This window comes from Pigmentiphaga aceris (assembly GCF_008119665.1).
Taxonomy (GTDB): Bacteria; Pseudomonadota; Gammaproteobacteria; order Burkholderiales; family Burkholderiaceae_B; genus Pigmentiphaga; species Pigmentiphaga aceris.
Map to the genome: position 1 here is coordinate 115,344 of NZ_CP043046.1, position 114,332 is coordinate 229,675.

Here is a 114,332-nt window from a genome sequence, read left to right on the forward strand (position 1 = left end):
TGCCTATCTATGTAGGCCAGTCCAAGGACGGGATTCGCAAGCGGGTAGCCAGGCACCTCACCTCTGCCCGTTCAGACATCATTGCCAACAGGCAAATTGATGTGTGGGAAATTGCTTATGTCTGGGCTTATCCAGTGGAATCAGCAGATGCCATCAATGAGCTTGAGGCCCGCCTCTTTCATGCTTTTCATCCCCAGTCGAAGTTGATGAACGGCACCGTCCCGCCTAATTTGGGCTATGGCGTTGCACCGCAGCCTGGGCAAATTGTGCAGGTTATGCCGAATGAGGAAATTCTAGATCGCAAGGACGCAAATCAACGTCTGCCCCGCCAAGCAAATCATTATGCACAGATCGTCGGGCATTTCCTCGCTGTGAAAAATTCCCCGCAAATTGCCCGTGCCATGGACGCGCACTTTGAGCGACTTCAGAAATATCATCGGACATTGCTGGGGTTTGCGGGGGATCAGCAAGACGAAGATGGAAGCAGCAGTTGACGCCGAGCGCTACTGCTGAAGAACGCTGGCGTTCAACGCTGTCCTTGCCTGAACGAAATATCTGGATCAGGAAAGAAGCGGTTCAAAAATATGTGCGGCGAGGTGGCGCACCACTGGAACCGCTACGCCATCGCCGGCGACATGGTAGGCATCGTTATAATTGACGGGGAGTCGATAGGCATCGCCTATCCCCATCAATCGGGCTGCTTCGCGTGGTGATAACAGACGTGAGCGGATATTCTGACCCTCGACGACAAGAATCACTTGCCGACTCGACCCTCCTGCCGGAGTGCGCAAACATCCGGCAATGTCGTCGAAGCGGACCTCAGCGCGCTGCACCTTGACGCCGTGCTCATCCAGCCGTGTGCGTTTATAAAGACCGCCAACTTTGCGTTCCCCTGATTTCTGTACGGCGTGAACCTTTGCCAAGTTGGTCGGGCTCATCATGTTCAGAAGTTGATTCGTTTTTTCAGCGCTATCCCACCTGACATGCTCAGGATGCTCTTCAATCAAATCGGTAAATGTCGTTGTTCGTTCCTGTGGAACGGGTACGTTCCACCACACCCAGCACTTGCGAGCATCCTGTGAAAGTCCGGCATAGGCTGTCACCATGCGCTTAGGGTGCCATGGATCGACGGGAAACTGGGATATCAATGCAGGCGGAATGGGTACGCTTTCATGCACGCCAACGACAAAAACACGTGGACGTGATTGCGGCAAAAAATGCCGTGCGTCGATCACCATTGCGCCGAAGCGGTAGCCTGCTTCGGCAAATACAGCGCCAATCGCAGCGAAGTCGTTGCCCTTGTTCGAGGTCAATACACCGTACACGTTCTCCAGGACAATGACGCGGGGGGGCCGCCCTTCCGCCATGAGATTGCGCATAAGCTGCCAAAAAGGCCAGAATGTGCCAGAGCGTGTTTGTTGTTGGTCTTGTTCGCAACCAATACCTTTGTAAAAGCCCGCCAGCGAGAGGTCTTGGCATGGAAAAGAGGCCCAAACCAAATCAGCCTGATCTGGCAATTGCTCAGTAGTGACTTTATTAATGTCCTCTACGAGCAAATCCAAGCCGCCTTCCCAGTTGTCGCGATAGACTCGTCCTTTCATCGGGTTGAAATCGTTGGCAAACAGGCAATCCCAGCCTGGTCCCAATCCTGCACGAGCCATACCCCCGCCCGCGAAAAACTCGTAGAACCGACGGCCTTGGCGCACATTTCTAGCCGATTGGGGTTGAGCAGGCTGCGTATCGCGCTGAATTCTCTCGTTGATTGCCTGAGCAATCCACGCACTCATGGTCACTTTGCCTCCGCCTGCGTGGCACAAGGTATCAATCACCTCATGTTGCGTGGGCGTCAGGCGAAGACTGGTGCGATGTTCAGCGCGATAACTCATCATGTATCCAAAAAATGGCGCCAAATTTCGGCTTCTGAAGGATACCGCGCTTAGCTATCATGTCAAACCTCAGGGTGCTTGGGTGTTGACGTGGTGATCAACGTTCAGCGCTGCTGCACGTCCATTTCAACGAAAAAAAACCGCTCCGGAGAGCGGTTCGATTGGTTCAGCGGGCCGGACCCCCGCTGCTTGCATCAATCGTCCAGCAAAGACAAATCCCGCACCGCGCCCTTGTCGGCCGACATCACCAGCATCGCGTACGCCTTCAGTGCCGCCGACACCTTGCGGGGACGCGGCTTGGCGGGCTTCCAACCCTTGGCGTTCTGCTCTTCGCGACGCGCGGCCAGTTCCTCATCCGACACCAGCACGTTGATGCTGCGGTTCGGGATGTCGATACGGATGCGGTCGCCATCGCGCACCAAGCCGATTGCGCCACCGGCGGCGGCTTCCGGCGAGCAGTGGCCGATCGACAGGCCGGAGGTGCCACCCGAGAAGCGGCCGTCGGTCAGCAGGGCGCAGGCTTTGCCCAGACCCTTGGACTTGATGTAGCTGGTGGGATACAGCATTTCCTGCATGCCCGGGCCGCCCTTGGGGCCTTCGTAGCGGACGATCACCACGTCGCCTGCCTGGACCTTGCCGGCCAGGATGTTTTCCACGGCCTCGTCTTGCGATTCGGTGACGTGGGCGGTGCCTTCGAACACGTGAATGCTTTCATCCACACCGGCGCTTTTCACCACGCAGCCGTCGACCGCGATGTTGCCGGTCAGCACGGCCAGGCCGCCTTCTTTCGAGAACGCATGTTCGTAGGAACGGATGCAACCTTCGGCGCGGTCGGTGTCCAGGCTGGGCCAGCGGGCGTTCTGGCTGAAAGCCACTTGGGTGGGCACGCCACCGGGGCCTGCCATGTAGAAGGTCTTCACGGCTTCGTCTTGCGTGCGGGTGATGTCCCATTGCGCCAGCGCATCGCCCAGCGTGGGGGCGTGCACGGTGGGCACGTCGGTGTGCAGCTTGCCGGCTTTTTCCAGCTCGCCCAGGATGGCCATGATGCCGCCTGCGCGATGCACGTCTTCGATGTGATATTTGTTGGTGTTCGGTGCCACCTTGCACAGCTGCGGCACGACGCGCGACAGGCGGTCGATGTCGGCCATGCTGAAGTCGATTTCCGCTTCACGCGCGATCGCCAGCAGGTGCAGGATGGTGTTGGTGGACCCGCCCATGGCAATGTCCAGTGTCATGGCGTTCTCGAAGGCTTTGAAGCCAACCGAGCGCGGCAGAGTGCGTTCGTTGTCTTGTTCGTAGTATTCACGGGCCAGGCCAACGATGCGATGACCGGCGCGCTTGAACAGCTGTTCGCGGTCGGCGTGCGTGGCCACCACCGTGCCGTTGCCCGGCAGGGACAGGCCCAGCGCTTCGGTCAGGCAGTTCATGGAATTGGCGGTGAACATGCCGGAACACGATCCACAGGTCGGGCAGGCAGAGCGCTCGACTTCGGCCACGTCGGCGTCCGAGTACGAGGTGTCGGCGGCGATCACCATCGCGTCCACCAGGTCGAGCTTCTTGAACTCGACTTTCTGGGTCTTGGGGTTCATCAGCTGGGTCTTGCCCGCTTCCATCGGACCGCCGGACACGAAGATCACGGGGATGTTCAGGCGCATGGCGGCCATCAGCATGCCCGGGGTGATCTTGTCGCAGTTCGAGATGCAGACCATGGCGTCGGCACAGTGCGCGTTCACCATGTATTCGACCGAGTCGGCAATGATGTCGCGGCTGGGCAGCGAGTACAGCATGCCATCGTGGCCCATGGCGATGCCGTCATCGACCGCGATGGTGTTGAATTCCTTGGCTACGCCGCCCGCAGCTTCGATCTCGCGTGCCACCAGTTGGCCCAGATCTTTCAGGTGGACGTGGCCGGGCACGAATTGGGTGAAGGAATTGACCACGGCCACGATGGGCTTGGAAAAATCTTCGTCTTTCATGCCGGTGGCGCGCCACAAAGAGCGGGCACCTGCCATGTTGCGGCCGGCGGTAGAGGTCTTGGAACGGTATACGGGCATCGTGATGGCTAAGGAGAAATCGCGGAAGGGAAGGCGGAGCCGTGGGAATGACGGCCCCTTGCGCGCCCGGGCGAACAGCCTCTTGAGCCGTACTACTCTGGGCAACCGCCGCAATTATCCCCTAATTGCTTCCAAGGTTTTCCACACCCCTTGGTTACGCAGCGACGCCGTGTGCACTGCGACTGCATCGACAAAGCGTTCATCCTGTCCCAGCGAGCCAAATACCGGGGTAAATGCCGTCAGGTGGCGTACCCGATCAGCCTCGTTCTGCATTGCGGCGGCATCGACCACCCGGTTGTGCAGTGGCGCAGCCAGCGGGTCCTGGATGTCGTAGGCAATGCCGGCTTCGTCCACACCACGCAGGTAGTGCAGCCAAGCCGCAACAGCCAAGGCCAGCAGGGTAATGCGCTGCCCGGCTGCCAGCCGCTCGCGGATGGCTTCCAGCAGGCGCTGTGGCAGCTTCTGCGACCCGTCCATCGCAATCTGGCGGGTCTGGTGTTTGAGCGCGGGGTTGGCATAACGCGTGATCAGCCGTGCTTGATATGCAGCCAAGTCGAGCCCGGGCAGGGGCGGCAACGTGGGTGCGATTTCCTCGCGCATCAGCGTTTCGATGTAGTGGCGCAGTGCGGGCTTGGCAATCGCCTGATCGACGGTCGCCAGACCAGCCATCGCACCCAGATAGGCAAGGGCCGAATGGGTGCCGTTGACCATGCGCAGCTTGAGCTTTTCAAACGGCGTGGCGTCCGGCACAAAGCGCGCGCCGCCGCGTTCCCACTGGGGTCTGCCGGCCGCAAATTCGTCTTCGATCACCCATTCCAGGAAGGGTTCGCCCAGCACCGGCCAGGCGTCTTGCCAGCCCAATGCCTGACTGATCTGTGCACGGTCTTCGTCGGTCGTGCGGGGCACGATGCGATCGACCATCGAGCAGGGGAAGCGGCACTCGGCGGCAATCCATTGCTGCAAGTCGGCGTCGAGACGACCGGCGAAGTCCAGCACCAGGCCACGCAGTACGTGTCCGTTGGACGGCAGGTTGTCCAGCGACATGATGGTCAGCGGACCCGCCTTGGCGGCGTGGCGTGCCTGCAGCCCGCGCACGATGAAACCGATGGCACTGCGCGGTGCGTCGGGATTTGCCAGGTCGTGCACGATGTCGGCATGGTCGGCGCGCAAGCTGCCGGTGCCCGGATCATGGCAATAGCCTTTCTCGGTCACGGTCAGGCTGACGATGCGGGTGTCTGGTGCGGCAATCAACGCCAGCACGGCTGCCGGGTCTTCCGGGGCCACCAGCACATTCAGCAGGTTGCCGATCACGGCCAGCTGGCTGCGCGGCGCGCCCGTGTCGTCGGCGTCGCGCAGGGCCAGGGTGTACAGACCGTCCTGCGGTGCCAGGGCATCGCGGGTGTCTGCCTGGCGCAGCGATACGCCCACCATGCCCCAGTGCAAGTCGCCGCTGGCGTGCAAGGCCGCTTCGTTCACGGCGGCCAGATGCGCACGCGCAAAGGCCCCGATGCCCAGGTGAACGATGCCTGTGCGCAAGGCGCGGCGATCGTAAGCCGGCACCTGGGCGGCAAGCTGCGCCGCCCCGTTCAGGGCGGTGGCCGACAGACGCTGCATTCCCAGCTGCATTACCAGCTCCACAGCGTGCCGTCGTGCTGCTGGCGGTTCACCGGCAGATAGGCGCGCTTGTAGGGGTATTTGGCGGCCAGCGCTTCATCGATCTCCACGCCGTGGCCGGGTACGTCGCCGGGGTACATCATGCCCTTGTCGAATGTATAGGCGTGCGGGAACACGGCGTCAGTCTCGTCCGTATGGCGCATGTATTCCTGCACGCCGAAGTTCGGCACCGACAGGTCGAAGTGCAGCGCCGCACCCATGCAGACCGGCGACAGGTCGGTGGCACCGTGGCAACCGGTGCGCACCTGGTACAGCGAAGCCAGGTCGGCAATACGGCGCAGGTGCGTGATGCCGCCTGCGTGGACCACGGTGGCGCGGATGTAATCGATCAGCTGGTTCTCGATCAGTTCCTTGCAGTCCCAGATCGAGTTGAAGATTTCGCCCACAGCCAGCGGCGTGGTGGTGTGCTGGCGGATCAGGCGGAACGATTCCTGGTTCTCGGCCGGTGTGGCGTCTTCCATCCAGAACAGGTTGTACGGTTCAAGCGACTTGCCCAGGCGACCTGCCTCGATGGGGGTCAGGCGGTGGTGGACGTCATGCAGCAGATGATGTTCTTCACCCAGTTTTTCACGGATGCGCTCGAACAGCTTCGGCGTGTGGCGCAGGTATTTTTCAGTAGACCAGTCGTGTTCGCTGGGCAGGTCGGCATCGGCAGGTTCGTAGAACAGGCTACCTTTGCCCACACCATAGACTTTCTCCAGGCCTGGCACGCCGCTTTGCGCGCGGATGGCCTTGTAGCCCATGTCGGCATAACGCAGTACTTCGTCCACCGTGTGTTCGATGTCGCTGCCGTTGGCATGGCCGTAAACCATCACGCCGGTGCGGCTCTTGCCCCCCAGCAACTGGTACAGCGGCAGCCCAGCGGCCTTGGCCTTGATATCCCACAGCGCGGTATCGACGGCTGCAATGGCCGTCATGGTGACCGGCCCGCGACGCCAGTAGGCACCCTTGTACAAGTACTGCCAGATGTCTTCGATCTGATGCGGATCGCGGCCGATCAGGCACGGAATCACGTGTTCGGTCAGGTAGGCAGCCACCGACAGCTCGCGGCCATTCAGGGTGGCGTCGCCGATGCCGGTCAGGCCTTCATCGGTTTCGATTTTCAGGGTGACGAAATTGCGGCCGGGCGAGCAGACGATGATGCGGGCGTTTGTAATTTTCATCGGGATTCCAGATGGCTGTCAGGTCGGTGCCGGGTCGTTGCCAGGCGCTTTGTTGTTGTGGGTGCCGAAAGGAAAAAGCAGGGGATGGGTTCAGCCGTCCCAGCCGAGATGGCTCAGGAAGTCGCGGGTACGCGTGACCTTCGGGTTTTCGAAGATCTGCGTGGGCGGGCCTTCTTCCAGAATGGCACCGTTCTCGAACACCACCACCCAGTTGGCCACGCGTCGGGCAAAGCTCATCTCGTGGGTCACGACGATCATCGTCATGCCTTCCTGCGCGAGCTTTTTCATCACGTTGAGCACTTCGCCCACGGTTTCCGGGTCGAGCGCCGAGGTCGGCTCGTCGAACAGCATTACCTCGGGTTCCATCGCCAGGGCACGGGCAATCGCCACGCGCTGCTGCTGGCCGCCCGACAGGTTGGCCGGGAAGTTGTCGGCCTTGTTCGACAGGCCCACCTTGTCGAGCAGGGCACGGGCGCGATCGCGGGCTGCGGCTTCGGGCATGCCCAGCACGGTGATCGGTCCCATGGCGACGTTGTCCAGGGCCGACTTGTGCGGAAACAGCTCGAAGCCCTGGAACACCATACCCATGCGCTGACGCACCTTGCGTACTTCGGACTCGCGGGTGGGCAGCGGCACGCCGTCCAGCAGCACGCGGCCACCGTTCAGGGTTTCCAGCGCATTGGTACAACGAAGCAGCGTTGATTTGCCCGAGCCGGACGGGCCGATCAGACACATGACTTCGCCTTTGTTGACCTGCAGCGACACATCGCTCAAGGCGACGAAATCGCCATAGGTCTTGCGCACATGTTCATAGACCAGCACTGGCGGGCTGTCCGCGCCCTTGCGCGTGAACGCGGGGGCGGCCACCGCCTGTGACGCATCGATGTTCGAGTTCATTCCTTGACTCCGTATTTGCGGTGAATCCAGTCGACCAGCTTGGCCTGGGGGTAGCCCATCATCCAGTAGATGACTGCCATGGCGGTGAGCATTTCCAGCACGCGGAAGGTGTGTGCGCGGATCTGCATCGAGGTGTAGGCGAGTTCGCTGACGGCAATCACTGAGACCAGCGAGGTGTCCTTGAAGAGCGACACCCAGGTGCTGGCAAACACCGGCAGAATGCGTCGCGCTGCCTGCGGAATCACCACCTTGAACATGGCCTGTCGGCGCGACATGCCCATCGCCAATGCGGCTTCCATCTGGCCCTTGCGGATCGAGTTGATCCCGGCCCGGAAGGTCTCGGCGTTGTAGGCCGAGATGTTCAGCACGAGCGCAACCAGCGCGGTGGTGAAGGCCGACATCTGCACGTGCAATGCCATCGGCATCACGTAGAAGGCCCAGTAGATGATCAGGATCAGCGGCAGGTTGCGGAACAGTTCCACGAAGGCGAGCGACATGCCGCGCAGCACGCGGTAATTCGACAGGCGCATCAAGGCCAGCAAGATGCCGCCGGGCAAGGCCATCAACATGGTCAGCACGGTCAACAGCACCGTCATGCCGGCGCCTTCGAGCAGCGCGTCCCGGGAAGTCCAGATTACGGTCCAGTCCAAGTTCATGAGCGCCCCAGGTGTGCGAGTCGGTGGTACAGACGATCAACGCCGCGGGTAACCGGGAACAGGATCAGGAAGTACGCAATCATTGCCACGGTGAACACTTCGATCGGGCGATAGCTTTGACCCGCCACGATTTCCGAGCGGTGCATGATTTCCGGCACGGCGATCACGGTGGCGATCGCGGTGTCCTTGATGGCAATCGTCAGCACCGAGCCGAAGGCCGGCAGCATGCGGATGGTGGCCTGCGGCAAGATGATCTTGCGCAGGATCTGGGCGCGCGACATGCCGAGCGCCAGGCCGGCGCGGGTCTGTCCGGGTCGCACCGATTCGATACCGGCGCGGATCACTTCAGCCGCGTAGGCGGCGATGTGCAGCGTCAGGCCCACCAGCGCTGCCCAGAAGGGTGGGAAGGTGACACCAGCCAGCAGCGGGAAGGCAAAGTAGATCCAGACCAGCACCACCAGCACCGGGATGGACCGCATGGTGTCGATGTAGAACACCAGGAAGGGTCGCAACCAGCGCGGGCCGTACAGCCGGAACAAGGTGATGACGAGGCCGAGCAGGATGCTGGTCAGGGCGGCGATCGCACTGAGTGCGATGGTGACGCCGAGGCCACTGGCAAAGAAACGCCAGTTGTCCACGATCGGTGAAAAATCGAATTCCATGCGGTGCTCCCGCGAAGGCAAAAAAACAGTCAGCAGCAGGCACAGGCGTGCGTCGTCCCCCCGCAAGGGGACGCCGTACAGCGCCTGTGTGCGTGCTAGAGGGTGACGACGACTTTCATGGACTGCGTTCGGTCGCCGGCGAGCTGGAAGGCTTCGTCCGCACGTTCGATCGGCAGGGTGGCGGTCAGCAGCGGCGAGACATCCAGCGCACCGCGGCTGAGGTAGTCGATGGCCCAGGCGTATTCGTCGATGAAGCGGAAGCTGCCGACCAGCGACAGGCTTTTCACCATGATCTGGTTGAACGGGCAGCCGTCGCTGTTGCCGCCCAGCGTGCCCACTTGCACGATGGTGCCGTAGGCGCGCGTGACACGGATGCAGTTGGCCAAGCCGGCATAGCTGCCGGAGGCTTCGAAGCACACGTCGATGCTGCCCTTGCCGACTGACAATGCAGCAATCGCATCGGGGTCGGTGGCGGCATTGATGGTGTGGCTGGCACCGACCTTTGCGCAGGCCTGCAAGGTCTGATCGACGATATCGACGATGGTCACCTGGCTGGCACCGGCAAGCCGTGCCGCCATGATGATCAGCGCGCCGATCGGCCCGCCGCCTGTCACCAATACCGACTTGCCGAGCAGGTTGCCGGCTTGCTGTACGGCATGCAGCGCCACGGCCAGCGGTTCACCGAATGCGGCGATCTCGAAGGACACGCTGTCGGGGACCGGCAGGCATTGATAGTCCTCGACCACCACCTGTTCGCGCATCGCGCCCTGCATGTGCGGGAAGCGGCTGGCGCTGCCGAAGAAGTGCACGTTCACGCAGTGGTTGGATGCACCCATGCGGCAATACTTGCACTGACCGCAGGTGCGGGCTGGGTTGATCGCGATGCGGTCACCGGGTTTGACGCTGGTGACTGCGTCGCCCACTTCCATGACCTGGCCCGAGGCCTCGTGACCCGGCGTAAGCGGTTCGCGGATGACAAAGTCGCCTACGCGGCCATGCCGGTAGTAGTGCAGGTCAGACCCGCAGATGCCCACGGCCTTGACTGCAACGCGAACCTGGGTAGGGCCAAGTGACGGGACGTGGATATCGCCGATGCGCAGATCGCGGGCACCGTGAATTTCACAATTCAGCATGAGATGGTCGTCGAAAGAGAAGTGAACGAGAGGCCTGCCCGACTGACGCCCGGCAGGCTTGCCACGCTGCTTACTTGAGGTTCTGCGTCATGCGACGCTCTTCCTCGACCAGCTGCGGGTGCATCCGCTTTTCCACTTCACGCAGCCATGCCAGGTATTCAGGCTGGTTCTTGCCTACGCCCATGCCCGAGTCGATCAGGAAGATCTTGCTGTCCTGGCAATCGTTTTCCTTCGGGAACACCGCCAGGCCCTTGACCTTGCGGCTGATGTTCGGCCACAGCATGCGATTCAGCGGCGCGACATCCGAGCGGCCTGCCAGGATTTCCTCGATCGGAGCCACCGAGCCGGAATTGGTCACGGCGCGCAGCTTGGCCTTGGCAAAGTGTTCCTTCACCAGCGGCTCTTCGCCAGCACCCGAGAAGTAGGCCATGGTGATGTCGGGATTGTTGAAGTCCTCGACCGTCTTGGCGTTGGTGAATTTGGGGTTCGATGCCAGGCCGATCATGCAGACGCTGGTGTTCGAGAAGGTGACGAAGTCGATGATCTTGGCGCGCTCGGCGTTCTGGTTCAGCGGCCCGATCATGATGTCCATCTGATTGGCGATCAGTGCCGGGACCTTGGTCTCATGGCTGACCGGCACCGGTTGGATCTTCACGCCCAGCAATTTGGCAAATTCCTTGCCCAACATCCACGACGAGCCTTCCCAGGCTTCGCCGGTGCCCGTGGTGTTCTGCGCAAGCCAGGGCGGGTTGTTGACCACGCCGACGCGCAGCACGCCAGCCTTGCGGATGGCGTCGATGCGGGGGCTGACGCCCTCGGCCGGCGGGGTTTGCGCGTTGGCGGACAGGGCGGTGCCGAGCAGGGCTGCGGCAATCGCCAGGGTGAAGGTTTTTTTCATTTTTATCTCCGGGAAAAAGGCCCGCCATCTGTTTTTGTGATGGTCGGGGATCGCGTCTGTCAGGTATCGATCACATGTCTGTCATCTCAGCGCCATGCCTGGGCGAATTCACCGATCACGCGTTCCAGATGGCCGCGCATGGCCAGTCGCGCGGCTTGCGCGTCGGCGGCGACAAGCGCCTGGAAGATGCGTTGGTGATCGGCCTGAGATGCTTCGCGCAAGGCGCGAGTGTGGAAGTGCTGTTCGATCTTGGCCCAGATCGGGCCGCGTGCCTGATCCCACATCGAGGTCACGCTGTGCAGCAGCACGCTGTTGCCAGTGGCTTCGGCAATGTGCAGGTGGAACATGCGGTCCGCTTCGGCGTTGGCGCTTTTGTCCATCAATTGCTCACCCATGGTGGTGAGCGCGCCGAAGATGCGGTCGAGATCGGCATCTTTGCGGGTGGTCGCCGCCATGGCGGCGATTTCGGATTCGATCAGGCAGCGTGCACGCAGCAGCTCGAAGGGGCCGGCCCCGGTTTCGCGGGGCAGGGGGGCCGCCACCGCCATGCTCACGTCTTGCGGCGGGCAGACGTAGATGCCCGAGCCGACACGGACTTCGACCGCCCGCTGCAATTCCAGGGCGATGATCGCTTCCCGGACCGAGGTGCGGCTGACATCGAAACGGTCGGCCAGTGCGCGCTCGGACGGCAGGCGCTGGCCTGGCGTGAATTCGCCGCTGACGATCAGCTCGAGGATTTCAGCCGCCAGCCGTTGATAGGCGCGCTCGGTCCCGGCGGTGGTCGTGGTGGCGATGAGGGCGGACATGCTTGGCTGCTTGGAAATCGAAATTGGTTGGACCAAATTATGAGCGGTCTACCAATTTTGGGCATCGTGGAATACCACTAGCTCGGTTTTGGCCTAATTGGTCTAACCAGTTGACCAATTGGTTGCCAGTGCGGCGACCCCGGCAGCGCTGATTTCGGTCAGCAAAGGCACGCGCACCTGCACACGCTTAACGCGCCATTAACGTGGCTAAACAGTTTTTAAACGTGCCCGATCACTATTTGCTCCTTTCCTCGCCGCGATTCCGAATGCCTTCTCGCGACCATCCCGACTTTGAGCAAGTGGCACGCCGTGCGGTCAGCCGGGCGCGTTGGCAGTTGCGTCTGGCGATCACTGCCACCGCCATCGTCGCGCTGATCGCAACGGCGCTGGTGCTGTACGCCGTGCCAGGCATGACGACCGCACCCGCGATGGGCAGCCGCATGACCACGCCGAATCTGGCGCGCATAGCGAGCCCTGCCAAGGCTTGCCCGGACGCCTGTTCTGGCATCTGTCCCGACCACCGCAATCGTCATTTCACAAGGATTTGTTCATGACCCCCTCCCGTGCCGGCCGCCACGCAGCAGCACTGCTTGTTGCCGCGACCGCGGCGCTGTCTGTCTCGACGGCAAACGCCGCCGATCCCGCCTTGAAGGCAGACCAATCCGCGCAGTGGGGCATTGGCTTGGGGGTGGGCCTTGAACGCAAGCCCTATCGCGGCGTTGGTACTGATGTCACGGCCTTGCCCCTGCTGATGTACGAAAGCCGTTGGCTGAGTGTGTTCGGCCCTGGTGTGGCGCTGAAGCTGCCGTCTGCCGGCCCGGTGTCATTCCGACTGAAAGCGCAGTATTCGGGCGATGGCTACGAGTCGGACGATTCCGATGCGTTGCGGTCCATGCGCGAACGCAAGGGCGGCTTCTGGTTTGGCGGATCGGCTACCTGGCAGACTGGCTTGGCCAATCTGACGGCAGAATACCTGGCCGCTGCCGGCCGCAGTGACGGACAGCGATTCAAGCTTCAGGTGGATCGCGCCTTTCAACAAGGTTCATTCGAATTCACGCCTCGCCTGGCCGCCAAGTGGGCCGATGACAAGTACGTGAACTACTACTACGGCGTGCGCAACGACGAGGTCTTGTCGAACCGGCCCTTCTACCAGGGCAAGTCCAGCGTCAATGTCGAACTTGGGCTGCGTGTGAACTACGCGCTGGCATCGAACCAGACGGTGTTTGTCGACATGAGCGCGGCAACACTGGGCTCGGGAATCAAGGACAGCCCGATCGTGGATCGGTCGACGGAAGCCGCCGTGCGTTTCGGCTATCTTTACCGCTTCTGATCGACGTTCGTCGATCGCGTTTTGTCTGAGCGAGGCCTGATGCAAGGTATGACACGGTGGCGCAAGGCCGACACGCGGACAGATCCTGCCGCGTCGGCTGGTCTGTCTGGTTTGTCGCGTGGGGGCAAGGTTGGCGTTTTGATGACGGTGGCGTTGCTTGCCGCACTGGTTGCAGGCTGCGCCGCACCCCCGCCAAAGGTCGCGCCGCCAATGATCGCCGAGCGCATCACGCCCCTGGGGCAGTCCAGCTTCGATGCCTACCTGCGCGAGACCACGGACTGGGTAACACGACAGCGCAACTTCCAGACCGCCGACCATGCCAGCGAACTGGCGTGGAATGCCCCGCGCGAATGGCGACCGGCTGCTGCGCCACGCGCGGGTGTGCTGCTGGTGCATGGGCTGGGCGATTCGCCGTGGTCGTTTTCCGATATCGGGGAAGACTTGGCGGCGCGTGGTTATCTGGTGCGCTCTGTGCTGCTGCCCGGTCATGGCACCAAGCCCGCCGATCTGATCGACGTGCGTCTTGCCGACTGGCAGCGCCTGGTGCGCGAACAAGTCGCGCTGATGCGGCAGGACGTGCCGCAGGTGTATCTGGGCGGGTTCTCGACGGGCGCGAATCTGGTGGCGGAATACGCGCTGGATGATGAGCAGGTGCGTGGTCTGCTGCTGTTCTCGCCGGCCTTCAAATCCAATGTCAGTTTTGACTGGTTCAGCCCGCTGCTGGCCCATGTGAAAACCTGGCTGCGTGAACCAAGCGTTGCCAACGTTCAGCAGACACCACAGCGTTATCTGAACGTGCCCACCAACGGCTTCGCCCAGTTCTATCGGGGCAGCGTGACCGTGCGCGACAAGATGGCGAGCAAGGCCTACGACAAACCAACGCTTGTCGTGGTCAGTCAGCACGACTCAGTGGTCGACGTGGGCTACGTGTTGAAGACGTTTCAGCAGCGCTTTACTCACTCGGCCAGCCGCATGATCTGGTACGGGGCCTTGCCCGCTGCCGATGCCACGCCACGTGTGCTGACCCGCAGCGATCGCATACCCGAGGCGAATATCAGCGAGTTCTCGCACATGGGCGTGTTGTTCTCGCCGCGCAATCCGGTCTACGGCAGCGCCGGCACGCAGCGCCTGTGCTGGAACGGTCAGGATAGCGCCGACCTGGACGCGTGTCTGGCGGGTGCGCCGGTCTGGTATTCGGACTGGGGCTATCGCGAGGCTGGCAAGGTGCACGCGCGGCTGACCTTCAATCCCTACTTCGATTGGCAGGCGAGTGTGATGGCGGCTGTGATGGAACAGAGCGACGGGGCGGGCAACGCGTCGCAGTAGGGACTGGTCAAGGACCGGCTGGATGCGGCCTGGACACCAGCTGGGCATTGGCACCCGCTGCCAGTGCTTGGCAACCGGTGCCGGCCTGCCCATGTGGCCCCGTATCGATTGCTCAGCGTTCGGTGTCCGGTGGCATCGGGAACTGCACACGGACCCGGAATCCACGTTCGTCCAGGCCCGTGCCGGTATGGATGACGGCGTTGTGCAGCTGCGCAATGCCTGCCACCAGCGACAGGCCGATACCGCTGCCGCGCCCGCCACTGCCGGGTACCCGGTGGAAACGCTCGAAGATGTGTGCGTGTTCCGACTGGGGCACACCCGGGCCGTCATCGGCAACTTCCAGGAACACATGTTCGCCTGGCGTCGATCCGGTGGATTGGCCATACCCGCAACTGACCCGCACGCGTCCACCCGGGGTGGTATAGCGCAGCGCATTGTCGATCAGGTTGCGCAGCAAGATGCCGATCTCATCGACGTTGCAGGCAATGCGGCAGGGTTCGGGTGCCAGGCTGATCGAGCGGCCGTTCTGCTGTGCGTGAATGTCGAATTCATGTGCGACATACACCAGCAATTCGCTCAGGTCGGAGGTGCCCTGATGCGAGACATTCACCCCCGCATCCAGACGCGCCAGGTCCAGCAACTGGTCTGACAGGCGGGTGCTGCGCTGTGCCACGGCCAGCAGTTTCACCAGGGCCGCATCCTTGGCTTCCACTGTGCTGGCGCGCAAGGCAATCTGCCCGTGCGCCTGCAGTGCAGACAGGGGGGTACGTAGCTCGTGTGCGGCATCGCCAATGAAGCGGCGTTCTCCCTCGATCGCCTGATCCAGCTGTTTGAGCAGGTGATTGAACGAGGCCACCAGCGGCTGCAACTCGGTGGGCAGGGGCACGGCAGGCAGCGGTGTCAGATCGAATTTGTGACGTGCCCGGACGGCGCTGTCCAGGTCCTTGATGGGTTCCAGCGACTTGCGCACTGCGCACGCCATCAGGAAGCCGACAAAGACCAGCAGGGCGGTGGTGATGCCCAGCGCGGTGAACGCTTCGTGGCGCATTTCGCGGTCGATCAGGCTATGCAAGTTTGCGACCTGCACGAATACGCTGTTGGTCGAGTCCGACAGCGAAAACACGCGCCAGCGCTGACCGTCGATGGTCACGCTGGAAAAGCCGTCGACAAAGCTGGGTTGCAGCGGTGTGGCGGGGGCATTCGGAGTGCGGCCGATCAGACGTTTGCCGTTTTCCCATATCTGGAAATTCAGCGAGTTCTGTTTCTCGCTGGCATCCAGCGCATCTTCACGCAGCTTCAGACGCGCCTGGGTGACGTCGCCGGGTATCTGGCCATCGACGCTCGGCGGGTCTTGCATGTCGCCCACCTTGTCGGCCGGAATCACCAGCATGATGCGTGTGGCGATGGCCTGAAGCTTGGTGTCCCAGACGCTGGTCTGGCTCTGCGAGGTGTAGGTCATCAGCCCGCCCAGCGCGCACACCCAGCACAACAGGATGGTGAACGTCATCACCGTCAGCATGCGGCATTGCAGTGACTTGAAACGAGGCCGGGCCGAGCCTTCCGGCGATGGTGCGCACCACTTCACGACTGCGACTCACCAACCATGTAGCCGTGACCATGCACGGTCACGATCACGTCGTCACCCAGCTTGCGACGCAGCTGGTGAATGAATACCGCAATGGTGTTGCTTTCGATGGTGCTCGACCCGCCGTAGACCACATCCTGCAGATGTTCACGCGTGACCGCATGCCCAGGGCGTTCCAGCAAGGCCAGCAAGGTGCGGTATTCATGGGCGCTGAGCGCAACACGTTCGCCATTGCGCGTGACTGAACGCTTGCTGCGATCCAGCACGATGTCGCGGTAACTGAGCACTGGCACCACCCGGCCTTGCGTGCGACGAATGACCGAGCGCAGCCGCGCCCACAGCTCGTCGAACTGGAAGGGTTTGACGATGTAGTCGTCCGCACCTGCATCCAGCCCGCGAATCCGTTCGCTCAATTCTGCGCGCGCGGTCAGGAACAGCACAGGCGTGGCGTCATAGCGATTGCGCATGGTTTTCAGCACGGTCAGGCCCGACTCGCGTGGCAGGCCCACATCAAGCAGAACTGCCGTGTAGGCGTGGTCGATCAGCGCCAGATTGGCCGCGGCCGCATCGCTGACATGGTCGATGCGCCAGGCATTCTGGCGCGCGCCATCGCAGATCGCTTCGGCGAGCATGGCATCGTCTTCTACAAGCAGCAGGTGCACGCGGATTTCTTCTTCGGATTGATAAGGGAATGCAGTCCGTCATGATGGGTCAAACGAGTTAATAAATCTTTAAATGTGATGGCGGCGCACCACATCCAGACCCGCCCGCAATCCAGAAACTCATCCGTATCACTTGCAAGGAATCTGTGCACCTTGGGACGGTAATGTGGCGTCGACGGTAGACTCTCTGCATGAGCCTTCCTCTTGCACACCCTGCCTGCGGCGCGGTCCGTGGCATTCGTACCGGACAGGTCAGTGCCTGGCTGGGTATCCCATACGCCCAGCCCCCTGTGGGCACCCGCCGTTTTCTGGCACCAGCGCGTGCCAGGGCCTGGCATGACGTTCGCGATGCGCGGCAGTTTGGCCAAGCCGCGGTGCAACGCCATGTAGCGGTCGTCAGCAAACCCTTTCTTGGCCCCAGCGTGGGTGAAGATTGCCTGAGCCTGAATATCTGGTCGCCGGCGGCAGATGGTGCCAAGCGGCCAGTGATGGTGTGGATTCATGGCGGGGCCTTCATCCTGGGCAGCGCAAGAATCTACGACGGCGCGCAGCTTGCCGAAACCGGCGATATGGTGGTCGTGACCATGAACTATCGGATGGGTGCGCTTGGCTTCGTGAATTTCCGTGGCCTGACTGGCGACACGCGTTTTGCCAGCAACCCCGGCCTGCGTGATGTGATGCTTGCCCTGCAATGGGTGCGCACCAACATCGAGGCGTTCGGTGGCGATCCTGCGCAGGTCACGCTGGCGGGCTCGTCTGCCGGTTCGATCATGGCCTCGCTGCTGATGGCCAGTGACGAAGCCGCGCAATTGTTCGATGGCGTGATCCTGCAAAGCGGCACCTACGACCTGGTGCATTCGCAAGAGAAAAGCCTGGCGGTGGCGCAGGCTTATCTGGACGTGCTGGAGATTCAGAACGGGCCGGATACCCTGGAAAAACTCCAGGCCCTCGACGCGACGAAGCTGCTGTCGGCACAGGCCGCCGTGCAGCGCCGGCTGCCCGGCGTGTTGGCAACCGTGCCGTGGTTCGATGGTGAACTGGTGCCTGCATCGATTGAAGCCGCGCGCAGCAAGACCTTGCGCGCCATGCCCATGTTGGCAGGCGTGAATCGGGACGAAACCCGCATGTTCGAGCTGGTGCCGGGGCCTGACCTGTTGCCGCTGAAGCGGGATGCACTGACGCAGTTCCTGCGCCTGCATGTGGGTGAAGAAAGTGCTGCACAGGTATTGGCGCTGTACCCGGACCAAGTGGCGGGAAATCGGCAACTGGCAACCGATCTGGAATTCCTGATGCCCACGCTGCAATTGGCAGAGCGGCATGCTGAGCACAGCCCCACATGGCTGTACCGTTTCGATGCGACGCACCCGATGCTGGGCGGGGCCGTGCATGGGCTGGAACTGAGCTATCTGTGGAACTGGACCGGCGCGCTGGCCATGATGGCGCGGGGCGGTGCGCTGACGGGCGACAAAGCCGCGCTGGCGGAAAGCATGCGTGCGTACTGGATCAGCTTTGTGCGAACGGGCAATCCAGGAACGCAATGGCCTGCGTTCAATGCGGTCGATCGGCAGACCATGGTGTTTGACAAGGTGAGCCAGCTTGTACGTGATCCCGATGGGGCGCGACGCGCGCATTGGCCCATGCTGATCCGCGCACAATGAATGCCTTGACGTGTTGATCGCCGCTTACGCGGCGTGGGTGTTCCTGTCGCTGCCGGGCTGGCGATGCTGGCGTGCAGGTTGACGGTGATGGCCCAGATCGACCATCAACTCATCTTTCTGCACCAGAATTTCAGCGTAGTTCTTTCTCATCTTGTTCAAGATGAAGCAATTCAAACCACTTCCCGACGCGGCCAGGATCTTCATCTTTGCGATATTGACGGGACCTGCGCTCTGGATGGTGTAGAGAAATATTTTACCGGTGGAAAATTGAATCTTTACCGAGGTGGCGGCAATTTCGTAGCCGACCACTTCGGAGTCTCCGTCCAGGTTTTTATAGGCTTTCATTTTCCAAGAACCCTGTTCGAAAGAAGTTATTGGGGGAATGGTGGCGTAATAATCGTGGGGGAATAAGTATTGAAAATTTAGGTATTAAATACCTGAAATATTAAAGACTGCGAACTGCAATGAATCGACCTTTCGATGCTACACCTCGCGTCTTGCCATGGATGCCTGATCCACCAGCATTGCAATAAGCGCTTCGATGGCGACTTCTGAATCCTGCGCCCGCACGGCTGTCATCTGCCTATCTTGCGATGCCAACCATACGTGCTGGGCCGCCCGGATTGAGGCAGCGGTGTCGGGCCGAAGGCTGGCGCGGGCTTGGATCTGTTCCTGGTCGAGCAGGACCTGATTCCAGTCGAGCTGCTTGGCGCCGGTTTCAAACGTGGACGATGCTGTCACACGAATGCCGTAATCCCGTTCCAGGGAATGACTGCCGGGGGGTGAAATGGCCATGCGCTGCTCAACTCGGAAAAAGGGTCGAAAGTTGACTGCACTTTACCTGACAAGCCTATTTTGATGAACAGATTTACGTGCTTGGGTTGCAATATCTCTTGCTATCCAAGTGGTGTTTTGTTGGTCGATAACGTGCTTGGCATGATGCCAAGCTAATCATCCAGGTAGATGATGATTACAGGTATTTATTTCTGCACCAAACGGGAGCGCTGCAGCGTCCATTTCAGTGCGAGAAAGATTCAATTTTTGCGATGATCTTTAATGTGGACTGGCTTGCGAATTCTTTTTTTTGATATTCGCAAAAACATTAATGGTCATGCGGAAACGCGCTCAAGTAAGCTGGTGCCGAGGTCGATAAAACGCGCAATCCATCTGTCATTCGCCTAACGGTACCGACATGTTCAATCGCCAAAAAAACAACGAGCTGGCCGCGCTTCGCGCTGAGATTGCCAATCTTCGTCAGGTCAGGGACGGCCTGCACGCCGAGATGATGACGCTGGAGATTTCGCCCGATGGCGTGATTCTGGCCATCAACCACCGCTTTGCCAAAGAGATGCTGTATTCGCCCGAGCAATTGGTCGGGCGATATCTCGATGAGATCGTGCCTGAATATGTGAAGAAGCTGGACTGCTATCGGGATCTGACGTCGGCAATTTCACAGGGCAATCACATCAGTGATTTGTACCGTTTGCTGCGCAGTGACGGCAAGGAAGCATGGTTGCGTGCCATCTGGCAGCCGATTCGTGGGGCTGATGGCAGCGTGACGCAGGTGGAGTGTTTTGCGGTGGATGTGACCGCATCGGTCGAGCTTGCAAAGGAAAACGAAGGGCTGATAAACGCCTTGCTGCGATCGACCGCTGTCATTGAATTCGACCTGCATGGCAACGTGCTTAATGCCAATGACAAGTTTCTGTCTGCCATGGGTTATAGCCTGTCGCAGATTGCTGGCAAGCATCACAAGATTTTCTGCACGCAGGACGAAGTGGAGTCATCGGCCTATGCGAATTTCTGGGCACGGCTCAATCGTGGCGAATTTGTGGTGGACCGCTTCAAGCGGGTCGACGCGCACGGGCGGGTCGTGTGGCTGGAGGCGTCTTACAACCCGGTGATGAACACCCGCAACGAGCTGTACAAGGTGGTGAAGTTTGCGACGATCGTGACCGAGCAGGTCAACCGTGAACTGGCGGTCAACGATGCGGCCGAAATCGCCTACACCACGTCGCAGCAGACCGACGTCAGCGCCAAGCGTGGCGCGCAGGTGGTCAAGGATACGGTCAACGTGATGCACCGCATTGCCGATCGGGTCCAGTCGGCATCTGAAGGGATTGCGGCGCTGGACAAGCAGTCGATGCTGATCAGTTCCATTGTGCAGACCATCAATGGCATTGCGCAGCAGACCAATCTGCTGGCCTTGAACGCGGCGATTGAAGCGGCGCGTGCGGGTGAACAGGGGCGCGGCTTCGCCGTGGTGGCAGACGAGGTACGGCAGCTGGCTGGCAGAACCAGCAAGGCCACTGAAGAAATCGTCAGTGTGGTGCAGCAGAACCAGAGCCTGGCGAAGATCGCGGTGGACAACATGGCCAGCAGCAAGTCGGAAACGCAGCAGGGCCTGGATTTTGCGAATCAGGCTGGCGAGGTCATCGTGGAAATTCAGGATGGCGCGCAGAAGGTGGTGAGCGCGGTGGGACAGTTTGCCAGCCAGTTGAAGTAAGTGGCGGCATGACCCGAATGGCATGACCCAGACGGCATGACAGCATCGGCCGGATAAAAACCAGGCAGCTATCGACCATGCACGTGCAGCCCCCTATTTCAGAGGGCCGCACAACATCATTGCCAGCAGGTATCAGTCGCGGCGATGCACGGGCAGCCCCGGCACATCCAGCGTGGCACGCAGGATGTGACCGTGGGTCGAGTCGGTGACGTACAACGTGCGCCGATCTTCGCCACCGAAAGCCACGTTGGTGGTCGATGCGCCAGCAGGCCCACGCAATACCTCCACGGGCTCGGCGCGCTGGTTCAATACCCATACATAGCCAAGCCCCGGGTTGGCCACCAGCAATCGGCCCTGGGTATCCACCGCCAACCCATCCGGGCCGCTCGGGCCATAGGACGTGAAGAACTGACTGACCTTGGCCACGCTGCCATCGGGCAGCAGGGGCACACGCCAGACGCAGTTGCCACGCGTCACGGCCAGGTAAAGCACCTTTCCATCGGGCGACAAAGCCACGCCGTTGGGGCTGGGGATATTGTTCAGCAACTGGTCAAGCCGACCATCGCGGCCCAGGCGATACAAACGCCCGGTGGGATCGTGCAAACCGGTCTGGCCCTGATCGGTGAAGTACAGATTGCCGGCCGCGTCGAACACCAGGTCGTTCACGCCTTTGAAGCTCTCGCTGTTGCGGCGCGCGAGCAGCGGCGTAGTGCGACCGCTGGCGACGTCCAGCTGCACCAGCCCGTTCTTGTAATCGGTGATCAGCAAGGTGTCGGCATTCAGGAATTTCATGCCGTTCGGTTCGCCGTCGTACTCGGCGACCAGCGTCCAGTCGCCCTGCGGGTCGATGCGAAAGATGCGTCCCCAGGGAATGTCGGTGACGTACAGGTTGCCGGCCTGGTCGAACACCGGGCCTTCAAGAAACGAGTCGGTCGGTGTGCCACCGCGATTGGCATCGGCCCAGACGCTGCGCTGGGGGCGGCGCAGGGCGTCTGGCATGGCGCTGAACAGCGTCAGTTCGCGCACCTGAGGCGCTTGGATCAGGAACATGGCAAGGTCTCGAAAAGAAGAAATCAGTCAGGCAGTTGCGGCAAAGCAGTAAAGCCGTAAAGCCGGGCCGGGTTGTCCACCAGAATACGGTCCATGACCGCTGCATCATCCTTGCACCAGGCTTGCAGCGTATCCACCAAGGCCGCGTCGTCCACGGTACCTACGGCTTCCGTCGTGTGCGGCCAGTCGCTGCCCCAGACCAGTCGTTCGGGTGCTGCCTGCACCAATGCCTGGCCAAGCGGCAAGGTGTCGGCGTACGACGGCCCGCCCACTTGCGAGCGCATGTACGCCCCCGACAGTTTGACCCAGGTGTTGCCCTGGTCCAGCAGGTGGCGCAACACGGCGAACGCATTGGCAACAGGGCCTGCCTGCGGATCGATGCGTGCCAGGTGGTCGATCACCAAGGGTACGGGCAGCTGTTCAAGCACGCCGGCCAATTCCACCACCTGTTCGGCATGCATGAACACTTGAATATGCCAGCCCAGCGGAGCCACCTTGGCCGCCAGCGTGGTCAGCATAGCGGGCGTGGTGATCCCCCAGGACTGCGGTGAGACGAAGTTGACGCGCAGCCCGCACACCCCTTGTGCATCAAGACGGCCAAGTTCATCTGCCGTGACGTCCTGATCCACCACGGCCACGCCGCGTGCGGCATCGCCCAGTTGCGCCAGCGCATCCAGCGTGCAGGCGTTGTCGGTGCCGTAGGTCGATGGCGTGACGACCACCGCCCGCGTGGTTCCCAGCCGCTGCTGCAACTGACGGTAGGCAGTCACCGGCGCGTCTGGCGGCGTGCGTGGCCAGTGGCTGGACGGTGCGAAGCGCGGGTCGAAGATGTGCATGTGGCTGTCGCAGGCCAATGCAGGCAAGCGACGCGTGGGGCGTGCCAGTCCGACCGAGTGCGGGACGGGTTGCGCCACTGCGTGTGTCACTGCTTGCGACCATGAATTGTCAGACCCGTGCTTCGTCATCGTGCTCAGTCCGCTTTGATGTTGCCGGTGCGCACCACGTCGCCCCACTTGGCGCTGTCCTGTTTCAGGAAGGTGGCGAACTCGTCAGCACTGGAACCGATCGGCTGGGCACCGAGTTCGCGCAGGCGCTGCTGCACCTCGGGGTCCTTGATGACATCGACCACTGCCTTTTGCAGCTTGTCGGTGATTTCCTTGGGGGTCTTGGCCGGCACGAAGATGCCGTTCCACTCGCTGGCGTCAAAGCCAGGCACGCCGCTTTCGATCAGCGTGGGCACGTTGGGCATCAGCGGCGACCGTTCGGGCGACGATACTGCCAGGGCGCGCAACTTGTTTGAGGTGATCAAGGAGTTCGATGCCGTCACCGATGCGAACATCATGTCGACCTGACCGCCCATCACGCCGGCGATGGCCGGGCCACCGCTCTTGTACGGCACGTGCACCATGTCCAGCTGAAGCTTCTGGCGCAGCAGTTCGGCGGCCAGTCGCTGCACCGTGCCGCTACCGCCCGACGCGTAGTTGATCTTGCCGGGTTCTGCCTTGGCCTTGGCGGTCAGATCGTTCAAGGTCTTGTAGGGGGCGTCATGATTTACGATCACCAGTTGCGGAATCGTCAGCAGCAGCGACACCGGCTGAAGTGCACTCACGTCGTAGGGCAGGCGCGGGAACAGGTGTGGATTGATCGAGAACGGCGTGGCGTCATACAGCACGGTGTAACCATCGGCGGCTGCGCGTGCAACGCTGCCAGCGCCGATGGTGCCGCTTGCGCCAGGACGGTTGTCGATCACGATGGTGGCGTTGTTGAGCTTGGGGCCAAGCTTCTGCGCCATCAGGCGTGCAACGGCGTCCGCTGCGCCGCCGGGGGCGTAGGGCACCACCATCGTGATCGGGCGATCGGGGTAATCGGCGTGGGCAACCAGCGGAGCCAGGGCAAGGGCGGCCACCAGGGTGCGGCGAACCAGCGAGAAACGGTCAGCGCGGAAGAAGGACATGGATAGATCTCCGTGGAGTGAGGCAAGGGGGCCGGGCCGTACTTGTTGGGTGGCCCCTTGGTCAGCCTTTGTTGGTCTGCATACATCAGCCAGCCCGCTTCACGCCAATCTTGTAGATCGGTTTTCGAAAGGGGGTGGGCGGATGCGTCGGTCTGCTGTCAGTCGGTCTTCAAAATCAGTCAGTCTTCAAATTCAGTTCGCGTGCAATCTGGCTGTAGTTCTGCACTTCGCGTTGCAGTTGTTCGCCGAAAGGCGCACCGCAGACGCTTTGCGATTCCATGCCCAGGCCGCGCAGCTTTTCAACCGTGTTGGGTTCCTTGGCAAAGCCCTGCGCCGTTTCCTGCAATGCGGCAAGAATCGCGGGCGGCGTGTTGGCCGGTGCCAGCAGGCCGTACCACGCGTCGGCGCTATAGCCCTTCACACCGGCTTCTTCAAAGGTCGGCACCTGGGGCAGCAGCGGCGAGCGCTGCGGGGCCGCTACGGCCAGTGCCTGCAGCTTGCCGCTTTGCACCTGCGGCAGCACCGAACCCAGGGTGGCAAAGGAACTGTCGACCTGACCGCCCATGAGGTCGATCACGGCCTGAGCCGCACCCTTGTAGGGAATGTGGTTCATGCGGGTGTCGGTCAGGCGCGTGAACTGCTCGCTGGCGAAATGGCCCGAGCTGCCGCTGCCTGCCGTGGCGTAGGTGCGTTTGCCTGGCTCGGCTTTTACCTGCTGCAGGAAGGCGTCCAGATTGGCCGCCTTCATTGCCGGTCCGACCACCAGCACGGTGGGGCTGATGGCCATGGTGCAGATGGGCGCAAACGACTTCACCGCATCGAACTTCACCCGCGCGCTGTACAGCGCGGGGATCATGGTGTGGTTGGTCGCGCCGACCAGCAGCGTGTATCCGTCAGCCGGTGCGCTGGCCACTGCTTCCGCCGCCAGAATGGTGTTGGCACCGGGTTTGTTTTCCACGATGAAGGACTGGCCCAACTTGCGCGCGGCATAGTCGGCGAAGGCGCGGGCCATGACGTCGGTTGGTCCGCCGGCCGAGAAGCCGACGACGACACGTACAGGCTTGGTCGGATAGGCAGGTGCCTGGGCCTGGGCGGCACCGCCTGCGGTCATCAGCAGGATGGATGCTGACAGCAGGCGCATCGACCCGCGCGCGGAGGATGATCGTCTGGGGGCGTAGGGGGTGTTCATGTCGTCTCCTGAAATTGCGCGGCTGGTCTTCGCCAGCCGCGTCGCTTGCCTGGGTGGATCAGGCCGCAGTGGCTGCAGCACGCTGCGCCAGCACCGTCAGCAGGTTGTTTGCCGCGCCCACGCCCATGTTCACGTAGGCATCGGTGGTCACACCGCCGATGTGCGGGCTGAGGATGATGCGGTCCTGTCCCTGGAACGGGTGGCCCGCCGTCATGGGTTCCACCGCAAAGCTGTCGAGCCCGGCACTGGCCACCTGACCCGATTGCACTGCCGCCAGCAGCGCGGCTTCGTCGATCAGACCGCCGCGTGCGGTGTTGACCACGATCACGCCACGCTTGCACTTGGCCAGCGTGTCGGCATTGATCAGGTTGCGGTTGTCATCGGTCAGCGGGCAATGCAGCGACACGACATCGGACTCGCGCCAGATGGTGTCCAGATCGGCGGGCTGGATATAGGTGGGCAGGTTCTTGGCATATGGGTCGAAGCCCAGCACCCGCATGCCCATGGCGTCGGCCATCTTGGCAAAGCGCTGGCCGATCGCACCCAGGCCCACCAGGCCGACGGTGCGTCCACCCAGTTCCAGGCTTTTGTGCGTGGCCTTGTCCCAGTGGCCGGCGTGCAGGCGTGCGTTCAGCGGCACGACCGACTTGGCGCATGCCAGCAGCAGCGCCAGCGATTGCTCGGCAACGGCGGCGGCGTTGGCGCCAGCGGCTGCCACCACCTCGATGCCGCGCGCCTTGGCCGCGACCTTGTCGATGGTGTCGGTGCCGCTGCCGTGCTTGGAGATCACTTTCAGCGACGGGGCGGCGTCCATCACGGCTGCGCCAACCTTGCCGTAGCGCACGATGATCGCCACCGGGTCGTGTTGTTTGTTCAGTGACACCAGGTCTTCTTCGGTCGGCGTCTTGCCGGCGTAGACCACCTCGAAGTCTTTCAGCAGGGCCAGGGCCTGGGGGGCCAGGTCGGCACCGGTTACCAGAATGGTGCTCACAGCGATTCACCTTCCTTCAGCACGCCCGCAGCGCGCAGGGCGGCCGGCAGCCACTTCGACGCGGTGTCACCGCGTGCGATGGCTTCCAGGCGAGCGGCTTCGTCGGCAACTTTCTTGTCGGCCAGGGCCAGCATGCCCGGGGCTTTTTCGCGTTCGATGACCACCACGCCGTCGGCGTCGCCAACGATCAGGTCACCCGGGTTGACGGTGACGCCGCCAGCGGAAATCGGGTGGTTGATGCGACCGGGCACGTACTTGGTCGGGCCGGCCGGGTTGAAGCCGGCGCTGAACACCGGGAAGCCCAGGTCAAGCAGTTCCAGCTTGTCGCGGATGGCGGCATCGACTACCACGCCGGCCAGGCCCAGCTTCTTGCATGCGCTGAGCATCAGCGTGCCCATCAGCGCAGCGGTCTGGTCGCCCTTGCCGTCGATCACCAGCACGTCGCCGGGTTTGGCCAGCGCGATGGCGGCGTGGATCATCAGGTTGTCGCCAGGACGCACTTCGACGGTGAAGGCGGGACCGGCAAGCGTCAGCTTCGGGTCAACGGCGGTGACGCGGGCATGCATGGTGCCGCGGCGGCCGGCTACGTCGGCCAGGATGGCAGCCTGGAAAGTGCCGGCCTTGGCCACGACGTCTTGTGCGACGCGGTCGAATTCACGGACGATCTCGGGAAGTTGGCTCATGGTGTGTTCACTCTTTGAAAGAAGGATGGATGCGGGAAGGGCGGCAAGCGATGTGGCCTGGTGTCATTCGGCTTTTATGTTTCCCTTGCGGATGACCTCGGCCCACTTGGCCGAATCCGCGCGTTGCAGGCTGCCCAGCTGCTGCGGTGTGCCGCCGACCAAGGTGACGTTCAAGCGGTCGGCCAGCGTGACCACGGCCGGGTCCTTCAACGAGGCATTGATGTCGCGATTCAGGCGTTCTACGACGGCGGCGGGCGTGCCGGCCGGGGCAAACACGGCCTGCCACTGCTCGACCACGAAGTCCTTGAAGCCGGCTTCTTCCATGGTCGGGACTGACGACAAGGACTTGAGGCGGGCGGCTGAAGTCACGGCCAGCGCACGCAGGCGGCCACCCTGGATGTGCGGCAGGGCAGCGGCGACGGGGGCGAACATGAAGTTCACCTGTTCGCCCAAGGTGTCCTGCAGGCCGGGGGTGTCGCCCTTGTAGGGGACGTGAATGGTCTGGATGCCGGTCTGCTGGCGGAACAGTTCACCCTGCATGTGCAGGACGGTGCCGTTGCCACCCGAGGCGTAGGAAAGCTTGCCGGGCTGCGCCTTGGCGGCCGCCACCAGATCGGCAACGGTCTTGAAGGGCTGGTTCGTGCCCACCACCAGCACGTGGGGGATGGTGCCGACGATGATGACCGGCGCGAAGCCTTCGATCGGGTCATAGGGCAGCTTGCCCATCAGGTGCGGAGCGATGGCCTGCGGGCCGATGGAGGTACCCAGCAGCGTGTAGCCGTCGGGTGCCGATCGGGCCACGCTGGCGGCACCGATGGTGCCGGTGGCACCCGCGCGGTTGTCCACGATGACGGTGTTGTTCAACACAGTGCCAAGGTGCTGCGCGATGGCACGTCCCAGCACGTCGGTGCTGCCACCCGGCGGGTAGGGCACCACCCAGGTGATGTTGCGTCCGGCGGGCCAGGTGCTCTGGGCCCACGCACCGGTTGCGGTCGATGCGGCGAGGGCAGCCGCGCCGATCAACAACTGCCTGCGCGACAGCAATGCGGGAAATCTCGTTTGCATGGTCCTGACCTCTCAGTGAGATGACGGCTCGGCCGGCGCAAAGCCGTACAGGGCCTGGGGGTTGTCCACCAGCACGCGATGCAGGGTGGCGGTGTTGCCGGTGCCGGTGCTGCGAATCCATTCGGCAAGGCAGTCGACTTGGCGGGCGTCGTCGGGCATGGGCTGCGCGCCGGCCGAGGCGGTGGCATGGGGCCAGTCACTGCCCCAGAGCACCCGGTCGGGCGCAGCGGCGAGATAACTGGAGGCAAGGGGATGCAGCGCGAGGTCGTCGGTGGTGTGGATCGGGCTGACGAGATAGCCGCCAGACAACTTGATCCAGGCCCGGCCTTCGGCAAGCAGGTCCAGCAGCAATGCATGGGCGGGGTGGGTACCGACCTGTGCGGGGGCGATGCGGCCAAAGTGGTCGAACACCAGCGGCACCGGCAGGCGGCGCAACACCGCGCTTGCGCCAGCAAGCAGATCGGGTGCCATCAGCAGTTGCAGATGCCAACCCAGGTCGGCAATGCGGTGCGCCAGGGGTTGCAGTGCGTCGATCGAGCCAGTCACGCCCAGCGACAGGTTCAGGCGCACGCCACGCACGCCCAGGTCGTCCAGACCTTGCAGTTCGGCGTCGCTTTCGCTGCCGTCGATGACGGCTACGCCGCGTGCCTGCGCGCCCAGCGCAGCCAGGCCGTCGAGCATGCAGCGGTTGTCGGTACCGTAGGTGGAGGGCGTGACCAGCACGGCGCGTGTGGTGCCGATGCGTGCCTGCAAGCGCTGATAGTCGGCAATGGACGCGTCGGGTGGCGACAGTCGCGCGCCGACCGCAGTCGGATATCGCTTGTCGTAAACATGGATATGGCAGTCGCAGGCATCTGCGGGCAAGGCCGCAAGGGGGCGATGCGTGCCGGCCGAAAAGGGCACGGCGTCGGGTGTGAGATCGGGTCTGGCGGCGGGCGCTACGTTTGCCGAGGGCGCACGAGGCCGCACTCCGTGAAGGGGTGGCATGTCTGTCTTCTCCAAGTAGTCCGCTGTGCCGCAGACTTGTGGAGGACTTTAAATATGCGTTTCATTAAGTACAATGGTGTTTCGACAGACGAAACCAGGACCGATATGCGAAACAGCAAACCCTGGCGTTCCGCCACCGCTGAGCACACGCCGCCAGACGAAGACCCAAGCACCGGGCAGGTGGTTGCGGTCACGCGTGCCATCCGCCTGCTGGAGTCGTTTGCGCTTGGCGAGTCGCAGCTGTCCCTGGCTGAACTCAGCCGGCGGTGCGGCCTGCACAAGACCACGGTGCTGCGCATTGCACGCACGCTGGCAATGTCCGGGTACATGGTGCCCAGCGACGACGGCGGCTGGCGGCTGGGGCCGGCCGCAGGCTGGCTGGGTGCGCGTTACCAGTCCGGTTTCGACGTGCAGGATGTGGTCGAACCCATGCTGCGCAAACTGTCGGAAGTGACGGGCGAAAGCGCGGCCTTCTATGTGCGCGAGGGCGAGTTCAGGACGTGCCTGGTGCGCGTCGAAGGCGTGCAACCACTTCGGCACCACGTCCGCATGGGCGAGGCCTTGCCGCTGGACAAGGGGTCGCCGGGCCGCGTGATTCTGGCGTTCTCGGGCCAGCGCGGCGAGGTCTACGAGCGCATCCGCCAGCGTGGCTATTGCATGTCGATCGGTGAGCGTGAGCGGGGCGTGGCGACGGTGTCTGCGCCGGTGTTCGGTGCCAGCTGGAAACTGCTTGGATCGGTCTGCATTTCAGGCCCCGAATCGCGCCTGACCGAGGAAGTGCTGGAAGGCCATGCCAAGTCGGTCATCGATGCCGCGAACCGTCTTTCCTATGCCCTGGCGGGGGCAGCAGTGCCTGCCACACCCAAAGTCGTCTCGACCTGGTATCCCAGCTGATGGCCTGGTGGCCGATCGGCAAGACGTGCGCCACATCCTGGCAGTGACCCGCGCTTGCCGATGCCACCTGTGGGTATGCTGCGTGTGGTGCTCCTGCCTCTGCCCGTGCCGCCGCTGAACTGTCCGGGATGACTATGCCTTCTGCTTCTGCCTTGCATGCCGACATGCCCTTGTCGAACATCCGCGTGCTTGATCTGACCCGCATCATTTCCGGTCCGTTCTGCTCTGCGCTGCTGGCCGACATGGGGGCCGAGGTCATCAAGGTGGAACCGCGCGAAACCGGTGATCCGGTGCGCATGCAGGGTGAGTTGAAAGAAGGGCTGAGCTGGTACTTCGCCAACTACAACCGCAACAAGAAATCGATCACGCTCGACCTGTACAGCCAGGCTGGCAAGGACGTGCTGGCGCGGCTGATTCCAACGTGCGATGTGGTGATCGAAAACTTCCGTCCCGACATCATGGAAAAGATGGGCTTCGGACCGGAACGGCTGAAGCAACTCAAGCCCGATATCGTCCATTGCAGCATCAACGGGTTTGGCACCAGCGGCCCGTACCGTGATCGGCCTGCATTCGATTTCATCGCGCAGGCCATGAGCGGATTCATGAGCTTGAACGGTGAAGCAGACGGCCCGCCCTTGCGCGCGGGACCGCCGATCAGTGACCTGACGGCTGGTCTGTATGGGGCGCTGGCGGTCACCACCGCCTTGCTGCGGCGTGAACGCACGGGCGAAGGGGACAGCGTCAGTGTCAGCCTGTTGAACAGCATGGTGAGCCTGCTGAGCTTCCAGGCTGTGAATTACTTTGCCAGCGGCAAGCTGCCACCACGCACCGGCAACGACCACGGCATTGCATCGCCTTACGGTATGTTCCGCACGCGTGACGGGCAAGTGGCGATTGCGCCCAGCAACGACACCTTCTACTTCAAGGTGCTGGATGCGCTGGATTTGCAGCACCTGAAAGAGCACCCCGACTTTGCCACCAACGCCCTGCGTTTTCGCAATCGCGAGGCGATCAAGATTTTGCTGGAAGCGCGCACGCTGCAAGAGACCAGCGAATACTGGATCGAGCGGCTGAACCGCTGGGGCGTGCCTTGTGGCAGTGTGCTGTCGCTGGATCAGGTGTTCGACGATCCGCAGGTGCAAGATCAGGAGATGGCCATCGATGTGCCGCACCCAGGGCATGGCACGATCAGAATGCTGGGTTTCCCGATCAAGTTTGCGCAGGCCCCGTGTGCCATTCAACGCCCCGCGCCTGAATTGGGCGGGCACACCGACGAGGTGTTGAGCGCGGTGGGATATTCGGCCGACGAGATTGCGCACATGCGCGATGCAGGCACGATCTAGCGATTGCGCGGTGAGGGCCGATCCCGACTGCATGGGGGTGTTGGGTCCCTTGGGTTGTTTGCGTTGTCGGATGGGATACTGTTAATTGCGTCTGTCGGCGATGCTGCGCCGGTATCTGAGCGCCGCATCCGTAGAATGCGCATTCCGTTTTCCATCGGTTTTCCATGTCCCGTTTCAGCTTGTCTCGCCGTGGTTTCCTGCATCTGGCCGGGGGTATTGCACCGTTTGCAATCTGGCCCGGGGCCATGCTGTCTGCAACGGCCGCGCCGGTTACTGCTTCAAGCTCCCTGCCTCCCAACGTGTGCCGCATCAATGCCTTGCTGCCCGCGCTGCAAGACATCGCTGCGCGGGCCAACGGTGACTTGGGGGTAAGCGTCATCGATCTGGTCGGTGGTGCCAGTTGTGCGGTACGCGCAGACGATTCCTTTCCGCTGCACAGCATGGTGAAGCTGGTGGTGGCGGCCTCGGTGGCATATCGCATCGAGCAAGGGGCGTTTGGCTTGCAGACGCTGGTGGCGCTGTCGCAAGCCACGCGCCCAGGCGGCGTGGGGCCGCTGGATGTGGCCCTGCGCGAGCAAGGAGACCAGACGGCCAGCGTGGAACGTCTGCTGGAAGCGATCCTGCTGTATAGCGACAATGCCGCCTGTGATGGCCTGATGGCATTGGTGGGCGGGCCATCGGTCATCAATGCCGATCTGCGCCGCTGGTCGGTCGCAGACATGCGGGTGGACCGCACGATGCGGGAACTGTACGCCCCCTTCAATGCTGCCCAGACCGAGGCCGAATCGCGTCTTCACTACGAGGCCTGGCTGGCCGACCCGCGTGATCGCACGACGCCCACCGCCTACGCAGACTTCGCCCGTCGGCTGGCGGGTGGCAGCCTGCTGGGTGCGCAGGCCACAAGCATCGTGATGAACGGCTGGCAGCGCAGTACCTTGACGCCGAATCGCATCACGGCTGGCCTGGGTGCGGGCTGGTCGGTGGCCTCGCGTTCGGGCACCGGGCCGACGGTGGCCGGGCGCACGACCTCGACCAATCATGCTGTGTTGGCAACGTCGCCAGCCGGCCGCCCCGTCCTGGTGGCGGCGTTCTTGCGCAACGCTGCGGGCGCGGATGCCGAGCGTGCGATGGTGCTGGCTGATGTGGGCCGTGCGGTTGCCACGGCATGCAGCACGGTCTGAATTTCCATCGCTGATTTCCATCCCCACCAAGAGAATCAACCATGTTCTGGAACGCGGTAAACGAAGGCCTGGCGACGTTCGCGCACTGGGAAACCTGGGTCTGCATCGTGCTGTGGCTGGTGGTGACAGGTCTTCCGCGCTTGATGGTCTTGCGTGCCGTGGCAGGCCCCGAGGAATCGCGGAGCATCGGCGGCATCTACTTGATGCTGACGCCGTTTATCCAGGCGGCCGCCATGAGTGTGTTGATCCTGACCTTGTCGCCGCTGATATTTGGCTTGGGCGATCAGGCCGCATGGCGTTTCCCGTGGAGCATGCTGGTAGATGCACCGGGGCCGACATTCAAGATGATCGTGGCGGTGTTCGTCGCCTGGATACTGAGCCGATTCACGCCGTATCTGAGCCGGATTGCTGCCTACCGAACCTGCTTTGTCGGCATTGCTGCATTGGTCTTTTCCATTCGTCTGGTCAATACCTCGAACGCCGTGCCGGTGCTGGACCGGGTCGCGCTCTGGCCTGGTTATGCCTACGCGTTGGGCGGGCTGGCCATTGGGGCATTGGTGGTGTTGTGTACCAACCGCCTGTCGGCGCGGCTGGGTGCACGTGCCGAATCGGAACCGGGCGTGCCGCGTGGCACGGCGCTGTTCGGGATCGAGGGCGTATTGGGGCTGGTGCCGGTGTTCATCTACGGCGCGTGGCTGGGCGAGCAGATGTGAATGGCGCTTGAGCGCCAGGACCCTTGGTGCGGTCCACGAAACTGTGAGTGAGGGGGTTCTCGCTTACAGTCACGCGGACCGTCCACTGGCCTTGCGTCAACTTGGTAATACGGTGTTGGCGGGTGGTATAGCTGGGTGTTATCAGCTCATTGTCACCGCAGCCTGATCGCGCGCAACCGTGGCGGTGCGCACCCGGGCGATCACGTCGGTCGGTGCCTTGCCATCCACCAGACGATTGACCTGTTTGAAGTCGCAGACCAGCTTGTCGGCGGTCAGCGTCACGACAGCGTAGCCTTGCGCGTCGGTATTCAGGTGTTTCATCCACGGATTGTTGTTCAGACCGGACAGTTGTTGCGCCAGACCGAACAGCGTCACACTGAAATCGGGTGTGGCTTTCAGGCCAGCCAGCACCGTGTTGGTGGTGGCATCCAGCTGCGCGGCGGGCACGCCCTTGATGCTCAATTCACCACGCAGACGCACACGCAGTTGTTCGGCCAGTTCATCGACCGAGGCCAGCGTCTTGCCCATCGTGAAATCAAGCAGGTTGATGCGCAGGCTGAGCGTGCCCAGGCCGCCTGGCAGCGGAATGGACAAGGTCTGGAACACCAGGGTGCCAAGCGCTGACGACAGTTCGCCCACGGCACTTGCCAGGTAGGAATAGAACGAGTCGGAGCTGATGCCGGCGGTGACCAGATCGACCATCACTGGCGTGCCGCCACCGGTGGCCTTGAAGTCGTCGTTCACGGTGCCGGCGAAGAACGAATGGATGTCACCGGTGAGCGCGACCACGTTGCGCACGTTGTTGCTTTTCAGCGTGGCCATCAGTGCGCGGCGCTCTGCATCGTAGCCGTCCCACTGGTCGGCGTTGAGCAGGAACTTGGCAAAGAAGGGCGTAAGCGCGGCCTGCATGCCGGACGCCACCACGAAGCTCGATGCACCTTGCTTGGCGATGATGTCGGGCTTGATGAAACCGAATGCGATCTGTTGTGCGGCAGCAGCGGCTTGTGCCGTGGCACCGGTCGCTGCCTTGGCCGCCGTGTAGGCTGCGGCGGCGAGTGCGGCCTGGCTGGCGCTCAAACCGGCAGACGTGCCTGCGGTGACCAGATTGCCGCCCGTTGCGTCGGCTGTTGCCACTGCGGTTGCAGCTGCCCCGCCAATCGCCTGGGTGGCACCCGACGTGACCGCTGCGACGATGACCGATGCTGCTGGCACATTGCCGCCCGTCGCTGCGCTGGCGGTACCGATGTTGGTGGCCACCGTGGTGATTGAATTGAGCGCCAGCAAGGTGCCAACGGCAGTGGTGCCGTCCAGGCCCATGCGCATCAACGAGACTTCATTGCCCCACAGTTTCCACGTGGCGGGCGAGGCTTGCATGGTGCGTTGCCACCATTGGCGTTGCGTGTTGCCCAGCATGCTGACGCGGGTCAACGGGTCTACCCCTGCGGCCGTGGCCGCCGCAATACGCTGGGCTTCCGCGCCGTACAAGGTGGCTTCCGGCACCATGTAGCGCGAGCCCACGGAACCCAGCTGTGTGCCGGTGGCGGGGTTGGTGGCGGCCTCGGGCACCATGTGATCCGAGCGATACAGGCGTTCGTCGGTCATCACCAGGTGGGCGAGCGTACCGAAGCGCAATTCGCGGTAGATGCGGATGTTGTCGATGCCGCTGGCAGTTTCATCAAAGCTGATATCGGCCGGCATGAATTCGAACCAGGCCTGGCTTGCGCTGCGGCGGCGTTGCGGCTGGCGGGTATTGTCGCCACCGGTGGTCGCGCTGAAGCTGCCGTTGTCGTAGGTCTCGGCGTCTTGCCAGGCGTCGTCGGTGAACTCGTGGTCGTCCCAGGTGGCGATGAACGCAAAGCGTTCGTGCACGGCCTGCAGGCGGCTGTCGCTGCGGTACATCTTGTACAGGTAGCGATAGTCGGCCAGGGTGCTGGCGTACTTCGCGCCCGATGTGCCTTGCTTGAATACGCCGTCGGGCAACACGAGGGTGGTGTGGCGGGCTTCGACCTGGCCGGTCTGGAAGGCTTCGCCAACCGTCTCGTAGATGTAGTCGCCCAGGTGCACCACGAAGTCCAGTGCTTCGTTGGCGGCCATGTATTCGTAGGCAGCCCAGTGGTTGATGCTCCAATCCTGACAGGACGCAAACGCAAAGCGCAGTTGCGACACGGCCGCGTCGGTTGCCGGTGCCGTCTTGAAACGGCCGACCTTCGAGCGCGCATCGCCTGCGACGAATTGGTAGAAGTAGGTCTTGCCGCTTTCCAGGCCCGACACCTTGTGGCGAATGGTGTGATCGTAGCGGGCAAATACCGGGATGGTGGCGTCGACAGCCAGGGTGCCGTTCAAGGCGGTGTTGCTGCCCAGCAGGCTGGCGTTGTCGGTGGCGGTCACGCGCAGCTTGATGCTGAAGTCCTTGCCGGCTGCATCGCTGCGAACATCGTCGGCGGTGCTGGGCACCACGCGTGTCCACAACAGAATGCCGCCGCTGCTTGGGTCACCCGAGGCCACGCTTTGCGGGAATTTCCAGTTGGCACCGGTAGCCAGCGGGTTGCTTTCCGGCGGCGCGATGGGCGTGTCGTCATCACCACCTCCGCAGCCTGCCAGGCCAAGCGTGGCGACGGACGCGGTGAGAAAACCACCGACCTTGAGAAATTTACGACGATCCATGGCGGACTCCGGGTGACGACGGGCCGGCATGGGATGGATTCGCGCCTGCCCGGTTTGTTGGGTGGCGCAAGCGTAGAGACGGGGTATGTAACTATCGTGACAGGCTGCGTGTTATGCGCCTGCGGCCATCGCGGTGCTCAGCCTGACTGCGATAAGCTCGATCACCTTTTCCGGGAGATCGCGCGTGGGCAAACAGTTGGCTGAGCGGGTGGGTGCAGGGGCGCTGGATAAAGTCGCCAACGCCGCGCGAGTGCGATGGGTCAGTGCGGCGGCGTTGTTGGCCTGTGTCTCTGTCGGTATCGGCGTCGCACACGCTGACCCAAGTGTGGTGAAGTCCGCGCCTGCCGATGCTGCCTTCTTTGCATCCGCGTCCTTCAAACCGCCTGCCGGATTGGTCGAGGCACGTCAGGTGCTGGACATCAGTGGTCGCCATATTCTGACGCTGACCCGCATCGAAGGACCATCGCGCGAAATGCCTGACCCCAAGCGCAATGAACGCTTTGACCTGCTGGTGACGTATTACGAAGAGACGCCCACCGGTTGGCAGCCGGCATGGACCATCAAGGACGGGGTCGATTGTCCTGGTCTGGACGGGGCTGCGCAGTTTCTGAGCAAGGGCGTGACGGTGACCGACCTGGATCGCAACGGGATGGCCGAGGTGACCGTGCCTTATGCGACCTTCTGCGGCGGCGGTGTCGATCCGGCTGTGCTGAAGGTCATCTTGCGACAAGGCGAGACCAAGCTGGCGCTGCGTGGCGAGACTGAACTCCAGTTCCCGGGCCAGCCATCGATGGGGGGCAAGAACACGCCCGACAAGGCCTTGCTGCTGCCCGAGAACGCGGTGTTCAAACGGCATCTGGACAAGGTCTGGCAGCAGGTGAAAGTGGTGGAGCTGTGGTGAGCGGTCAGGCTGCCTTCAACGCTTCCTGCAAAGCCACCGCCATCCACAACACCACGCCCGACACTGGCGTGACCAGCATCACGCCCAGCGGCAGCCAGGCACCTTGTTGCCATGCGCGCCACGCGCCGTAGCCGGCGCTGCCCAGAACCAGGGCCAGCACCACGCCGGCGATCGGTTCATGGCCGCGATCCATCAGTTCGGCAAACACTGCGCCGCCGATCACCAGCGCGATGCCGGCAGCCACCCAGCGCATATTGATCGTTTTCATCGTTGCTTGCCCTGATCCTTTCCACCCCGAGACGCGCCGTCTCCATAACTGTCATCGAAGCACTGCAGCAAGGCCTGCACACGCGCGGTTCGCCCTTTGCGGGTCGGCACCAGCAAGGTGACCGGGGCGCTGTCGAACTGCCAGTCTGCCAGCACCCGCACCAGGGTGCCGCGCGCGACGGATTCAGCCACGTCCCACTCCGATCGCAACACCAGGCCCAGCCCCTGTTCCGCCCATTGCCGGGCGACGCTGCCGTCGTTGGTGGTGAAGGCGGGCGCGATGCGAACGGTCTCGCGTGTGGGGCTGCGGCGGGTGCTGTCCTCAGTCATACGCCGCAGGTGCCAGAGTGTTGCGTCTTCTTCGTTTTCGCGGATGCAGATGCAGCGATGGGCCAGCAGCTCGCGCGGTTCAAGCGGGGTGCCGGCGGCGCGCAGATACGCCGGACTGGCGCATAGCCAGCGCGCGTTCGGTGCCAGGGTGCGTGCAATCCAGGACGAGTCCCGCACGGTGCCGATATGGATCACGGCGTCGCTGTCGTGCCTGTCCGGCCAGGGCGTTTCGCGCAGATCCAATTGCAGTTGCAGGCCAGGATGCAGGCTGGCGAAGCGCGCCAGCAAGGGGGCGATGTGCTGGCGGCCGTAACCGAAGGGGGCAGAGATGCGCAGGGTGCCGCTTAGCTGGCGGTCTTCGCGCTGGAAGGATTCAGGCAGTGCTTCCAGCTGCGCCAGCAGTGCGGCAGCTTCTTGCGCGAAACGTTCGCCTTCGGGCGTCAGGCTGAGCCTGCGGGCGCTGCGATTGGCCAGCGCCAGCCCAAGCGTGGTTTCCAGTTTGCGCAGCCGCATCGACAGCGCAGGCGGTGTGACATTGAGCGCGCGTGCCGCTGCGCTCAGTGACGGTGCCTGTGCCAACGCGGCAGCAAGCTGAAGGTCTTCCAGTCGGATCATTCAGCGCAGCTTAACGATTGATGTTGTTGCATTGAAGCACAGCTGCATCGGCAGGCACTACAGTGAAACGCTGAACTCAAGAGGCCATCCATGACCACGCTCGCCACGCTTTCCACCCCCGTTGCCCTTATCGACCTGCCGCGCATGCAGCACAACATCCAGCGCATGCAGCAGCGCATGGACAGCCTGGGCGTGCGTTTTCGGCCGCATGTGAAGACCAGCAAGTCCACCCCGGTGATCCGTGCGCAGATCGAAGCAGGTGCGCGCGGCATCACGGTGTCCACGCTGAAAGAAGCCGAGCAGTGTTTCGCCGATGGCATCACCGATATTCTGTACGCCGTGGGCATGGCGGCACATCGTTTGCCGCAGGCGCTGGCGCTGCGCAAGCAGGGCTGCGATCTGAAGATCATCACCGACAGCGTGGCCTCGGCCACTGCGATTGCCGACTTCGGCCGCGCGCACGGTGAAGTTTTCGAGGTCTGGATCGAGATCGACACCGACGATCATCGCTCGGGCATCAAGCCGACCGAAGCCGCGTTACTGGATGTGGGCCGTGCCTTGCATGACGGTGGCATGCGATTGGGCGGCGTGATTACCCACGCCGGTTCCAGCTATGACCTGAACACACCCGAGGCCTTGGCTGCGATGGCCGAGCAGGAGCGTGCCGGTTGCGTGCACGCCGCCGAGCGTCTGCGTGCGGCGGGTTTGCCCTGCGACGTGGTCAGTGTGGGATCTACCCCAACCGCCCTGGAAGCCCGCGATCTGGCGGGCGTGACCGAAGTGCGTGCCGGCGTGTATGTGTTCTTCGACCTGGTGATGCACGGCGTCGGCGTGTGCAGCAAAGACGAGATCGCGCTGAGTGTATTGACCACCGTGATCGGTCACCAGGCCGACAAGGGCTGGGCGATTGTGGATGCCGGCTGGATGGCGATGAGCCGCGACCGTGGCACCCAGAAACAGGCGCAGGATTACGGCTACGGGCAGGTGTGTACGGCCAATGGCACGGTGCTGCCGGGCTATGTGATCAGCGCTGCCAACCAGGAGCACGGCACCGTGTCCTTCCAGGGGGCTGCGGACACCGACATCGTTGCTCGTTTTCCCTTGGGTACGCAACTGCGCATTCTGCCCAATCATGCGTGCGCGACGGGGGCGCAGTTCCCGGAATATCAGGCCGTGTCGGCCGATGGCGAGGTGGCAAGCTGGAGCCGTCTGCACGGTTGGTAAGCACTGTCTGAGCAGCCGAGGCGGACGGCTGGCGAGCTTGTCACGCCGTCCGGGAATGGGCCAGTAATGGGCGAGTAATGGACCAGCAAAGGACCAGCAAAGGACCAGCAAAGGACCAGCAAAGGACCAGCAATGGGCCAATTCTTGCGTCCATATGCTTGAGCTGTATCCGCCCGGCTGCATGTTTAAGATTTCTCACGCATTAGGGATTTTTTCCGTCGCTGATTCGGGTAGCGTTAGCTCAACAGAGCGCAGTCTCTTGGGGAGCAAGCATGACAATCGAACAATCAGGCGGTAACCCGCATGCCGTGGTGATGACTTACGCGGCCCGTCCTCATGAGCCCAGCCACGAACGCGTGGTCCATGCCGAGCTGGCTCGACGTCTGGCCATGCTGCTGGGCATGGGTTTCGCTGGTCAGTACGACGCCTCTGCCAACTTCGGTCGCCGTGTCTACCTGGTGCCGAGTGCCACGCTGGTGGGCACCGGCATGGCCCATATGCTGGGCATCAGCGATCAGAACGATTTGTTCGGCGGCGTGGTGCCTATGCCCTACGTGGCCACCAAGGCGATCACGCACCCGCTGATCAGCCCCGAAGCACATGCGCCCAAAGGCTGGTCAGGCGAGTTCGCCACCCGCGTGCGGGCGGCCGTGTTGCCGGGGTTCTCGGCCTTCTCGCGTGACGATGCCAAGCTGGCCGGACGCCAGCTGCTGGGCAAGGGACCGGTTCGGATCAAGCTGGCCAGCGCCAGTGCCGGCCGGGCGCAGACCGTGGTCGATGATGTCGCGGCATTGGACGCCATGCTCGATGGTCTGGCGGACGACGAGCTGGCGGTCGGCGGCGTGGTGCTGGAACAGAACCTGGAAGATGTCACGACATACAGCGTCGGGCAGGTCCATGTGGGCGATCTGACCGCCACCTATACCGGCACGCAGCGGCTCACTCAAGACAACGACGGTGAAACGGTTTACGGCGGATCGGACCTGATCGTCGTGCGGGGTGGTTTTGGTGCCTTGATGGCCTTGGACCTGCCACCCGGCGTGCGTCATGCGGTGGCGCAGGCACAGGTCTACGACGCGGCGGCCAACACGTGTTACCCGGGGTTCTTCGCATCGCGCCGCAACTACGACACGGTGGAAGGCAAGGACTACGAAGGCAAGTTGCGCAGCGGCGTGCTGGAGCAGTCGTGGCGCATTGGCGGTGCCAGCCCGGCCGAAGTGGCGGCGCTGGAAGCCTTCCATTCCACCCCCGGCCTGCGGGCGGTGCGTTCGTCGTGCGTGGAAGTATTCGGTGAGCACCGCGTGCCGCCCCCGGGTGCCACCGTGCTGTTCCGTGCGCACGATGCAGACGTCGGCTTCATCACCAAATACGTGGAAGTGAAGGCTTATGGCAACACGGAGTGAAGGGCTGGATATTGCGGTCAATGGCGAGCAGATCGCCGGCACCTTCCTGGCACCGGGCACCAAGATGCCGGGTGTGCTGTTCGTCCACGGTTGGGGCGGCAGCCAGCAAAGTGACTTGGTGCGCGCCAAAGGCGTGTCTGGCCTGGGTTGCGTGTGTCTGACCTTCGATCTGCGCGGCCACGAGCGCACGCGCACGCAGCGCCAGACGGTGTCGCGTGACGAGAATTTCCAGGATGTGCTGGCGGCCTACGACCGGCTGGCGGCGCATCCGTCCATCGATCCCTCGGCGATTGCAGTGGTGGGCAGCAGTTATGGCGGATATCTGTCTGCGATTCTGACCACCTTGCGACCCGTGAAGTGGCTGGCGCTGCACGTGCCGGCGCTATACCGGGATTCACATTGGCACACGCCGAAGCGGCAACTGGATCGCGACGATATTGCGATGTATCGGCGGTCTGTCGTGGCCCCGGCGGATAACCGCGCCTTGGCCGCGTGTGCGGAGTTCGAGGGCGATGTGCTGATTGTCGAGTCCGAGCACGATGACTACATTCCGCATCAGACCATCATGAATTACCGGGCGGCCTTCGTGAAGTCGCATTCGCTCACGCACCGGATTCTGGATGGGGCCGACCACGCGCTGACCGGTGAGCTGAGCCAGCGCGCGTACAACTCCATCTTGTTGAACTGGACCACCGAGATGGTGATCGGCTCGCGCCTGGGCAGCACCATCCACGCGGAGCTGTCGCGTTCCAATGCGGTAAGCGGGGCGGGTGGGGGCACGTGACCGGGGCTGGCGATCATTGCATCTGCTGATCGCACATCACCTGATCACGTATCGCCCGATTACTGTACGCCCTGACCCGCCGCCCGATCACCACGCCGCAACACCCGGCCCGCATGGGCATTCACCACCTGTCCGGCCTGGCAGGCGAGGGTGCCGTTGACGAACACGGCATCGATACCGGCGCTCAGCTGCGTCGGGTCCTCAAAAGTGGCGCGGTCGGCCACCGTGGCGGCATCGAACACCACCAGGTCGGCGGCGTGGCCGGCTTGCAGCAGTCCCCGATTGTGCAGGCCGAAGCGGCGTGCGGTCAGCCCGGTCATCTTGTGCACGGCAGTTTCCAACGAGAACAAACGGCGTTCACGTGCGTAGTGGCCCAGCACGCGCGGGAAAGTGCCCCACAGGCGTGGATGAGGCACCTTGTCATGCGCCAGGCCGTCCGAACCGACCATGGTCAAGGGGTGAGCCAGAATGCGGCTGACATCATCTTCGTCCATCGCGAAGTAGATGGCTCCGGCCGGGGACAACTGCGCGACCAGTGCTTCGGGTGCAACGCCACGCTCTTTGGCCAGATCGAACAAGGACCGGCCTGCGGCGCTGGGATCGGCCTCGGACCAGGTGACCAGCACCTGCGAAGACTGCCCCACACGCGACGCAATCAACATGGTTGATGACGCATGGTACGGATAGCAGTCCATGCACAAGGACTGCTGTGCGGCCGCTTGTTCGACCATGTTCAGCGTGTCGATCGAGCGACCGTGATTGCGTTTGCCGATCAGCTTGTGATGCGACAGTACAGTTTCCACCTCCAGGCTGCGTCCGATCAGAAAACCTTCGCGCAGTGCGTCGTCGATGGCGTCACCTTCATCACGCAGATGCATCGCGACAATGCCGCGATGCTGCGTCAACGGTCTGCCCACGGCAATCACTTCGTCGGTGCTGGCGGCTTGCGCCGGCGGGTAGTACAGGCCGGTCGACATGCCCAGCGCACCAGCATCCAGGGCCGCATCCAGATCGGCCGCCATGCGTGCACATTCTTCAGCCGTGGCATCGCGGCCCAGGTCGGCCACGTGGCGCACACGCAGGGTGGAATGACCGACCAGACACGCGGCGTTGACGGCGGGGCCGTAGGCATCGAGTGCATCCAGATAGTCGCTGAAGCGGTCGAAATGCCAGTCGTCGCGGCCCAGCAGGTCAAGCGGTGCGGGCGGTGCTACGCCGTCCAGGCGCAAGGGTGCGAGGCTTACGCCGCAGTTGCCGGTGATCACGGTGGTCACGCCCTGGCTCAGCTTGGGGTGTGGGCCTGGCGCAGTCTGCAACAACAGGCGGTCGTCGTGGGTGTGGGCGTCGATGAAACCCGGTGCAACGATGCGGCCGCTGGCGTCGTGGCGCTGGTGGGCGGGTGCGTCGTACAGGTCGCCGATGGCAACGATCACGCCATCAACAATGCCGACATCTGCACGCACGCGCGGGCCGCCGCTGCCGTCGATGACGGTGCCGCCTTCAATGATGAGGTCCATGGGGTGATCAGGCTTCAATCGATCTTCGCGCCCGAACGTTTGACCATCTCGGCCCATATCGGTGTCTCCTTTGTCGCCAGTTCGGAAAGTCGGCTTGGCGGGCCGATCAGCACTTCGAACCCCAGGCTTTCGTAGCGCTTGCTGACCGCCGGGGTTTGCAGCTGGGTGTTGATGGCATCGTTGATCTGTGCGACCAGCGTAGCAGGGGTGCCGGGCGGTGCCACCACACCGCCCCAGGCTACAGTTTCATATCCTGGCACACCGGCCTCGGCAATGGTGGGAATGTCCGGGAACAGCGGATTGCGGGCCGCCCCCGACACGCCCAGCACGCGGACGCGGTCACCCTTGATGTGCGGGGCAACTGAACTCAGGTTATCGAACATCAAGTCCAGCTGACCGCCCATCAAGTCCTGAATGGCCTGCGCGCTGCCGCGATAGGGCACATGCACCATTTCTGTCTTGGTCAGGCTTTTGAACAGCTCGCCGCCCAGGTGTCCGGTGGTGCCGTTGCCCGCCGATCCGATGGTCAAGGTGCCGGGCTTGGCCTTGGCCAATGCGATCAATTCCATCACGTTGCTGGCGGGCAGGTCTTTGCGCACCACCAGCGCGTTCTGCACAAAGCCCAGCAGCGACACTGGCACCAGCACGTCCGGGTCGTAAGGCAGCTTCGAGAACAGCGCGCGATTGATGGACAGCGTGCCCACGTTGGCGTAACCCAGCGTGTAGCCATCGGGTGCGGCCCGGCTGATGTCGCTCATGCCGATGTTGCCGCTTGCCCCGGGTTTGTTGTCGATGATCACTGCCTGCCCCATGGCTCGGCCCAAGGCTTCGCCCAGGATTCGACAGATGGCATCGGGCGATCCGCCCGGTGCCGAGGGCACCACCAGGCGGATGGGACGATCCGGGTAGGCCGCCGCCCGGGCAAGGCTGGGCAGCGCCAGCGCGGCGGTGGACGCGGCCGCGATCTGCAAGAACCGACGACGGTTCACAGGGTGGCTGAGGCGAGAAGTCATGAAGGAAGTCATGCGGCACGCTCCGGTCAGGATTGGAAAGGCGTTGAAGCAGCTCGCATGGTGGGGGCTTGTCACGGACGGGACAAACCATAAAAATTGGCAGTGCCATGCAGTTTCTGCATGCACCATTTGCTGTCATTCAATATTGACGCAGTAATTTACGCACCATCCATGTGCAGACTGCATGGATGCGTGTGGCACCCCTTCCCGGAATCCTTGCATGTCCCGTGCCCCATCCACCACTTCATTGCTGTGCCTGGAAGCCAGTGCGCGGCTGGGGTCGTTCACCGCCGCGGCTGACGAATTGCACATGAGCCAGGGGGCCGTCAGCCGCCAGATCCAGACGCTGGAACAGCGATTGGACGTACCGCTTTTCACCCGGCGACGTGAATCGCTGGTGCTGACCGATGCCGGCCGTTATTACCTGGATGAGGTCACGCCGCTGTTGCAGCGCCTGGCGCGTGCCACGGCCAACGTCATGGCCTTCAAATGGCGCGGTGGCGACCTGAGCCTGTCGCTGGGGGCCTCCGTCGGTGCGTACTGGTTGATTCCCCGCCTGCCCGCATTCACCCAGGCGCATGGCGAAATCACCCTCAGCCTGAGCACACGGGTGGGTCCGGCCGATTTCAAGGCTGCCATCGACGCGTCGCTGGAATTCGGTGATGGCCGGCGCAGCGATGTGCACAGCGACTTCGTGCTGGCGCTGGACCTGGCACCTTACGCCGCGCCTGGCTGGATTGCCGTCCACGGCAAGCGGGTGACGAATGACACCCCGCGCGCCAGTCTGCTGCATCACCACACGCTGGTAGACGGCTGGGATCACTGGTTCCGCTTCGATGGCCTGGCAGGCAACCCCGGCCGCGACGGGCCTCGATTCGAGATCATGTCGATGGCCTTGAACGCTGCGGTCGCCGGGCTGGGTGTGGCCCTGCTGCCGGATTACATGGTGGCCGACCACGTGGCCGCCGGTCGCTTGAAGCGCCTGTCGCGCAGGCAATTCCGCTATCCGCAGAAAGGTTATTACCTGGTGTACCCATCCGCTTCGGCGGGTCGCCCCGCGCTGCAGACCTTCCGCCACTGGTTGCTGCAGATGGCGGCGGTGGCGCAGCAGGCGGTGGAGCCAGGCAACTGATCAAAAATGTTCAGTCCCGGCGTTCATGCTGGGGGCAAGCCAATCTCTTGCCCATGAAAAAGGCACCGTTCCCTGGCGGGATACGGTGCCTTGAATCGTACGGTCATCGTGCAGTGTCCACGTCGGGACACCGCATTGACGTGCTTAGTCTTCCTGGAATGCCTCGTCGCGCTTGTTGCGCACTGCCGGCAGCAGCACGACCACCAGTGCGGCGACCGCGACGAACAGCATGACGGCGCTGATCGGACGCGTGACGAACACGGTGTAGTCGCCGCGGGACAGCAGCAACGCACGACGCATGTATTCCTCAAGCATCGGGCCGATGATGAAGCCCAGCAGCATCGGTGCCGGTTCGCAATCGAGCTTCAACAAGATGTAGCCGACCAGACCGAAACCAGCCATCAGGTAGACGTCGAAGATGCTGTTGTTCAGGCTGAACACACCGATCGCGCAGAAGACCAGAATGGCCGGATACAGCAGCTGGTACGGCACGGTGATGAGCTTGGCCCACAGACCCACCAGCGGCAGGTTCAGCACCACCAGGAAGAAGTTGCCGATCCACATCGACGCGATGATCCCCCAGAACAGCACGGGCTGTTCGGTCATGATCGCCGGGCCGGGTTGAATACCCTGGATGATCAGTGCACCGATCATCAGTGCCATCACCGGGTTGGACGGAATGCCCAGCGTCAGCATCGGGATGAACGAGGTTTGCGCGCCTGCATTGTTGGCAGCTTCCGGTGCGGCGACGCCTTCGATGGCACCGTTGCCGAATTGCTTGGCGTTCTTCGAAACCTTCTTTTCCAGCGAATACGCGGCAAACGATGCCAGCATGGCGCCGCCGCCGGGCAGAATGCCCAGTGCGGAGCCCAGCAAGGTACCGCGCACGGTCGGTGCTGCGATGTCCTTGAAGTCCTGCTTGTTCGGCCAGAGTCCGGTCACCTTGCTGGCGACCAGCGAGCGCGACGATTCGTTTTCCAGATTGCGGATGATTTCGCCAATGCCGAACACGCCCATCGCCACGATCACGAAGTTGATGCCGTCGGCCATTTCCGGAATGTCGAAGGTGTAGCGCGGCAGACCCGAGTTCACGTCGGTGCCGACCAGGCCAAGCAGCAGGCCGAACAGCACCATGCCGACAGCCTTCAGCAAGGAACCGTGTGCAAGCACCACGGATGCGACCAGGCCCATGACCATCAGCGAGAAGTACTCGGCCGGGCCAAACTTCAGCGCCAGTTCAGCCAGCGGGGGGGCAAACAGTGCCAGCACGACGGTGGACACGGTACCGGCGAAGAACGACGCCAGCGCGGCGGTGGCAAGTGCCTTGCCTGCCTGGCCCTTCAACGCCATCTTGTAGCCGTCAAGCGCCGTCACCACTGACGACGACTCGCCCGGCAGATTGACCAGAATGGCCGTGGTCGACCCGCCGTATTGCGCACCGTAATAGATGCCGGACAGCATGATCAGCGCCGACACGGGGGGCAGGCCGAAGGTTGCCGGCAGCAACATGGCGATGGTGGCGGTCGGACCCAGACCTGGCAGCACGCCGATTGCCGTGCCCAGAATGACACCAAGCAGACAGTAAGCCAGATTGGTGAAGCTCATCGCCGTGCTCATGCCCAGCGCGAGATTGTCGAGAATTTCCATAGCAGCGATTCCGTATTAGGATCGGTCGTAAAAAAAGCGGATCAGCCGCCGAACCAGGCGCCGATATTGCGCAGCGGCACCCCAAGACCCCGGACGAAGATCAGGCTGCTGAACACCGTCATGCCGATGGCCAGCAACGCGGCTGGCAAGGGTTTGAACAGCGAGCTGCCCATGGCGCTGACAAACACCAGCAGCGGCAAGGCGACGAGCAAGCCAGCGTTTTGGGCCAAGGCTGCGAACAACAGCACGGAGCCCAGTACCAGTGCCATGCCTTTCCAGGCCAGCTGGCCGACGGCTTCGCTGCCGATTACCAGCGCACGCGCCATCGTGAAGAGGCCGATAACTGCCAGCAAACTGCCCAGCACGGTGGGGAAGTACGCCGGGCCCATGCGGTTGGACGTACCCATGCCGTAGTCCTGACCGATGATGACGGCAGCCAGGCCCACCACGAGGAATATCAATCCGCTCCAGAGATCCTTGGAGCTGCGAAAAGCGAGCTTCATACAGCGCGTCCTAAGTGAACGTTAAAAAATACCGAATCCCCGAACGGCAAATACCGGGCGGGGATCAGGCGGTCAGATTTTCGACCGCAGCACCTTTGCCACAGGCCTGCCGGTGATACGCGTTGCCGCATTCACCGGCAGGTGTGAGCAATGTGGTAGATCAGTCGGCGTAAACGCCGGCTTTCTTGATCACCGGGCTCCACTTGGCAATGTCTGCGCGAACAAACTTGTCGAGTGCATCCGGTGTTGCACGTTCTGCTGCCACCGGCTCGGTGCCAAGGTCAGCAAAACGTTGTTTGACATTGGCATCGGTCAGCGCGAGCTGCAGCGACTTGGCCAGGCGGTCGATGATCGGCTTGGGCGTGCCTTTGGGTGCATACATGGCATGCCACACCGCGACTTCGAAGCCCGGCAAACCGCTCTTGTCCAGCGTGGGCAGGTTGGGCAGGGACGGCACCGGCGTTTTGGTCGTGACCGCATACGCCTTGATCGCGCCGCTCTTGATCTGGCTGGTGGTATTGGTGGTCTGGTCGCACATGATGTCGACCTGGCCGCCCAGCAGGTCATTCATGGCCGGGCCGGTGCCCTTGTACGGCACGGTGGTCAGCTGGGTGTCCAGTGCGCTCATGAAGAGCATGCCGCACAGGTGCGAGGCAGAGCCCACGCCGGCATTGGCATAGGTGACCTTGTCCTTGTTGGCCTTCAGGTAGGCCAGCAGTTCGGTCACATCCTTGGCCGGGAAATCTTTACGGGCCACGATGGTCATCGGCACGTCGGTGATCAGGCCGATGGACGCGAAATCTTCGTCTGCCTTGTAAGGCAGCTTGCGATACAGCGAAGGCGCGGTGGCCTGGCCGATGTGATGCAGCAGCAGTGTGTAGCCGTCGGGGGCAGCACGTGCCACGCGTCCGGCGCCCAGCGTGCCGCCGGCACCGCCGACGTTTTCAACCGTGACCTGCTGCTTCAGGTCAGCCGTCATGGCTTGTGCCACCAGGCGTGCAACGGTGTCGGTCGGGCCGCCGGCCGCGAACGGCACGATGACGGTAAGTGGCTTCGTGGGATACGCATCAGCCGCGTACACGGTCGGGGCTGCGACGATCATGGTCGCTGCCAGCAGACTGGTAATGCTTTTGTTCATCATGTCTCCCCTTGGCCGTCCGACGCGACGTGTGCGTAGGCATCCGGCTTGCAGTGTGGGGGCGATTTTTCGCGATGCCTGAGTCGAGCGCTATAGTGGATTGCCATAATGTGGTCCCAACGCTTTCTTGACACGATCTGTGGTACCCGTTTCAAGCGTAACCGCCAATCCGGCGTTTTCCCTCTCTTGCCGATGTTAGGATGACCCCGCCTGAGCGCCGCCAGATGGTTCGGGTTTTCCCTAATATTCGACGATGGTGCGGACAGATGATGCAGACCATGCAGCGGTACGGATTTCAGTGGCGACTTGCCTTGTTGATGTGCGTAAGCGCCGTGCTCGCCGGCTGCGGCATCAACAATATCCCTACCTATGATGAACAGGTGAAGTCAGCCTGGGCGCAGGTGGAAAACCAATATCAGCGTCGTGCCGACCTGATCCCGAATCTGGTGGAAACCGTCAAGGGATACGCCAAGCAGGAACAGGAGACCCTGACGGCCGTGATCGAGGCGCGTTCTAAAGCGACGTCGATCCAGGTCGACGCCAGCATTCTCAACGACCCCGCCAAGCTGCAGCAGTTCGATCAGGCGCAGCAACAGTTGTCGGGCGCGCTCAGTCGCCTGATGGTGGTGTCGGAGCGCTACCCGGATCTGAAGTCGAACCAGAACTTCCTGTCCTTGCAGGCACAGCTTGAAGGCACGGAAAACCGCATTTCGGTCGCTCGCCGTGACTTCATTACGGCGGTGGAACGCTATAACACCGAGATTCGCACCTTCCCGGGCAGCATCTGGCACAAGATCATGTACAGCGACTTGCCGGTGCGCGAGAACTTCAAGGCCACCGCGCCGCAAGCGGACCAGGCCCCGAAAGTGAAGTTCTGAGCATGCGCACCTGGGGCCGCCTGCCGTCGATCCTGCTGTTGTCTTTAAGCCTGGGGCTGGGGCCGTTTGCGGTGCCGGCCCTGGCCCAGGTCGTACCGGCCGGCGACGCGCCTTCCTTGATCGAACCGCCGCCGTCGGGAACCCCGGCGCAGCGGCCAGCCTCGCCACAGCCGGGTACCCAGCCTTCTTTGCCGTCCTCTTCGCAAGCAGGCTCGCAGTCTGGCTCGCCGCAAGCGCCACCAGCAGCTCCACAACCCTCAGCTGGGTCCGCAACTGCCAAACCCGGATTTCCCGCGCTGACGGGCAGGGTGGTGGATGGTGCCGGTTTGCTAAACGCCGCCACCATTGCGCAGTTGACGCGCGATCTTGCTGCGCATGAAGCCGACACGTCCGAGCAAGTGGTGGTGGTGACCGTGCCATCGCTGAACGGCATGCCGATCGAAGATTTCGGTTATCAGCTGGGTCGGCAATGGGGCATCGGGCAGAAAGACAAAAGCAATGGTGCCTTGCTGATCGTGGCCCGAGATGAGCGCAAGCTGCGCATCGAGGTCGGCTATGGCCTGGAAGGCAAGCTGACCGATGCGCAGTCGTCGGTCATTCTGAATCAGATCATCACGCCGGCCTTCCGGCAGAACGATTACGCAGGCGGCATCAGCCGAGGCGTGGCGGCGATCATCGAAGCGCTGAACGCCGACCCGGGCGAAGCGCCGGTGCGGGCACCGGTCGATACCGGCAGCAATCCGCTGGAGCTGTTCATCGGTTTCATGGTGCTGGTGTTCGTGGTCTTCGTGCGCTTCAACCCCTTCCGACGCAAGCGGACCATGGGCAGCATGGTGCTTGGCGCGGTCACTGGCGGCCTGCTGGGCGGTGGTCGTCGCGGCGGATTTGGGGGTGGCGGTGGATTCCGAGGCGGTGGCGGCGGTTTTGGGGGCGGTGGGGCATCGGGCGGCTGGTAGGCGGCCAGCGTGTTTCAGATAGCTGGCCAGACAATCGGCTGGATATACAGGCACACCCCAGCCCCCGGCTGCAAAGGTCGCCAGACACGAATCGGCAAGACCGGCAGGGCAACTGGGCTTATGACCGGGCTTACAACCGGGCATACAACCGGGCTTAGCACTGAGCTTACAAGCGGCATACAACTGTCCTGCAACCGGCGCGCCGGACACACACGACGCAGATCGCACGAATTTTGCGCAACAAAGGCACCATGGCACTACTGACCGAAAGCGAAATTCAGCAGGTTTCCCAGGCCATTGCCCGCATCGAGCGTGAGACCGATGCGGAAATCGTCACCGTGCTGGCGGCGCAGGCCGATGACTACACCTATATTCCGCTGCTCTGGGCAGCGCTGATTGCCTTGCTGTTGCCCGGCATCATCAACTATCACGCAGGCTGGTTGGGCCAGCGCGATCTGTTGCTGACGCAGTGGGGCGGTTTTGCCGTCCTGGCTTTCCTATTCCGCATTCCGGCAATCACTACCCGGCTGATTCCGCGTCGTGTGCGTCACTGGCGTGCCGCCAACCTGGCGCGTCGGCAGTTTCTTGAACAAGGTCTGCATCACACGGTCGGTGACACCGGTGTGTTGATCTTCGTGTCCGAAGCCGAACGCTATGTCGAGATCCTGGTCGATCGGGGCATTGGCAGCCGGGTAGACGACACGGCCTGGCAGCCGATCATCGCGGTGTTCACCACCCAGGTGCGGCGCGGCCAGACCTTGCAGGGCTTCCTGACCTGCATCGACTCGGTGGGCAGTGTGCTGGCGCACCATGTGCCGGTTACGCACGTGCGCAACGAGTTGCCCGACCGCTTGGTCGTGTTGTCGTAGCGCTGTACGAATTGCGACATGGGCTCATTCCTTCACCCAAGACTGATGAACCAGCGCGCCGGCATTGTTACCTCCGGCGTGGTCGCGATTGCATCGCGCCTGGGCTGGTGCGGCCTGGTCATCGTGCTGCTGTCGCTGTGGACAGCGCTGGCCCAGGCGCAACCGCAAGCGCCGTCCGCGCCCCGATCCGTCTTCCCCGCTTTCACGGGCCGGGTGGTCGACAGCGCCCGTTTGCTCGACGCGACGACCGCCAAGCGATTGGATGGCGTGCTGGCTGCCCATGAGGCGGCGACCAGCGATCAGGTGGTCGTGGTGACGGTGCCCTCGCTGGGTGGCATGGCCATCGAGGACTACGGATATCAGCTTGGCCGCGCGTGGGGCGTCGGGCAGCGCGGCAAGGACAATGGCGTGCTGCTGATCGTGTCGCGTGACGATCGCAAGCTGCGTATCGAGGTCGGTTATGGGCTGGAAGGCAAGCTGACCGACGCGTATGCCGCCGCCATCATCAACCAGACGATCACGCCGGCATTTCGTAGCAACGATTATGCGGGGGGCATCGAGCGCGGCGCGGCGGCCATCCTGGAGCAACTGCGTACGCCACAAGGTGGGGCAGCCGCGTCACGCGACACGGCTACCCGCGAACCCATCTTGCAGCGGACCCAGACGGTCAACTACATCAGCGAGTGGGTCATCGGCGTCGTTGCCGTGGTCTTCTTCGGCATTGTGATCGTGGTGTTCATCGCGTTTCACGGTCACCTGTTCCGCCCGAAAGCCGTGAAGGCCAAGGCGTTGATGTTGGGTGCCAGTGCAGCGGGGGCGGCGGGCAAAGGACGGTCCAACAAGCGCGGGGCGAGCGTCAGTTCAAACAGCGGTTCGAGCAGCAGTGCCAGCTCGCGGTCCAGTTCTCGTTCAAGCTCGCGCTCAAGTTCAAGATCCAGTTCAAGATCGAGCCGCAGTCGAGGCGGTGGCGGCAGCTTCGGTGGCGGTGGGGCATCGGGAGGCTGGTGATCCGCTGGCGCGTGGTCTGTGCTTGCATCGCGTCGGCTTCGCCCTCAGATGACTGGCAGCCTGTCGGGCTGCACCCATGACTGCACCCGCGACTGCATCCGTCATATAACCAACACCCATCACCCACGTCGCCGCCCAGCGCAGTGCGACCGTACACAACACCAGGAGATAAAAAATGGCGCTTACCACCGGCTATCCCGAAACCAGCCCGTCGCGTGACGAGGTCGATGCCTTCGCGGGCCCTACCGTGGTGGACTTCGGCACCGATTGGTGCGGCTTTTGCCGCTCTGCACAACCGCTGATTGCCGAGGCATTTGCAGGCCATGAGCAGGTGCGCCACGTGAAGGTGGAAGACGGCGCGGGACGTGCGTTGGGTCGAAGCTATCGTGTGAAATTGTGGCCAACGCTGATCTTCCTGGATGGCGGAAAAGAGGTGGCAAGGCTGGTGCGACCCGAGAGCGCACAGGCTATCAAAGACGCGCTGCAACAGATCAATCCGACGGCCTGAGAAACGCCGCAAGCCCTGCTGCCAAGCGTATTTCGGGCTGATGCGACATCCCCTGATGGCGCTTGTGGCAGCGTCTTCTTCATGATAAAAATTCTGCGGTCGGGCAGGCTTTTGCTGCCCGCATCGTGGATTCGGCGGTCGGCGCCGCACCTTCATCCGACCAGTCTGCAGCAGACGCGCAGCTTCATCCAGGCGTTGTCATTACCATGTGTTCAGCCATGAGTTTCCGCTGGTGAGCACGGTGCACCCACAGCTGACCTTGTCGGCGTTTCTGTACCCTGTCGGCCAGCACATCACCGCCACGCAGCGCGACGCCGGTCGCAGCAGCGATTTCGAACACTATCGCCAGCTCGCCGCCACAGCGGAAAAGGGGCTGTTCGATTTTCTCTTCCTGTCCGATGCCCACGGCGTGCGGCCTCACGATGAAGAAATCTTTGGTCATCACAGCAAGGGCTTTGCCACCCAGTTCGAGCCCTTCACCTTGCTGTCCGCCCTGGCTGCCTGTACGGAACGCATCGGCCTGGTGGCGACCGCGTCCACCAGTTTCAACGAGCCCTACCATGTTGCCCGCAAGGTCGCCTCGCTCGATCACCTGAGTGCCGGGCGCGCGGGCTGGAATGTGACGGTGGCCCAGGAAGCGTTCGAGATCGACAATTTCGGTGACGCCCGTGGACTGACGCGTGCCATGCGGGATGCGCGGGCCTCGGAATTCGTCGATGTGGTGACCGGGCTGTGGAATGGTGCGTCGCCACTGCGTCACCGTGGCGATGGCGCACCCTCGTTGCCCTACACCGGCCCCGAGCGCCGGGCAGCATTGGACCACCGTGGCACACACTTCTCGGTACGCGGTCCGCTCAATATCTCGCGTCCGCCGCAGGCCAGGCCCGTACTGGCCAAAGGCGTGGCCTCTGGTGCGGCCTATGCGCTGGCCTTGCGGGTGGCCGACATCGTGTTCACCCCGCAATCGGTGCTGTCCGAAGCCCGCGACTTCTATACCGACTTCAAGGATCAGGCGCGTGAGCTGGGGCGCGATCCTGGTCACATCCGCATTCTGCCCGACGTCTTTGCGGTGGTGGGCCGCACCGAGGCTGAGGCGCGTGCGCGCTTCGCCAGCCTGCAACCCCCGGTCGATTCTGCCGACAGCGTGAGCCTGTTGGCCTACTGTCTGGACGCCAATCGCCGTGGTTATCCGCTCGATGGGCCTTTGCCGCCCGCCAGCGACCCGGATGGCCTGAGCAGCAGCGCCCACGCGCTTGCCGAGCAGGCACGCCTGGACCAGATGACCATCCGCGAGACCTACCTGTGGATTGCCGGTGCGCGTGGCCATTGGACACTGGTCGGCACACCGATGGCGATTGCCGATGCGCTGGAACAATGGTTCCGCGACAAGGCCGCCGACGGCTTCAATCTGGTGCCCCCGGACTTGCCCGACAGTCTGGGCGACTTTGTGGAACTGGTGGTGCCTGAATTGCAGCGGCGGGGATTGTTCCGTACTCGTTATACCGGCACGACGCTGCGCGACCACCTGGGTCTGCCGCAAGGTGCCACGGGATAGCGCGGCAGGGTTTACGCCCACGCGCGGTGCGGGGTCGCGGCGTATCATCGGATGCGTTTTTTTTCAGCCGTTCGGTCCGTGCCCGCGCAGGGCGACTCGACGGCAAGACCGGACCTCAGCGCCGGTGAGCATCCAGGAGTTTCCATGTCTGTGCCTGACAACGCTGCGCCCGAATTTTCTGCACCTGGTTCGTCCTCGCCTGATTCATCTTCCGAATCCGCCACCCCCAATCCGCCGCCGCTCAAAGGCATCAAGGTGCTCGAACTCGGCACCCTGATCGCGGGGCCGTATGCGGCCAGTGTGCTGGCGCAGTTCGGTGCCGATGTCATCAAGGTCGAACCGCCGCGCACCGGCGACCCGCTGCGCAAATGGCGCAAGCTGCATGAAGGCACGTCCTTGTGGTGGTACTCGCAGAGCCGCAACAAGAAGTCGCTGACGCTGGACCTGAAGTCGCCCGAAGGTCAGCAGATCGTGCGCGAGCTGGTCAAGGACGCGGACATCGTGATCGAGAACTTCCGGCCGGGCCTGCTTGAAGAATGGGGCCTGGGGTGGGATGCCTTGTCGGCCATCAACCCGGCCTTGGTGATGGTGCGGATTTCCGGTTACGGCCAGACCGGGCCATATTCCGACCGGCCGGGCTTTGCGGCGATTGCCGAATCGATGGGCGGCTTGCGCAACCTGATCGGCTACCCGGACCGTCCGCCCACCCGAGTAGGCGTGAGCATTGGCGACACCCTGGCCGGGCTGTATGGCGTGATCGGTGCGCTGATGGCCATGCACCACGTGCGTTCCAACAGCGGTCGTGGTCAGTTCATTGACGTAGCCTTGTATGAAGCGGTGTTCGGCGTGATGGAAAGCCTGATCCCGGAATACGGCATGTTCAAGGTGATCCGCGAGCGTACCGGTGCCAGCCTGCCGGGCATCGTGCCGTCCAGTACTTATTTGTGCGGTGACGGGCAGTACGTCATCGTGGCGGGCAATGGTGACGGGATCTTCAAGCGGCTGATGCAGGCCATGGGCCGCAGCGACCTGGCTACCGACACGCGCCTGGCGCATAACGACGGCCGGGTCGCGCATACCGAGATGATCGACACCGCGATTTCGGACTGGACCGGTGCCCACACGCTTGAGCAGGTGCTGGCCGTGCTGGAAGCGGCGGATGTGCCCAGCAGCCGTATCTATACGGCCGAAGACATTCATGCCGACCCGCATTACCGTGCGCGCGAGATGATCGCCACGCATCAGTTGCCCGACGGCGCATCCATCGATCTGCCCGGCATCGTGCCGAAACTCAGCAGTACGCCTGGGCAGACGCGTTGGGTTGGACCGGGGCTGGGCGAGCACACGGATGAGATCCTGGCGTCGCTGGGCCGTACACCCCAAGAAATCGCGAAACTGCATCAGCAGGGCGTGGTTTAAACGACGTTTGATGCCGTTGCGGGGCGAATCTTGCCCCGCCTCGGGCATCTGCATCCCACAACCCGCTACAATCCCCGCACAGTGCGTTGCACCAATCCACGCACGAGCCCCCCTTTACGCGGCCCCCGTTACGGCGGCAGGCAGTCGCGAGCGGCTCTCACCTTATTCCCCCTAACTCGTCAGCCTCGATTGGTGTCGCGCAACATTTTGCGCGGCAGGCCGTCGCTGGAGTTGTCTTGACTGTTCCCGAAAACCTCTTTGCCAGCCTTGGGCTGACAGATTCTCTGCTGCGCGCGATTGCCGAAGCCGGCTATACCCAGCCCACGCCGATCCAGTCGCAAGCCATTCCGCAAGTACTCAAGGGCGGCGACCTGCTGGCCGCTGCCCAGACCGGCACCGGCAAGACCGCAGGTTTCACGCTGCCGATTCTGCAATTGCTGTCGGAAAAGCCGCTGGCGCTGCAAAAGCCCGGCCGCCCGCGCTGCCTGATCATGACCCCGACGCGTGAGTTGACCGCGCAGGTCGAAGAGTCGGTGCAGACCTACGGCAAGTACCTGAAGCTGAAGTCGATGGTGATGTTCGGCGGGGTGAACATCAACCCGCAGATCAACGCGCTGCGCAAGAATGTCGATATTCTGGTGGCCACACCCGGCCGCCTGCTGGACCACGTGGGCCAGAAGACGCTGGACTTGTCCGGCGTGGAAATCCTGGTGCTGGACGAAGCCGACCGCATGTTGGACATGGGCTTCATCCGCGACATCCGCAAGGTGCTGGCCCTGTTGCCCAAGCAACGCCAGACTCTGCTGTATTCGGCCACCTTCTCGGATGAAATCCGCACGCTGGCCAAGACTGTGCTGAACAACCCGGGCGAAGTGTCGGTGGCGCGTCGCAACACCACCACCGAACTCGTGCAGCAAACCGTGTACATGGTCCACAAGGATCAGAAGCGCGATCTGCTGGCGCACTTGATTCGCACCCACGAATGGCATCAGGTGCTGGTGTTCACGCGCACCAAGCACGGTGCCAATCGTCTGGCTGAAAAGCTGCAGAAGGACGGTATCAGCGCCGCCGCGATCCACGGCAACAAGAGCCAGGCGGCGCGCACCAAGGCGCTGGCCGGCTTCAAGGAAAACACCGTGCGCGTGCTGGTGGCGACCGACATCGCTGCCCGCGGTCTGGACATCGACCAGCTGCCGCAAGTGGTGAACTTCGAGCTGCCGAATGTGCCGGAAGACTATGTGCACCGTATCGGCCGTACTGGCCGTGCAGGCTCGTCGGGCGCTGCCGTGTCGCTGGTCGAAGGCGAAGAAGTGAAGCTGCTGAAGGGCATCGAAAAGCTGATCAAGCGCCAGATCGAGCAAGTGCCGCTGCCTGCCTTCACCGTTCGCCCCAAGACGGCCGAAGACAGCGACGAGCGTCCGCCGCGCCAGCCGCGCGGTCCGGGCCGTGGCGGTAACGCGGGCGGTGGAAATGCCGGTCGCAGCGCGCCGCGTGGCGATGCGCCGCGCAGTGCCGGGTCGGGACGTGGTGACGCGTCGCGCGGTGGTCGCAATGACGGTCGCAATGACGGTCGTGGCGCGCGTGACGGTGCACCCGCGTCGCGTGGCAACAGTGGCAACGGCGGCCGCGGCAACGCGTCTGGCGAAGGCCATGGCCGTAGCGGCAATCCGGCACGTTCCGCCAATACCTCGTCGCGTGGCGCAGAGCCGCGTGGTGGTATCGCCGGCCGTCCTGAGCAGCGCGCCGCGCTGTTCTCGCTCAAGTCGCAGGGCTGAGCATCGATCAGATAACGCTGCCTTGCAGCGTTATCTGATGATCCGGGCGAGTTTCACGCGATAGATCCAGCCGGCGATGTCAGTCGGCTGGTCTTGTCACGTCTGGACGTTCTGTCGTGCTCGTCTTTATTGCGGGGTGTCGACCCGGCGCACCGCCAATGCAGCACCGCCCTGATGCCACACAAAGCCCTGGCGGCCATTGGTGGATTCCGGGTCCAGCCGTGCATCGAAGCCCAGCGGGTAGAAGTCACCGGCGTCGTCATAGCCCAGCACAAAAGCGGGTTGATTGGCGGCCTGTATGGCCAGCTGCTTGCCTTGTCGGACGATGGTGACGATCAGTCCGCCATCCATCACATAGCTGCCGGGCAGCGATTCCAGCATCTCGGCAGGTGTATCGACCACGCGTCGCGGCTTGTCCAGCGCAACTGCGTCCGGTGCCAACAGATGCAGGCCCAGCGGGCTGACGCCACCCAGATTGACCCAGCTGGTGTCCGACAGAATCACCACGCCCACGCCTTGCTGGCGGTCCAGGCCGACAAAGGACGAAAAGCCGCCGGTTGCGCCTTCGTGTGCCTGCACAGTGTGTGCGCCCACTTGGGCGATCATCCAGTTCATGCCCATGGGCGGGGCCGTGGTGGTCAATGGCTGTTGAGTGCGTGTCAGCGCCGCTGTCAGCTCGGGTGGACCATCGCCCAGTTGGCCGCGTACATAACGAACCATGTCGTCCAGGGTCGAGCGCACGCCACCCACGCCGGCCATGTCGTCTGCAAAATTCCAGGGCATGGCGGATTGGCTGGTGGATTCATGGCCCGCCACGCTGGTGACGCCCGGGGGCGGTGCGCCCACGAAGGTGTCGGCCATGTTCAGTGGCGTCAGCAGACGTTCCTGCAGCAATTGCGGGAACGCTTGTTTGGTGTGATGGGCCAGTCCCCACGACAAGACCATCGACGCAAAATTCGAATACAGGAACTCGGTGCCCGGTGCTGCCGTCAGCTTGACGTCGGCCAATGAACCCAGCAAGGCCTGCGTGTCCAGCGTGGCGTAGGGGTCGAACGGATTGGCATGCGGCATGCGCGATGGCAGGGCGGGCAGGCCGCTGCGATGCGTGACCACATCTTGCAGACGGATCGGTTTGTCCTGAAACTGGGGCACGACCGTATCAGCAGGCAGCAGTGCTGCCAGCGGCGTGTCCAGGGTCAGGCGGCCGGCCTCCAATTCGGTTGCCAGCAATGCCGCTGTCATGGTCTTGCTGACCGATCCGATCTCGAATGCCTTGCGTCCCGTGATGCGCGACACCTGGGTGGGATCGGCGCACACATGCGCGGTCTTGACCGTCTCTGCGCGTACCACGGCAACCGCCAGGCATGCCCCGGAACGGTCGCCCGTGACGCGTTGCGCCACGGTGCGGGCCAGTGCGGCGTCGTCTGCGAGTTGGGACGCAGCCTGGGTCTGTGCCAAGGGTGCCTGTGTCACGCCGAGCAGCAGCGCCAGTGCAGCAAGGCGGGCTGCGTGTCGGGTGGATCGACGGCGGGACAAGGCAGTGGGCATGGCATGACTCGTGAAATGAAGCGGCGAGTCTAACCGCGAGGATGGTCTTGCAGGTGTCAAACCCGCGAACACGCGTAACGCGATGTGGAAGTTGTCACAGCGGCAGCTTTCGCACCCACGGTGTCACGACGCGCGGTGCGTCTTGCGACCGTCCCGGTGCCGGCCCCAGATCAAGCAGATGCAAGCCCAGTTCGGTAATGCCGATCTGCGGTGTCCATGCCGTGTCGGACAAAATCACCACGCCCCGCTGCGCGTTCCGGTCGAACAGCATCACCGACGAAAAGCCCCCGGTGCCGCCATCGTGGGTATGCACTACCCGGCCCCGTGCCTGGATCAGAAACCATCCCATGCCAACATCCGGCTCGATGGCCAGGCGCTGCTGGCTGAGGGTCAGCGCCGAGCCGATTGCACTGTCTATCTGACCCAGCTGCGCTTGCAGATAACGAACCATGTCGGGCAAGGTGGCGCGTACGCCGCCAGTGCCAGACAAGTCCGTCGGGAATGTCCATTCCGGAATCGCACGCCCCTCGTTGTGGCCTGCGGCTTTGTGGATACCGGCAGGGGCCTGGGTCACGTAGGCGTTGCGCATGCCGATCGGTGTGAACAGGCGCTTGCGGGCCAGGGTTTCGAAGTCCGTGCCGGCGCGGTGCGCCACCGCATAGGACAGCAGCATGTAGCCAAGCGTGGAATATTCGAAGCGCGTGCCCGGGGGAGACGTCAAGCGCACGTCGGCCAGCGACGCAAGCAGCACACGTTCATCGATGTCGGCGTAGGGGTTGCGCGGATCTGCCGGAGCCATGCGGGTGGCCTGCGCAGGCAATCCCGAGAAGTGGGTGACCAGGTGACGCAGGCGAATTGCCTGTCCCTGAAAGGCAGGCACCGGCGTGCCGGGCGGCAGATAGGCTGACAGCGGGTCATCGAGCGAGGCCTTGCCCTGATTGATCAGGTCGGCCAGCAGCGCCGCCGTCATGGTCTTGCTGATCGACCCGATCTCGAAGGCCGTGTGGTCGTTGATGCGGGTGTCTTGCCTGCCGCTGCCGCACCAATAGGTATGCGCAACCTGGGCGCGGTCGACCACCGCAACGGCCAGGCACGTGTCTGCGCGCTTGCCATTCAAGCCACCATTCACGTCGCCATTCAGGCCGCGAACCAGCTGCTGGGCCAGCCCGCTGTCGTCCATTGCGACGGCATTGCCCACCAAGCCAGCCCACAATAAGCAGATCGACACCAGCGCCAGTCTCATCGCCACGTCCTCCTGCCTTGGTTCTACCACGGTCAATCTGTGCGTGGCAGTCATGCGTGTACCGCTGATCGGATCGACGCTGCTGACGGTCGGAATGAACCGGTGTGCGGATGTTGTGCGGAACCCGCGACAAACGCCCACCAAACGCTCACACTAGCGGGTTTCCACCAACAGCTTCTTGCTCGCGCCATGAAACCGCTGCTTCTCGTCCTGATCCACATGACCGATGATCGCCAGGCTTTGATCGAAGCCGTGTTCGACATCCTGTACGCGCCCGATGCGGCACGCCGCAAGTCGATGATCGAGACCGAAGGCGCGCGCATTCGCGCCGTGGTCACCAACGGCGCGGTCGGCCTGACAGCTGCCGAGATCGACGCCTTGCCGGCGCTGGAATTCGTGTCGGCTATTGGCGCAGGCTACGAGAAGATCGATGTGAAGGCCGCGAAGGCCCGTGGCATCGAGGTCACCAATGGCGGCGGCACCAATGCCGCCTGCGTCGCCGACCAGGTATTCGCGCTGTTGCTGGGTACGGTGCGCAAGGTGCCTGAGTACGATCAGGCCGTGCGCGACGGCCTGTTCCGTGAAGTGCTGCCGCTGCTGCCGAATTTTTCCGGCAAGAAGCTGGGCATCCTGGGCCTGGGCGAAATCGGCCGCGAAGTTGCCAAGCGTGCAGCGGGCTTCGACCTGCAGATCGCCTACTGCAACCGTCGCCAGCGTACCGACGTGGACTACCAGTACTTCGACAACATCCACGCGCTGGCCAGCTGGGCCGATTATCTGATCATCGCGGCACCGGGTGGCGCGGAAACCTTCCACCTGATCGACGCGACCGTGCTGCAGGAATTGGGCAGCAAGGGCTACCTGGTGAACATTGCACGCGGCAGCCTGGTCGATTCCGCCGCGCTGGCCGATGCCTTGCATCGTGGCGTAATCGCCGGTGCCGGCCTGGATGTCTACGAGACCGAACCCGCACCGCCGACCGAGCTGCTGGCCTGCCCGAACCTGGTGATTGCCCCGCACGTGGCCGGCCTGTCGCCGGAAGCCTTCGCGGCTGCGGATGCGCGCTTCGTGGAAAACGGCCGCCGCTTCTTTGCCGGTGAGCAAGTCACGCATTCGGTGCTTGAAGCCGCCTGAGCCTGAGTCGTGCCCACAGCCGGGGCCAGCTCACGATGCTCAGCAGATCGTGAACAGGCCCCGGTTTTCATTCAAAATATCGCCATGCCTGATTCCACGTCGCCTGCCATTCAACCGAAAAACCCCTTGCACGGGCTCACGCTCGAACAGATCGTGACGGCGCTTGCCGATCACTACGGCTGGGACGAACTTGGTCAGCGCATCGAGATACGCTGCTTCACCCACGACCCCAGCATCAAGTCCAGCCTGAAGTTTCTGCGCAGGACGCCGTGGGCACGTGAAAAGGTGGAAAGCCTTTATCTGTTCATGCTGCGTGACAAGGCCCGCAAGGGCGTTTGAATGCGGCCACGGGGCATGTGCGCAGCGTGCGCATTTGCCCCTGCTGCCCCGTTATTCCACGCTGTGCGCAAGCACCGGTTCACCCTCGATGGCGACCGACGCTCGGCCGTCTGGCCCCACGGGCACGTCACCTACCAGCGTGATGCGATACAACTGGCGATCGAAGTCGGTATCGAAGATATCCACCGGAGCCAGATGCGCCGTGCTGCGGTTGTCCCAGAAGGCAATCGAGCCTGCTTCCCATTTGAAGCGCACGGTGTATTCCGGGCGGATCGAATGCTCGAACAGCAAGGCCAGCAGTTGCTCGCTTTCGCGCGGCGTCAGGCCGATGATGCGCTTCAGAAACGATGGGCTGCTGTAGAGCGCGCGTTCGCCGGTTTCCGGGTGGACGCGCACCAGGGGATGCTCGCTGACCAGCGGGCGGGTTTTCACCTTGTCGGTGAATGACGCACTGGCACTTGCGCCTTCCGGCGGCGAGAAGCGATGTTCACCGCGCAAGGTGTCCACGAAGGCTTTCAGCGTGTCCGACAAGCCGTTGTAAGCCGCCACTAGATTGGTCCATTGCGTGTCGCCGCCAAATGGCGGAATGGTCACGCCACGCAAGATGGACGCGAAAGGCGGATTGACCGCCGCCGTGACGTCAGCGTGCCAGCCGGTCCACGGGCGCACCAGCTTGTCGCCATTGAAGCGTGACTTCAGGCGGTCGCGGCCTACTGAATACACCTCGGGGTGACCTTCCACATAACCGAACACCGGATGACCGACGGTCAGTTCTCCGAACTGACGCCCGAAGGCCACTTGCTGCGCGTGTGTCAGGTGCTGATCACGAAAGAACACCACCTTCCACTTCAGCAATGCCTCGCGGATGGCGGCGACTGCCATGGGACTGAGCTGATGCGTGAGGTCCACCCCGTCGATCTGTGCGCCGATGTGAACCGACAAGGGGGTGACGCGAACGGAATCAAGGTCGAGCCGGGCAAGGGTCGATGGCAGTGCGCTCATGCGGCGCTCCTTTCTGCAGAGATCGCGGACCGGAGATGCCGCGAATGACCGACAGATTCTGTGAGCGCTGCGCGCACTGCGTCCAATACCCAATTCTGCTTTGCAAATCCGCCGCGCCAGCCGACTTGCCTTACTTCGCCTTCAGGAAATCACCGACTTCCAGCAGCACCAGTTCATTGTCGTCCACCAGGTTAGGTCCACGGCTGCTGGAGAACGGCAGGTTGTTGTCGTTGCCGACCACGATGTGCGTGGCATCGACCACGTCCACGTTCTCGATGGTGAAGAACGGGAAACGCAATACGCCGTCGTGCAGCGGCTTGCGCGCGAGCTTCTGCGGGTCGGCGATCTTCAGCAAGTCGATGTAGCCGATCTTGCGCAACGGGCCACCCACGTTGGCGTCGGTCATCTCCACCTTGTAGACACGCTTGAATTTGGCGATGTCGTCGAAGCAGTCCTTGCGCTTTTCACCAGCGGGGCAGGCCTGGTCGGCAGACCCTTCGCTGTTGTCGCGTTCGATGATCAGGCCAGTGGTGCCGTCGATCATGTTGAAGTCGCCAATCGCGTAACCCGATTGTTCCAGCGGGTACATCCAATGGCGGCCGGTCCATTTGCTTGTGGCCACGTCGAATTCCAGCACGCGCAGCGCTTCCTTGCCGTCGATCTTCTCGAAATCCTTGGCCTCGGCATTCCACACCGGGCCTTCCAGCAGCGCATACAGTTTGCTGCCATCCTTGGATGCCGCCATGCCTTCGAAGCCCTTCGAGCGCTTGGTCTGGAACACGACTGCGCCACCCGGTGCGGCCGGGGTGGTCACCGACGGATTGTCCGGCGACTTCACGACCTTGCCATCGACCAGCGTGTCGTAGACCGCCAGCACTTTGCCGTCCAGGGTGGCCTTGATCAGATAGGGGCCGAACTCGTCACCGATCCACAGGAAACCGCCCGCGAACTGGAAGCTCTCCGGGTCGAAGTCCGCACCGGTCAGGTAACGCTTGGTCGAGCTTTCATTGACGATGCGAAACGGCACTTTCTGGTCCGGGTCGTGCAGGAAGACGGTGTTCTTGCGGTTGAACTTGCCGGTCTTGAAATCGACCTGGTAGTGGTTCAGGTACAGCATGAAGTCGGGCGAATTGGCTTTCGAGCCTGCGCCGTTGTCGGTCAGGATCCAGTAGCTGCCATCGGCCATGTGTTTGATGCCGGAATGTCCTTGCTGCGGCTGACCTTTGAAGGGCAGCGACATGCCGGTGGGGCGTCCGCCCGACAGACCTTCGACCGTGCCGACTTTGTTGACCCGGCTGCCGGTGGTGAATTTGCCGCTGAGCGCCATGTCGGACGGGGCGTCTTTGGGCGTGGCGACAAACGAGGCTGCTGGCAACACGGCATGACCGCTCAAGGTGGCGGGAAATTCCGGTGCGGTGTTCTGCGCGTGGACCGGCAGGGCGGCAGAAGCAAGCGCGAAGGCAAGGGTGGCGGCGAGGGCGGACAGAGAGTGGTTCATGGCTCGTTGCACAGACGGGAAGCCGCCACGATGCAATCGGCATGTGACATGACCGTGACCGGCTCTGTCCATTCTGGAAAGTGTGCGTCCACCAACTTGCGCCACATTGTCTGGCTGGCGTTGCTCGGAAGCCGCAATGTTGCATGGCGGGCGGCTGCGCCGGCGCGCATAATGATCGGCTTCCCTTTTGCCCGTGCCTGCACCATGACGCTCACTACCTGGCTTACGTTCACCCTTGCTTCGTGGGCCATTTCGTTTTCGCCGGGCGCGGGTGCCATCTGCGCCATGTCGTCGGGGCTGCGCTACGGTGCTGCCCACGGTTACTGGACGACGGTTGGTCTGGTGATCGGCATTGCATTCCAGGTCACCGTGGTCGGCCTGGGGGTGGGTGCCTTGCTGGCTGCGTCGGCCACCGCCTTCACGGTGGTCAAGTGGGCCGGGGCGCTGTACCTGATCTGGCTGGGTATCAAGCAGTGGCGGGCCGAGGCCAGCCCGGTGCAGTTAAATGCCGACGGTGTCGTCAACGAAAGCCGGTGGCAGCTGATTGCGAAGGGTTGCCTGGTCAATGCCAGCAACCCCAAGGGCACGGTGTTCCTGCTGGCTGTGGTGCCGCAGTTCCTGAACCCGGCCGCACCGCTGGCCCCGCAGTACCTGATCATCGGTGTCACGCTGGCATTCACCGACGCCGTGGTGATGGGCTTCTACACGATTCTGGCATCGCGGGTGCTGCGCCTGCTGCGCACGCCGCGTCAGATCCGTGGCATCAACCGCACCTTCGGCGGCCTGTTCATGGCGGCGGGTGCGTGGCTGGCGACGTTCAAACGCGCGGTGGTGTAAGCAGGGTCCACGTGATCGTGTGAGTATCTGCGGCGGGCAGGGCTGACAAGTGCCGTCCCGCTACCGCCTTCAAAGCGTGGGTGTTCCCACCGACCATGAAAACACCGGCCGCTCGCCATTGAGCACACTCGCCCCAATCGCCCGTTCCTTGTAGATGACCGGGTTGTGCGAGGCCAGGGTGCGGGCATTGCGCCAGTGGCGGTCGAACTGGTGGCGTCGGTCCAGTGCCGATGCGCCGCCCACTTCGAACAATCGTGTGGTGGCGGGCAGCACGATGTCCACCACGGCCACCTGGGCCTTGGACGCCAGCAACTCGATGTCCAGATAGTCTTCGTCTCCGGCATCGCCTGCCTGCGCCAGCGCTTCCAGGCGATCCAGTGCGCGTGCCACCGCCAGCACCGTGGCATCGGTGGCAAACGAGGTGCTGGCCAACTGGCCGATCACTTGTTGCACGGCGGTGTCGTGGCGCGGCAGCGTGCCGCTGCCGTGGCTGTAGCTGCGCGTGCGCGCCCGCACAAAACCTGCCGCGTCGCGCACCACCGCGCGGCCAATGCCGGCCAGGGTCGCCAGGTGAATGGTCTGCACAAACGCCGGTATGTAGGTCGCGTCGCCCAGGCGTGGCAGGAACACGTCGGCGTCTGCCACCGGCACATCCACCAGGCGGGTGGTGCCCGATCCCGTCTGCCGCTGGCCAAAGCCCAGCCAGTCGTCCGCGCGCTCGACGCCCGGGGCTTTGACGTCAACCAGTACGTTCACGGTCTCGCCGTCTTCCCGCTTGGCCAGCACATTGATCCAGTCGGCATACAAACTGCCCGTGCTGTAGGACTTCACCCCATTGATGACCCAGGCGTCGCCACGCTGATGCAGGCGCGTCTGGATATCGCCGTTAGGCACATTGCCCGGTTCGGTCACGCCACTGCCGACCAATGCGCCCTGCGTGATCCGCTGGAACCAGCCGGGCACGGCGTCGGATCGATAGATGCTGCGCAGCCGTTCCACCGACGCGAAGTGCGCGCGGAGTATCTGCGGCAGGTTGGAATCGGCCTCGCCCAGTTCGATCAGCAGGCGGAACAACTGCTCGAAGCTTGCGCCCAGGCCGCCGTGCTGCACCGGCACACGCAAGGTGCCGAAGCCTGCCTCGCGCAGCCATTGCACGGCCTCGAACGGACGCGTGTCGTCTTGCTCGCGCTGCACGGCGCTGTCGGCAATGCGGTCGAAAACGGGGTGGAAGCGGTCGGCGAGCTGCTTGTCTGACGGGGTGGCGGGCATGGCAACGGGGTCTTTATGAAAGAAAGTATTGGCGTGGTTCTGCGGTCACGCCACCCGTATTGCACCGTTGCCGATCGGCACTGCCAACCATCGATTTTCCATATCCTTATGGGAGACGGCTTCGCTTTGCTCCGCCGTTTCGCGCCCGCGCCGGCAGCGTGTGTGGTGCGTAAAACCCGCCCCCATCGATGCTCGTGCTTGAGGATAAGTCTGTGGACAAGCTGGGGGCAGCCTGTGCGCAATTCGGGATAAGTCTGTGTGCCTCCCTGGCAAGGCTGTGGACGACTCTGTGGATGACACTGTGAATAGCCGGTGTGCAAACTGTGGATAGCTGCAGGGAAACCGGTCTGGATAAGGTGCTTTCTCGGCCGGTGCGACTTATGCGCCACATCTGACGGCCATCTGGCGGTCGTGAAGTGAACCGCTGCCGTGCTCGACGGCCGGGCAGGTTAAAATGCCCGCCAAATGAGCCTCCTCAACGAAGTCGCCCGGCGACGCACCTTCGCCATCATCTCCCACCCCGACGCGGGCAAAACCACGCTTACCGAAAAGCTGCTGCTTTTCGCAGGCGCGATTCAGATCGCCGGTAGCGTCAAGGCCCGCAAGGCCTCACGCCATGCCTCGTCGGACTGGATGGAGATTGAAAAGCAGCGTGGTATTTCGGTCGCGTCCTCGGTGATGCAGATGGAATACCGCGACTGCGTCATCAACCTGCTCGACACCCCGGGCCACCAGGACTTCTCGGAAGACACCTACCGGGTGCTGACCGCAGTGGACGCGGCGCTGATGGTGATCGACGCCGCCAACGGCGTGGAACCGCAAACCATTCGCCTGCTGCAGGTCTGCCGCGCGCGCAACACGCCCATCATCACCTTCATCAACAAGATGGACCGTGAAGTGCGTGAGCCGCTCGACCTGCTGGCCGAGCTGGAACAGCACCTGGGCATGGACGCCGTACCGTTCTCGTGGCCAGTCGGCATGGGCCGTTCCTTCGGTGGCGTGTTCGACATCCGCCGCGACCGCATGCGCGTGTTCCGCTCGGGTGCCGACCGTGTCGGCGCAGACAGTGACGACATCATCGAAGGCATCGACAACCCGGAAATCGTCCAGCGTTTTGGCGACAGCTTCGAGCGTGCCACCGGCGAAATGGAACTGCTGGCCGATGCGTCGCAGCCTTTCGACCGCGAGGCCTTCCTGGCGGGCAAGCAGACTCCGGTGTTCTTCGGTTCCGCGATCAACAACTTCGGCGTGCAGGAAGTGCTGGACGCCCTGGTCGACCTGGCACCGCAGCCTGGCTCGCGTCACGCGCTGCAGCGCGAGGTCAAGCCTGACGAAACCAAGTTCAGCGGCGTGGTGTTCAAGGTCCAGGCCAATATGGACCCGTCGCACCGTGACCGCGTGGCCTTTGTGCGCGTGTGCTCGGGCCACTTCGAGCGCGGCATGCGTCTGAAAGTGGCGCGCAGCGGCAAGGAAATCCGCCCGAACAACGTGGTGTCCTTCCTGTCGCAGCGACGCGAATTGCTGGACGACGCCTACGCAGGCGACGTGATCGGCATCCCCAATCACGGGGTGTTGCATTTGGGCGACGTGCTGACCGAAGGCGAGGCACTGCAGTTCACCGGTTTGCCATTCTTTGCACCCGAATTGTTTCAAGCGGTGGAAGTTGCCGACCCTTTGCGAACCAAGCAGCTGCGCATTGGTCTGAATCAATTGGGAGAGGAAGGCGCGATCCAGGTCTTCCGTCCCGACGCCGGTGGCGCGATGCTGCTGGGGGCGGTCGGCCAGTTGCAATTTGAAGTGGTCGCGCATCGCCTCAAGTCCGAATATGGCGTACAAGCTCGGATGATGTCGTCGCGTTATTCGATGGCGCGATGGATTACGGCAGAAGATCCCAAGGATTTGAAAAAATTCATGGATGCCAACGCACAGCACATCGCGCATGACGTCGTCGACGCGCCGGCCTTCTTGATTTCATCGTCGGCCCAGCTTCGCGTGGCGCAGGAGATGTACCCCAAGGTGCAGTTCCATGCCCTTCGCGAGCACGGTGGCCAGGTATTCCAGACACGTGTAGGCGACAAATCCTTTGCCTGAGCAACACTTTGACAACCTGCGTGCGGAACGACGCGAGCCTCCCCCCAAAAAGAAGGGGAAGACCGCGTGGCAACGCATTCGTTTCCTGCTTCTGCTGTCGATCTTCCCGATTGCCGCAGCGGTAGGCGGTATCGTTTTCGGCCAATGGCTGGCGGTGCGCGCGCCGGTTGATCAATCTGCTGCGGCCGCAGCGGCGGCCAATGGTCCGGTCGATATCCGCAGTCTGCCGCTGGCCAATGGCAACGGCGTGCCTGAACCCCCACAACCGCGTATGGATGGCAGCCGTGGTGTACCGCCCCGCGTCGCCAATGCCAGCAAACCCATTCCGGTGGTGTCTGCTGGCGCAGCGGGTGCTCCGGTGCCGTCTGCACCGCCCGGTACCACCGTCAATCCCGGTGTGCCGGCAACCGTGGCTGGCTTGGTGAACGATCCCAGCCTGCACATTTCGACGGCGCCCTACGTGCCTTCGGCCACCCCCGCACCCGGCACGCCGGGTGGTCCAGCGGCGTTGCCGAGTTCAGGGGCGTCGGGTTGGATGCCGCAGGCCGATCTGTCGCCAACCCCACGAATTGGCGCGTATGCGCAGGTTGTACCGGTGACGGCAGGCGACAACAACGACCAAGGTGGCTTCCAGCCCATGCCGGTGTCGGACGCACCGCCGCCCTCGCAGGGCCTGTCGGTCAGTTCGCGTCCGCCCGCAGGTGCCAACATGCCTGCATGGCAGCGTGTGCTGCGCATCGCACTGGATCGTTGTGAAGCGCAAAGCAGTGGTCGCAATGCTTGTATTCAGCAGGCCCGCAACAACTACTGCGAAGCCAACCAGGGTTGGGGTGCAGTGGCCGAGTGTGGTCCGTAAAGGTTTTCCGGGTATCGCTGGCTGATGCGTGATTGAATCCGGCAGCGATGCTGTGCCGGGTTCGCCAGCAGCAAAATATTTATCCGCACAAATAAATCGGGCCGCGATCCACCTGAGTGGATCGCGGCCCGATTTGCATTCAGCCATCGTGTGCCGCGATTGCCGCGGCAACTGCCGATTTAGTGGCCGACGCCTTCGCCGTCACCAACCTGCAATTGCAGGTAGTTCTGGATGCCCAGCTGTTCGACCAGACCGATCTGGGTTTCCAGATAATCGATGTGCTCTTCGGTGTCGTCGAGAATCATTTGCAGCAGATCGCGGGACACGTAGTCGCGCACGCTTTCGCAATAAGCGATGCCTTCCTTGACGGTGGCCTGGGCAGCGGTTTCCAGCTGCAGGTCACAGGACAGCAGTTCCGGCACGTTTTCGCCGATCATCAGCTTGTGCAGGTCTTGCAGGTTGGGCAGGCCATCGAGCATGAAGATGCGTTCGATGAGCTTGTCGGCGTGCTTCATTTCGCCGATGGATTCGGCATATTCGTGCTTGCCGAGTTTGTCGAAGCCCCAGTGATTCAGCATCCGTGCATGCAGGAAATACTGATTGATGGCAGTCAGCTCGTTGGTGAGCTGCTTGTTCAGATACTGGATAACGGTCTTGTCGCCTTTCATGATGGCTCCCGGCAAATTCGAAAATCTCAAGGGCCGAAGAGTATCACTGGCAGACCCGAAAAAACCGTCCCGGATGTCATGTGATAACTGTCATCCAGAGCGGTAAAAATAGCTGGATGCTGAACAAGAATGACTCTGGTTTTCGACTCGGGAAAATCCGGGCTGAATGAGGATTAAGTGCAGTTTGGCGCGTGCGGAAGATCGGTGAATGGTGCCACGCAATCAAGCGGCGCAAACCATCGAGATTCGCGGGTGATTGCGGCGGGTGTTCAGCGCGCCGGGACAGGTGCCGAGGCAGGCACCTTGCCGAGTGATGTGGGTGTTGCGGGTGGTGCGGCGGGTGACGTGGCGTCGTTCAGGCGGCGCGCGCGATGATCTGGTGAACCGGATAGCGACGGGTCGAGATGTGCTCGACCGGCTTGGCGGTTTGTTTGATGCTGGGACGCACGCTGACGTGATTGGTGCTTACATGATTGGCGCTGACGTGATTAGCTTCACGCACCGCCGACAGCACGGCCACGGCGGCGTCATGGGTCTCGACCTCATGCACATTGGCACCCGCCAGATACGACTCGGCAGTGGCCGCACAGCAACCACAGCAGCTGGCGACGCCCAGTTCGAATTGCAGGTCTCCCAAGGTTTTTGCGCCATTGGCGACGCATTGACGAACTTGGGTCTCGGTCACGGCATTGCAGACACACACGAACATAAGCAGCTTCTTGCCGGCCAGACCGGTAGGGAAACACTAATGAGAATAAGTATTGATAAAAACCGCGTCCGACGCAAGCATTCCCGACGATCGGTAGGGTTACTTCAATGAGATGCGCTTTGTCACAGGGCGCTGGTACCGGTTGCGCGTTCCGGCAGGCCGCTGGGGCACAATGCACGCCATGCAAAAGCACCTGAATGCGTTGTTTTCGGCGTTGGTCGCGCGCGCCACGATTGATCCCCCTGCCAGCAGCCAGCCGTTCTTCCTGGATGGCCGGCAATGCGGCTGGGTGTCTGCCGATGTGCCTGCACTGTTGCGGGCCGGGCCAGCGCGGCTTGTCGCGCATGGCACTGGCTGGGCCTTGGCTACCGATACGACCACCGATGCCGGGCTTGCGTACCTGGCAACAAGCCTGCGCGAGCAGGGCCGGTTGCGTGGCTGGCGTGGTGAATTGCTCGATGTGCCCGACTTGAGCGGCGCCGTGTTGAGCGTGATCGAGCGCGCCGCTGTGCGTCCCTTGGGGATCGCCACCCGTGCGGTGCACCTGAACGCCTGGACGCCGACCGGCGAGCTGTGGATCGCCCAGCGGGCACTCGACAAGTCCACCGACCCGGGCATGTGGGATACCTTGGTAGGTGGCTTGGTCAGCGCCACGGAAAGCGATGCGCTGGCGCTGGAGCGGGAAAGCTGGGAAGAGGCGGGCCTGCCGGCTGCGTGTCTGAAAGATGCCGTCAGCATGGGCGAATACTGCGTGCGGCGGATTTTGCCCGAGGGTTATCAGGTGGAGTGGGTAGGGGTGACCGATGTGGTCGTGCCCAGCGACGTCACGCCCTGCAACCAGGATGGCGAAGTGGCACAGATCCGCACGGCGAGCACCGACGAGGTGATCGACATGATTGGCCGCGATATGTTCACGCTGGAAGCGGCGCTGGCAATGGGCCTGTCTTTCGTGCAGCGCGGTTGGCTGGCGGCAGAGGTGATGGCACCGGTGGTGCAGCGACCGGCTTGAATTTACCTGGGTGAACGCTGATAGTGGGCTCAAGCATTGCACTTAAACCGCGTTCAAACCCCGCTCAGGACGGTGACCCGGCGTCATACCAGGCCAGCAATGCCGCCTGAGCCGCATTGCTCAGTCCCTCGAACCGCACTTCGCCCTGATGGGTCACGATCGCCATCGCATACGGCTCGGCAAGTGCGCCCGCCTCGGGGCATAAGCGCTGTTCTTCGCCTGTGGACGGATGCCGTTTGCGCCAGAAATTGATGGCGCGTTCGAGTTCCGTCAGGGAAAGCGAAGCAGGGTGGCCGGCGTGATCTGGGGTGTCCATCGGCCCATTCTGTCAGATGTTTCGTGCTTGAGGCGCAACAGATGACGGGCACGGCAGGCAATCCGCTACGAGGGCGCGACACACTCCGATACCCGCGATACAGGAAGCGGTCGGGCTCGTAGCACTGTGCAAACATACACAGCAGTATGTTTGAGCCCTGTCTGTTTTGAGTGGGGTGCCACCATGGCCCACTATCCCGAAAATACGCCTGCCTCGCCGTCCCGCATGCACCCGCTGCTGGTAACGGCCATCGTCAGCTTCATTGCGCTGTGCGCAGTGGGCATTGCGGTGTTGACCGGCATGTTGCCATCGCCCCTGGCGCGCACGGTAGACCGTCCGCCTGCTTCAGTCGCGCTGGCCGAAGAAGCCGCCAGGGCCGATAAGGCCGCTGAAGATGCCCGCATTGCAGCCGAGCAGGCGCGTGCCGCTGCCGACGATGCCGCACGCAAGGAAGCCGCGTTGCAGGCCCCGCGTGGCCCTGTTGCACCGCCGCCGGCAGCCCTTGCTGCGGCACCGGTAGCTGCCGTCTGCAATAACTGCGGCGTAGTGCAGTCGGTCACGTCTTATCAGGTGAAGGGCGAGGGCACTGGCCTGGGCGCGATTGCCGGTGGCGTATTGGGCGGTGTGGTCGGCAATCAGTTCGGCGGCGGCAATGGCCGTACCGCACTGACCTTGCTCGGCGCTGGTGGCGGCGCGTATGCCGGCCACGAAGTCGAGAAGAATGTGCGCACCAACACCCGTTATCAGATGAAGGTCCGCATGAACGATGGCTCGGTCAAGACCTACACCAGTGCCACGCCCTTCGGCTGGCGCAACGGCGACCCGGTGCGGGTGGTCAATGGTCAGGTGGTGGCGCGCAACGCCGGTTGATTCTTGTGTCGCAAACGCAAACGACGCGCTGATCGCGCGTCGTTGCCAAGGCCGACATGGCAACTGCCTGTCGGCCTATTTCTTGTCAGCCTTGCTGGCGCGTTTTTTTGACTTGCGCGGCTTGGGTGCCAGCATGGTGTGGCGGCATGAAGGCGTGCCGCACCGGCATTCGTACTGCTTCTTGAGCTTGGCGGTCTGACGTTCGTCCAGCACCAGGCCGTAGTCGTAGTTCAGTTCCTCGCCGCGCCAGATGGGTCGCAGCGACACCACAAAAATCCGCCCATCTTCCGTCTCCTCGGCCTCGCAATTGGGCTCGCAGGAATGGTTGATGTAGCGCCCTTCGTTGCCGCGCACCCCGCCATCGATGACCTTGCCGGTGGCCAGGGCAAAGAAGAAGGTGTGGAACGGGTCGTCGGGGTTCACCGGGTGGCGGCGATCCGCTTCCTCGCTGTCGATGACTTCGCCTACGTATTCAAGAATCCGGGTGCCTGGCGGGATCTTGCGCTTGGCAAAGACACCACTGCCGTGAATCGATGAGCGGTGGACGACGTGCCAGGGTCGTTCGGGAATGCCGTCGGAAACAAGGTCGTCGGAAGGAAGCGTGGCGCGGGGCATGAGCAGCTCTGAAAATCGGTGATACGGCGCTTAAGGTCTTGAACGGGCGGCGAGGCAACCCGTGCAGAGACCACACTGCAACACGCCGCATGCCGGGAATTGTCGCACGCGATGTGTGTACAAACTCGACAGCACGCGGGTGCTGTTGCACACATTCACGACAAGGGAGTGTGGCTTGTCGCGATGCATGAAAAAACACGGGCGGGCCTTGTGAGCCCGCCCGTGTCATGGCGCTTTCATCTAATTATCGACAATCACGCTTCGGTTTTTGCGACGGTCTTTTTGGCTGCGGCTTTCTTGGCGGGAGCCTTGGTGGCAGCAGTTTTTGTGGCAGCAGTTTTGGTCGCTGCCTTCTTCACAGCGGTCTTCTTCACTGCAGCTTTTTTCGCAGGTGCCTTCTTCGCAGCCGCTTTCTTGGCTGCTGCTTTTTTCGGCGCTGCGCTTTCCTCGCCCTCGACGCCTTCTGCATCTGCCGCCTTGGCAGTCTTGGAAGGTGCCTTGCCAGGCTTGGCCGCACGCGGCTCGAACTCGAAGCCGATCTTGCCGCCTTCCTGTTTGGTCAGGAAGGCCTTGAACTTGCGATTCGTGCGGCTGGACACGAAGTTGGTCAGCAGATCGGTCTTGCCCTCGTTCAGCAGCTTGCTCATCTGCTGCGCATCGATTTCCTGCTGCAGGATGACCTTGCCCGACTTGAAGTCGCAGGTCTTCTCGGGGCCGACTGACTTCTCGCACACGAAGCTCATGCCGTGTTCGAACACACGGGCATTGCAGCGCGGGCACGGCCCGATCGGGGTAAGCGAAGAGAAGTCCACCGGTTCGGTGTTCTCTTCCTTGTCCTGCCCGAAGTCGAATTCCAGCTTGAATTCTTCGGCGGTGATGCGCAGGATCGCGGCAAACGGACGGCCCATCTTGCTGATGAAGCCGTTCAAGGGGCCGATTTCCAGCTTACCCAGCAGTTCTTCAACTTCCGGCAGCTCGAAGGTGCGGCCGCCCGGGTGCTTGCTGATTGAGAAATCGCAGGCCGTGCAGGCGTAGCGGCGATAGTTTTCCTTCACCACCTTGCCGCACTTGGGGCAGGGCGTGGTCAGGGTCGCGTAGTCGCCCGGCACCGTGTCGCGGTCGTATTCCTTGGCGCGCTTGACGATCACCTGCGTCATCTGCGCGATCTCGCGCATGAACGCATCACGCGACATCTGGCCTTGTTCGATCTGCGACAGCTGGTGTTCCCATTCGCCGGTCAGTTCGGGCGACGTGAGTTCCGCCACATCCAGACCCGACAACAGCGTCATCAGCTGGCGTGCCTTGGCGGTGGCGATCAGGTCGCGGCCTTCGCGGCGCAGGTAGCCTTCGTTCAGCAGACCTTCGATGATGCCGGCGCGCGTGGCGGGTGTACCCAGGCCGCGCGCAGCCATCGCTTCGCGCAATTCTTCGTCTTCCACCAGCTTGCCCGCGCCTTCCATGGCCGACAGCAGCGTGGCTTCGTTGAAGCGCGCGGGCGGCTTGGTGGCCAGGCCCACGGCGTCGATGTCTTCCGTGCGCACGGTTTCGTCCGGGGCCACGGCCACCAGCGTGGCATCGTCACCCTGGGCTTCGCGGCCGTAGACCGTCATCCAGCCCGGGCTGACCAGCACCTTGCCTTCGGTCTTGAAGTGGTGGCCGACGACTTCGGTAATGCGCGTGGTCAGCTGGAATTCCGCCGCGGGGTAGAACACCGCAAGGAAGCGCTTGACCACCATGTCGTAGATCTTGGCTTCGGCTTCGCTCAGTTCGCGCGGGGCCTGCAAGGTCGGGATGATCGCAAAGTGATCCGACACTTTCTTGTTGTCGAACACACGTTTGTTCGGGCGCACCCACTTGTTGTTGATGACCTGGTTCGCAAACTTGCTGTAGCCGCCCGGAATCGGCGACGGGCCATCAGCCAGCATCTGCATGGTCTGGTGCACGGTCGGCACGTAGTCTTCCGGCAGGAAGCGCGAGTCGGTACGCGGGTAGGTCAGCGCCTTGTGGCGCTCGTACAGCGACTGGGCCAGCGCCAGCGTGGTCTTGGCCGAGAAACCGAAACGACCATTGGCCTCGCGTTGCAGGCTGGTCAGGTCATACAGCAGGCCCGACAACTGGGTCGACGGACGTGACTCTTCCGTCACCGTGCCGGGTTTGTCCCGGCAGGCAACCACGATCGAGTCGGCGGCCGTCTTGCTCCACAGGCGCGAGTCCCGTTTTTCCGGGTCTTGCTCGTCTTTCTTGTGCTTCGGATCGAACCAGCGCCCTTCGTACAGGCCAGCGGCCGCGACGAACTGCGCACGCACTTCCCAGTAGTCGCGCGACACGAACTTGCGGATGCGTTCTTCGCGCTCGGCCACGATCGCCAGTGTCGGGGTCTGCACACGACCCACCGGGGTCTTGAAGAAACCGCCGTCTTTGCTGTTGAACGCGGTCATGGCCCGCGTGCCGTTGATGCCCACCAGCCAATCCGCTTCGGCGCGCGAACGGGCAGCGGCTTCCAGCGGCTTCATAGTCTCGTCCGAACGCAGGTCGGCGAAGGCTTCGCGGATGGCCTGTTGCGTCATCGACTGCAACCACAGGCGGCTGACCGGCTTGTTGGTCTTGGCGTATTGCGCGATGTAGCGGAAGATCAGTTCGCCTTCCCGTCCCGCGTCACAGGCGTTGATGACGGCGTCGACGTCCTTGCGCTTCAACAGGCGCACCAGCAGGCGCAGCCGTTCCTCTGAGCGCTTGTCGGCAGGGCCTAAGCCAAACTCGGGCGGGATCACCGGCAGATGGGTGAAACTCCATTTGCCTTTGACTGGATCGTTGGGCGCAACCAGGCCCAGCAGGTGACCCACGCTGGAAGAGAGCACATATTGCTCGCTTTCGAAATATTCGCCCTCACGCTTGAAGCCGCCCAGTGCGCGTGAAATGTCCAGCGCTACCGAGGGCTTCTCGGCGATGATCAGTGTCTTGCCCATTGAAATCCAGTGAATCCGGCGCGACCGCGAAGGCGCAGTCGCAGCGCCGGATGATAAGGGGGGAATTTTGCCGCGTGCAAGTCGGACCCGAAACCAAGTGTCTGCACGGTCGCGTTTTGGCAAGGCGTACAACACGCCTTATATATAGTGCCGCAAACGCGAAAACCGGGTTGCTTGACGGGCGAGTGCCGCGTTTGGACGCCGGGTCAGTGCAGCTGGCGCGGGCTGCCGTCGTCCAGCAATTCCTGCAGGACGAGGTTGTCGATCTTGGTTTCCTGGCTCCAGAGCACCATCAACACGATGATCTTGAGCTTTTCCAGGGGGACCGGGGATTCAGACACGGCAAAGGCGCGATCGACCACGATTTCGCGCAAGGGGGCAGAAAGTACCCCGGCGGCTTCCAGGAAAGCGATGAAGCCGATGGTGTCGGAGCCGAGTTGGTGATATTCGACATCGGCATACACACGAGCACCGTTGCTGGGTTCGAGCGCGAGGTCGACACAGCGATTGGTGCTTTCAGCCAGGCCGGACAACCAGGACAAGGCATCATCGATGTCTTCGTCCTCGAAGCCAGCGGCGGCGAGCTTTCGGGCCAGCGTGTCCGGGTCGGGACAGGCCTCTGGCGCGAAGTAAGTCTCGAAGAGATAAACGAAAATATCAAACATAGGCAGTCTGTCAGGCGTCGATTTACTCTACGCGGAAACGCCATGCCGGGCAACCGACGGGGCTGGCATGCAACTCGACCATAAGCGGGGTGTCCGGCCTGCGCAACGTCGCAGGCCACCCTACGCATCCCGCGGATTACCGCAGGCGCTGCACACGTGCGCCGGGCAGGCGGGCGATCCGGCCAGACAGCTCCAGCGTCAGCAGCCGTACCTGCAAGGTGTCGGCGGGCAGACCCGAGCGCAGTTGCACTTCATCGATATTGAGCGGGTCGAAACCCAGTTGATCCAATAGTGGGTCTTCGTCTGGTTTGCTGTCGGGCCGCCTGGTTGGCGTGTTGTTCTGTCGGTGATCCGACTTTTCATCCTGGTCGATCGACCTTTCAGTCGTGGCTCGCGCCAGGCCTGGTTTCGCGGCTGTGTGCGGTGGCTTTGCAGCGCTATCTTCATTAGCGTCATCGTCGATCAGGGCCATCTGGTGGTGCTTTTCTGCAATCTCGTCTGGCCAGACAGAACTTAGCTCGTCGAGCACGTCTTGCGCCGTCTCGACCAGCTTCGCCCCCTGACGGATCAGCGCATGACACCCACGCGACAGCGGCGAATGGATCGATCCGGGGATTGCAAATACCTCGCGCCCCATGTCCGCGGCCAGGCGGGCGGTAATCAGCGAGCCGCTGTGCACTGCCGCTTCCACCACCAGCACGCCACGCGACAATCCCGCCACCAACCGGTTGCGGCGCGGAAAGTGGTGCGGCAGCGCCTTGGTGCCCAGGGGCAGTTCCGACACGATGGCACCGCTGGCCGCGATCTGGTGGGCCAGGTCACGGTTGCGCGCCGGGTAGACGATATCGGCACCGGTGCCGACGACTGCCACCGTTTTCCCTGCCGCCGCCAGCGTCCCGCGGTGGGCCGCCGCATCGATCCCCAGCGCCAGGCCACTGGCAATGCACCAGTCCCGGGTCGCCAGTGCCTGGGCGAAGTCATGCGCCAGGATGTTGCCGCCTGGGGTGGCGTGGCGGGCACCGACGATTGCAATGGTTCTGCGTGACAGCGCGTGCACGTCCCCCACCACGTACAGCAGCACTGGCGGGTCGGACATTTCGCGCAGCATGTCGGGGTAGTGCGCATCCGCCAGGGTCAGTACATGGTGATTGTGGTCGGCCTGCCAAGCCAGTGCGCGTTCGATGTACGCCAGCATGGCCTGTGTGGGTGGTTCTGCAATGCGACGGGCCAGCTCAAACGGCAGGTGTTGCGCCAGGACCTGCTGGGGCGTGGCATAAAGCTGTTCGGGCGGACCAAAGGCCTGCATGAGCTTGCCTGCCAGCACCGGGCCGACATCAGGCTCGTCCGCCAGGCGCAGCCATGCTGCCAAGGATGGCAATGCGGGGGACGTTGTGGAGCCCATTGGTGTGGTCCGTCAGGCAAAAACCGCATCCTGCCCGGCCGTGGGTCGGACGAACAGGTGTCCCTGGGCCGATTTGTCCTGCTGTTTATGGTAAGGTGCTTGCAGAAGAACACGCTGGGCAAACTCGCCCTTCGCGTCCAAACATAGTGACCACTATGCTTGCAATCGCGTGGTGTTCCCCCATCTAGTCTTCAATCCCGTCTCCGGTTTCGCGTACGTCATGGCCCTGCTCACGATCCTGCACTACCCCGATTCCCGGCTCCACAAAGTGGCCAAGCCGGTCGCGCGGGTGGACGATCGCATTCGCAAGCTGGTGCGCGACATGGCCGACACCATGTATGACGCACCGGGTGTAGGGCTTGCCGCCACGCAGGTCGATGTACACGAGCGTGTCATCGTCATCGATGTGTCGGAAGACCAGACCGGCCTGCTTGCGCTGATCAACCCGGAAATCATCTGGCACAGCGAAGAGCTGCGCGCCTTTGAAGAAGGCTGCCTGTCGGTGCCGGGGGTGTATGACGATGTCGATCGTTATGCGCAAGTTCGGGTGCGTGCCTTGAACGAGAAGGGCGAAACCTACGAATTCGATGCCGACGGCCTGCTGTCGGTATGCGTGCAACACGAAATGGATCACTTGCTGGGCAAGGTCTTTGTCGAATACCTGTCGCCGCTGAAGCAGACGCGCATCAAGAAGAAGATGCGCAAGCTTGAGCGTGATTCCGCCTGATGCGGATCGCCTTTGCGGGTACGCCCGAGTTCGCACGTGTTGCCCTGTCTGCATTGCTGGCCGCCGGGCACGACGTTGCGCTGGTCCTGACGCAGCCCGACCGCCCCGCCGGTCGTGGCCTCAAGCTCACGCCCAGTCCGGTCAAGCAGGCCGCGCTCGACGCCGGCATCGAAGTCTTGCAGCCGCGCAGCCTGCGGCTCGACGGCAAGTATCCCGAGGAAGCCGCTGCGGCCCACGCCGCGTTGCAGGCGGCTGGCATCGAGTTGATGGTGGTCGCGGCCTATGGCCTGATCCTGCCGCTGTCCACGCTCGATCTGCCCCCGCGCGGTTGCCTGAATATCCATGCCAGCCTGCTGCCGCGCTGGCGCGGCGCGGCACCGATCCAGCGTGCCATCGAATCGGGTGACCTGGAAACCGGTATCACCATCATGCAGATGGACCAGGGTCTGGACACCGGTGCCATGTTGTCGCGCTGCGTGGTGCCGATTGGTCCCACGCAAACCGCTGCTGAACTGCATGACGTATTGGCGCAAGCCGGTGGCAAACTGATTGTCGATACCTTGGCCGATGCCGAACGTGGGCCCCTGGTGGCCACCCCGCAGCCGGAAGACGGTGTGAACTACGCCGCCAAACTCGACAAAGCCGAATCCTTGCTCGACTGGCAGGCATCTGCCGACCTGCTGGCTCGCCGGGTGCGCGCTTTCAACCCGGTACCCGGCGCATCGCTGCGTCTGGCTGGCTTGGATGACCCCGTAAAAGTGTGGCGCGCGAGCGCCTTGCCAGCCTCGGCTGCCAGCGCTGCCGCTACTCCCGGCAGTATTTTGCGTGTCGATGCAGAAGGCATCGACGTGGCAACCGCCGACGGCGTGCTGCGCCTGTTGGAACTCCAGAAAGCCGGTGGCAAGCGCCAGCCGGTGGAAATATTCGTACGCGGCTGGAGCGCGCCCGCGACCTGTTGATGGCCCTTCGGGGCCTGTCGGAGGTCCGGTGATCGATCCGCGCCCTCCCTCTTTTTTGTGCCCTTATCGTCCATGACCCCATCCCCCGCTGAGTCCCGTCCTGCCGCGCACGCCGCGCCCTTGTCCGAGGTGTTGCTGGCCAGTGCCACGGCGATCGCGGCGGTGCTGGGCGGCGCGTCTCTGACCGATGCCCTGGCCCGCACTGCCGCTGCCCTGCGGCCTGCCACCCAGTCGGTCAGCTTCCATGTCATGCGCAATCTGGGTCGTGCCCGTGCCGTGAAGGAACTGCTGGTTACCCGTCAGCCCGCCGATCCGCGCCTGGACGCCTTGCTGCTGACCGCCTTCGCCTTGGTGCTGGACGAGAAAAACGCGCCCTATGCTGCCCACACCGTGGTCGATCAGGCCGTGAATGCCGCGTCGGGCAACCGCGACATGGCGCATGCCAAGGGCATGGTCAACGGCAGCCTGCGACGTTTCCTGCGCGAGCGGGCAGACCTGCTTGCCACGGTTGATAAGCACGCGGCTGCAAGACTGAACTACCCGGCCTGGTGGATCGAGCAGGTCAAGACCGACTACCCCAACAACTGGGAAGCCATCCTGCGTGCCGCCGATGTGCCCGCACCCATGAGCCTGCGTGTGAATCGCCGCCGCATCTCGGTGGCCGATCAATTGGCCGCGTTCGAGGCCGCCGGCATTGCAGCCGAGCGTCTGGGCAAATACGGCATCGTGCTGGCGCAGCCGCGCCCGGTGCAGCAATTGCCGGGGTTTGCGCAAGGCCACTGGTCGGTGCAGGACGGCGGTGCACAGCTTGCCGCGCCCTTGCTTGAAGTGCGTGACGGCATGCGGGTGCTCGACGCCTGCGCCGCACCGGGCGGCAAGACGGCCCACCTGCTTGAGCTGGCCGACATCGATCTGCTGGCGCTCGATGTCGATGGTTCGCGCCTGGGCCGGGTGCGTGAAAACCTCGATCGCCTTGGCCTGAAGGCCACGGTTCAGGCGGCCGATGTGGCCGATCTCGACAGCTGGTGGGATGGCAAACCCTTCGACGCGGTGCTGGCCGATGTGCCGTGCACGGCCTCGGGAATCGTTCGCCGCCATCCTGACATTCGCTGGTTGCGTCGCCCGGAAGACGTGAAAAAGACCGCTCGCCTGCAAAATCGTATTGCCGATGCGCTCTGGCAGGTGGTGGCACCGGGTGGTAAATTGCTTTACGCGACTTGCTCGGTGTTTGCCGCTGAAAATGCGCAGCAGGCAGCTGCCTTCCTGGCGCGGCATCCCGATGCAACAGCCTTGCCCGCGCCGGGCCAGTTGCTGCCGCGTGCGGGCGATGTTCCGCTCGCCGCACAACATGACGGCTTCTTCTACGCCCTGTTTGCGAAAGGATGATCCTGCGAGTGCTTCACCTTCTGCGCTGGCTCTGCCTGGTGACCGTGCTGGTTGGCGGGGCCGCGCCGTTGGCGATGGCTTCGGATGCCGCAGTGCAGCGAGTGGAGGTCATCGCAGAAGGTGAACTATTGCTGCTCGATGCCGACATCGACATCTCGCTGCCGCCTCAGCTGGAAAACGCCGCTGCGCGTGGCGTTCCGCTGTTCTTCACCGCCGATGTCGAAGTCATCCGTCCGCGCTGGTACTGGATGGATGAAGAGCTGCTGTCTTCGCGCCTGACATGGCGCATCAGCCAGAACGTATTGACCCGCCAATGGCGCGTCAGCACCGGCAGCCTGGGCTTGCCGGTCGATTCCCTGCAAGATGCCTTGTCCATCGTCCGCCACATGCGGCGCTGGCCCTTTGCCCAGCGCGACGAATTGCCGGTGGGTCTGTTCAAGGGCCGCCTGCGTGTGCGGCTCGATGTCTCGCAACTGCCCAAGACCTTCCAGGCCAACGCCTTCAACAGCAATGACTGGGCGTGGTCCACGCGCTGGTACGAATTCGGCATCTCGGTGCCGGCCGAACCAGAGGTCAAGCCATGAACCGCATCCTCAGCATCTTGTTGGGCCTGGGCGGTATTGCTGCGTTGATTCTGTTGTTCCTGCTGGCGTCGGCCACCGGCAATTCCTCGCGGCTGGAGGAACAGTACGACTTGCTGCTGGGCTTGAATGGTGTGGTGGCCCTGGCGCTGTTTGCCTGGGTGGTGACGCTGGCCACTCGCCTGCTGGGCCGCCTGAAACGCCGGGAATTCGGGGCGCGGCTGACTGGCCGCTTCGCGCTGGCCTTCGCCCTGGTGGGCGTGGTGCCGGGGGTGCTGATCTATCTGCTATCCGTGCAATTCCTGTCGCGCTCGATCGAGTCCTGGTTCAACGTGCGGGTCGATACTGCGCTGGAAGCAGGCCTGAATCTGGGGCGTGCCGCGCTTGACTCGCAACTGCAGGAATTGAACACCCGGGCGCGCACCATTGCGCTGACGCTCGACGATCCCAGCGACAGCAATGTGGCGCTGACCCTGACGCGTCTGCGTGAACAGACCGGCGTGCAGGAATCGATGGTGTTCACCGCATCGGGCCGCATCGTGGCGTTTTCCACTGCCATGTACGGTGCCTTGTTGCCCGAGCCGCCGCCTGCCAGCGTGCTGCGCCAGCTGCGTGTGGCGCGTGCCTACGCGGCGGCCGAGGCCGATTCGGTGACCCAGGCCGGGGTCATCGACACCAATCCGACCACCAATTTGCTGCGCCTGCGGGTGGTGGTGCCCTTGTCGCAGGCATCCAGCCTGGCGCTCAGCGGCGGGTTCAATGCCGAGCCGCGCTACTTGCAATTGATTCAGCCGGTACCCGAACAAATCGCCTTCAACGCCAATGAAGTGCAGTCGGGATACCGCGACTATCAGCAACTGACCTTGTCCCGCCTGGGCTTGCGCAACCTGTACGGCATTACGCTGACCCTGGCCTTGCTGCTGTCGGTGTTTGCTGCGATCGGGGCGGCATTCTTCCTGTCGCGTCGTCTGGTGCGCCCGATGCTGCTGCTGGCCGAGGGCACGCAGGCGGTTGGCGTGGGCGACTTTCGCCCGATCCCCGAGCCTGCGACCCGTGACGAAGTCAGCCAGCTGACGCGCTCGTTCAACGCCATGACCCGCCAACTGGAAGAAGCGCGCAGCATGGTGGAAAGCAATCGCCAGCAGCTGGAACGCAGCAACGCCTACCTGGAAAGCATCCTGTCCAACCTGTCGTCCGGGGTGCTGGTGTTCGATGAGGGCTTCCGGCTGACCACGGTCAATCATGGTGCCCAGCAGATTCTGCGCGTCGATCTGCATGGTGGAATCGGCCGGCCGCTGGAAAGTGTTGAAGGGCTGGGGCCATTTGCCCAGGCCATCCACAACGCCTTTGCGCAGCATGAAGCCGCACAAAGCGGTCGCACCTACTGGCAGCAGCAATTCGAGATTGCCCGGGTGGGCGAGGGCACCGGCAACGAAGACTGCCCGCCGCGCCTGCTGGCCGAGATGCCACATGCCGGTGGCACGGCCGACGACCACCCGATTACCTTGCTGGCACGCGGCTCGCACCTGGCCACGGGGCAGGGGCCGAGCGGTTATGTGGTGGTGTTCGATGACATCACGGAAGTCATCTCCGCCAATCGGGCGATGGCCTGGGGCGAAGTGGCCCGCCGTCTGGCACACGAAATCAAGAACCCGCTGACCCCCATTCAGTTGTCGGCCGAGCGCCTGGCCATGAAGCTGACCGACAAGCTTGGGCCCACCGATGCCGCCATGTTGCACCGTGCAACCGGCACCATCATCAACCAGGTCGGGTCAATGCTGCGCATGGTGGACGACTTCCGCGAATACGCGCGCACCCCGCCAGCAGTGCTGCAACAACTGGATCTGAACGAACTGATTGCCGAAGTCCTGACCCTGTATGGGTGGGACCCCGACGAAGGCATGCTGCGCCAGGGACCACGCAGTGTGCTGTTGTCGGTAGCATTGGAAGCATCCCTGCCGCGCGTGTTGGGCGACGCGACGCAGCTGCGCCAGGTGATCCACAATCTGCTTGCCAATGCCCACGATGCAATCGATGACAAATTGCGCGAGCAGGCAAAGTTGGCCGCTGAGGCTGCGGATGCGGCACAATCCGCAGAACTACTTACGACAGACGGTAGTGCAGCATTGGTCGCCGAGGCGGAGAACCGCGTCGGCGTCAGTACCCGCCTGATCACCACTCGTCTACCCGACGGCACAGAACATGCTGCCGTGCGTCTGACCGTCACGGATACCGGCGCAGGATTCAGCCCACGAATCCTGCGCAGGGCTTTCGAGCCCTATGTGACGACCAAGGCACGGGGGACGGGTCTGGGTCTGGCGATTGTGAAGAAGATCGTCGATGAACACGGGGGTCGCATCGATTTGACGAATCGAAGCGGCGGTGGAGCGATGGTTTCTATACTATTGACCCGGTTGAGCGAAGACACGCGCGTCCCCGCAGAGGGCGGTGAGCAGCGTGGCGCCGAAGCAAAGACCGCATGAAAAGAGGTCCTTAAGACTATGGCCAGAATCCTGGTGGTCGATGACGAAGTTGGTATCCGTGAACTCCTCTCGGAGATTCTCTACGATGAGGGGCATACGGTCGACCTGGCCGAGAACGCCGCGCAGGCTCGCGCGCTGCGCAACAAAGCCAGGCCCGACATGGTGTTGCTCGATATCTGGATGCCCGATACCGATGGCGTCACGCTGTTGAAAGAGTGGGCCTCGCTGGGCCAGCTCGACATGCCGGTGGTGATGATGAGCGGTCACGCCACCATCGATACCGCTGTCGAAGCGACGCGTATCGGGGCGATGGATTTCCTTGAGAAACCCATCACCATGCAGAAACTCCTGCGCACGATTGCGTCGGCGCTTGAACGTGGCCGCAATGCGGCACGCCCGGTGGCACCGCCGCCCGCGCCCGTGCGCACGGGTTTTGCACCGGTGCTGGGTTCGGTCGCACCTGCCTTGGCCCCAGTGCCAAGCAGCTACGCCATGGCCGATACCAGCGCGCCGCGCATGAATCACTTTGATGCGACGCCCGATGTCCATGCCGTGCCGGACACGGCCGGCCAGGCACTGCGCAACCTGTCGCTGGACCAGCCGCTGCGTGAAGCCCGTGACGCGTTCGAACGCATCTACTTCGAGCATCATCTGTCGCGCGAAGGCGGCAGCATGACTCGGGTGGCCGACAAGACCGGCCTGGAGCGTACCCACCTGTATCGCAAGCTGAAGCAGCTCGGCATCGAGCTTACTCGCCGCCGCAGCACATGAAGATCCTGATACTGGGCGCCGGCCGAGTCGGCACCAGCGTCGCGGAAAATCTGGTGTCGGAGCAGAACGACATCACGCTGATCGATACCGATGCACGCCGCCTGGCCCAGCTGCAAGAACGGCTGGATCTGCGCGGCGTGGTCGGCAATGGCACGCACATCGATGTGCTGGCGGAAGCCGGTGCGGCCGATGCCGATCTGCTGATTGCGTGCGCGACCAGCGACGAAACCAATCTGGTGGCCTGCAAGATCGCCAAGCAGGTGTTCAACCTGCCCCGGCGGATTGCACGCGCCCGCGCGCCGGCATTTCTTGACCATCCCGAGTTGATGGGCGAACAGGGTTTCTGTGTCGATCACCTGATCTCGCCGGAACGCAGCGTCACTGCCTATCTTGAGAGCCTGATCGAATATCCCGAAACCCTGCAGGTGCTGGAGTTTGCCAAGGGCCGGGTGGCCTTGGCAGCGGTGCGCGTGGGGCCGGGCAGCCCGCTGGTGGGGCAGGCGGTGGAAACGCTGCACAAGCGCATCCCCGACATCGACAGTCGCATTGTGGCCATCTACCGCCAGGACAAGCCGCTGATCCCAAGCGGGGCCACGGTGGTGGAAGCGGGCGACGAGCTGTTCTGTCTGGCCGATGCGCGGCATCTGCGCCGGGTGGTTGCGGAACTGGTGCCCACGGTGCGGCCGGTACGACGCGTGATGATCGCGGGCGGCGGCAACATCGGTGCACGCCTGGCACGTGAACTGGGTGGCAATTACGAGATCAAGCTGATCGAAGTCGATCAGGCGCGCTGCGAACTGCTGGCCTCGCAATTGCCCGCACGCACCCTGGTCCTTAATGGCGATGCCACCGACGAAGACCTGCTCGACGACGAGAACGTCGGTGACATGGACATGTTCCTGGCGCTGACCAACGACGACGAGAACAACATCATGTCGTCCTTGCTGGCCAAGCGCATGGGCGCACGGCGGGTGGCGGCGCTGATCGGCCGCAAGGCCTATGGCGATCTGATGGAAGGCGGCCGTATCGATGTGGCCATCAGTCCGTCGCAGGCCACCATCGGTGAACTGCTGCGCCACGTGCGGCGTGGTGACATCGTGGTCGCCCACCAATTGCGACGCGGTGCCGCCGAGGCCATCGAGGCCGTCGCCCACGGTGACCGCAAACATTCCAAGGTCGTCGGTCGCAAGATCGAGGAAATCAGCCTGCCCAAAGGCAGCATCATCGGTGCCCTGGTGCGCGGTGAAGACGTGCTGATGGCCCATCACGACACGGTCATCGAACCCGAAGACCATGTCATCGTATTCGTCACCAACAGCCGCCTGATCTCCAAGGTCGAACAGCTGTTCCAGGTCTCCGCGTCGTTCTTCTAAGCCGTCTCGGCAGGCTGCGTCATGCGTCAACTCGTTCCTGTCCTGAATGTCGTCGGTTTTGTGATCGTGCTGTTTTCGCTCACCCTGACGATCCCGCTCGGTATCTCATGGTGGATGAACGACGGAGCCTTGCAGGCCTTTGCCGAGGCGCTGGGCATCGGCGTGCTGGCGGGTGGTCTGCTGTATCTGTTCACCCGCCGCCACCGCCGCGAATTGCAGCCGCGTGACGGCTTCCTGCTGGTGTCGCTGGTGTGGGCGTTGTTGCCGGTGATTGCGGCAATTCCGCTGCAGATCCACTTCAGCCGCATGGGCATGCCGCTGAGCTTCACCGACGCCTACTTCGAGGCCATGTCGGGGCTGACCACCACTGGGTCCACGGTATTGACCGGCATTGGCGAGCTGCCGGTGTCGATCAACAGCTGGCGCTGCACCTTGGTGTGGATCGGCGGCATGGGCATTCTGGTGCTGGCCGTGGCGGTGTTGCCGCTGCTGGGCGTGGGCGGCAGCCAGATCTACCGGGCTGAGACGCCCGGCCCGATGAAAGACGAGAAGCTCACACCGCGCATCACCAGCACCGCCAAGGGGCTGTACGCTATCTACATGAGCATTTCGCTGCTGTGCATGCTGAGCTTCAAGGCAGCCGGCATGACCTGGCTCGACGCCTATGCCCACATGGGATCGACCATGGGCCTGGGCGGGTTTTCGACCACGGATTCCGGGTTCATCGGCTTTGCATCGCCCGCCATCGACTTCGTGGCGGTGGTCTTCATGGTGATCGCCGGCATCAACTTCGCGACCCACTTCTACGCCATTCGCCATCGCAGCCTGGGCACCTACCTGCGCTGCGCGCAGACCCCCATCTACATCGGTCTGCTGGCCGGCAGTTCCCTGTTCGTGAGCTTCTGGCTGTACATCACGGGTGTGTATCCCGACATCTGGCAGGCGCTGCATTACGGCATCTTCAACACCGTGTCGGTAGCCACCACCACCGGTTTTGCCAACACCGACTACGCCACCTGGCCGCTGGTGCTGCCGGTCATCATGCTGTTCGTGTCTTCGTTTGCGACCTCGGCCGGGTCGACGGGCGGCGGTATCAAGTTGATCCGCATGATCATCCTGATCAAACAGGCGCGGCGCGAGATGGTTCGCATTTTGCACCCGCGTGCGGTCAACCCCGTGCGCCTGGCGGGCCTGCCGGTGGCCAACAAGGTGATTTTTTCGATCCTGGCGTTCATGCTGATCTACGGCGGCTGCATCATCTTGATGACCTTCCTGCTGCTGCTCAGCGGCATGGACGGCCTGACCGCGTTCAGCGCGGTATTTGCCAGCCTCAACAACACCGGCCCTGGGCTGGGTGAAGTCGGCCCGGCTGCCCACTACGGGCACCTGAACGCCTTCCAAACCTGGGTGTGTACCTTTGCCATGCTGATCGGTCGGCTGGAACTGTTCACGGTGTTGGTCTTGTTCACGCCGGAATTCTGGCGCAAGTGAACCGTCTTGCCGGCCAGGAGCCGCGATGAGTGCACCGCTTCCTGAAGTGCCCGTTCATCTGATTGTCGGCACCCGCCTGCTGAGCGGCGCAAGCGATGCATTGCCCCAGGCAATCGCCCATCTCTCCGAGGGCGAGCAGGCGGTCATTGTCGAAGGAGGACCCGGGACCTTGGTCGCCCCTGGGGGAATCACCCTGGTGCAGCTCGCGGCCGGATGCGTATGCTGTGTCGGACAGCTACCCCTGCGGGTCACCGTGGCAAGGTTGCTGCGACAGGTACGTCCTGCAAGGCTGTGGATAGAAATATCCGATGGTGCGCACTTGGCAGAGGTCCGGCGGCAGTTGAATGGACCTGGCTTCAGAGGCGCAATAGTGTTGAAGAATCAGTAGTTTTTATTGACTCAGCGCTTGAAATTCCAGAACTGGCACCGAATTTGCTTGATAGAGGCTGCAGTTGCAGCTATTGAGCAAGTCTCAAAGGCGATTTCAGGAGTCAGACCATGGAAATGATCTACAACAGTTCCAACTACGCCGTTGTCGAGTTCGCCAAGCTCGATGGTGACCAGCATGGCGGCGGTTTTGAGATCGTCGACAAGCAGGCTCGTCGCGAAATGTATCTGGGCGGTGCGTCAGCAGACCACTTCCGCCAAAACGTACGCGAATTGATTGCTTCCGAACCTTCTGTCGAGGATATCGACGAGTTTCTGAGCCAATTCGACGGCTTCATGAATCGAGCTGTGACCCTGCAATAAGCCAGCAGGCACGCGGGTTGGCCGGGTTTTTGATACTAAAAATGTCACGAACATCGTTTATTTTGATGTCAAACGTGACTAAACTCGGCCAACATGTTCACAAAGGAGACCCGGATGGAGTCGCTCGCCTTCACCGCTTCTGCACCCAATACCCTGGGCATCGAACTCGAACTTCAGATCGTTGACCCCGTTACGCACGACCTTCGCGGTGCTGCCGAAGATTTGCTCGCGCAGCTCGCCAATCACCGTTTTGCAGACCAGGTGAAGCCCGAGATCACCCGGGCCATGATCGAGATCAATTCCTCGGTCCACCAGAACCCGGCCAGCTTGCTTGCGGAAATGCGCGAGCTGCGCAATGCACTGAATGAAGCCGCCGACGCCGTCGGTGTGCGCATTGCAGGCGGTGGTACCCACCCCTTCATGCGCTGGCAAGACCGCACGATTTTCGATTCCCCGCGCTTCCAGTATGTGTCCGAGCTGTACGGGTATCTGGCACGCCAGTTCACCGTCTTCGGTCAGCACATTCACCTGGGCGTCGGTTCCGGCGATGAAGCGATTGACCTGACGCATCGCCTGTCGCCTTACATGCCGCATTTCATCGCGCTGTCGGCGTCGTCGCCGTTCCAGGAAGGCGTGGACACCTTGTTCTCGTCCTCGCGCCTGAATGCGTTGAATGCGTTCCCGATGGCGGGTCACCTGCCGCCGGAAATCCGCGACTGGTACCAGTTCGAAGCGCATTACTCGTCGTTGAAGAACGCGGGCCTGGTGGAAAGCCTGAAGGACTTCTACTGGGATCTGCGTCCCAAGCCCGAATTCGGCACTGTCGAAATCCGGGTTTGCGACACGCCGCTGTCGGTCGAAAAGGCATGCCAGCTGGCAGCATTTGCACAGGCCTTGTCGGTGCTGGTGCAAAGCGAGCCGGTGCCCAGCCAGGACACGTGGCTGGCCTATCGCGTCAATCGCTTCCAGGCCAGCCGTTTCGGTCTGCAAGCGCACTACGTCGATGCCGAGCAAGGCCGTGTGCGCCTGATCGACCACATGCGCAGCACCTTCGATCGGGTCATGCCGATTGCCGAAAAATTGGGCACCACCGAGCAAGTCGCCGCTTTGCGGGCCGACGTGTTGAAGCTGGGTTGTGACGCCAAGTGGCTGCGTGCGCAAATGCACCGCAACGGCGAGCTGCGTGACGTGGTGGGCGCTGCGGTGAACGTCTGGCGTGGGGATGAAGAAGTCAGCCCCGACCTCGCCGGCCCGGTAACGATTGCGCGCCGCCGTGTGCGGGCGGGGTCAGAGCCGATGGGCGTGCATGCACTGGCCAGTGATCGGTCGTTCGACCGGCCGCCGGAACAATTGCATTGATGCACTGGGACGCGGAGTAAACTGCGAGCATGGTCATGTCATCGCAAACGTCATCACACAACGGCTCCGCGCCCAGCCAGATTCTTTCCACGTCCTTGCGTCATTGGGATGACATTCCCAGTGCCGATCTGAGGCGCGGCTACGCGCTGGCCTTGGAATCAGGCAAGGTCTTGTCCATGCCTGACCTGGCATTTGCCATGGGTTCCGCCGAGTTGCCTTTGCTCGATCCGGCCTTGGTCGATCCCAAACGCAAGAACATCAGCTTGAACGGCACGACGGGCAGGGTGGTTGGCGTAGCGGTTGAAGATGCTCGCCGCGATGCCATCGCCGACCTGATCCGGCGTTACGCAAGTCAGGCTCGCAGCCTGGTCAATGCCGTGCTGCCGCACTATAAAGAACATCTCCACAGCCCCACGACCAGTCTGCGCCTGCATCGGGTCACGGACTGGAAGCCCTCGTGGCGCAAAGACGATTCGCGTCTGCATGTGGATGCGTTTCCGTCACGACCGAATCATGGCGAACGCATTCTGCGCGTGTTCACCAACATCAACCCCACGGGCGAACCGCGCAAGTGGCGCGTGGGTGAAGCCTTCCCCAGCCTGGCCGAACGTTTCCTGCCGCAGTTGAAGGCTCCGTATCGCCCGGGCGTTGCCAGCTTGATGAAAAAATTGGGTGTTACCAAGCAGGTGCGCAGTGAGTACGACCACTTGATGCTGCAGATGCATGACCGCATGAAGGCCGATCTGGAATACCAGCGCAACGGCATTCAGGAATCGGTGGACTTTGCCGGTGGCAGCAGCTGGATGGTGTTTTCCGATCAGGCTCCGCATGCCGCGATGGGCGGCCAGTTCATGCTGGAACAGACCTGGTTCCTGCCGATCAAGGCCATGGCACATCCTGAACATGCCCCGCTGCGAGTGTTGGAGCGTTTGAAAGGGCATGCGCTGGTTTGATGGCTGTGGTCTTGGACCTGGTGATCAGTCGCAAGTCCGTTCCCGCCTCGGCCGGTAAAGCCTCAGCGGCTTAAGTTTATTACCCACACTTATTACCAAGCTTGTTAGTCGCCTGATCTTGTGGTCATGCGGCTGCACCATCGCCCGCAAATTCGGGCACGCTGGACCTGCGCTGTTACCATAACCGGTTCGTCCTGACTCGCGCGATACCCCGCCGCGCAGCAGGCAACCCGGCAGTCTTCCGCCCCTTGCTGGAAGACCGCTGCCAGTCAGGTTTCAGGTGTCCGTCTTGTCCGCTTCCAGTCAGTTTTCCGCCCGCGCGTCCGAGCCCTTGCAATTTACCCGAGGTGCGGAATTTCCGCGTCTGCTGGCCGAGCGCATTCTTGTGCTCGATGGTGCCATGGGCACCATGATCCAGCAGTACAAACTGGGCGAAGCCGACTTCCGGGGCACCCGCTTCACGGATCATCACCAGGACGTGAAGGGCGACAACGAGTTGCTGACCCTGACGCGGCCCGACGTGATTCTGGAAATCCATCGCCAGTATCTGGCGGCGGGTGCCGACGTGCTGGAAACCAATACCTTCGGCGCAACGTCGATTGCCCAGGGTGACTATGACCTGCCCGGTATCGCCTACGAGCTGAACCTGGAATCCGCCAAGCTTGCGCGCATTGCCTGTGACGAGTTCTCGACGCCGGATCGCCCGCGCTTCGTGGCCGGTGCGCTCGGCCCACAGCCCAAGACGGCGTCGATCTCGCCGGACGTGAACGATCCGGGCGCGCGCAACATCACCTTCGAAGAACTGCGTGCGGCCTACGTCGAGCAGATGAACGGCCTGATGGACGGCGGCATCGACATCGTGCTGATCGAAACCATTTTCGACACCTTGAACGCCAAGGCCGCGATTTTTGCGGTGGAAGAAGTGTTCGAAGCGCGTGGCGAACGCCTGCCGGTGATGATCTCGGGCACCGTGACCGACGCCTCGGGCCGCATTCTGTCGGGCCAGACCGTAGAAGCATTCTGGAACTCGGTGCGCCACGCACGCCCGGTCACCATCGGTCTGAACTGCGCGCTGGGTGCGGCGTTGATGCGCCCGTATGTGGCCGAACTGTCGAAGATCGCCGATACCTTTGTCTGCGTGTACCCGAACGCCGGTCTGCCCAACCCGATGAGCGATACGGGTTTTGACGAACTGCCCGAAGACACCTCGCGCCTGCTGGAAGAGTTTGCCAAAGCCGGTTTCATGAACATGGCGGGCGGCTGCTGCGGCACGACGCCTGCGCACATCAAGGCAATTGCCGACAAGATTCGCGATCTGCCCACGCGCACGGTGCCGGTCATTGAACCCAAGCTGCGCCTGTCGGGCCTGGAGCCGCTCAACGTCGATGAAACCACGCTGTTCGTCAACGTGGGTGAGCGCACCAACGTCACCGGCAGCAAGATGTTTGCGCGCCTGATCCGCGAGGAAAGGTACGACGAAGCCTTGGCAGTGGCCCGCCAACAGGTGGAAAGCGGTGCGCAGATCATCGACATCAACATGGACGAGGCCATGCTGGATTCGGTGGCCTGCATGGCGCGCTTCCTGAACCTGATCGCGTCCGAGCCGGATATTTCGCGCGTGCCGGTGATGATCGACTCCAGCAAGTGGGAAGTCATCGAAGCGGGCCTGCGCTGCGTGCAGGGCAAGTCGGTGGTGAACTCGATTTCCATGAAGGAAGGCATCGAACCCTTCCTGCACCATGCACGCCTGTGCCGCCGTTATGGTGCTGCGGTGGTGGTGATGGCCTTCGATGAAGAAGGCCAGGCCGATACGCTGCAGCGCCGCAAGGACATCTGCGGCCGTGCCTACCAGCTGCTGGTGGAAGAAGTCGGTTTCCCGCCCGAAGACATCATCTTCGACCCGAACGTGTTTGCGGTGGCCACCGGCATCGATGAACACAATCACTACGCGGTGGACTTCATCGAAGGCACGCGCTGGATTCGCCAGAACCTGCCCTACGCCAAAATATCCGGCGGCATCTCGAACGTGAGCTTCTCGTTCCGTGGCAACGAGCCGGTGCGTGAAGCCATCCACACCGTGTTCCTGTACTACGCGATTCGCGAAGGCCTGACCATGGGCATCGTGAACGCAGGGCAGTTGGGTGTGTACGCCGAACTCGACCCCGCTTTGCGCGACCTCGTGGAAGACGTGGTGCTGGATCGCGCCAACCCGGTTGGCAAGACCGACCCGGCTGACGACCGCACCCCCACCGAGCGCTTGGTGCAGGCCGCCGAGACGGTGCGCAATTCGGGTGTGAAGAAAGAAGAAAACCTGGCTTGGCGCAGCCTGCCGGTAGGTGAGCGCCTGTCGCATGCGATGGTCAGCGGCATCACCACCTTCATTACGGAAGACACCGAGGAAGTGCGCGCGGAAATCGCAGCGCGTGGTGGCCGCCCGATCGAAGTGATCGAGGGCCCGCTGATGGCCGGCATGAACATCGTGGGTGACCTGTTCGGCGAGGGCAAGATGTTCCTGCCGCAGGTGGTGAAGTCGGCCCGCGTGATGAAGCAGGCCGTGGCGCATTTGATTCCTTTCATCGAAGAGGAAAAGAAGCAGGTCGAAGCCGCTGGCGGCGACGTGCGCCCCAAGGGCAAGATCGTGATTGCGACGGTCAAGGGCGACGTGCACGACATCGGCAAGAACATCGTGTCGGTTGTGCTTCAGTGCAATAACTTCGAAGTCGTGAACATGGGCGTGATGGTGCCGTGCGCGCAGATTCTGAAGGTGGCACGCGAAGAGGGCGCTGACATCATCGGCTTGTCGGGTCTGATCACGCCCAGCCTGGAAGAGATGGCCTATGTCGCGGCCGAAATGCAGCGCGACGACTACTTCCGCGAGCGCAACACGCCGCTGCTGATTGGTGGTGCCACCACCAGCCGGGTGCACACGGCCGTGAAGATCGCCCCGCATTACGAAGGCCCGGTGATCTACGTGTCGGACGCCAGCCGCTCGGTGGGCGTGGCGCAGAACCTGGTGTCGGACACCGCGAACACCTACCTGTCCGACCTGAAGGAAGAATACGAACGCGTGCGCACGCAGTACGCCACCCGCAAGGTCACCCCCGTGGTGCCGATTGCGGAAGCGCGCGCCAACAAACCCGTGATCGACTGGACCGGTTACGTGCCGCCGCGCCCGAAGTTCATTGGCCGTCGCATGTTCAAGAACTTCGACCTGGCCGAGCTGGTGGACTACATTGACTGGCAGCCCTTCTTCCAGACCTGGGACCTGCACGGCCCCTTCCCCGGGATTCTGACCGACGCGGTGGTCGGCGATTCCGCCAGCAAGGTCTATGAAGACGGCCGCGCCATGCTCAAGCGTGCAGTCGAGAGCCGCTGGCTGACCGCCAATGGCGTCGTGGCCTTCTACCCGGCCAACACCGTCAACGACGACGACATCGAGGTCTACACCGACGAGTCGCGCACCGAAGTGCTGTTCACCTGGACCAACCTGCGCCAGCAGACGGTCAAGCGTGAAGGCGTGGACAACAAGTGTCTGGCCGACTTCATCGCGCCCAAGTCCACCGGCATTGCCGACTACATCGGCCTGTTCGCGGTGACGTCCGGCATTGGCATCGACAAGAAAGAGGCCGACTTCGAGAAGCAGCACGACGACTACTCCAGCATCATGCTGAAGGCCATCGGCGATCGTTTTGCCGAAGCCTTCGCCGAGTGCATGCACGCGCGGGTGCGCAAAGACCTGTGGGGCTATCAGCCCGACGAGGCGCTGAGCAACGACGAACTGATCAAGGAAGCCTACCAAGGCATCCGACCGGCACCGGGTTACCCGGCCTGCCCCGAACACACGGTCAAGCGCGCCATGTTCGAGGTGCTGGGCTGCGAAGACATCGGCATGATCCTGACCGACAGCTACGCCATGTACCCGGCAGCCAGCGTGTCAGGCTTCTACTTCAGCCACCCGCAGTCGCAGTACTTCAACGTCGGCCGGATCGGTGAAGACCAGATCGCCGACTACGCCGCGCGCACGGGTCGCACCGAAGACGAACTGAAGCGGACCTTGATGAGCAGCCTGGGCTGACCGACGCAACGATGCTATTCGACATCTACGGAAGATTTCGCCTGGAAGTGGTGCGTGAGCGTGGCGAGTGGCGTGTCTATCGCCCCGGCGTCGGGACGCGGGGGCGCATGATCAGCCTCGTCATTCCGCCCGATGTCGCAGAAGGCGAACTGGAAACCTTTCTGGACGACATCTATCACGAGTACGGACGCGCGGGAGAAGTGGTCCGTCTGGTCAAGGTAGATGCATGACCAGCGTGGCGCGCAGCGTGTTCAAGCCTGTGCGCCGCGCAACGCTTGCGGCGTCGATGCTCGCCGCTTGCTCGGCTTGGGCCTTCGACCCTGCAGTGCCCACGGCCGAAGACCTGTTCAGCCCGGCCAGCGGTCCGGTGGTGCTGGGCCGATTTGTGGCGACGAAGACCGATCCTGCGGTTTTTGCTGTTGAAGATAGCCTGCGCGGCAATATCCCGACCGGCCAATACACCGTGTTCGAGACCGGCCGCATATCCCTGGAGGGTGGTCTGGCGGTGTTTGCGCTAAGTCGCCCCGACAAGCACTTCCCGCCGGGCCTGGCGGTGTTGCCAGTGGTCGAGATCGATCAGGTCAATCGCCAGCTCACCATTCCGATGGCAACCGCCTGGCGTTTCCGCGTGAGCAAGGACCGCCTGGATGACTTGCTGGGTTTTTCTACCCGCTTCGCGCCGATGGTGCAGGCGCTGCGCCACGGCGGCGAGTTTCCGGCCTGGGTGCCGGTCAAGCGCTGAATCATTGGTGCGCTTGTCGAGCGACGTTCAGTGTCATGACGATCGCAGCGGGTTGATTATCTTGATGCCTGCGAAGTCTTTTTCATTGTCCGTGACCACCACACAATCGTTCGCCTGGGCCACAGCAGCGATCACCATGTCGAATGGACTGCGCGGCCGCCCCGTCGCCGTTCCTTCCGCCATCAGCTTGGCCCAGATGAGCGCTGCCTTTTCGTCGAAAGCAAGTATTCGTCCCGCGAACAGTGCTGGAGGCCCATCGGTACCACTGAACCAGTTTTCCAGTTGATCGCGTTTTTTGCCCGCAGGTTTTTCCAGAATTCCGCGATGCAATTCCGCGATGGTCATCGCCGAGATGAACAGGTCCTCATCGATTTGCACACCCATCCAGGCGAGTAAGGATGGCGTTGGTATCGGCTTGGTGACGTTGCTGATGATGTTGGTATCAAGCAGATAGCGCATTCAAAGGTCCAGCTTACGGGCTGCGGTTTGGTCGCGTACGACCTCTATATCGGCTCCCACCATGGGCGACCGGCGCAGTCGCGCCAGAATGCCACCCGGTTTTTGGGGGGCTCCATTCACCGTATTGACGAGGTTAGATCGCAGTTGTGCCGCTTGCGCATCGTTTTGTGTAAGACGTTTGGCCAGAGCGCGGATCAGTTCACGATCGCTATCCAGTCCAAGCACTTCAAAGCGACGCAAGCCTTGCTCTTGAAGCCGGGCGCGGTAGTTCCCCAGTGCGCGTTTTTGTGAGGTGCTTGCCATATGAGCTCTCCTGTTTCCTGAAATATATCCAGATATAAGTGTCTTGTAAATCGGTTTTACGTTCTGTGGACTTGGCGCGAAGCGTTCGAGTTGAACTGTCAAGGATTCCCTGACAGTTGCTTCTCGGCTTAATTGTTTAAGTTCTATTGGACTGATGGCTTCACACAGTTCAAGTCCTGTCGCTGAAAGCTGGTCGCGAATTTTGCCAATCTGGCCTTACCCCCAACTCCTGCCAGAAGCGATCCCAGCGTCCCCTCCGTAAAAACCCGTCCCCCGGGTTTCTTCTCGTTCGCGAAAAATCGGCACCACGTAGACTGGCCCACAAGTTGCTTGTGAAAATTACACAAGCAACATATGCGCAGCCTCTTACCCAGGCTTTTACGCTCACCACTGGAGATTTCCAGGCATGACGCAACACGCATCACCGGTCGCCACCTCACACGATGCCTCGCTTCCAGCAGGGTTGGGCACGCCAACGGTGCATGCGAACGATCTGGGTGCACCCGTGCAGCGCATCAGCTCGGTTATCGACCTGTGGGTGGGTGAACAGTTGCGCCAGCGTCGCAAGGCGCAGGGGCATTCCTTGCAGCAAGTGGCTGCGTCCTGCGAGATTTCCGTCAGCCTGCTGAGCCAGATCGAACGCGGCCTGCGTTCAGTGTCGCCGCGCACGCTGGAAGCCTTGTCCGTCGCGTTGCAACTGCCGCTGGAAACGCTCAGCCGCAACATCCAGCCCAGTGAAGGCGAGGCCGATGGCTCGGTGGTGCGTGCGGGCCGACATCGTCGTCTGGATCAGGAAGACCGGCGCATCTGCAAAGAGAACCTGACCCCGCCTGCCGCAAGTGGCGGCATCGAGATGTACCGCGCCTTGATTCAGCCTGGCGGTTCGACCGGCGAGGCACTGTTCATGACCCACAAGGGGGAACAGATTGGCTACGTGATGGAAGGCCAGCTGGAACTCTTGATCGAAGACCGCCTGCACAAGCTGCTGGCGGGTGACAGCTTTTGCTACGACGGTGGCTCGCCGCGACGATGGCGCAACCCGGGTCCGACATCGACCACGGTGTTGTGGGCGATCCCGAAGGTGCAGCGATGACTGCTTGTGTCCCGTCGCGTGTCACAAGCGGTCCGTTCTGCTCAACACGCGATCCTTTGTCTGATTCATCACCCGATTCCCTGCTCGATTCCCGGCTTTATTCAGTACCGCTTTCAACGACGACGACCCTGACCACGACGACCCCCTGACGGCCAACCCCCACCACGCCGCGAGGCCCGGCCACCCTCGATCACGGCTTGACGCTACCCCCACGGAAGGATGTGCACCATGAAATTCGCGCTTCTTGCAGCTTCGCTGATCAGCTCTTTTGCCCTGTCCCTGCCGGCCCATGCCCAGCAGCCGGTGATGAAAGTCGCCTCTACGCCGACGGGTAGTCCGTTCACCTTCCTGGACACGTCCACCAACAAGATCGAAGGCGTGATGGTCGACATCTCGAACGCCATCGGCAAAGAGTCCGGCTTCACCGTGCAGATCGAGCCGATGCAGTTCTCGGCACTGCTGGGCTCGCTGACATCCAAGCGGGTCGACATGATCTCGGCTGCGATGTTCATCACCCCGGCACGCCAGGAAGTGGTCGACTTCTCGCAGCCGATCTACACCTATGGTGAAGGCGTGGTCGTGATGAAGAAGGACACGGGTGCCTACACCTCGTTTGCCGACTTCAAGGGTAAGCGCATGGGTGTGCAGATCGGTACGGCCTTTGTCGAACCGATGCAGAAAAGCGGTCTGTTCAGCGAAGTGAAGCTGTATGAAACCACCGCCGACCTGATGCGTGATGCCAACGCCGGCCGTATCGATGCGGGTGTGCTCGACTACCCGATTGCCGCCTATGCCGTATCCAACGGCAAGTTCCCTGAGCTGCGTATGGTCGATACCTACAAGCCCACCATCGTCAACAGCGTGGGCATTGCCACCGCCAAGGGCAACACGGAACTGATGGGCAAGATCAACACTTCGCTGACCAAGCTCAAGGCAGACGGCACCATCGACAAGATCCTGAAGAAGTGGGGCCTCCAGTAATCCCGCTGGCGATGCATCTACGCGGCTGACGCAGCGCAGACCCCGGTCTGCCTGCTGCATCTGCCGCGGACCGGCGACGGCGTTCGATCCCGTCGCCGCTTTCTTTCCCCGCCCGAGAAGTTCATGCCCAAATTCCTGATCAACGCCTGGGAGTTTTTCCCGATCCTGCTCCAGGGTGCCACGCTGACCATTCTGGTTGCCATCGGCTCGCTGGTGTTCTCGACGCTGCTCGGCCTGGTCTGGGCCCTGATGCGCGTGTCCGGCATTCCGTTCCTGGCCAAGTTCAGCGCCGGTGTCATCAACGTGCTGCGCGGCATCCCGATCATCGTGTTGCTGTTCTATCTGTACTTCGTGCTGCCCGACCTGGGCATCTCATTGACGGCATTGCAGGCGTCGATCATCGGCTTGGGCATTGCCTATTCTGCGTATCAGGCCGAGAACTTCCGCGCCGCCATTGAATCGATCGATCCCGGCCAGATCGAGGCCGCGCAGGCCATGGGCATGGGCTGGGGCATGACCATGCGCCGCGTGGTGTTGCCGCAAGCCCTGAAGGTGGCGCTGCCGCCCTACGGCAACATCATGATCATGATGCTGAAGGACTCGTCGCAGGCGTCCACCATTACCGTGGCGGAGCTGGCCTTGCAGGGCAAGCTGATCGCCACATCCACCTTCCAGAACACCACGGTCTTCACCATGGTGGCCTTGATGTACCTCGTGATGTGCATACCGCTGATCCTGCTGGTGCGTCATCTTGAAAAGCGGAGCAAGCAATGATCGAGATTCGCGGACTGCAAAAATCCTACGGCAGCCACCAGGTCATCAAGGGCATCGACCTGTCCATCGCCAAGGGCGAAGTGGTGTGCATCGTGGGTCCGTCAGGCTCAGGTAAATCGACCATTCTGCGCTGCATCAACGGGCTGGAGGACTACCAGGGCGGCAGTATCGAGGTGCTGGGCCAGCGGGTGGACAACAAGTCCAAAAGCATCAAGGCGATTCGTACCGAAGTGTCGATGGTGTTCCAGCGCTTCAACCTGTTCCCGCACCGCACCGCCTTGGAAAACGTGATCGAAGGCCCGGTGTTCGTGAAGGGCGAAGCGCGCGAAACCGCGATTGCACGCGGCAAGGAATTGTTGGCCAGCGTGGGTCTGGCCGACAAGGAAAACAACAAGCCGCCGCAGCTGTCGGGCGGCCAGCAGCAGCGTGTGGCCATTGCTCGTGCCTTGGCGATGCAGCCTGAAGCCATTTTGTTTGACGAGCCGACCTCGGCGCTCGACCCGGAATTGGTGGGTGAAGTGCTGGGTGTGATGCGCAAGCTGGCGGAAGCCGGCATGACCATGGTGGTGGTCACCCACGAAATGCAGTTTGCCCGCGAAGTGGCCGACCGCGTGATGTTCATCGACGGTGGGGTGATCGTGGAACAAGGGCCGCCGTCTGACGTGCTGAATGCTCCCCAACACCCGCGCACGCAGGACTTCCTGCGGCGTGTGCTTCACCCGATGTGATGGACGGCGACCATGTCTGAGAATTACTTTCCGCTTGAGCCATCTCTGTGGGCGGCGACCGCCGTGCCGCCGCCCGCGACTACGCCGCTGGACGGCAGCATCCAGGCGGACGTGGTGGTGGTCGGGGCCGGGTTCTGCGGCCTGAGCACTGCGCTGCATCTGGCCGAACGTGGCGTGCGTGTGGTGGTGCTGGAAGCGCGTCAGATCGGCTTTGGTGGGTCGGGGCGCAATGGGGGCCAGGTGATCCCCGGCATCAAGTACGACCCCAGCGAAATGCTGGCCATGTTCGGGCCGGAGAAGGGTCAGAAGCTGGTCGATTTTGCGGCGGGCACGGCCGATACCGTGTTCGATCTGATCGCCAGGCACAACATGAATGTGCCCTTGTCGCGACAGGGGTGGATTCAAGGCGCGCACAATGCCGATGCCGTGAAATTGGCCGAACGCCGCGTGCGTGATTGGCAGAAGCAGGGGGTGGCCGCAAAGCTGTTGGACCGCGCAGAGGTATCGCGTCTGATCGGCACCGACAAGTACCTGGGCGGCTGGGTCGATCCGCGTGGCGGCGGGGTGCAACCACTGAGCTATGTGCGTGAACTGGCGCGGGTGGCGCAGGCGGCGGGTGTGGTGATTCATACCGATACGCCTGTCACGGCGATGGCGCAGCAAGGCGGCAAGTGGACGTTGACCACGCCGCGCGGCCAGGTCAGCGCCGAACGTGTGGTGCTGGCCACCAACGGCTACACCGACGACCTGTGGCCGCAGTTGCGCAAGACCATCATCGCGGCCAATTCCTTCCAGGTGGCGACCAAGCCGCTGCCGGAATCGCTGCGCAAGCGCATCTTGCCGGAAGGTCACGTTACGTCGGACGCGCGCAATCTGCTGCTGTACTACCGCATCGATCACACCGGCCGATTGATGATGGGCGGGCGTGGCACCTTCAACGAACCAGATCCCGCACAGACCGACAACTGGTCGCACCTGGAACGGGTGATCGGCAAGCTGTTCCCGGATGCTGCGGGCATCGGCTTCGACTATCGCTGGTGCGGCCATGTGGCGGTTACGCGCGACTACCTGCCGCATTTGCACGAGCCTGCGCCGGGGCTGTTGATCGACATCGGTTGCCAGGGACGCGGCGTGGGTCTGCAGACGCGCATGGGGCAGGCGATGGCGAATTATCTGGTCAGCCGCAAAGCGGAAGACCTGCCTGTATCACCCACGCCGATCAAGCCGTTCCCGTTCTTCGGGCTGCGTCGTTTTTACGTAGGCGCGGTGGTGGCGTATTACCGGATGACCGACGGCGGGGTGTAAGCGCACTTCCCAGGATGGCGCGGGCTGGCTAAGATGTGAATAAATCTTATTAACATCTGACCAGCCCGCATTGCATCCGGGCGCGGTGTTCTGGCTGCGTCGTCTCCGTGTCATCCTCATTCCTTCCTGCCGCAAGAAACGGATCGCCGGATGTCGATGGCATCGGCGCGCTCTACGCTGCACACCAACCCTGGTTGCAACGCTGGTTGCGCGGCAAACTGGACTGCCAGCACCACGCTGCCGACATTGCGCAAGACACCTTCGTGCGCGTGCTCGGCAAGGCCGAGCCGGTCGAGATGCGCGAACCGCGTTCCTACCTGGCTCGCATTGCGCAGGGCTTGGTCTACGACTACCGGCGTCGGCAGAAGCTGGAACAGCTTTACCTGGACGCGCTGGCGCAGCTGCCCGAGGCCCACGCGCCGTCGCCCGAAACCCGTGCGTTGCACCTGGAAGCCCTGGTCGAACTCGACGCTTTGCTGGACCGCCTGCCCACCCCCGTGCGCAAGGCCTTCCTGCTGTCGCAGCTGTCGGGACTGAGCCATGCCGAAATCGCCGCCGAACTGAAAATATCGGTCGCGACGGTCAAGCGCCATATCGTCCGGGCGGTCGTGCAGTGTTGTCTTGATGCGTGAAGCCTCATCCCTGATGCCTGACGCACGGTTCCCGATGCGCAATCAGCACGCCATCCGTCAGGGCGCTTTTGCCATCCCCATGCTTTCCTGTCCGCGCGCAGCATGATGCAGCCGCGTATCGATGCATCGGTGATTCGCCAGGCCGCCGAGTGGCTGGTGACCTTGCAGTCCGACGAGGTGACGCCGCGTATGCGCCATGCCTGGCAGCAATGGCGCGAGGCCCATGCCGACCACGAGGCGGCCTGGCAACGGGTGCAGTCGCTGGCCGGCAAACTGCGCAGCGTGCCCGAGCCGCTGGCTCATGCCACGCTTGCACCCGCTGCCAGGTCGTCGTCACGCCGGCGGGCCGTCAAGCTGTTGACGCTGCTGGCCATGGCAAGCGGCACAGGCGTACTGGTGTCGCAGCAAGCCCCTACCTGGACGGCCGACCAGCGCACGCGCGTCGGCCAGCGCGGCCAGACGGTGTTGCCTGACGGCTCACGGGTCGACCTGAATACCGACAGCGCCATCGATATCCGTTTCAGCGATCTTGAACGCCGGGTGGTCTTGGTACGCGGCGAAATACTGGTGACCACTGCACGCGACCCCGCCGCCAAAGCGCGGCCCTTCCTGGTTGAAACCAGCTATGGCAGCTTGCGAGCGCTGGGTACGCGTTTCTCGGTGCGCCTGTTTGAGAATCACTGTGAGCTGCAGGTGTTCGAAGGCGCAATCGACGTGCAACCGGGGCAGGGCACGTCCCGCGTCGTCAATGCCGGCGAGCGGGTACGGGTAAGCGCTGTCGGGGTCACGCTTGCCGGGCCGGCGCAAGCAGGCAGCACGGCCTGGACGCAGGGCATGTTGCTGGCCAATGACCTGCCGCTGGGCGCTTTCCTGGCCGAACTTGGCCGGCATCGCCAGGGGTATCTGGGATGCGATCCGGCCGTCGCACGCCTGAAAGTTTCCGGGTCTTATCCGCTGGTCGATACCGACCGGATTCTGTCGGTGCTGCAAACCGATCTGCCGATCGAGGTGCAGCGTTTCACGCCTTATTGGACACGGGTGCGGCCGTCATCGGCGTAAGTGGGACGGCAGCAAAACGCAGCAAACCCACGTTCAGAAAAGCACGTCAGAAAAGCACGCCAGAAAACATCACCCACAACGCCAGCAAAAAAATTCGTCGACACCTGAGCTGTTTTGATTTCTCGTGCGGCGTGTCAGGTAGGGAGCCAATTCCCTGACTCGCAAAAGGAACATGACGTGGCGGATGGCAAGGTGATGCAGGCTAAATCGGTGGCAGGGGCGTCGGCCCGCGCTGGAGCGACAAACACCAGGGGGCGTGCCGCACCCGTACTGCTGGCGGCAGCCATGCTGCTGGCACCGATGGCCATCCACGCGCAGGAAACCAGTGCGCGCAGCTACGCGTTGCCTGCCAGCGCGCTGGACACGGCGCTGACCCGCTTCGGCAACGACGCCGGCATTCTGCTCAGCTTCGACAGCACGCTGACCGCCAGCAAATCCACGACGGGTCTGCGCGGCACTTATACCGTGTCGCAAGGCTTGGCAGCCTTGCTGGCCGGCACGGGCCTTGAAGCCGCCCAGCGCCCCGACGGCAGCTACACGCTGCGACGTGCGCCTGCTGCGGCGGGCCCTGCCGGGGCGGCTGTACTGCCCGCCGTCACGGTGACCGGTTCTGCCTACAGTGTGGCGCGCAGCGAATTGCCCGCCCCCTACGCGGGTGGTCAGGTGGCGCGCGGTGCCGGTGCCGGCGTGCTGGGTACCCGTGACTTGCTCGACACGCCGTTTGCGGTCACCAGCTTCACGGAAAAGACCATCAAGGATCAGCAGGCGCAAAGCGTGGCCGATGTCGTTGTCAATGACGCATCGGTGCGCAACGTGGACCCTACCAACACCGGGTACGCCAACACCTATACCGTGCGCGGCTTGATTCTGGGCAACGGGTCGATTGCCTTGGGCGGCCTGTTCGGCCTGGCCCCGAACAACCAGACCACGCTCGCCGGCATTGAACGTGTCGAGGTGATGAAAGGCCCGACCGCCTTTCTGAACGGCATGTCGCCCAGCGGCACGGCAGGCGCCATCAACCTGGTGCCTAAGCGCGCCGGGGAAACGGCACTGACCGAATTCACCGCCAGCTATATGTCGGACTCTCAGGTGGGTGGCCACCTGGATGTGGGTCGCCGCTTCGGGGTCGACAATGCGTTCGGGGTCCGTGTGAATGGCCTGTACCGAAACGGCGATACCTCGGTCGACGGACAGTCGCAGAAGCTGAGCGCGGGGTCGGTGGGCCTGGACTTCCGCCATGAACGCGTGCGCCTGTCTGCCGATGCGGGTTACCAGAAGATCGACACCGACCGCGCCAACAGCACGATCGCGCCGCAGGTCGGTCAGTTGGTTCCTGACTCGCCAAGCGCCAGCAAGAGCTTCATGTCGCCCTGGAATCTTGTCGAGACGACCGACTACTTCGGCCTGGTGCGCGGCGAATTCGACGTGTCGCCCTCGCACACCATTTACGCCAGCATGGGCAAGAGCCACAACGACTGGAAGCAGATACTCGACTTCGGCACCTTGTTGCGCAGCAATGGGGACTTTCGCAGCACGTCGAACCTGAACTACACCGGTATCGACCGCACGGTGGCCGAAATCGGCTGGCGCGGGCGTGTTGCCACCGGGCCGGTACAGCACGAGTTCAACGTGGGGGCCAACCGCTACCGCGCCGATCGCACCAGCGTGGGCACCATCGGCCTGGGCACCATTGCGTCGAACATCTAGCGCCCGGTCTTCAATGCCGCACCCACGATCCCGTCCCTGGGCCGCAAGCGCGCCAGCGACACGGTCTTGTCGGGTGTGGTGCTGTCCGACACGCTGTCGATTCTTGACGAGCGCGCACAGCTGACGCTGGGCGTGCGCAAGCAGAACATCTCGGCCGACAACTACAGCATCGTCACAGGTGCCAAGACCACCACTTACGACCAGAGCAAGCTGACGCCGGTGGTGGGGCTGGTGATCAAGCCCGTGCAGAACGTGGCGGTGTATGGCAATTACATCGAAGGTCTGCAGCAAGGGACTATTGTGGGCAACAGCTACGCCAATGCCGGCGAGGCGCTTGCTCCCTTCATGTCCAAGCAGATCGAGGCCGGTGTGAAGATCGATTCCGGGGTGATCAGCACCACGGTCAGCGTGTTCCAGATCACCCAGGCGGCGGGCATTGCCAACGCGGCGACCAACACCTTCACCAGCAGTGGTGAACAGCGCAATCGTGGCCTGGAACTGAACGTGGTAGGTGAGCCAATGCGCGGCGTGCGTCTGCTGGGCGGCGTCCTGTTGCTGGATGCCGATCTGACCGAGACGGCCAACGGGCAATTCAACGGCAAGACCGCACCGGGCGCGGCGCGCACCAACCTGACGATCGGTGCCGAATGGGACACGCCTTTCGTGCCTGGTCTGACGCTGACATCGCGGGTAATCCACACCGGCAAGCAATATGTCGATGCGGCCAACACCCAGACCCTGAAATCGTGGGCTACCGTCGACCTGGGCGCACGCTACACGCTGCGTGGCCCGGGCGGCAATCCCATGATCCTGCGTGCCAGCCTGCGCAATGTGTTCGGGGAAAACTACTGGATGACGTATCCGGGTGCCGGCACGCTCAATCGCAGCGAAGGACGCACCGTATTGCTGTCGGCCACGATGGGGTTCTAAGCCCGTCCCGACGCCGGGTATGCCGCCCGGCGTCGAGCACCCGCATGTGCAGCGATCAGATCGCTTGCGCCTGCTGGGCGGCGCGCGTCTCCGCCACCAAGGTCTGCACCAGTTCTGTGGCCGGCAATGCACGCGCCAGCCCCGCTGCCTGACCGGCCCACTGTACCGAGAAATCATGGTTGCCCTTGGCCACGGCAGCGGCCACCAATGCCTTGCCCGCGTGGTACGGCAGCGGGTAGTCGGGAATGGTCGGCGCGGTGGGGCCGCCCACCTCCAGATGGAAGCGATTCACGATGCCGCGCGCCGAGCGGCCCGATATCGCTGCGGTCAGTCCGGTGCGCAAAGCGCGCGCGCTTTGCAGCGCGTCGCGGTAGGCCGCATTGGCCGACGATTCCGGTGTCAGGATGAACGCCGTGCCCAACTGTGCCGCCTGTGCGCCCAGGGTCAGCGCAGCCGCAATCCCTTGCCCGTCCATGATGCCGCCTGCGGCCACCACGGGCACAGCGGTCTTGGCTGCGATCAGGCGCGTCAGTGCAAAGGTGCCAATGCCGGCGTCCCCGTGTTCCGGGTCGAACACGCCACGGTGGCCACCTGCCTCGGTGCCCTGCGCCACGATGACATCGATGCCGGCCGCTTCGACCTGCAACGCTTCCGCCAAGGTGGTGGCGCTGGCAAACAGCACGATGCCAGCGGCCTTCAATGCCGCAATCGCATCCGCCGAGGGTAGGCCGAAGTGGAAGCTGAGCACCGGCGGCGCCGCTGCGACCAGCGCGTCCACCATCGCGTCGTTGTCCACCAAGGTGTAGTAAGGCGATGCCAGCGGAGACGGCGGCGTTGCACCGAACTCATCGAACCAGGGTTTCATGTGCGCAAGCCACGCGGCCTCGGTTGCCGCGTTGGCGACTTCCGGGCGGTGGCAGAACATGTTCACGTTGAAAGGCTTGTCGGTCAGCGCGCGGATCTCGGCAATCATCGCGGTCGCCTGTTCGGGCGTGCTGGCGCTGATGCCCACCGACCCCAGCCCACCTGCGTTGGACACCGTCGCCGCCAGCGCCGGGTTGGACACGCCCAACATGGGGGCCTGGATGATGGGGTAAGCGATGCCGAGGCGGGTGGTGAGTGCGGTCATGTCTGACGTCCCTGGGATGAGATAAACGCGGCTAGATGCAAACGGGTAGATACAAGCGGGTAAATGCAAGGTGCAGCGTGTGCCCGGACAAAGGAACGGTAGGTGCTTGGCCGGTCGCAGGCTATTGCGGATTGCCCACATCGTTGAAGCGTTGGCAAGATCCTGCTTGACGCAATAATCTTAAAAAAGGATTATTAAGTCAATAACGTTCTTGTTTTTGTATTTGGCGGGTAGCGGTTTTTCTGTGCGGCGGTTCTGTACTGCGGTTCTCTCGTTTGCCGGTTTTTGCCACCTCTGCTTCTGCCATTCCCATATCCGCGTTTTCTTGCCGACGTTTCCGCTTTCTATCGTTCCCATGTCTGCTGATTCCACATCCCCAGCCCGCTCGCCCGCCGCGTCGCACGCGCCACTCGATCTGGCCGAGGTGGCCATCTTCCGTGCAGTGGCGCAGGAACAGAGCATCACGCGCGCAGCCCAGCAACTGGGGCGCGTGCAGTCCAACGTGACCACGCGCGTGCGGCAACTGGAAGAATCGCTTGGCGTGCCGCTGTTTCTGCGCGACGCCAAACGCATGACACTCACCGACGCCGGCCGGCAGTTCCTGGTCTATGCCGAGAAGCTGCTGGCGCTGGAAGAAGAGGCGCGCCAGTCCTTGCGTCCAGGTGTGCCCAGCGGTCGCCTGCGCATCGGCAGCATGGAAAGCACTGCCGCCAGCCGCCTGCCGCGACCGCTGGCCCAATACCACGCGCAGTGGCCCGAGGTGTCCTTGGCGCTGACGACCGGTGCCAGCCAGCCGCTGATTGACGCGGTGTTGGCGCAGACCCTGGATTGCGCGCTGATCGCTGCCCCCGGCTTGCTGACCGACGGACATTGGCAGGCCGACGCGCTAGCTGGTCTGGCGCACCAGCCGGTGTTCACAGAAGACCTGATGCTGGTGCTGCCAGCCAGCCATCCCCCTGTCACCGGGCCGCAGGACATCCGCGTACCCAGCCTGGCAGTATTTGCGCGCGGTTGCACGTATCGGGATGTTGCCCTGCAATGGCTGGAGGGCGGGCGGGACGAGCACGGGCAGCGCGTCGCCGTGTTCGACGTGGATTCCTATCACGCGATGCTGGCCTGCGTGGCCGCAGGCAACTGCGGGGCCGTGCTGCCGCGTTCGGTGCTGGAACTGGCGCGCGACCCGCTGCCGATGCGCACGCATCGGCTGACCCGCATCGACACCTGGTTGGTGCGCCGTGCCGGTTTTCGCTCGGCGGCCTTCGATGCGTTCCTGGCAGCCTTGCTTGACGCGCAAGGGCTTGCACCGTCCCCATCTGCACCGTCCCCATCTGCACCGTCCCCATCTGCACCGTCCCCATTCGCAACGCCTGCTGATCCGGCCACCGAGAGGGTGTGATGGCTCCGCGGTCCGTCCCGTCTGCCCGCCCTGTGCATGCCGCACGGTCCATCCCAGCGACAGCTCGTGTGCCGCTGGCTGCACGTGAACTGGTGGCGGCAGCCATCGTGTTGGCGGTGGGCATGGGTTTCGGGCGTTTTGCCTACACCGGCGTGTATCCCTTGATGGTGCGCGACGGCATCTTCACCTTGACGACGGGTTCGTGGGCAGCGTCCGCCAACTACGCGGGTTACCTGCTGGGTGCGATTCTCGTGGCGCGCGCCGGCCCGGCGCAGGCCACCGCCATGTGCCGGCTGGCATTGGCCGGCACCGTGTTGGGCTTGCTGGCGATGGCCTTGTCGGCGAGTCCCAGCGTGCTCATCGGTGTGCGGTTTCTGGCGGGGGCAGTCAGTGCGATTGCGCTGGTCGGTGTGTCCACCTGGCTGTTCCAGGTGCTCGACTACATGGCAGGTGCGCCCTACATGTTTGCTGGCGTAGGCGTGGGCATCGTCGTGTCGGCCGAACTCATTGCGGTGGGCAACCTGGCGGGCTGGCATAGCCAACGCATGTGGCTGGTACTTGGCATGGCAGCCTGTGTGCTGGCCGCAGTGGCCTGGCGATGGGTGGGACGGAACACGCCTGTGGCGTCGGAGACAACGAAAGCGGCAAGCGCCGCTACGGTTGCGCGATCACCATCGATCGACGCCTGGCCCTTGCTCATCGTCTACACGCTGGCAGGCTTCGGCTACATCGTCACCGCCACCTATCTGCCGCTGTTTACCCGGCAGGCGCTGGGCAACATCGACCCGATTCACGTCTGGGCGGTCTTTGGCCTGGGTGCCGCACCATCGTGCCTGCTGTGGCATGCCATTCACCAGCGCGTGGGCACGCGCATGGCCTTGGGCGCAAATCTTGGCCTGCAATTGCTGGGGGTGCTTCTGCCTGTACTCAGCCACACTCCGGCCGCCTTTCTTGCCAGCGCCATCCTGGTGGGCGGCACGTTCATGGGCACGATCACCATCGCCATGCCCGCTGCGCGGCTGGCGGCGCAGCAGGTGCGCTTCAACATCATGGCGGCGCTGGTGATCGGCTACGGTACCGGACAGATCCTGGGGCCGCTGGTGTCAGACCTGCTTCACGCCCGATTCGGCGGCTTCGATGCGCCGCTGTGGACGGCAGGTGGGGTGTTGGGCGTGGCGGTGCTGGGGTGCGCTTACCCGTCCACTGGCTCGGCCAAGCCGCCTGCCGCATCGGCCTGATCTTTCAGGCTTGAGCTTGCGAGCCATACGTGTGTCCTTGGCCTTGCCCGGCCCGCGTGCTTAGTCAGCGCCCTGCGTTTGATCCCTGCATCTGGTCTGTATCGGACTGGATGCCCGCCTGATACGCCGGAAATTCCCGCATGAACAACATCGCCGCTGGCGACAGACTGCCGCCATGCCGGGTCACCAGTTGATAGGGTTCACTGCGTGATCGCAGCCGCAGCGGCAGTATCCGCGTCATGCCAAAGCGGGTGCAAAACGCCGCTACTTCGGTCGACACCAAGGCAACGATGCGCGGGTTTTTCTGCAACAAGGACAGCGTCGTGAAAGCGGATGTCGTTTCCAGCAACTGCAAGGGAAAGCGCAACCCGGCCTGATGGAATTCGCGCTCCAGCGACAGGCGCATCGGCATGTTGGCCGAATACACCACCCAGCGCGATGCCGCCAGATCTTCCAGTTCCAAGCTGTCCCGATCCGCCAGGGGATGCGCCACGTTGGCAATCACCGCCAGCGTTTCATCATGAATGTCGATGCTGTCATACAGCTGCGGTTGCTGGCTGATGCTGGTGCGGCAAATGGCCACATCCAGCCGGCCTTGCTCAAGCAATCGCAACAGGCGCGCGCTGGTGTCTTCGACGATCTCGACCGACAGGCCCGGACGCAATTCCAGCAAGCGTGTCAGCGCGTCCGACAGCAAGGGCACCGCCCCCATGATGACGCCCAGCGCCAGCCGTCCGCCGCTGCCTTCCAGCATGCCTTGCATCTCTTCACGCAGGTGGCCGATATCAGTCTGGATCAGCCGTGCGTAGCGGATCACCAAATGGCCGATATCGGTCGGCACCAGGCCCTTGTTGGTGCGCACAAAAAGCGTCGCACCCAGCGCGGTTTCGACCTCGGCCAAGGCCTTGCTGGCACCGGGTTGGGTGATCGACAACTGCTCGGACGCCTTGATCAGCGAACCGTGATCGGCCAGTACGCTCAACAGCCGCAACTGCTTCAGGCGCAGCCGCGAAATCATCGCGTCCAGCGAGGGCAGGGCAGGGGCAGGGGGTATCCCGGACATGAGCACGCGTTATGCCTCTATAGGTAGCTCTCAATGGGCAGGGGTGCCCGCAATCAATAGCATGACCAGCCTGTCCGACCAAAACTATAAAGCAGGCACCCTCATGGCTTTGATCAACTACGTCACGCAAGTCCAGTTCGATTTCGGCGCGCTTGCGCTCTTGCAGCAAGAGTGCGATCGCCTCGGCATCAAGCACCCGATGATCGTCACCGACGCAGGCGTGAAAGCCGCCGGCATCGTCGACCGCGTGCTGGCCCAGCTGACCGAACCGGCAGCCGTTGGTGTATTCGACCAGACGCCGCCGAACCCGAACGAAGCCGCCGTGCGCGCTGCATCCCAGGTGTACCGCGACGGTGGCTTCGACGGCATCATCGCCGTTGGCGGCGGCTCGGCCATCGACTTGGCGAAGGGCGTGGCGGTATGTGGCACCCACGACGGCCCGCTGAAGCAATTTGCGTTGATCGAAGGTGGCCTGGCACGCATCACGGCAGCCACTGCACCGGTCATCGCCATTCCCACCACGGCAGGCACCGGCAGCGAAGTCGGCCGTGCCGCCATCCTGATTCTGGACGATGGCCGCAAGGTCGGCATCCTGTCGCCGCACGTGGTGCCGAAGTCTGCCATCTGCGACCCCGAACTGACGCTTGGCCTGCCGCCCATGTTGACGGCCGCCACCGGCATGGATGCCATCACCCACTGCATCGAGACCTTCCTGTCGCCGCTGTTCAACCCGCCCGCCGAAGGCATTGCGCTGGACGGCCTGTGGCGCGGTTGGGCACACATCGAACGGGCCACCAAGACGGGTGGGGACCGCGATGCACGCTGGAACATGATGAGCGCATCCATGCAAGGCGCGATGGCGTTCCAGAAAGGCCTGGGATGCGTACACAGCCTTAGCCACTCACTGGGCGGCGTCAATCCGCGCCTGCACCACGGCACGCTGAACGCCGTGCTGCTGCCGGCCGTGCTGGACTTCAATCGTGAAGCCGCCACGGTCGAAAAAGACCACAAATTCGACCGCCTGGCGCATGCCATGGGCTTGCCCGATGGCGACGCAATCGGCCCAGCCATCAAGGCACTGAACGAACGCCTTGGCCTGCCCGCCACGCTGACGCAAATGGGCGTCACGCGCGACCTGTTCCCCAAGATCGTCGAAGGCGCACTGCTCGACCACAGCCACAAGACCAACCCGCGTGAAGCATCGGCAGACGACTACGCGCGGCTGCTGGATCGTTCGATGTAAGGGTTGACCGGCGGTGGTGATGAGCGGTTGGAGATAACCCGTACTACTAGCCCAGGTCACTCGCCGAACACCAAGATCACCACGGCCCGATCAACGCTTCAAGACCCCCACAAGACGACAAGCGGATTGCTCCAGAAGCAGTCCGTGCCCCACGAGCAAACCAGTCGCCGGACAACGTATCCGGCGCATCACCCAGCGAGATCATCATGTTGAAAAAACCCCTTGTCGCCGCCATCCTCGGTGCGGCCGCGTGGTTCGCACCCTTTGCCTCTGCCACCGCTGCGGGCGACGTGGTCCGCATCGGCTTCATCACCGACATGTCCGGCCTGTACGCCGACATGGACGGCGCAGGCGGTGCCGAAGCCATCCGCATGGCAATCGCCGACTTCGGCGGCACCGTCAACGGCAAGAAAATCGAACTCGTCGTGGCCGACCACCAGAACCGTGCCGACATCGCCGCCGCCCGTGCGCGCGAATGGTTCGACCAAGGCGGCGTCGACATGCTGGTAGGTGGCGTGAACTCCGCCGCCAGTCTGGCGCTGGGCAACGTGGCCGCAGAAAAGAAGCGCGTCTTCATCTCGGTCGGTGCCGGCACCACGCGCCAGACCAACGAAGAATGCAACCCGTACACCATCCAATACGCCTACGACACGGCCGCATTGGCACGCGGCACAGGCAGCGCAATCGCCAAACAACCCAACGGCAAAAGCTGGTACTTCCTGACCGCCGACTACGCCTTCGGCACCTCGCTGGAACAAGACACCGAAGCAGTGGTGAAGTCCAACGGCGGCACCGTGGTTGGCCGCACCAAGCATCCCTTATCCACGTCAGACTTCTCAGCCTTCCTGCTGCAAGCGCAGGCCTCGAAAGCGCAGATTCTGGGCCTGGCCAATGCAGGTGGTGACCTGATCAACGCGATCAAATCCGCCAACGAATTCGGCGTGACGAAAACCATGCGCATGGCCGGCTTGCTGATCTTCATCACGGACATTCATTCGCTGGGTCTGGACCTGACCCAGGGCATGTATCTGACCGATGGTTGGTACTGGGATTTGAATGATGAGTCCCGCGCCTGGGGCAAGCGTTACTACGAGAAAATGAAGAAGATGCCGACCATGTTCCAGGCGGGCGATGCGTCTGCGGTGACGCAATATCTGAATGCGGTGAAGGCGACTGGCGGCACGGATGCGGACAAGATCATGGCGCACTTACGGGCCACGCCGATCAAGGATTTCTTCACGCCACATGGGGTGATTCGCCCGGACGGCCGTATGGTGCATGAGATGTATCTGATGGAAGTGAAGAAGCCGTCTGAATCGAAGGCACCCTGGGACTACTACAAGCTGATCCAGAAGATCCCGGGCGAAGAGGCGTACATGACGAAGGCAGAGTCGCGTTGCGCTGCTTGGAAGTGATTGGTTGATGGCTTCTGGACACTGCTTGGTGTTCTTTTGCCAGTCGCAGGTGGTGGGGCCGGCTCGTCTGCCCCGCTGGACTTTCGCGTCGGGACTCCCGCCCTCCACGTCGTCCAGAAGGGCAGCCAACCCGGCCCCACCACCCACGCCTTCAAGCTTTCTTGGTTAACAGCACATGCCGCCTTTGGGCGGCATTCGTTTTTCTGGCTGCCTGGTGCTGCGAGCGGTTCTCGGCATGCGGTGGCCGCCATTCTTGAACGCCGTGCGGCTGGCCTCGGAGAGTTGGCTGACCAGGTCGCCACGAAGCGAGTCAGCGGCTCACGATTCGCACCGTATATCAGTGGCCTTTTACGGATATTCCACTCAACGAAAATTGTGCGTCTGCTCGATGGTGGGGTGACACCGAAGCGGGTGGCCGCACGGTTATGGCTCGCGGAGAAGGGCAGCGGCAATCGCCGCGCTGGCGGCTGAGTGTGAAGCTTGAAAAGCTGAGTGTGGAAGTCGATGCGAACGTAACGCTGACGAACGCGCTTGGTCTGGCTAGGTCTGCTATGACGTTCTGCCAGCAGCTGCCAAGAACGTGTTTATGCGGCGCCCGCCCGATTACTGCAAATCCAAAAAACAAAGATCGTCGACGCCCCGCCTTTTCGTCGTATTACCTGGTGCGCGGCCACCCGCTTCCAAGTCACCCCACCACCAAGCAGGAGCGCAGACACGTTGAGTGGCGCTGCTGCGAAAGGCCTCTGAAAAACGGGCAGAGTCGTGAGCCGTTAAGCCGCTTCGTGGCGACCTAGCCAGCCAATTCCCCAAGGCGAGCCGCATAGCGTTCAAGGATGGCGGCCACCGCACGCCGAGAACCGCGACCAGCACCAAGCAGTGAGAAGAACAGCACGCGCCCAAAGGCGGCATGCGCTTTTAACCAAACGTCGTTGAAGGCGTGGGTGGTGGGGCCGTGGCGGCTGCCCTTCTGGGCAAGGTGGAGGGCGGGAGACCCGACGCCGCAGGCCGGCGGGGCAGACGACGCGGCCCCACCACCCGCGACTGGCTACAAAACCCAAACGCCCGCAGGAAAGAAGTGACTAACCAAAGCACCAGATCATGAACATCACAAGCAACATCAAGGGAAATCCCGCCCCCG

Annotated in this window: 103 protein-coding genes and 1 pseudogene (1 of these 104 only partly in view); 58 read left to right on the forward strand and 46 right to left on the reverse strand. The window is 62.8% G+C overall.

Annotation, left to right across the window (positions count from 1 at the left end):
• Positions 1–494, forward strand: the 3' portion of a protein-coding gene (locus FXN63_RS00510; protein WP_148811818.1) for a GIY-YIG nuclease family protein. 85 nt of this gene lie to the left of the window's left edge; 494 of the gene's 579 nt are visible here — the last part of the coding sequence; its start codon lies beyond the left edge, outside the window; its stop codon occupies positions 492–494.
• A gap of 66 nt (positions 495–560) precedes the next feature.
• Here FXN63_RS00510 and FXN63_RS00515 read toward each other — a convergent pair whose 3' ends face one another.
• The 10 genes from FXN63_RS00515 to FXN63_RS00560 form a co-directional block, all read right to left on the reverse strand.
• The gene (locus FXN63_RS00515) at positions 561–1,787 is read right to left on the reverse strand and encodes a DNA cytosine methyltransferase (RefSeq protein ID WP_148811820.1); all 1,227 of its coding nucleotides are present in this window, start codon (positions 1,785–1,787) and stop codon (positions 561–563) included.
• A 293-nt stretch (positions 1,788–2,080) separates the two neighbouring features.
• Positions 2,081–3,940: a dihydroxy-acid dehydratase gene (gene ilvD, locus FXN63_RS00520; RefSeq protein ID WP_148811822.1), complete on the reverse strand. Its 1,860-nt coding sequence runs from the start codon at positions 3,938–3,940 to the stop codon at positions 2,081–2,083.
• Between the two features lie 114 nt (positions 3,941–4,054).
• Positions 4,055–5,566 carry a mannitol dehydrogenase family protein gene (locus FXN63_RS00525; RefSeq protein ID WP_246164988.1) on the reverse strand — a complete coding sequence of 504 codons (1,512 nt, stop codon included), beginning with the start codon at positions 5,564–5,566 and terminating at the stop codon, positions 4,055–4,057.
• A complete protein-coding gene (manD, locus tag FXN63_RS00530) occupies positions 5,566–6,777 on the reverse strand; it encodes a D-mannonate dehydratase ManD (RefSeq protein ID WP_148811824.1) in 1,212 nt (403 codons plus the stop codon). The genes FXN63_RS00525 and manD overlap by 1 nt, the downstream gene beginning before the upstream one ends.
• Before the next feature lie 90 nt (positions 6,778–6,867).
• Positions 6,868–7,674, reverse strand: coding sequence for an amino acid ABC transporter ATP-binding protein (locus FXN63_RS00535; RefSeq protein ID WP_148811826.1), 807 nt, complete (start codon positions 7,672–7,674; stop codon positions 6,868–6,870).
• Positions 7,671–8,330 (reverse strand): amino acid ABC transporter permease, encoded by a 660-nt coding sequence (locus FXN63_RS00540; protein ID WP_148811828.1) that lies wholly within the window; start codon positions 8,328–8,330, stop codon positions 7,671–7,673. The genes FXN63_RS00535 and FXN63_RS00540 overlap by 4 nt, the downstream gene beginning before the upstream one ends.
• Entirely contained in the window at positions 8,327–8,992 is a 666-nt protein-coding gene (locus tag FXN63_RS00545; protein WP_148811830.1) for an amino acid ABC transporter permease, read from the reverse strand. Before FXN63_RS00545 ends, FXN63_RS00540 begins: the two co-directional genes overlap by 4 nt.
• Positions 8,993–9,087: 95 nt before the next feature.
• Entirely contained in the window at positions 9,088–10,125 is a 1,038-nt protein-coding gene (locus tag FXN63_RS00550) for an L-idonate 5-dehydrogenase (protein WP_148811832.1), read from the reverse strand.
• 70 nt (positions 10,126–10,195) lie between these two features.
• Positions 10,196–11,023: a substrate-binding periplasmic protein gene (locus FXN63_RS00555; RefSeq protein WP_148811834.1), complete on the reverse strand. Its 828-nt coding sequence runs from the start codon at positions 11,021–11,023 to the stop codon at positions 10,196–10,198.
• Positions 11,024–11,109: 86 nt separating this feature from the next.
• Entirely contained in the window at positions 11,110–11,829 is a 720-nt protein-coding gene (locus FXN63_RS00560; RefSeq protein WP_148811835.1) for a FadR/GntR family transcriptional regulator, read from the reverse strand.
• 266 nt (positions 11,830–12,095) lie between these two features.
• On the opposite strand from FXN63_RS00560, the gene FXN63_RS00565 reads away from it, so the two are divergent.
• The 3 genes from FXN63_RS00565 to FXN63_RS00575 are packed head-to-tail and all read left to right on the forward strand — an operon-like array spanning position 12,096 to position 14,485.
• The gene (locus FXN63_RS00565; RefSeq protein WP_148811837.1) at positions 12,096–12,383 is read left to right on the forward strand and encodes a hypothetical protein; all 288 of its coding nucleotides are present in this window, start codon (positions 12,096–12,098) and stop codon (positions 12,381–12,383) included.
• Positions 12,380–13,159 carry a MipA/OmpV family protein gene (locus FXN63_RS00570; RefSeq protein ID WP_148811839.1) on the forward strand — a complete coding sequence of 260 codons (780 nt, stop codon included), beginning with the start codon at positions 12,380–12,382 and terminating at the stop codon, positions 13,157–13,159. Before FXN63_RS00565 ends, FXN63_RS00570 begins: the two co-directional genes overlap by 4 nt.
• 39 nt (positions 13,160–13,198) lie before the next feature.
• The gene (locus tag FXN63_RS00575; protein WP_246164989.1) at positions 13,199–14,485 is read left to right on the forward strand and encodes an alpha/beta hydrolase; all 1,287 of its coding nucleotides are present in this window, start codon (positions 13,199–13,201) and stop codon (positions 14,483–14,485) included.
• Between the two features lie 112 nt (positions 14,486–14,597).
• On the opposite strand, the gene FXN63_RS00580 is transcribed toward FXN63_RS00575, so the two are convergent.
• Positions 14,598–16,004 (reverse strand): ATP-binding protein, encoded by a 1,407-nt coding sequence (locus FXN63_RS00580; RefSeq protein WP_148811841.1) that lies wholly within the window; start codon positions 16,002–16,004, stop codon positions 14,598–14,600.
• A 62-nt stretch (positions 16,005–16,066) separates the two neighbouring features.
• Entirely contained in the window at positions 16,067–16,732 is a 666-nt protein-coding gene (locus tag FXN63_RS00585) for a response regulator transcription factor (protein ID WP_148811843.1), read from the reverse strand.
• Between the two features lie 191 nt (positions 16,733–16,923).
• Here FXN63_RS00585 and FXN63_RS00590 point away from each other — a divergent pair, with 191 nt between their 5' ends.
• Positions 16,924–18,390, forward strand: a complete 1,467-nt coding sequence (locus tag FXN63_RS00590; protein ID WP_148811845.1) for a carboxylesterase/lipase family protein — start codon at positions 16,924–16,926, stop codon at positions 18,388–18,390.
• A 24-nt stretch (positions 18,391–18,414) separates the two neighbouring features.
• On the opposite strand, the gene FXN63_RS00595 is transcribed toward FXN63_RS00590, so the two are convergent.
• Entirely contained in the window at positions 18,415–18,735 is a 321-nt protein-coding gene (locus FXN63_RS00595) for a hypothetical protein (protein WP_187395051.1), read from the reverse strand.
• Positions 18,736–18,873: 138 nt separating this feature from the next.
• Positions 18,874–19,185: a hypothetical protein gene (locus tag FXN63_RS00600; RefSeq protein WP_148811847.1), complete on the reverse strand. Its 312-nt coding sequence runs from the start codon at positions 19,183–19,185 to the stop codon at positions 18,874–18,876.
• A 397-nt stretch (positions 19,186–19,582) separates the two neighbouring features.
• On the opposite strand from FXN63_RS00600, the gene FXN63_RS27235 reads away from it, so the two are divergent.
• The gene (locus FXN63_RS27235; RefSeq protein ID WP_148811849.1) at positions 19,583–20,896 is read left to right on the forward strand and encodes a methyl-accepting chemotaxis protein; all 1,314 of its coding nucleotides are present in this window, start codon (positions 19,583–19,585) and stop codon (positions 20,894–20,896) included.
• Between the two features lie 132 nt (positions 20,897–21,028).
• Here the strand turns inward: FXN63_RS27235 and FXN63_RS00610 are convergent, their stop codons facing one another.
• From FXN63_RS00610 to FXN63_RS00645, 8 genes are all read right to left on the reverse strand, one after another.
• Entirely contained in the window at positions 21,029–21,946 is a 918-nt protein-coding gene (locus FXN63_RS00610) for an SMP-30/gluconolactonase/LRE family protein (protein WP_148811851.1), read from the reverse strand.
• Between the two features lie 23 nt (positions 21,947–21,969).
• On the reverse strand, positions 21,970–22,911 hold the full coding sequence (locus FXN63_RS00615) for an amidohydrolase family protein (protein WP_148811853.1): 942 nt from the start codon (positions 22,909–22,911) through the stop codon (positions 21,970–21,972).
• Between the two features lie 5 nt (positions 22,912–22,916).
• On the reverse strand, positions 22,917–23,900 hold the full coding sequence (locus FXN63_RS00620; RefSeq protein ID WP_148811855.1) for a tripartite tricarboxylate transporter substrate binding protein: 984 nt from the start codon (positions 23,898–23,900) through the stop codon (positions 22,917–22,919).
• Positions 23,901–24,075: 175 nt separating this feature from the next.
• Positions 24,076–25,041, reverse strand: coding sequence for a tripartite tricarboxylate transporter substrate binding protein (locus tag FXN63_RS00625; protein WP_425468714.1), 966 nt, complete (start codon positions 25,039–25,041; stop codon positions 24,076–24,078).
• Positions 25,042–25,147: 106 nt separating this feature from the next.
• Complete coding sequence (locus FXN63_RS00630; RefSeq protein ID WP_148811857.1) at positions 25,148–26,080, reverse strand: hydroxyacid dehydrogenase; 933 nt, start codon at positions 26,078–26,080, stop codon at positions 25,148–25,150.
• Positions 26,077–26,763 carry an RraA family protein gene (locus tag FXN63_RS00635; RefSeq protein ID WP_148811859.1) on the reverse strand — a complete coding sequence of 229 codons (687 nt, stop codon included), beginning with the start codon at positions 26,761–26,763 and terminating at the stop codon, positions 26,077–26,079. The genes FXN63_RS00630 and FXN63_RS00635 overlap by 4 nt, the downstream gene beginning before the upstream one ends.
• 63 nt (positions 26,764–26,826) lie before the next feature.
• Complete coding sequence (locus tag FXN63_RS00640) at positions 26,827–27,828, reverse strand: Bug family tripartite tricarboxylate transporter substrate binding protein (RefSeq protein ID WP_148811862.1); 1,002 nt, start codon at positions 27,826–27,828, stop codon at positions 26,827–26,829.
• A gap of 12 nt (positions 27,829–27,840) precedes the next feature.
• Positions 27,841–28,815 carry an amidohydrolase family protein gene (locus FXN63_RS00645; RefSeq protein WP_148811864.1) on the reverse strand — a complete coding sequence of 325 codons (975 nt, stop codon included), beginning with the start codon at positions 28,813–28,815 and terminating at the stop codon, positions 27,841–27,843.
• A 105-nt stretch (positions 28,816–28,920) separates the two neighbouring features.
• Here FXN63_RS00645 and FXN63_RS00650 point away from each other — a divergent pair, with 105 nt between their 5' ends.
• The 4 genes from FXN63_RS00650 to FXN63_RS00665 all read left to right on the forward strand — a co-directional run bounded on the left by FXN63_RS00650 (position 28,921) and on the right by FXN63_RS00665 (position 32,946).
• Positions 28,921–29,709 (forward strand): IclR family transcriptional regulator, encoded by a 789-nt coding sequence (locus FXN63_RS00650; protein ID WP_148811866.1) that lies wholly within the window; start codon positions 28,921–28,923, stop codon positions 29,707–29,709.
• Positions 29,710–29,843: 134 nt separating this feature from the next.
• Complete coding sequence (locus tag FXN63_RS00655; RefSeq protein ID WP_246164990.1) at positions 29,844–31,052, forward strand: CaiB/BaiF CoA transferase family protein; 1,209 nt, start codon at positions 29,844–29,846, stop codon at positions 31,050–31,052.
• Positions 31,053–31,216: 164 nt separating this feature from the next.
• Positions 31,217–32,233, forward strand: a complete 1,017-nt coding sequence (locus FXN63_RS00660; RefSeq protein ID WP_148811868.1) for a serine hydrolase — start codon at positions 31,217–31,219, stop codon at positions 32,231–32,233.
• A 41-nt stretch (positions 32,234–32,274) separates the two neighbouring features.
• Positions 32,275–32,946 (forward strand): hypothetical protein, encoded by a 672-nt coding sequence (locus FXN63_RS00665; RefSeq protein ID WP_148811870.1) that lies wholly within the window; start codon positions 32,275–32,277, stop codon positions 32,944–32,946.
• Positions 32,947–33,087: 141 nt separating this feature from the next.
• Here FXN63_RS00665 and FXN63_RS00670 read toward each other — a convergent pair whose 3' ends face one another.
• Entirely contained in the window at positions 33,088–35,610 is a 2,523-nt protein-coding gene (locus FXN63_RS00670) for an alkaline phosphatase D family protein (protein ID WP_148811872.1), read from the reverse strand.
• 184 nt (positions 35,611–35,794) lie between these two features.
• Between FXN63_RS00670 and FXN63_RS00675 the strand changes: the two genes are divergently transcribed.
• Entirely contained in the window at positions 35,795–36,511 is a 717-nt protein-coding gene (locus FXN63_RS00675) for a M949_RS01915 family surface polysaccharide biosynthesis protein (protein WP_148811874.1), read from the forward strand.
• Between the two features lie 4 nt (positions 36,512–36,515).
• On the opposite strand, the gene FXN63_RS00680 is transcribed toward FXN63_RS00675, so the two are convergent.
• Together FXN63_RS00680 and FXN63_RS00685 are read right to left on the reverse strand one after the other, a co-directional pair.
• A complete protein-coding gene (locus tag FXN63_RS00680) occupies positions 36,516–36,779 on the reverse strand; it encodes a hypothetical protein (RefSeq protein ID WP_148811876.1) in 264 nt (87 codons plus the stop codon).
• Complete coding sequence (locus FXN63_RS00685) at positions 36,776–37,723, reverse strand: LysR family transcriptional regulator (protein ID WP_148811878.1); 948 nt, start codon at positions 37,721–37,723, stop codon at positions 36,776–36,778. The genes FXN63_RS00680 and FXN63_RS00685 overlap by 4 nt, the downstream gene beginning before the upstream one ends.
• 90 nt (positions 37,724–37,813) lie before the next feature.
• On the opposite strand from FXN63_RS00685, the gene FXN63_RS00690 reads away from it, so the two are divergent.
• The 3 genes from FXN63_RS00690 (at position 37,814) to FXN63_RS00700 (ending at position 41,134) form a co-directional block, all read left to right on the forward strand.
• Positions 37,814–38,947 (forward strand): DSD1 family PLP-dependent enzyme, encoded by a 1,134-nt coding sequence (locus FXN63_RS00690; protein ID WP_148811880.1) that lies wholly within the window; start codon positions 37,814–37,816, stop codon positions 38,945–38,947.
• A 272-nt stretch (positions 38,948–39,219) separates the two neighbouring features.
• Positions 39,220–40,350: a DUF3182 family protein gene (locus FXN63_RS00695; RefSeq protein ID WP_148811882.1), complete on the forward strand. Its 1,131-nt coding sequence runs from the start codon at positions 39,220–39,222 to the stop codon at positions 40,348–40,350.
• Positions 40,334–41,134 (forward strand): alpha/beta hydrolase family protein, encoded by an 801-nt coding sequence (locus tag FXN63_RS00700; protein ID WP_148811883.1) that lies wholly within the window; start codon positions 40,334–40,336, stop codon positions 41,132–41,134. The genes FXN63_RS00695 and FXN63_RS00700 overlap by 17 nt, the downstream gene beginning before the upstream one ends.
• 59 nt (positions 41,135–41,193) lie before the next feature.
• Here the strand turns inward: FXN63_RS00700 and FXN63_RS00705 are convergent, their stop codons facing one another.
• Both FXN63_RS00705 and FXN63_RS00710 read right to left on the reverse strand, forming a co-directional pair.
• A complete protein-coding gene (locus tag FXN63_RS00705) occupies positions 41,194–42,651 on the reverse strand; it encodes an N-acyl-D-amino-acid deacylase family protein (RefSeq protein ID WP_148811885.1) in 1,458 nt (485 codons plus the stop codon).
• Positions 42,652–42,665: 14 nt separating this feature from the next.
• Complete coding sequence (locus FXN63_RS00710; RefSeq protein ID WP_246164991.1) at positions 42,666–43,664, reverse strand: Bug family tripartite tricarboxylate transporter substrate binding protein; 999 nt, start codon at positions 43,662–43,664, stop codon at positions 42,666–42,668.
• A 220-nt stretch (positions 43,665–43,884) separates the two neighbouring features.
• On the opposite strand from FXN63_RS00710, the gene FXN63_RS00715 reads away from it, so the two are divergent.
• On the forward strand, positions 43,885–44,796 hold the full coding sequence (locus FXN63_RS00715; RefSeq protein ID WP_148811889.1) for a LysR substrate-binding domain-containing protein: 912 nt from the start codon (positions 43,885–43,887) through the stop codon (positions 44,794–44,796).
• Positions 44,797–44,940: 144 nt separating this feature from the next.
• Here the strand turns inward: FXN63_RS00715 and FXN63_RS00720 are convergent, their stop codons facing one another.
• From FXN63_RS00720 to FXN63_RS00730, 3 genes are all read right to left on the reverse strand, one after another.
• Positions 44,941–46,443, reverse strand: a complete 1,503-nt coding sequence (locus tag FXN63_RS00720; RefSeq protein ID WP_148811891.1) for a tripartite tricarboxylate transporter permease — start codon at positions 46,441–46,443, stop codon at positions 44,941–44,943.
• Positions 46,444–46,484: 41 nt separating this feature from the next.
• Positions 46,485–46,946, reverse strand: coding sequence for a tripartite tricarboxylate transporter TctB family protein (locus FXN63_RS00725; RefSeq protein WP_148811893.1), 462 nt, complete (start codon positions 46,944–46,946; stop codon positions 46,485–46,487).
• A 160-nt stretch (positions 46,947–47,106) separates the two neighbouring features.
• Positions 47,107–48,084, reverse strand: a complete 978-nt coding sequence (locus FXN63_RS00730; protein ID WP_148818786.1) for a tripartite tricarboxylate transporter substrate binding protein BugD — start codon at positions 48,082–48,084, stop codon at positions 47,107–47,109.
• 266 nt (positions 48,085–48,350) lie between these two features.
• Here FXN63_RS00730 and FXN63_RS00735 point away from each other — a divergent pair, with 266 nt between their 5' ends.
• From FXN63_RS00735 to FXN63_RS00770, 8 genes are all read left to right on the forward strand, one after another.
• On the forward strand, positions 48,351–48,962 hold the full coding sequence (locus FXN63_RS00735; protein ID WP_246164992.1) for a LemA family protein: 612 nt from the start codon (positions 48,351–48,353) through the stop codon (positions 48,960–48,962).
• A gap of 2 nt (positions 48,963–48,964) precedes the next feature.
• Positions 48,965–49,918 (forward strand): TPM domain-containing protein, encoded by a 954-nt coding sequence (locus tag FXN63_RS00740; protein WP_148811895.1) that lies wholly within the window; start codon positions 48,965–48,967, stop codon positions 49,916–49,918.
• Positions 49,919–50,169: 251 nt separating this feature from the next.
• A complete protein-coding gene (locus FXN63_RS00745) occupies positions 50,170–50,787 on the forward strand; it encodes a TPM domain-containing protein (RefSeq protein ID WP_148811897.1) in 618 nt (205 codons plus the stop codon).
• 18 nt (positions 50,788–50,805) lie between these two features.
• Positions 50,806–51,795 (forward strand): TPM domain-containing protein, encoded by a 990-nt coding sequence (locus FXN63_RS00750; protein WP_222863980.1) that lies wholly within the window; start codon positions 50,806–50,808, stop codon positions 51,793–51,795.
• Positions 51,796–51,970: 175 nt separating this feature from the next.
• The gene (locus FXN63_RS00755) at positions 51,971–52,303 is read left to right on the forward strand and encodes a thioredoxin family protein (RefSeq protein WP_148811899.1); all 333 of its coding nucleotides are present in this window, start codon (positions 51,971–51,973) and stop codon (positions 52,301–52,303) included.
• Positions 52,304–52,535: 232 nt separating this feature from the next.
• A complete protein-coding gene (locus FXN63_RS00760) occupies positions 52,536–53,858 on the forward strand; it encodes an NtaA/DmoA family FMN-dependent monooxygenase (RefSeq protein ID WP_148811901.1) in 1,323 nt (440 codons plus the stop codon).
• A 144-nt stretch (positions 53,859–54,002) separates the two neighbouring features.
• Entirely contained in the window at positions 54,003–55,277 is a 1,275-nt protein-coding gene (locus FXN63_RS00765; protein ID WP_148811903.1) for a CaiB/BaiF CoA transferase family protein, read from the forward strand.
• A gap of 287 nt (positions 55,278–55,564) precedes the next feature.
• Entirely contained in the window at positions 55,565–57,052 is a 1,488-nt protein-coding gene (locus FXN63_RS00770) for a DEAD/DEAH box helicase (protein ID WP_148818792.1), read from the forward strand.
• Between the two features lie 126 nt (positions 57,053–57,178).
• On the opposite strand, the gene FXN63_RS00775 is transcribed toward FXN63_RS00770, so the two are convergent.
• Both FXN63_RS00775 and FXN63_RS00780 read right to left on the reverse strand, forming a co-directional pair.
• Complete coding sequence (locus FXN63_RS00775; protein ID WP_148811905.1) at positions 57,179–58,600, reverse strand: serine hydrolase domain-containing protein; 1,422 nt, start codon at positions 58,598–58,600, stop codon at positions 57,179–57,181.
• Positions 58,601–58,694: 94 nt separating this feature from the next.
• Complete coding sequence (locus tag FXN63_RS00780) at positions 58,695–59,843, reverse strand: serine hydrolase domain-containing protein (protein ID WP_187395052.1); 1,149 nt, start codon at positions 59,841–59,843, stop codon at positions 58,695–58,697.
• A gap of 189 nt (positions 59,844–60,032) precedes the next feature.
• Between FXN63_RS00780 and FXN63_RS00785 the strand changes: the two genes are divergently transcribed.
• Positions 60,033–60,977: a 2-hydroxyacid dehydrogenase gene (locus tag FXN63_RS00785; RefSeq protein WP_148811909.1), complete on the forward strand. Its 945-nt coding sequence runs from the start codon at positions 60,033–60,035 to the stop codon at positions 60,975–60,977.
• Positions 60,978–61,061: 84 nt separating this feature from the next.
• Entirely contained in the window at positions 61,062–61,316 is a 255-nt protein-coding gene (locus tag FXN63_RS00790; RefSeq protein ID WP_148811910.1) for a VF530 family protein, read from the forward strand.
• Between the two features lie 51 nt (positions 61,317–61,367).
• Here FXN63_RS00790 and FXN63_RS00795 read toward each other — a convergent pair whose 3' ends face one another.
• Positions 61,368–62,318, reverse strand: coding sequence for a TauD/TfdA dioxygenase family protein (locus FXN63_RS00795; RefSeq protein ID WP_148811912.1), 951 nt, complete (start codon positions 62,316–62,318; stop codon positions 61,368–61,370).
• 130 nt (positions 62,319–62,448) lie between these two features.
• On the reverse strand, positions 62,449–63,816 hold the full coding sequence (locus tag FXN63_RS00800; protein WP_148811914.1) for an esterase-like activity of phytase family protein: 1,368 nt from the start codon (positions 63,814–63,816) through the stop codon (positions 62,449–62,451).
• Between the two features lie 204 nt (positions 63,817–64,020).
• On the opposite strand from FXN63_RS00800, the gene FXN63_RS00805 reads away from it, so the two are divergent.
• Entirely contained in the window at positions 64,021–64,653 is a 633-nt protein-coding gene (locus tag FXN63_RS00805; protein WP_148818794.1) for a LysE family transporter, read from the forward strand.
• 69 nt (positions 64,654–64,722) lie between these two features.
• On the opposite strand, the gene FXN63_RS00810 is transcribed toward FXN63_RS00805, so the two are convergent.
• The gene (locus tag FXN63_RS00810; RefSeq protein ID WP_148811916.1) at positions 64,723–65,922 is read right to left on the reverse strand and encodes an acyl-CoA dehydrogenase family protein; all 1,200 of its coding nucleotides are present in this window, start codon (positions 65,920–65,922) and stop codon (positions 64,723–64,725) included.
• 465 nt (positions 65,923–66,387) lie between these two features.
• On the opposite strand from FXN63_RS00810, the gene FXN63_RS00815 reads away from it, so the two are divergent.
• Together FXN63_RS00815 and FXN63_RS00820 are read left to right on the forward strand one after the other, a co-directional pair.
• Complete coding sequence (locus FXN63_RS00815) at positions 66,388–68,013, forward strand: peptide chain release factor 3 (RefSeq protein ID WP_148811918.1); 1,626 nt, start codon at positions 66,388–66,390, stop codon at positions 68,011–68,013.
• Positions 68,006–68,869, forward strand: coding sequence for a hypothetical protein (locus FXN63_RS00820; RefSeq protein WP_148811920.1), 864 nt, complete (start codon positions 68,006–68,008; stop codon positions 68,867–68,869). The genes FXN63_RS00815 and FXN63_RS00820 overlap by 8 nt, the downstream gene beginning before the upstream one ends.
• Positions 68,870–69,048: 179 nt before the next feature.
• On the opposite strand, the gene bfr is transcribed toward FXN63_RS00820, so the two are convergent.
• Together bfr and FXN63_RS26955 are read right to left on the reverse strand one after the other, a co-directional pair.
• Positions 69,049–69,537 (reverse strand): bacterioferritin, encoded by a 489-nt coding sequence (gene bfr, locus FXN63_RS00825; RefSeq protein ID WP_148811923.1) that lies wholly within the window; start codon positions 69,535–69,537, stop codon positions 69,049–69,051.
• 511 nt (positions 69,538–70,048) lie between these two features.
• Positions 70,049–70,246 (reverse strand): annotated as a pseudogene (locus tag FXN63_RS26955) ((2Fe-2S)-binding protein); the annotation flags it as partial.
• A gap of 181 nt (positions 70,247–70,427) precedes the next feature.
• On the opposite strand from FXN63_RS26955, the gene FXN63_RS00835 reads away from it, so the two are divergent.
• Entirely contained in the window at positions 70,428–71,255 is an 828-nt protein-coding gene (locus tag FXN63_RS00835; protein ID WP_246164993.1) for an NUDIX hydrolase, read from the forward strand.
• Positions 71,256–71,319: 64 nt separating this feature from the next.
• Here FXN63_RS00835 and FXN63_RS00840 read toward each other — a convergent pair whose 3' ends face one another.
• On the reverse strand, positions 71,320–71,571 hold the full coding sequence (locus FXN63_RS00840) for a DUF3717 domain-containing protein (RefSeq protein WP_148811929.1): 252 nt from the start codon (positions 71,569–71,571) through the stop codon (positions 71,320–71,322).
• A gap of 183 nt (positions 71,572–71,754) precedes the next feature.
• Between FXN63_RS00840 and FXN63_RS00845 the strand changes: the two genes are divergently transcribed.
• The gene (locus FXN63_RS00845; protein WP_148811931.1) at positions 71,755–72,441 is read left to right on the forward strand and encodes a glycine zipper 2TM domain-containing protein; all 687 of its coding nucleotides are present in this window, start codon (positions 71,755–71,757) and stop codon (positions 72,439–72,441) included.
• 75 nt (positions 72,442–72,516) lie between these two features.
• On the opposite strand, the gene FXN63_RS00850 is transcribed toward FXN63_RS00845, so the two are convergent.
• The 4 genes from FXN63_RS00850 to dprA all read right to left on the reverse strand — a co-directional run bounded on the left by FXN63_RS00850 (position 72,517) and on the right by dprA (position 78,089).
• Complete coding sequence (locus FXN63_RS00850; RefSeq protein ID WP_148811933.1) at positions 72,517–73,056, reverse strand: SET domain-containing protein; 540 nt, start codon at positions 73,054–73,056, stop codon at positions 72,517–72,519.
• 254 nt (positions 73,057–73,310) lie between these two features.
• Positions 73,311–76,022, reverse strand: coding sequence for a DNA topoisomerase III (locus FXN63_RS00855; protein ID WP_148811935.1), 2,712 nt, complete (start codon positions 76,020–76,022; stop codon positions 73,311–73,313).
• Positions 76,023–76,228: 206 nt separating this feature from the next.
• The gene (locus FXN63_RS00860; protein WP_148811937.1) at positions 76,229–76,687 is read right to left on the reverse strand and encodes a Smg family protein; all 459 of its coding nucleotides are present in this window, start codon (positions 76,685–76,687) and stop codon (positions 76,229–76,231) included.
• A 136-nt stretch (positions 76,688–76,823) separates the two neighbouring features.
• A complete protein-coding gene (gene dprA, locus FXN63_RS00865) occupies positions 76,824–78,089 on the reverse strand; it encodes a DNA-processing protein DprA (protein WP_148811939.1) in 1,266 nt (421 codons plus the stop codon).
• A 220-nt stretch (positions 78,090–78,309) separates the two neighbouring features.
• Between dprA and def the strand changes: the two genes are divergently transcribed.
• The 15 genes from def (at position 78,310) to FXN63_RS00940 (ending at position 95,739) form a co-directional block, all read left to right on the forward strand.
• Complete coding sequence (gene def / locus FXN63_RS00870) at positions 78,310–78,816, forward strand: peptide deformylase (RefSeq protein WP_148811941.1); 507 nt, start codon at positions 78,310–78,312, stop codon at positions 78,814–78,816.
• Positions 78,816–79,775, forward strand: coding sequence for a methionyl-tRNA formyltransferase (fmt, locus tag FXN63_RS00875; RefSeq protein ID WP_148811943.1), 960 nt, complete (start codon positions 78,816–78,818; stop codon positions 79,773–79,775). The genes def and fmt overlap by 1 nt, the downstream gene beginning before the upstream one ends.
• A 72-nt stretch (positions 79,776–79,847) precedes the next feature.
• On the forward strand, positions 79,848–81,161 hold the full coding sequence (rsmB, locus tag FXN63_RS00880) for a 16S rRNA (cytosine(967)-C(5))-methyltransferase RsmB (RefSeq protein WP_148811945.1): 1,314 nt from the start codon (positions 79,848–79,850) through the stop codon (positions 81,159–81,161).
• 8 nt (positions 81,162–81,169) lie between these two features.
• Positions 81,170–81,745, forward strand: a complete 576-nt coding sequence (locus tag FXN63_RS00885; protein WP_246164994.1) for a DUF4390 domain-containing protein — start codon at positions 81,170–81,172, stop codon at positions 81,743–81,745.
• Entirely contained in the window at positions 81,742–84,225 is a 2,484-nt protein-coding gene (locus tag FXN63_RS00890; protein ID WP_148811949.1) for a sensor histidine kinase, read from the forward strand. Before FXN63_RS00885 ends, FXN63_RS00890 begins: the two co-directional genes overlap by 4 nt.
• 18 nt (positions 84,226–84,243) lie before the next feature.
• Positions 84,244–84,996, forward strand: a complete 753-nt coding sequence (locus tag FXN63_RS00895; RefSeq protein WP_148811951.1) for a response regulator — start codon at positions 84,244–84,246, stop codon at positions 84,994–84,996.
• Entirely contained in the window at positions 84,993–86,369 is a 1,377-nt protein-coding gene (gene trkA / locus FXN63_RS00900) for a Trk system potassium transporter TrkA (protein ID WP_148811954.1), read from the forward strand. The genes FXN63_RS00895 and trkA overlap by 4 nt, the downstream gene beginning before the upstream one ends.
• A gap of 21 nt (positions 86,370–86,390) precedes the next feature.
• Positions 86,391–87,860 carry a TrkH family potassium uptake protein gene (locus FXN63_RS00905; RefSeq protein ID WP_148811956.1) on the forward strand — a complete coding sequence of 490 codons (1,470 nt, stop codon included), beginning with the start codon at positions 86,391–86,393 and terminating at the stop codon, positions 87,858–87,860.
• A 25-nt stretch (positions 87,861–87,885) separates the two neighbouring features.
• A complete protein-coding gene (locus FXN63_RS27360) occupies positions 87,886–88,248 on the forward strand; it encodes a GTP-binding protein (RefSeq protein WP_148811958.1) in 363 nt (120 codons plus the stop codon).
• 110 nt (positions 88,249–88,358) lie between these two features.
• Positions 88,359–88,610 carry a BTH_I0359 family protein gene (locus FXN63_RS00915; RefSeq protein ID WP_148811960.1) on the forward strand — a complete coding sequence of 84 codons (252 nt, stop codon included), beginning with the start codon at positions 88,359–88,361 and terminating at the stop codon, positions 88,608–88,610.
• 114 nt (positions 88,611–88,724) lie between these two features.
• Positions 88,725–89,969 (forward strand): YbdK family carboxylate-amine ligase, encoded by a 1,245-nt coding sequence (locus tag FXN63_RS00920; protein WP_148811962.1) that lies wholly within the window; start codon positions 88,725–88,727, stop codon positions 89,967–89,969.
• A gap of 35 nt (positions 89,970–90,004) precedes the next feature.
• A complete protein-coding gene (kdoO, locus tag FXN63_RS00925; protein ID WP_148811964.1) occupies positions 90,005–90,922 on the forward strand; it encodes a Kdo hydroxylase KdoO in 918 nt (305 codons plus the stop codon).
• Positions 90,923–91,211: 289 nt separating this feature from the next.
• Complete coding sequence (gene metH, locus FXN63_RS00930) at positions 91,212–94,997, forward strand: methionine synthase (RefSeq protein WP_148811967.1); 3,786 nt, start codon at positions 91,212–91,214, stop codon at positions 94,995–94,997.
• A gap of 11 nt (positions 94,998–95,008) precedes the next feature.
• Complete coding sequence (locus FXN63_RS00935) at positions 95,009–95,227, forward strand: DUF7661 family protein (protein WP_148811969.1); 219 nt, start codon at positions 95,009–95,011, stop codon at positions 95,225–95,227.
• The gene (locus FXN63_RS00940; protein WP_148811971.1) at positions 95,224–95,739 is read left to right on the forward strand and encodes a hypothetical protein; all 516 of its coding nucleotides are present in this window, start codon (positions 95,224–95,226) and stop codon (positions 95,737–95,739) included. The genes FXN63_RS00935 and FXN63_RS00940 overlap by 4 nt, the downstream gene beginning before the upstream one ends.
• A 33-nt stretch (positions 95,740–95,772) precedes the next feature.
• Here the strand turns inward: FXN63_RS00940 and FXN63_RS00945 are convergent, their stop codons facing one another.
• Positions 95,773–96,198 carry a type II toxin-antitoxin system VapC family toxin gene (locus tag FXN63_RS00945; protein ID WP_148811973.1) on the reverse strand — a complete coding sequence of 142 codons (426 nt, stop codon included), beginning with the start codon at positions 96,196–96,198 and terminating at the stop codon, positions 95,773–95,775.
• On the reverse strand, positions 96,199–96,501 hold the full coding sequence (locus FXN63_RS00950; protein WP_148811975.1) for a hypothetical protein: 303 nt from the start codon (positions 96,499–96,501) through the stop codon (positions 96,199–96,201).
• 406 nt (positions 96,502–96,907) lie between these two features.
• Between FXN63_RS00950 and FXN63_RS00955 the strand changes: the two genes are divergently transcribed.
• The 9 genes from FXN63_RS00955 (at position 96,908) to FXN63_RS00995 (ending at position 105,710) form a co-directional block, all read left to right on the forward strand.
• A complete protein-coding gene (locus FXN63_RS00955) occupies positions 96,908–97,594 on the forward strand; it encodes a helix-turn-helix domain-containing protein (RefSeq protein WP_148811976.1) in 687 nt (228 codons plus the stop codon).
• A gap of 228 nt (positions 97,595–97,822) precedes the next feature.
• Complete coding sequence (locus tag FXN63_RS00960; protein WP_148811978.1) at positions 97,823–98,575, forward strand: ABC transporter substrate-binding protein; 753 nt, start codon at positions 97,823–97,825, stop codon at positions 98,573–98,575.
• A 123-nt stretch (positions 98,576–98,698) separates the two neighbouring features.
• Complete coding sequence (locus tag FXN63_RS00965) at positions 98,699–99,349, forward strand: amino acid ABC transporter permease (protein WP_148811980.1); 651 nt, start codon at positions 98,699–98,701, stop codon at positions 99,347–99,349.
• Positions 99,346–100,077, forward strand: coding sequence for an amino acid ABC transporter ATP-binding protein (locus FXN63_RS00970; RefSeq protein WP_148811982.1), 732 nt, complete (start codon positions 99,346–99,348; stop codon positions 100,075–100,077). The genes FXN63_RS00965 and FXN63_RS00970 overlap by 4 nt, the downstream gene beginning before the upstream one ends.
• 12 nt (positions 100,078–100,089) lie before the next feature.
• Positions 100,090–101,382 (forward strand): NAD(P)/FAD-dependent oxidoreductase, encoded by a 1,293-nt coding sequence (locus FXN63_RS00975; protein ID WP_148811984.1) that lies wholly within the window; start codon positions 100,090–100,092, stop codon positions 101,380–101,382.
• Positions 101,383–101,489: 107 nt separating this feature from the next.
• A complete protein-coding gene (locus FXN63_RS00980) occupies positions 101,490–102,014 on the forward strand; it encodes a sigma-70 family RNA polymerase sigma factor (protein WP_246164995.1) in 525 nt (174 codons plus the stop codon).
• Between the two features lie 102 nt (positions 102,015–102,116).
• The gene (locus FXN63_RS00985) at positions 102,117–103,073 is read left to right on the forward strand and encodes a FecR domain-containing protein (RefSeq protein WP_148811985.1); all 957 of its coding nucleotides are present in this window, start codon (positions 102,117–102,119) and stop codon (positions 103,071–103,073) included.
• Positions 103,074–103,268: 195 nt separating this feature from the next.
• Positions 103,269–104,780, forward strand: coding sequence for a TonB-dependent receptor (locus FXN63_RS00990; protein WP_246165140.1), 1,512 nt, complete (start codon positions 103,269–103,271; stop codon positions 104,778–104,780).
• Positions 104,781–104,816: 36 nt separating this feature from the next.
• On the forward strand, positions 104,817–105,710 hold the full coding sequence (locus FXN63_RS00995) for a TonB-dependent receptor (RefSeq protein WP_342791263.1): 894 nt from the start codon (positions 104,817–104,819) through the stop codon (positions 105,708–105,710).
• A 55-nt stretch (positions 105,711–105,765) separates the two neighbouring features.
• On the opposite strand, the gene FXN63_RS01000 is transcribed toward FXN63_RS00995, so the two are convergent.
• Positions 105,766–106,839 (reverse strand): NAD(P)H-dependent flavin oxidoreductase, encoded by a 1,074-nt coding sequence (locus tag FXN63_RS01000; protein WP_148811991.1) that lies wholly within the window; start codon positions 106,837–106,839, stop codon positions 105,766–105,768.
• Between the two features lie 355 nt (positions 106,840–107,194).
• Here FXN63_RS01000 and FXN63_RS01005 point away from each other — a divergent pair, with 355 nt between their 5' ends.
• A complete protein-coding gene (locus FXN63_RS01005) occupies positions 107,195–108,235 on the forward strand; it encodes a LysR family transcriptional regulator (protein ID WP_148811993.1) in 1,041 nt (346 codons plus the stop codon).
• Complete coding sequence (locus tag FXN63_RS01010; RefSeq protein ID WP_148811995.1) at positions 108,235–109,473, forward strand: YbfB/YjiJ family MFS transporter; 1,239 nt, start codon at positions 108,235–108,237, stop codon at positions 109,471–109,473. The genes FXN63_RS01005 and FXN63_RS01010 overlap by 1 nt, the downstream gene beginning before the upstream one ends.
• Before the next feature lie 64 nt (positions 109,474–109,537).
• On the opposite strand, the gene FXN63_RS01015 is transcribed toward FXN63_RS01010, so the two are convergent.
• On the reverse strand, positions 109,538–110,536 hold the full coding sequence (locus FXN63_RS01015) for a LysR family transcriptional regulator (protein ID WP_148811997.1): 999 nt from the start codon (positions 110,534–110,536) through the stop codon (positions 109,538–109,540).
• Positions 110,537–110,639: 103 nt separating this feature from the next.
• Between FXN63_RS01015 and FXN63_RS01020 the strand changes: the two genes are divergently transcribed.
• Together FXN63_RS01020 and FXN63_RS01025 are read left to right on the forward strand one after the other, a co-directional pair.
• Positions 110,640–111,779 carry an iron-containing alcohol dehydrogenase gene (locus FXN63_RS01020; protein WP_148811999.1) on the forward strand — a complete coding sequence of 380 codons (1,140 nt, stop codon included), beginning with the start codon at positions 110,640–110,642 and terminating at the stop codon, positions 111,777–111,779.
• Positions 111,780–111,985: 206 nt separating this feature from the next.
• Positions 111,986–113,194 (forward strand): ABC transporter substrate-binding protein, encoded by a 1,209-nt coding sequence (locus FXN63_RS01025; RefSeq protein ID WP_148812001.1) that lies wholly within the window; start codon positions 111,986–111,988, stop codon positions 113,192–113,194.
• The last annotated feature ends 1,138 nt before the right edge of the window (positions 113,195–114,332 follow it).

Coding starts and splice junctions, on each gene's coding strand:
- FXN63_RS00765 (WP_148811903.1), top strand. CDS start 54,003: ATGTCTGTGCCTGACAACGCTGCGCCCGAATTTTCTGCACCTGGTTCG.
- FXN63_RS00710 (WP_246164991.1), bottom strand. CDS start 43,664: ATGACTTCTCGCCTCAGCCACCCTGTGAACCGTCGTCGGTTCTTGCAG.
- FXN63_RS00550 (WP_148811832.1), bottom strand. CDS start 10,125: ATGCTGAATTGTGAAATTCACGGTGCCCGCGATCTGCGCATCGGCGAT.
- FXN63_RS00635 (WP_148811859.1), bottom strand. CDS start 26,763: ATGAGCCAACTTCCCGAGATCGTCCGTGAATTCGACCGCGTCGCACAA.
- bfr (WP_148811923.1), bottom strand. CDS start 69,537: ATGAAAGGCGACAAGACCGTTATCCAGTATCTGAACAAGCAGCTCACC.
- FXN63_RS00670 (WP_148811872.1), bottom strand. CDS start 35,610: ATGGATCGTCGTAAATTTCTCAAGGTCGGTGGTTTTCTCACCGCGTCC.
- fmt (WP_148811943.1), top strand. CDS start 78,816: ATGCGGATCGCCTTTGCGGGTACGCCCGAGTTCGCACGTGTTGCCCTG.
- FXN63_RS00595 (WP_187395051.1), bottom strand. CDS start 18,735: ATGAAAGCCTATAAAAACCTGGACGGAGACTCCGAAGTGGTCGGCTAC.
- FXN63_RS00970 (WP_148811982.1), top strand. CDS start 99,346: ATGATCGAGATTCGCGGACTGCAAAAATCCTACGGCAGCCACCAGGTC.
- FXN63_RS00775 (WP_148811905.1), bottom strand. CDS start 58,600: ATGCCCACTGCCTTGTCCCGCCGTCGATCCACCCGACACGCAGCCCGC.
- FXN63_RS00580 (WP_148811841.1), bottom strand. CDS start 16,004: ATGCTGACGGTGATGACGTTCACCATCCTGTTGTGCTGGGTGTGCGCG.
- FXN63_RS00705 (WP_148811885.1), bottom strand. CDS start 42,651: ATGGACCTCATCATTGAAGGCGGCACCGTCATCGACGGCAGCGGCGGC.
- FXN63_RS27360 (WP_148811958.1), top strand. CDS start 87,886: ATGAGTGCACCGCTTCCTGAAGTGCCCGTTCATCTGATTGTCGGCACC.
- FXN63_RS00695 (WP_148811882.1), top strand. CDS start 39,220: ATGACAATCGAACAATCAGGCGGTAACCCGCATGCCGTGGTGATGACT.
- FXN63_RS00990 (WP_246165140.1), top strand. CDS start 103,269: ATGCAGGCTAAATCGGTGGCAGGGGCGTCGGCCCGCGCTGGAGCGACA.
- FXN63_RS00940 (WP_148811971.1), top strand. CDS start 95,224: ATGACCAGCGTGGCGCGCAGCGTGTTCAAGCCTGTGCGCCGCGCAACG.
- FXN63_RS00730 (WP_148818786.1), bottom strand. CDS start 48,084: ATGAACAAAAGCATTACCAGTCTGCTGGCAGCGACCATGATCGTCGCA.
- FXN63_RS01005 (WP_148811993.1), top strand. CDS start 107,195: ATGTCTGCTGATTCCACATCCCCAGCCCGCTCGCCCGCCGCGTCGCAC.
- FXN63_RS00610 (WP_148811851.1), bottom strand. CDS start 21,946: ATGTTCCTGATCCAAGCGCCTCAGGTGCGCGAACTGACGCTGTTCAGC.
- FXN63_RS00570 (WP_148811839.1), top strand. CDS start 12,380: ATGACCCCCTCCCGTGCCGGCCGCCACGCAGCAGCACTGCTTGTTGCC.
- FXN63_RS00565 (WP_148811837.1), top strand. CDS start 12,096: ATGCCTTCTCGCGACCATCCCGACTTTGAGCAAGTGGCACGCCGTGCG.
- FXN63_RS00555 (WP_148811834.1), bottom strand. CDS start 11,023: ATGAAAAAAACCTTCACCCTGGCGATTGCCGCAGCCCTGCTCGGCACC.
- FXN63_RS00795 (WP_148811912.1), bottom strand. CDS start 62,318: ATGAGCGCACTGCCATCGACCCTTGCCCGGCTCGACCTTGATTCCGTT.
- FXN63_RS00750 (WP_222863980.1), top strand. CDS start 50,806: ATGGGCTCATTCCTTCACCCAAGACTGATGAACCAGCGCGCCGGCATT.
- FXN63_RS00600 (WP_148811847.1), bottom strand. CDS start 19,185: ATGGCCATTTCACCCCCCGGCAGTCATTCCCTGGAACGGGATTACGGC.
- FXN63_RS00640 (WP_148811862.1), bottom strand. CDS start 27,828: ATGCAAACGAGATTTCCCGCATTGCTGTCGCGCAGGCAGTTGTTGATC.
- FXN63_RS01025 (WP_148812001.1), top strand. CDS start 111,986: ATGTTGAAAAAACCCCTTGTCGCCGCCATCCTCGGTGCGGCCGCGTGG.
- FXN63_RS00810 (WP_148811916.1), bottom strand. CDS start 65,922: ATGCCCGCCACCCCGTCAGACAAGCAGCTCGCCGACCGCTTCCACCCC.
- FXN63_RS00685 (WP_148811878.1), bottom strand. CDS start 37,723: ATGATCCGACTGGAAGACCTTCAGCTTGCTGCCGCGTTGGCACAGGCA.
- FXN63_RS00655 (WP_246164990.1), top strand. CDS start 29,844: ATGCCTTCTGCTTCTGCCTTGCATGCCGACATGCCCTTGTCGAACATC.
- kdoO (WP_148811964.1), top strand. CDS start 90,005: ATGTCATCGCAAACGTCATCACACAACGGCTCCGCGCCCAGCCAGATT.
- FXN63_RS00790 (WP_148811910.1), top strand. CDS start 61,062: ATGCCTGATTCCACGTCGCCTGCCATTCAACCGAAAAACCCCTTGCAC.
- FXN63_RS00620 (WP_148811855.1), bottom strand. CDS start 23,900: ATGTCCTTCTTCCGCGCTGACCGTTTCTCGCTGGTTCGCCGCACCCTG.
- FXN63_RS00560 (WP_148811835.1), bottom strand. CDS start 11,829: ATGTCCGCCCTCATCGCCACCACGACCACCGCCGGGACCGAGCGCGCC.
- FXN63_RS00720 (WP_148811891.1), bottom strand. CDS start 46,443: ATGGAAATTCTCGACAATCTCGCGCTGGGCATGAGCACGGCGATGAGC.
- FXN63_RS00945 (WP_148811973.1), bottom strand. CDS start 96,198: ATGCGCTATCTGCTTGATACCAACATCATCAGCAACGTCACCAAGCCG.
- FXN63_RS00905 (WP_148811956.1), top strand. CDS start 86,391: ATGCGTCAACTCGTTCCTGTCCTGAATGTCGTCGGTTTTGTGATCGTG.
- FXN63_RS00985 (WP_148811985.1), top strand. CDS start 102,117: ATGATGCAGCCGCGTATCGATGCATCGGTGATTCGCCAGGCCGCCGAG.
- FXN63_RS00935 (WP_148811969.1), top strand. CDS start 95,009: ATGCTATTCGACATCTACGGAAGATTTCGCCTGGAAGTGGTGCGTGAG.
- FXN63_RS00915 (WP_148811960.1), top strand. CDS start 88,359: ATGGAAATGATCTACAACAGTTCCAACTACGCCGTTGTCGAGTTCGCC.
- FXN63_RS00845 (WP_148811931.1), top strand. CDS start 71,755: ATGGCCCACTATCCCGAAAATACGCCTGCCTCGCCGTCCCGCATGCAC.
- FXN63_RS00545 (WP_148811830.1), bottom strand. CDS start 8,992: ATGGAATTCGATTTTTCACCGATCGTGGACAACTGGCGTTTCTTTGCC.
- FXN63_RS00665 (WP_148811870.1), top strand. CDS start 32,275: ATGTTCTGGAACGCGGTAAACGAAGGCCTGGCGACGTTCGCGCACTGG.
- FXN63_RS00735 (WP_246164992.1), top strand. CDS start 48,351: ATGATGCAGACCATGCAGCGGTACGGATTTCAGTGGCGACTTGCCTTG.
- FXN63_RS00975 (WP_148811984.1), top strand. CDS start 100,090: ATGTCTGAGAATTACTTTCCGCTTGAGCCATCTCTGTGGGCGGCGACC.
- FXN63_RS01015 (WP_148811997.1), bottom strand. CDS start 110,536: ATGTCCGGGATACCCCCTGCCCCTGCCCTGCCCTCGCTGGACGCGATG.
- FXN63_RS00785 (WP_148811909.1), top strand. CDS start 60,033: ATGAAACCGCTGCTTCTCGTCCTGATCCACATGACCGATGATCGCCAG.
- FXN63_RS00625 (WP_425468714.1), bottom strand. CDS start 25,041: ATGCGCCTGCTGTCAGCATCCATCCTGCTGATGACCGCAGGCGGTGCC.
- FXN63_RS00920 (WP_148811962.1), top strand. CDS start 88,725: ATGGAGTCGCTCGCCTTCACCGCTTCTGCACCCAATACCCTGGGCATC.
- FXN63_RS01020 (WP_148811999.1), top strand. CDS start 110,640: ATGGCTTTGATCAACTACGTCACGCAAGTCCAGTTCGATTTCGGCGCG.
- FXN63_RS00745 (WP_148811897.1), top strand. CDS start 50,170: ATGGCACTACTGACCGAAAGCGAAATTCAGCAGGTTTCCCAGGCCATT.
- dprA (WP_148811939.1), bottom strand. CDS start 78,089: ATGGGCTCCACAACGTCCCCCGCATTGCCATCCTTGGCAGCATGGCTG.
- FXN63_RS00805 (WP_148818794.1), top strand. CDS start 64,021: ATGACGCTCACTACCTGGCTTACGTTCACCCTTGCTTCGTGGGCCATT.
- def (WP_148811941.1), top strand. CDS start 78,310: ATGGCCCTGCTCACGATCCTGCACTACCCCGATTCCCGGCTCCACAAA.
- FXN63_RS00725 (WP_148811893.1), bottom strand. CDS start 46,946: ATGAAGCTCGCTTTTCGCAGCTCCAAGGATCTCTGGAGCGGATTGATA.
- FXN63_RS00815 (WP_148811918.1), top strand. CDS start 66,388: ATGAGCCTCCTCAACGAAGTCGCCCGGCGACGCACCTTCGCCATCATC.
- FXN63_RS00680 (WP_148811876.1), bottom strand. CDS start 36,779: ATGAAAACGATCAATATGCGCTGGGTGGCTGCCGGCATCGCGCTGGTG.
- FXN63_RS00535 (WP_148811826.1), bottom strand. CDS start 7,674: ATGAACTCGAACATCGATGCGTCACAGGCGGTGGCCGCCCCCGCGTTC.
- FXN63_RS00590 (WP_148811845.1), top strand. CDS start 16,924: ATGAGCCTTCCTCTTGCACACCCTGCCTGCGGCGCGGTCCGTGGCATT.
- FXN63_RS00715 (WP_148811889.1), top strand. CDS start 43,885: ATGTCCCGTGCCCCATCCACCACTTCATTGCTGTGCCTGGAAGCCAGT.
- FXN63_RS00615 (WP_148811853.1), bottom strand. CDS start 22,911: ATGACGAAGCACGGGTCTGACAATTCATGGTCGCAAGCAGTGACACAC.
- FXN63_RS00955 (WP_148811976.1), top strand. CDS start 96,908: ATGACGCAACACGCATCACCGGTCGCCACCTCACACGATGCCTCGCTT.
- FXN63_RS00950 (WP_148811975.1), bottom strand. CDS start 96,501: ATGGCAAGCACCTCACAAAAACGCGCACTGGGGAACTACCGCGCCCGG.
- FXN63_RS00525 (WP_246164988.1), bottom strand. CDS start 5,566: ATGCAGCTGGGAATGCAGCGTCTGTCGGCCACCGCCCTGAACGGGGCG.
- FXN63_RS27235 (WP_148811849.1), top strand. CDS start 19,583: ATGTTCAATCGCCAAAAAAACAACGAGCTGGCCGCGCTTCGCGCTGAG.
- FXN63_RS00515 (WP_148811820.1), bottom strand. CDS start 1,787: ATGAGTGCGTGGATTGCTCAGGCAATCAACGAGAGAATTCAGCGCGAT.
- FXN63_RS00700 (WP_148811883.1), top strand. CDS start 40,334: ATGGCAACACGGAGTGAAGGGCTGGATATTGCGGTCAATGGCGAGCAG.
- FXN63_RS00645 (WP_148811864.1), bottom strand. CDS start 28,815: ATGCCACCCCTTCACGGAGTGCGGCCTCGTGCGCCCTCGGCAAACGTA.
- FXN63_RS00575 (WP_246164989.1), top strand. CDS start 13,199: ATGCAAGGTATGACACGGTGGCGCAAGGCCGACACGCGGACAGATCCT.
- FXN63_RS00540 (WP_148811828.1), bottom strand. CDS start 8,330: ATGAACTTGGACTGGACCGTAATCTGGACTTCCCGGGACGCGCTGCTC.
- FXN63_RS00755 (WP_148811899.1), top strand. CDS start 51,971: ATGGCGCTTACCACCGGCTATCCCGAAACCAGCCCGTCGCGTGACGAG.
- FXN63_RS00890 (WP_148811949.1), top strand. CDS start 81,742: ATGAACCGCATCCTCAGCATCTTGTTGGGCCTGGGCGGTATTGCTGCG.
- manD (WP_148811824.1), bottom strand. CDS start 6,777: ATGAAAATTACAAACGCCCGCATCATCGTCTGCTCGCCCGGCCGCAAT.
- FXN63_RS00965 (WP_148811980.1), top strand. CDS start 98,699: ATGCCCAAATTCCTGATCAACGCCTGGGAGTTTTTCCCGATCCTGCTC.
- FXN63_RS00855 (WP_148811935.1), bottom strand. CDS start 76,022: ATGGGCAAGACACTGATCATCGCCGAGAAGCCCTCGGTAGCGCTGGAC.
- trkA (WP_148811954.1), top strand. CDS start 84,993: ATGAAGATCCTGATACTGGGCGCCGGCCGAGTCGGCACCAGCGTCGCG.
- FXN63_RS00850 (WP_148811933.1), bottom strand. CDS start 73,056: ATGCCCCGCGCCACGCTTCCTTCCGACGACCTTGTTTCCGACGGCATT.
- FXN63_RS00780 (WP_187395052.1), bottom strand. CDS start 59,843: ATGAGACTGGCGCTGGTGTCGATCTGCTTATTGTGGGCTGGCTTGGTG.
- rsmB (WP_148811945.1), top strand. CDS start 79,848: ATGACCCCATCCCCCGCTGAGTCCCGTCCTGCCGCGCACGCCGCGCCC.
- FXN63_RS01010 (WP_148811995.1), top strand. CDS start 108,235: ATGGCTCCGCGGTCCGTCCCGTCTGCCCGCCCTGTGCATGCCGCACGG.
- FXN63_RS00860 (WP_148811937.1), bottom strand. CDS start 76,687: ATGTTTGATATTTTCGTTTATCTCTTCGAGACTTACTTCGCGCCAGAG.
- FXN63_RS00835 (WP_246164993.1), top strand. CDS start 70,428: ATGCAAAAGCACCTGAATGCGTTGTTTTCGGCGTTGGTCGCGCGCGCC.
- FXN63_RS00690 (WP_148811880.1), top strand. CDS start 37,814: ATGACCACGCTCGCCACGCTTTCCACCCCCGTTGCCCTTATCGACCTG.
- FXN63_RS01000 (WP_148811991.1), bottom strand. CDS start 106,839: ATGACCGCACTCACCACCCGCCTCGGCATCGCTTACCCCATCATCCAG.
- FXN63_RS00650 (WP_148811866.1), top strand. CDS start 28,921: ATGCGAAACAGCAAACCCTGGCGTTCCGCCACCGCTGAGCACACGCCG.
- FXN63_RS00740 (WP_148811895.1), top strand. CDS start 48,965: ATGCGCACCTGGGGCCGCCTGCCGTCGATCCTGCTGTTGTCTTTAAGC.
- FXN63_RS00895 (WP_148811951.1), top strand. CDS start 84,244: ATGGCCAGAATCCTGGTGGTCGATGACGAAGTTGGTATCCGTGAACTC.
- ilvD (WP_148811822.1), bottom strand. CDS start 3,940: ATGCCCGTATACCGTTCCAAGACCTCTACCGCCGGCCGCAACATGGCA.
- FXN63_RS00800 (WP_148811914.1), bottom strand. CDS start 63,816: ATGAACCACTCTCTGTCCGCCCTCGCCGCCACCCTTGCCTTCGCGCTT.
- FXN63_RS00660 (WP_148811868.1), top strand. CDS start 31,217: ATGTCCCGTTTCAGCTTGTCTCGCCGTGGTTTCCTGCATCTGGCCGGG.
- FXN63_RS00960 (WP_148811978.1), top strand. CDS start 97,823: ATGAAATTCGCGCTTCTTGCAGCTTCGCTGATCAGCTCTTTTGCCCTG.
- FXN63_RS00840 (WP_148811929.1), bottom strand. CDS start 71,571: ATGGACACCCCAGATCACGCCGGCCACCCTGCTTCGCTTTCCCTGACG.